The organism is Alishewanella jeotgali KCTC 22429, from assembly GCF_000245735.1.
GTDB lineage: Bacteria > Pseudomonadota > Gammaproteobacteria > Enterobacterales > Alteromonadaceae > Alishewanella > Alishewanella jeotgali.
On record NZ_AHTH01000055.1, the window covers coordinates 1 to 115,343 of the forward strand.

Sequence of the window (115,343 nt, forward strand, 5' to 3'; positions counted from 1 at the left end):
TACAAGGCAGAGCTTGTGATGTGTAGTTATTCTACATGAGCAAGCGATAACGCAGTAGAAACGCCAGCCAAACGCTGCCCGAAGGGTTCACGCTGGCGGCGCTTTGCTCTTTGTGGCCTGCATGGATGCAGGTCAGGGGCGAGAGCAGGACGCGGTAGCTTCACTCGTCACTTATTTAGAATAACTAAACTGCGCTCCTCGTTTCGCGATCAAAGCGCCGCCAGTGTGAACAAAATCTAAGCAGCAAACGTCAACACGCCCTAATGACTGAGTCTTATCAATATCGCTTATCAGAATTAGCAGTCGCTGATTTAGAACGGATCTATGCTTTCGGGATTTGCAACTATGATATTTCGCAAGAGGATCTTTATTATTATGAATTTTTTCAGATGTTTCAGAAAATAGCAGAAAATCCTTTTTTATTTCAAACGATTGATCACATAAGACCAGGATATAGACGCTGTCTTTGTGGTCGTGACCATATTTATTTTCGTATTAATGGGCAAATAATTGAAATTATGGCAATAATAGGTTCTCAATCATTAGAGTTATGGCTACCTTAACCGGCATACGGAGTTTATATGCGAGCTATCTTTATAACCTTGTTATTATTAATGTCCTCTACTGCTTATGCTGATGATAGGGCCGATCTGACTGCTTTACTAGCCGAATTTCTGGATGGCGCGACCCGTAATGACCCTGCGGTACACGATAAGTATTGGGCGGAAGAACTCATTTATACCAGTTCGGCCGGGCGGCGTTTTGGCAAAGCCGAGTTAATGCAAGGGGTTAATAGTCGTGGTGAGCTGCCAGCGGCTGAGATTAACATGCGTTACAGCAGTGAAGATCTGCAGATCCTGCAATATGGCGATACTGCAGTGGTCGCTTTTACCCTGGTTGGTACCTCAGCGCAGGAAACCTTACGTTTTTTAAATAGCGGCACCTTCGTCAAACGTAATGGTAAATGGCAGGCGGTAAACTGGCAGGCCACCCGCAAGCTGGATTAAATAAAGTTTTGCCAGGCGGCGATCTGAGTAAAAATTCTGAGCGTAAGCTAAGCTAGACTAACGAGCTGTCTAGCAAAGTAGGAGCTAATTATGCCTTATCATCGCGCAGAGCATCTTAATCATCAGGATGTACGGATTGACGAGCTGGTGGTGCATTCTTACGAAATGGGGGTTTATCTGGTCGAGGCCGACTACGATGGTCGTCGTGGTTTTTTGGTTAATGATGACAATCATCCACAGCGGTTTCACAGTGTGGAGCAGGTGAAGCAATCGCTGAGTGATTGTACCGTGCGCCAGGCCTGGTTGGTGCATCAGTCGGCCTACGACGAGATGTGTGGTGGCCCGGAAAAGACTGACAACACTTTAAAAGTGCCGCTTTGGGTCTGAGTGGCTCCAGCTGGACTAATACTGGTTAGATGAATCTGTTTATTTCAGCACAGGCCGGGCGCTACCGGCGCCATGCCTGTGCTGAGTGTTTAATTGCTTAGATGACTTGCGCCAGACGCTGCCACATTTTCTGGTTACGCTGTTTTAGCGTAGCCGCCCGCTCTGCCACCACTGCAGCTAAGGCATCTTTTTCGTGCAGTAGCTGTGCTAAGGCATCTAATAAGCTTTGCTCTGACAGTTCAGCAACACAAAAATCACCCATGCCAAAATCACTCATCATCGCATGATATTTATGGCTCCAGCTGGTGGCGATACAGGGGACACCCTGGCTTAGTGCATTTACTGCACCGTGAAAACGTGAACTGACCGCCAGCTCCGCCTTACCAATAAAATATTTTACCGCCAGCGGATCTTCGATTTGTACCAGGCCGCAGGGCGAACGGGCGGCGATTTCGGCGCATAGCTCAGCATCTTCCTTACCTTCGTGGTTGACCAGCACCGGCTGAATGCCCAATGCCGTCAGATAATCGGCCGCAGCAGCGAAAGCCGCAACATAGTCGCTGCGCATCGCTTCGGCATTGGCATGATTAAACTTGGAGACGACCTTGGAATTTGGGATCAGCGCTGCGAAAGGCACATTCAGCTGTGGCACCTCGGCATTGGCTTCCGCGCTTAAACCGACGGTAAAGTCCGGGGTTAACACCACATGCTCTGGCAGGACATCGACACAGCTTTGTAAATGTTGCAGTGAGACCGGATCACGGACAAAAATCAGCCGTGCGTGCTGAATAATATCGCGCATTGCCGCTTTACTCTCCTTAGAGCTAAAGGGGCCAAAGGCTTGCGGCATAAAGACAAAGGGTTTACCGGCTTTGCTAAAACGCACCACTTCTTTGGCGGTATTCTGCAAGAAAGTCAGCGGCCACTGGTCACCATAAGCAAAGCCACTGGCCTCCAGAATCAGATCGACATCGCGCTCGGTAACCATACCGTAACGTTTAAATAAACGTAGTAAAGGCCCGGGTAGCTTGCCCAGAACACCGGTGAGATCCAGGCCTTTGCGCCGGAATGAGAGTTTTTGCCAGGCGCCATGGCGGGCACGCTCCGGGTAAGGCAGATTGGGGCCGGGAGACAGCACCAGCTCAAAGGATTTATTCAGTTTTTTCAGGCCTTGCAAACAGGCCAATAGCATCAGATAGGCGCCTTTGTTACGGAATTGCACGCCTTTAATTTCGACAAAATAGGGTTTAGTCATAAGGTTTCCTTGATCAGGCTTTTACCCGCAGCAGTTGCCAGAACTGTTCGCGGGTGCGCTTGGCGAAAAATAAAAAGAAGAAAGAGGCATAGGCATAAGAAATCAGCGTCGCCCAGGCGGCACCGACAATGCCGTACTGAGGGATTAGCCATAAATTCAGCCCGACATTTAAAAGCGCACCCATACCATGGCTAAATAGCGATAGTGGTTCTTGTTCGGTGATCACCAGGTGCTGGCCAATCAGATAACGGACAAAGATAAAACAGCCGGACCAGATATGAATTTGTAATACGGTTACTGCGGCGCTAAAGGCTTCACCAAATAATAGCACCACTATCCAATCTGCTGTCAGGCTCATCACCACCGCGATCGCCAGGGCAGCACTAAAAAACAGCAGCGCAAAACGGCGTAGCTTGATTAAATAACCGTCCCAGCTTTTTTCATAGGCTTTTAGCATATCCGGGTAATAGCGCACGGCCAGCGTGGCCGGAAACACATACCACAGCTCCGACAAACGGCTGGCCGCGGCATAGATACCGGCTTGCTCAGTGCCGGCCATTGCACCCAGCATCACAATATCAATTTTCAGATAGATAACAGAGACAATGCCGGATAACCACAGCCAGGATGAGCGTTGTAACAACTGTTTGCCATAGGCCAGGCTAAAGTATTTTGGGTGATAGCCCGGCCAGCGCTGTTGCTCTTCTTTAAAAGGCCGGTGTTTCTGGCGATAGATCCAATATTGGGCCAGCGCGACAATCAAAAACTCGCCGGCGTAAATCAGCAATAAACTGGCAATACCGAAGCCCTGATAGAGCAAAACCAGTTTTAAGCCAAAACTTACCAGTGAAATTATCGATTTAACATAGGCCGGGGTGCGGAAAGTTCCCTGATAATTCAGATAAAATTCAAACAACAGAAAGCCAAAAAACGCCTGCAACATAAACAGCAGCGGTATGGTATAGCTTAAATGGCCGCTAAAGAGTTCGCCATTAAGCAGGTAGAATAGTGCCAGCATCAGGGCGCCGCCGACTAGCCCCAGCCCCAGCCGGATACTGACGGCGGTGTAGAGCATCGTCATGGCTTGCTGACCGCTATCTAGCTTAACCATTTGCCGCACGACCAGATTATTTAGTCCCATGCTGGTTAGCGGCACTAAAAAGGCACTCCACGCCATCACGATAGAGTATATACCCAGCTCACTGGCACCCAGCATGCGGGCGACAAAGATCGTCAGTACTGCACCGGCACTGAGTTTAACCAGCTTGTCACCCAGCATCGCCGTAGCGCGGGCCAGTAAGATTTTTTTAAGCAGTTTCAACCTTTGGCTCCCTGTAAACGGCGGCGTAGCGCCGATAGAATGCGCCAGACATTCTGCAATAGCTGGATATAACCGGCGAATAGCAGCAAAAACAGCAACAACATAATGCCCTCCGGGATCAGCAGATACTCACCGATAATGCCGATACAGGCAAAGATACAAGCCAGAGCGGTAATCAGCGTTAACGATTCGCGGGAGTTCAGGCCCAGACGCAGCGAGATATGGTGTAAGTGTTCGCGATCGGCCTGAAAGGGGGACTGGCCTTTGCGGATCCGTCGCACCATAATAGCGACCATATCCATCAGCGGTATGGCAATTAACCACAGTGCAGTAACGGGCCGGAAACTGGCACTTTCACTCTGGGTGCCGACGATCAGCAGCCAGATCACAGAAAAACCAATTAACATGCTGCCGGCATCGCCCATAAAGATCTTTTTACCGGGCACCAGCTGTAAATTAAACGCCAGATACGGCAGCATAGCGCAGATCAGTACCATCGGTAGCAGCGCCTGTTCAACCTGACCCCACAACAACATAAAGCCGGCAATGGCAACAAAACTAACCAGACTGAGCATGCCGGCTAAACCATCGATACCGTCAGTCATATTAAAGGCGTTAATGGCGGCTATCACCGCAATCAGGGTGACAGGGATGCCGAGAAAACCGAGCCTGACATCGCCATAACCAAATAAATTACCCAGATTTGCCAGGTGCAAATCGAGTACATAGACCATGGCTGCACTCAGCAGTAACTGCACCGCCAGACGTAATTTCACACTCAGATCCAGATAATCATCAAAGGCGCCGAGGATCACCAGCGCACCGGCAAGTGTCAGGTAGTAGCCGGCATCTAAGTCCGCAACCGGAAACAACGCAAAACCAAGCAACATACCGGTAAATACTGATAAGCCGCCGATCAGCGGAATGGCGCCCTGATGTTGCTTACGGCCACGCGGAATATCGACCAGACCAATACGTTGCGATAACGGATAAAAACTTAAAATGGCAAGCAGGCAACCGGCAAAAGCCGTTATCATCAATAGAAGCTGAGTTGTCATAGTGGTTTCTTTTTCATCATCTTTTTATTCAGCTGGCTGTCAGCAGCACTCTGGTGTAATGATACTGCTTAGTGCGACAATAAACGACTAGCTGGCCGCGGTCCTGATAAATAAATTAATGGAACCGGCAATTATCCGTCTTCTCAGGAGTAAAGCACAGGGTGACTGCAACACAACCCCGGGTCCTCGTGATCACTAATATGGGTCCTAAACCCTCATCACCGTTTCAGGGCAACTTTGTGCGCGCCCAGGTCACAGCATTACAGGCTCAGGGCCTGCAACCTGCCTATCATTATATGCGCTGGCACCGTGACTCTTGGCTGAACAGGTTATTGAAGTATCCGGTTTTTTTCCTCGATTTTTGCCGGCGCTTTCTGTTTAGCCGCCAAGGCTATCAGATATTGCACGTCCATTTCTTTTATCCGACAATCTGGTTAGCGCTGGTATACCGTTGGTTACGCAATCCGCAGGCGAAAATTGTCGTCACCTGCCACGGCTCAGATATCTATCATTATCAGCCACCCGGGCGCCTGTATCGCTGGTGCGCGCGGCAGGTGGATAGCTGGATCTTTAGTAGTGAGGCGCTGCAGCAACAATTTTTTATGCAGCCAGAGCGGGCGCAGGTGTTGGCGGCCGGTATTGATAACCGTTATGCTAGCGCGACCTGGCACAGCAAAACCGATAAAGATATTGATTTGCTCTATGTTGGTACACTGGACCAGAATAAAGGGATGGATCGCTTACTGGCTATGTTGCCACAGCTGCACGCCTGGCGCGTAGTGATCGCCGGTTCAGGGCCCTGGCAGGCAGCACTGGCACAAGCCACCGCTGCCTATCCCAATATCACCTTGCTTGGCCCACAAAGTGGTGCGGATTTGCTGGCACTGTATCAGCGCGCCCGTTGCTTTATCAGTTTATCGCGCAAAGAATCTTTTGGTCTGGTAATGGCTGAGGCGATGGCGTGTTATACGCCTGTTGTGGCGACCGATACTGATGGTGCCAGGGCGCAAATACGGCAGGGCGTCACCGGTTATGCTGTGTCACAACAGGATGAAGCCTTATGCCAGCGGCAGTTGCTGGCTGCGATCAGGCAATTACTGGCGCTGGATGAGACCGCCTACCGGCAGTTGCAACAGCAGGGCCGGATGCAGGCTGAGCAAATCTTACTGCCCGTGATCGTGAATAAACTGTGTAAACATTATCAGGAACTTATGTTATGACGAGCACATCCTCGACTGCTATCGCTGAAGTCGGTATTGGTCCGGTTCAGGTGTCGGCCTTTGCCAATATGGCGCAATTGCTGTCCTATATTATCCGTGCTGATGGCTCCGTCTATGCCGGTTCGGCCATTGCCATTAATCCGGAGAAAATTCTGACCGCACTGGAGAACCCGCAGGTGTTAGCCGTGATCCAACAAGCCGATCTGCGCTATGCCGATGGAATTGGGGTGGTTAAAGTGATGCAAAAACGTCTGCAGCGACCGGTGGAGCGGATCCCGGGTTGTGAACTATGGCAGGCGTTGATGGTGCGGGCGGCAGAGTATCGGGTTCCCGTCTATCTGGTTGGTGCCAAGCCCGAAGTGCTGACGCAAACCCGCGATAAGTTGCAGCAGCTTGGGGTGCCGGTAGTGGGCGCGACCGATGGTTATTTTAAAGATGAAGCGCAATTGCTGCAGGCGATCAAAGCCAGTGGCGCCCGCTTTGTCAGCGTGGCGATGGGTTCGCCCAAGCAAGAGTTGCTGATCCAGCGCATCCGGGCAGTCCATCCGGATTGTTTTTATATGGGCGTCGGTGGCACCTATGACGTCTTTACCGGCAACGTAAAACGCGCTCCGGCACTCTGGTGTAAGCTTAATCTGGAATGGGCTTACCGTTTATTGGCGCAACCAAGCCGCATTGGTCGCCAATTACGCTTATTCAGGTACCTGTGGTGGGTGCTGATTGGAAAAATTTAAGGAGCAAAGGGTGAGTGCATTACCGTTAATCAGTGTCTATATGCCTACCTATAACCGGGCACAGATGGCCTGCCGGGCTATCGACTCGGTACTGGCGCAGGATTATCCGAACTTTGAGCTGATCGTGGTGGATGATGCGTCAAAAGATCAGACCTATGAGCAGCTGAGCGAGCGTTATGCTAAAGAACCGCGGGTATGGATCCTGCGGCAGGAACAGGGGCAGGGCGCCTGCGCCGCCCGCAACAGAGCCATTAATGAGGCTCGAGGCGACTTTGTCACCGGCCTGGATGATGATGATGAGTTTTTACCGCAGCGCCTCAGCAGCCTTTATGCGGCCTATGATGATCAATTTAGTATGGTCTGTAGCGCCTATATCTGGGATTACGGTACCTTTAGCAAAACCTTGTTTGCCGATGAAGCTACGGTAAGTCTGAGTGAATTACTGGATTTACACACGCTGTCAAATCAGGCGCTGGTACGCCGAGAGCGGATGTTAGCACTGGGTGGCTTTGATACCGGTCTGGCGGCGTTTCAGGATTATGATATGTGGGTGCGGGTGGTCGCGGCCTATGGCCCGGCGAAGCGGATTGCCAATGCCAGCTATAAGGTGAATGTTGGGCATGAACTCGGCCGGATCACCGATTCGCCAAAACGACTGGACGCACATCAGCAATTTGTTGCCAAACACCGGCCACTGATGAGCGAGCGTAATCTGCAGAATCAGATGTTTTACCGCTTAACGATGCAAAAGAAACCTCTGACACTGACGGAGTTTTTCCGCCAGTGTCGCTATGGCCTGTTAAATCTGAAATGGCGTTATTTTTTAAAGCACAAGTTATCTTGGTTTAGCGCGCTCCGTTTACGGTTGATGAACAAAGGTATCCGGGGTTTGCTCAAAAAATGAACTGGCAAAGCCGGCTGCTTTTCGTGTCGCCGCAACTGTTGGATCGGCTGATCCTGGTGATGGCGGCACTCTTTGTGCTGGTCGACTGGCTAAATGGCCTGTTGCGTCATAGTCTGGGCAGTCTGCTGCCGCTGTCAGCAGCATTTAAAGCCCTGTTATTAGCGCTACTGTTGTGGCGCGGCTGGCAGTTGTGTCGCAGAGAGCTGCGTTTACCTTTACTTCTGCTGGTACTGATGCTACCCGGTCCTTTGTATATCAAATGGTTGACCGGTCATCCTTATTTGTTGAGCGACCTGCAACTGATAGCCAAAGCTGGCGCCATGCTACTGGCACTGGCCTACTTTGCTGCCCGCGCGAAAACACTGCAGCAAGACTATCTGCGTTATGTAGATGCTGTGGTACTGGCAGCCTTTATGCTGTTACTGCTCAATACTGTGCTTGGTGTTGTCGGCTACGGCGGTACTGCCTATCAACCGATGGAGCAGGTAAGTCAAAAATTCCTTGGTATTAAGGGGTACTTTGTTTCTACTAACGAGCTCTCAGCCTTGTTATTAGTGTTAAGCGGCTGGTTACTTTGCCGCAGCTGGCAACGACGGCGCTGGGCCTACCCACTGATTGCGCTGGCAGCTTTCTTTATCGCGGCACTGATGCTGACCAAAACCGGTTTATTTGGCATCCTGCTGTTGGTATTGCTGACGCCCCTGCTATTAATGGATAAAAGACAGTGGCAACAGGCTAAGCCTTATCTGCTGGCCGCTGGCTTGGTATTAGTCGTACTCACCGCTTTGCTGCTCTATCATCTGACCGCCTTGCTGCAGTGGGTAGGGCTATATGACAAGCTACAGTTTGCCTATCAACAGCGGGGGCTGAGCGGCATTTTGTTATCATCGCGCGATTTTTATCTGCAACGTAACTTTGCGTTAGTTGCTGAACACTACCCGCACTGGTTACAGGTATTAGGCGTTGGTCAGGGGGGCGTACGCCTGCTATTGAAAAAGTACTTTATTGAGTTGGATTTTTTCGATCTGCTGCTGTTTTATGGGGTGGCAGGTGCTTTATTGTTCTGCTTAAGTTTTCTGCGTCTGTTTAGTTTGCTGTGGAGTCGCATGGCAAAGAGTGAGCTGGTGTTGCCGTTAGCTTTGCTCAATCTGCTGTTATTGGCAGTGGCTTTGCTAGCCGGGCATGTCCTGACCTCGGGTATGTTATGGTTGCCCTGGGCACTGATTAACGCCGCGGTACTGGTAAATCGTACGCCGTCAGTGTTAACTACAGCCATGCCGCAGACGATTGGCGGGGCGTCGACGCCAGTCGTTCAGCCAGATAGGGAGGCAAGATGAAGGATCTGTTGGAACCCTTTTTATATCCGCAAAACCTGTTGCTTTATGGCCTGCTGCTCGCGTGTCTGCTGTATCGCAAAAAAGGCCTCTGGTTGCTGTGGGGTTTTTACTATCTGGTTGGCAATACCTATATCGCCAATCACGCCCGGCTCTGGTACCAACAGGGCATTTCCAGCGTCACAGCCCCGGCCAGCCTTTATGTGGTGCTGGGTTGTGGTGGTTCAGCAACGCAGCTACCCGCCTGTGCCAGAGCCCGGATCCAGCAACTTAACGCAGAAGTCGCACAGCCGGGGCCTGTGGCGGTCTTAATCACCACCCGTTATTGCCAGCCTTATCTGGATTATCTGCAACAGCAACTCCCCGCCGTGGTTGCTGACTGCTTTGATGCCGGTGACAATACCTATCAGGAGTTTGCCAGTCTGGCGCCACGACTGGCACAGCAGCGGCAAATTCGTTTTATCACCAGTGATTTTCATAGCTGGCGCGTTAGCCGGCTGATCGCGGAATATCAGTTGGACGCCAGCATTGGTGCGGCCAGCAGCCAGACACTGAGGCCGGTAAACTGCAGTTTAAACTGCTTTTTTACCGTCAATCTGTCAAACCTGGATTTTTACAGTAAACTGACCGCAGAGTTTAGCAGTTACGCGGTGTACAAGTTAGGCGGACGCAAGCTCACTGGTGTTTGATCTGACGCCAGCTAAGCAGGGCTAGTAATATGCCACTGATAGCGCCGTAGAGGTGGGCGTCAATCGCCACCTCAGCCGCAATTTGCGCGCTTAGCTCAGGATCTGGACCATACCACTGTTCGCTACCAACCTTGACTGCAACTCCAAGTAAAATAAGGCCACCTGAGTTGAAGCCTTGTCGGATATCGGCAGTGGCGCCATAGCAAAGTAAGCCATGTAAAATGCCGGATAAGCCGACATAAATTTCAACATCCGGAGCCAGCCAGTATAAAGCGAGGCTAGTGCTTAGCGACAGCAGTATCAGCTGCCAGCCGACCGCCATGCGACCTTCGAGTTTGCCATGCAGTAACATTAACACCATTAAACCCAGCAGATTTAGCAGTAAATGCAGCAGATTGCTGTGCAGCAGGTGGCCACTAAATAGTCGCCAGAATTCACCACTACGGATGGCTACGGCCTGATATTCCAGCAGTTGCTGATAAGACGCCGGTAAAAAATACAGCACTGTACTTAACATAAACAGGAGCAGATAGACTTTATAAGACTTTAGCGTAGTTGATAACATTGGGCGGTTGAATTTGCTGTCAGAACTGGTTAGGGTGTCAGGGCGCCATTGATTAGTAAAGTGCTTATTATGAATAAATTCACGCTTTGTTACAGCTTATTATTTTCGGCCATACTGCCATTACAAAGTGTGGCGGTAACGCCACAGGAAACCCGTGAGCCGGAAGCGGCTACGGGGCTGGTGCAACAGCAATTGACCCGTCATGCCAATGCGATGGTCGCGGCTGCGCATCCGCTGGCGGCGGAGGCGGGCAAGCGGATCCTGCAAGCCGGTGGTAGCGCTATTGACGCGGCCATTGCCACCCAGTTAATGCTTGGCCTGGTTGAACCGCAGAGCTCCGGGATTGGCGGTGGCGCCTTTATCCTGCATTTTCAGGCTGACAGTGGTCAGTTAACCAGCTTTGATGGCCGTGAAACGGCGCCTGCTGCCGCCGGCCCCTGGTTATTTGCCGAGGACGGTAAAGTATTAGGCTGGCGAGAAGCCTATGTTGGCGGTAAGTCTGTTGGCGTGCCGGGAGTGTTACGGGCGCTCGCTGATGCCCATCAACAGTTTGGTAAGTTGCCCTGGGCTGCGCTCTTTACCGATACCATCGCCGCTGCAGAGCAGGGCTTTATTGTGAATGAGCGGATGGCGAAACAACTGGCGCTGGGATGGAATCAGGGATTAAGGCAGTTGTCACCGGCAAAAGAGTTTTATTACCCGGATAATCAGCCACTGGCTGCCGGTACCCTATTAAAAAATCCCGAGTACGCGGCCTTATTGCGAAAAATTGCCAGCGAAGGTGTCAGCGCCTTTTATCAGGGCGCGAATGCAGAAGCGCTGGTGCGCACTGTCAATCAGGCTGCGGTCAATCCTGGTACTTTGACGTTACAGGATCTTGCCAATTATCAGGCCCAGCAAAAGGATGCCCTCTGCATTCCGTACCGGGTGTATCAGATCTGCTCGATGACCGCACCCAGCTCTGGTGGGGTGGCGGTACTACAAATTATGGGTATGCTGGCGCAGTTTGATTTGGCAGCGCTTAAACCTAACAGTCTGGAAGCTGTGCATCTGATCAGTCAGGCATCGCGCGCCGCCTTTGCCGATCGAGATCGTTATCTGGCTGATCCGGATTTTGCACCGGTCCCGGTGGCGGGTTTGCTGGCTGCGGAATATCTGAAGCAACGCGCGGCGTTACTAACAGGTCGTGACCAGGCATTTAGCGCCGGTCAACCTGAAGGCGCCCAGCCACTGGCCAGCAGCCAGGCAGTGGAATTTCCCAATACCAGCCACTTGTCAATTGTCGATGCTACCGGCAATGCGGTCAGTATGACCACCAGTATTGAAAACGTCTTTGGCTCGGGCTTAATGGTGAATGGTTATTTGCTAAATAATCAGCTAACCGATTTTAGTTTAGAGCCTGTCGTTGACGGCGTTTTGGTAGCAAACCGGGTTGAGGGCGGTAAGAGGCCGCGCAGTTCAATGGCACCGGTGATGGTGTTTGATGCCGACAATCAACTGAAACTGGTGATAGGATCGCCAGGCGGCAGCCGGATAATTAATTATGTGGCGCAAAGTCTGGTTGCGGTTTTGGATTGGCAACTTGATGTACAACAAGCCCTGAATTTAGCCCGCTTTACCCATCGCAATGATTATCTGGCGCTGGAAGCCGGTACTGAGCTGGTAGAACTAGCGCCGGCACTGCAGGAGCTGGGTTATCAGGTACAACTGCAGGATCTGAATAGTGGTTTACACGCCATTGAGGTCAAGCCAACCCAGCTTGAAGGTGCTGCCGATCCCAGACGTGAAGGGCGGGTAGCCGGATTTTAACAAGGAATACCTTATGATACAGCAACAACAAGTGGATGCCGTACTGATCCTGAGTATGCAACGCTTTGAAAAGAAAAATGCGCTGAACTTACAGATGTACCGCGAGTTATCTGCGGCTTTGCAAAGTGCTGCGGCAAACCCGGCGATCAAGGTCGTACTGCTGCAAGGCAACGAACACTGTTTTAGCAGCGGTAATGATCTGAAAGATTTTTTATCGGCCGGCGAATTAAATCGCCAGCATCCGGTGGTGGAGTTTCTGTATACCGTCGCCGCCTTTCCCAAGCCGCTGGTGGCTGCGGTAGCAGGGTTAGCGATTGGTATCGGCACCACGGTGTTACTGCATTGTGATCTGGTTTATGCGGCGCCGGACTGCCGTTTTCAATTGCCCTTTACCCAGCTGGGGCTTTGTCCTGAGGCCGCTTCCAGTTTGTTGTTACCACAAATCGCCGGTTACCAGCGTGCGGCACAATATTTACTGTTAGGCGAGGCTTTTAGCAGTGAGCAGGCGGCAGCCTTTGGTCTGGTAAATGAGATTGTGCCTGCTGCGCAACTACTGGCGCATGCTGCCAGCAAAGCGCAAGCATTAGCGGCGTTACCAGCGCAGGCGGTACTGGTTAGCAAAGCGCTGTTAAAAGCCAATAATAAACAAACAGAACACGCGATAGCGACAGAGTTGGCAGAGTTTCAGCAGCTCTTGCAAAGCGACAGTTGTCAGCAGCGGCTGCAAGCTTTTTTCAAGCGCAGCTAAAACCGGCTTTGGTTTAGCTAAATTAAGGTACTGGTTCCAGATGATAGGGTGTTTAGGGGCGTATTCAGGTCACGCCCCCAACATAGATTCAGCGAACAGCACTGCTAAAACGGTCGGCCTGTACTTCGCTAACTAACCAGCTGCTGCGTTGTTTAACTAAAATTACATTACGTACTTCCTGAATGCGCTTACCGTCAAATTCACCATCCAGAATTAATTGAATATTGGCATTATTGTGATACTGCTCTCGGAGATTTCGACCACTGCGATTCACGTTAATGGTGACGTTGTCGAAATTCATATTAAATAAAATACGGCCGGCCTGACGGGCTGTGCCGTAAGAGTTTAATAAGTTAGCGAACTCCGGTGTTGCCATACTCTTTGCCTTGTGCAGATCTTTTTCGTTATAAATGGCATGGAAAAACTCACCGGCTATATATTCCGGTGTTCCGAGCTGAGCATTAACCTGAGGGTTCCGTTCGCACGCAGTCAGTGTTAACAGCATTGCCATCAACATAAATAGATATTTTTGCATCTCGCTATCCGTCAGTTAGGGTAAAACGAGGCTCACCGCCGCATTATTAAAAAGTGTGCGACTATTTTAGTGTTATGTAAAGTAAAAAGGCCGCAAAAAGCGGCCTGATGATGTTTCATTGAGACGAGCTAAGACTTATACACTGAGCTCTTGTTCACTAAACACATTGGCAAACAATGGGCTAGTCAGATAGCGCTCAGCCGCGCTGGCCAGTACTACGACAATATTCTTACCCGCGTACTCTGGTAATTCCGCCAGGCGAGCGGCGGCCACAACGGCAGCACCCGAGGAAATCCCAGCCAGAATGCCTTCTTCTTTCATCAGGCGGTGTGCCATGGCAATGGCATCATCGCTGCTGACTTGCTCGACGCGGTCAATTAAATCCAGCTCTAATACTGACGGGATAAAACCGGCGCCAATGCCCTGGATTTTATGCGGACCTGGCTTTAATTCTTCACCGGCTTTGGCCTGGGTAATCACCGGTGATTCCACTGGCTCCACCGCGACACTGACCAGCGGGTGATTTTTTTCCTGTTTAAAGAAACGACTGACTCCGGTAATGGTACCGCCGGTACCGACGCCGGCGACAAAGACGTCAACCTGACCATCCAGATCATGCCAGATCTCCGGGCCTGTGGTTTCAAAGTGAATTTGTGGGTTAGCCGGATTATCGAACTGGCCGAGGATTAAATACTTATCCGGGTTAGAAGCCTGAATTTCCTTGGCTTTTTCAATAGCGCCCTTCATCCCTTTCGGGCCCTCGGTTAGCACCAGATTGGCGCCCAGTGCCTTTAACAGCTTACGGCGTTCTAAACTCATGGTCGCCGGCATGGTCAGGGTCAGTTTATAACCGCGGCTGGCGGCAACAAAGGCCAGCGCAATACCGGTATTACCCGAGGTAGGCTCTACCAGCTCTTTGTCAGCGGTTAGAATGCCACGTTTTTCGGCATCCCAAATCAGCGCTGCGCCTAAGCGGCACTTGACGCTAAAGCTGGGGTTGCGTGCTTCAATCTTGGCATAGACATTCGCGCCTTTAACCACGCGGTTTAATTTGACCAGCGGGGTGCGGCCGATCGACAATGAGTTATCTGCGTATACATTTGCCATAAAAAACTCCAGAATCAGAAGATATTGGTTATAAGAATACGCGTCTTAATAAAAAACTGAAGAAGCATTTGGCTATAAGTTATAGCGGATTGCACTTTAAGCTATGGAAGTTATAAGCTGAGGAAGTTATGTCATTTCAAAGTACTGAAAATTATATTGTCTCCGATGAACTGGCGCTGGCAGTAAATGCGGCTATGACGCTGCAAAAGCCGTTACTGTTAAAGGGCGAGCCGGGTACCGGTAAAACCCGGCTGGCGGAGGAGCTGGCGCAGAGCCTGGGCGCAGAACTGATCCAGTGGCATATCAAGTCGACAACCAAAGCCCAGCACGGCCTCTACGAGTACGACGCAGTATCGCGGTTACGTGATAGCCAGCTTGGCAGTGACAAGGTGCATGACATTGCCAACTACATTAAGCCGGGCAAGCTATGGCAGGCCTTTACGGCACAGCAGCGGCCGGTGTTGTTAATTGATGAGATTGATAAAGCCGACATTGAATTTCCAAACGATTTATTGCACGAGTTGGATCGGATGAGTTTCTATGTGCATGAGACCGGGCAGCAGGTCAGTGCCGCGCAGCGGCCTATTGTACTGATCACCTCGAATAACGAAAAAGAGCTGCCCGATGCCTTTTTGCGCCGCTGTTTTTTTCATTATATCCGCTTTCCTGATGCCGACATTCTACGCCAGATTGTGGCGGTGCATTTCCCGCAGATCCGTCAGCAGCTGCTTAGTACTGCGCTGGACGTCTTTTTTGAACTACGCGAGCTACCGGGGCTGAAGAAAAAGCCCTCGACGTCCGAATTACTGGATTGGTTAAAACTGTTACTGGCAGAGCAGATCCCGGCTGAAGTGTTACAGCAAAAGCAACAGCAGGGCGGCCTGATGCCGATGTTTGGTGCCCTGCTAAAGAACGAACAAGATGTGCAACTGGTCGAAAAGCTGGCCTTTTTGGCCAAGCGGCAAGGGCGTTAAATGCTGGTCGAGTTCTTTTTTACGCTGCGCAAATATGGCCTGAAAAGCAGTATCACTGAGCTGCTGGATTTACTGCAGGCGTTGCAGCAGCAGGTGATTTTTGCCGATACCGAAGCTTTCTATCAGCTGGCCCGGCTGACACTGGTCAAAGATGAAAGCCAGTACGATAAGTTTGACCGGGCTTTTGCCGAGTATTTCGAGGGCGTCGCAGCGATAGATCTGGCCAGCCAGATCCCGGATGATTGGTTAATCCCGGATATTATTCGCCAGCTCTCAGCTGAGGATAAAGCGGCCTTGCAGGGGCTCGGTAGTTTAGAAGAGTTGTTGAAGCAACTTCGCGAGCGCCTGGCTGAGCAGCAAAAGCGCCATGCCGGCGGCAATAAATGGATCGGTACTGGTGGCACCTCGCCCTTTGGCGCTTACGGCTTTAATCCGGAAGGGGTGCGGATTGGTCAACAAGGCAGTGGCGCACGGCGCGCGGTAAAGGTGTGGGATAAACGCGAATTTAAAGATTTAGATAGCCAAAGCGAGTTGAATAACCGCAGTATTAAACTGGCACTGCGTCAGCTCAGACGCTTTGCCCGTAGCGGTGCCGCGACCGAGCTGGATCTGAACGGCACCATTCAGGCTACGTCTGAGCAGGGCGGTTATCTGGATCTGCGTTTTGTACCAGAGCGGCATAATGCGGTTAAGGTGCTGATGCTGTTTGATGTTGGTGGTTCGATGGATGATTATATTGAGCTGTGTCAGCAAGTCTTTGCTGCCGTGCGCACTGAGTTTAAACATCTGGAGTTTTTTTACTTTCATAACTGTGTCTACGAAGGCGTCTGGCGCAATAATCAACGCCGCCATACCGAGCAAGTCAGTGTGCTGGATCTGATCCACACCTATGGCAGTGACTATAAACTGATTTTTGTCGGCGATGCCACTATGGGCCCCTATGAAATTGATTACCCGGGCGGCAGCGTCGAACACTGGAATCAGGAGCCGGGCCGGCTTTGGTTAGAGCGATTGCTGGCACAGTATCCAAAAGCGGTCTGGCTGAACCCACAACCGGAGCAGTGGTGGCGGCATTATCAGTCAATCAGTATTATTAAAGACATTATGCAGCAGCGGATGCAGCCGTTAACGCTGGAAGGGTTAACCCAGGCCATCAAACTTCTCAGTTAAGCGCATTGCAAAGATGCTGTAAGGATAAAGCGAAGCGAGACAGATGTTGACAGTAGAATTGGCAGTGATTTTGTTAAATGCGGTGTTGTTGCTGTTGGCCTACTTCTGGTGGTATCCCAGAGTAGCCGGCGCTGATCTGCGTAAAGTGGCGGTATTTGATACCCTGATAACGCTGCTGGCGTTGTTGATTGTCGGTTCCCGCTTCTGGGGCACGGAGCAAGCTTTTGAACTCTTTGGTTTTCATACTAATTGGTTCTGGTTTACTCTGGTGACTTATCTGATCCTGGAAATGCCGCTGGCCATCTGGTATTTCCGCCGCTATGGCCCACCGCGCTAGCGACCTATTCCGGTTCGGCTTGTTGTCTGGCGCGACGTAGCGCCGCTTCGTCACTGGCCGCCTGAATTTCACTGAGGATAGCGTCAAGATCGACAGCACCTTGCTGCTCGTTGTAGCAGCCGGTTAAGGGGTGCTTGGGGTCGAGATTGCCGGCTTCAAATAAGGCCCAGATTTCATCGGCATAGCGGGTTGCCGCCAACTCCGGCGCAAAGCGGGCATAGTAGGCGGTAATATTGTCGACATCGCGTTTCAGCATCCAGCGCGCATTATTATTGGCCGCGGCATCCACCGCCTGGGGTAAGTCGATAATTACCGGCCCCTCGCTGCCTTGCAGCACATTAAACTCAGACAGATCGCCATGCACCAGGCCTACTGCCAACATCTGCAGTATGGCTTGCATCATTTGATGATGGTCTTGCCTTGCTTGTTCTGCCGTTAAGCTGATGTCATTTAAGCGTGGGGCGACATCGCCTTCGGCATCGACCACCAGTTCCATCAACAGTACGCCGTCATAGCAACCGTAGGGCGTCGGCACCCGGACACCGGCAGCAGCCAATTTAAACAGGGCATCGACTTCAGCCGATTGCCAGCTTTCTTCAGCCTGCTCACGGCCAAACCCTGAGCCTTTTTCCATCGCTCTGGCGCGACGCGAGTTTCTGACTTTACGGCCTTCCTGATATTGGGCGGCCTTTTTAAAGCTGCGCTGGCTTGCGTCTTTATAGACTTTGGCGCAGCAGATCCGCCCGGCGCTTTGCACCACATAGACGGACGCCTCTTTGCCACTCATTAAGGCATAATGCACTTCATCAATTAAGCCTTCCTCCAGCAGAGGGTGTAAGCGGGCTGGCGTTCTCATAATGTGGCCTTAACAGAGTGGAGGGTAGTCAGACCGGCAGCGAAGTGCGGTCTGAGCACCGTCTGAGCTTTGAGCTTAGAGTTCAAGCTTATAGTTCAAGATAATGCGGCCAGCCCAGTAGTGGGCTTTGCAGGCCTTGTTTATGTTCAAACGCATCCAGCTTTTCCGGGCTGGCATCGGCTTGTTGCAATTTTTGATAGTCGCGGCAAAAGTGTAGGGTACGCAATAGCGCCGGAATAAAATGCTGGCCCAGATCAGCGCGGATCGCGTCGGCGTTAGCCTTGGGTAAGGCCGATAGCACTGCCTCGGTTTGTAAGCTAAGGTAGGTATCGTTAAACCAATGTTCGGCCAGGCTGATTTGCCGCAAGCGTTTTTTCAGATCCTGCTTCACTTTGTCGCCACTACAGAGCGCGCGGTACAGCACGATTTCGGCCAGCACTTCTTCCAGACTAAAGTGTTCAAATTCGTCAAAAACCTGCTGCTGGTAAAAGTGTTGCCGTAACAGCTGCATCGCCTGATGCCGGTGATGTTCAGTCAGGGCTTGCTGATAAGCCTGCCAACCTGGCCAGTCTTCAGCATCCGGCGGCGAGGAGACTTGCTGTAATAGCTGTTCATCGACGTCGCCATATAACGAGGCTTTGCCTGGGACTTTCTTGCTGACCAGACTTAACATCGACCAGCCTTTTTGAAAGGGCTTAACCACACCCTCCGGGCTTAACAGCAGAGCTAGCGCCTGTCTGGCATCGCCATCTGACAAGGCCTGTAGGCCCAGACTGGTGATACCAATCACATCGTGTGCGGCCTGTTCTAACAGATGCATCTTGTACTTATTGTAGAATTTATCTGCAAACTTCAGGCTCATCAGCACCGCTTTGCTTTTGATCTGTTGCAGCTGTTCGGCACTGAGTTGTTGCTCAGCGCGTGCTAAGGTCAGGACCTGGCTTAAAAATGGGCCGGCACCCTGCTCACGTACTACTAACTGCATTGAAAAGTCCTTTAATCCAGAAAACTGAACATATCGTCGACTTCGGCAAACTCATCTTCGACCTTGTTCTTTTCTTTCGCCTGCATCACCAGTTCAGTGGCAAATTTGCTGATGATGGCTTCCCAGCCCGATTTCTCATCGCGGATCAAGGCTTTGATCGAGGTTTCAACCTTAGGGGTCAGTTGCCGGATCAGCGCCAGTAAACTTTTCGGATCATCATAGCCAATATTGTGCGCATCTTCCGCCAGTTGCCGCTCTGTATAGCTTTCGGCTTCTTCCAGATGTTCCTCATCTTCGTACAGCTTATCTTCCCAGTAGTTTTCATACTCAAGAATTTCACCGCGATAGATCTCAATAAAGGGGATTGACAGATAAAACAGACCCGCCGGATCTTCGGCTATGCATTCCAGAATTTCTGCCTGTTTTTCTTCGTTGTCCTGAGTGCGGATCAGGTAGGTCAGAAAGTCGAAAGTATGTTGCTTTAGCTCTTCGGCGTTATTTTTGATTTTCTCTTCCCAATACAGCGGTTGCTGGCAGACGATGTCACGGATTTTCTCCGGTGTCATTAGCTCGGAAATAATCGAAGGGAACGAGAGATCATGCTGACTGTTAATTTGCGTCAGGGTCACGATATCAATTTGTTCAATGACCTCGGACAGCTGCTCATCGCTCATGGTATTGGCAATGATCTCGAAGCGTTCGCTGGCTTGCTTCGGCTCCACCAGCGCCAGTTGTTTAATTTCATCAGCCGCGATTTTAATCAGCTCAGTACTCATTATTAGCCCTCGTGCTTAAAGCGGATTTCATCGTATTGATCGTCGTAGCCTTCTTCATCGCTATCCTCTTCATCGGCATAGGGATCATCATAATCCGCCATATCCTCATCATTTTCATCGTCTTGATAGTCGTCGGCTTGGTCGGTGTCTCGCGATTTGGCAGGTAAAGGCTTATCCTGGCTAAGTAAATACAGCGCAGCGCAGGCCTCAATTAAGACGCTTTCTGAGTAGGCCCGAATGGCTTTAACTAAGGCCAGATCGGCATTATTAAAGGCAACTGAGACTTTAAATTCGTCCCAGGACGGCACCTTGCCGCTGCTGAGCCATTGTTGCCATTTGAGCTTAGCGGCGCTCGGGAACTGCACCCGGCCAAACAATGCCATCGGCAGGTATTCCGGTACCGACTCCAGCATTTCCGGATCGGCCAGCAATACGGCTTTCATTTTGCTGGTAAATTGTTCCAACGCTTTCGGCTGCTCGGGATCGATATAGGAGTCCATATTTTCCCGGGCATCGGTTGTTAGCTGTTTAATTTTTGCCAGATTAAGTTTGGTCGCCATCTTGGTCTCACGCGTAATATTCGTCCCACAGCTCGCGCATTGCCGCGGCCGGGTCATTCACAATAACGTTGTTAAAGTCTTTTAAAAAGGCACTGCGCTGTTTCGGATCGGACAGCACCTCGTAAGCGGTTTTTACCTGCTGTAGCTGTGTCGCGGCCCGTTGTTGTTCATCTTCCGACAAACCATGCAGTTTATCCGGATGATATTTATTGGCCAGCCGCCGGTAAGCTTTTTTGATGTCTTCGTCACTGGCATTCGTTTTTACGCCCAGGATCCGAAAATGATTTTGCATCGCTGTGGTTCCTCAGATCGCTAACGGTTAAGCGCCTTGCGTCGCTAATCTGTCGCGCAGCTATGATAAAGGGCTGATCATAGCAGATTGCACTGCTCAGCACATAGCAGGAGTTTTTTTAAATCGCCCCCTTGTTTATCGCCGGGCGCACCGTCATCATAAGCAGCATAACTGCAATCTGCTGCAGTTGTTGTCGTTGGCGGGAAGTGATGCGCTGGTTCAGTGGTTTAGCCATTTTGTTGTACCTGAGTTTATTGTGCACGCCACAAGGCTTTGTGGTGCACGATTTACGTCTGGCACCACTGGCCGATCAGCAACTGACAGCTGTTACCGCCAAACCACATAGCCTAAATGAGCGCACTCTGGCTGCGGATGACAATGATGACGTTGTCAGCGGTGGCGAAAACGTCGCCCCGGCTGTTACCGCACCGCCGGTAATCACTGCCTTACCTGCTTTTGCTGCTGCCGGCTTTTATCGGTACTTCAGCGCCCGTGGCCCGCCACAACCCTAATCCCAATCGTTAAGTATCTATATTGGGCGCCCTCTGGGTTTGCCTGTGTTTGGGTTTATGGTAATGGAGCTGTTATGCAGCTATTTCGTAATGATCTGTCGATCAATTTTATGCGTTGGCGTTGGCTGGCCGTGGTGCTGTCCAGCCTTTTAGTGGTGTTGTCTTTAGTGTTATTACTGACCCGCGGTTTGAACTGGGGATTGGATTTTACCGGCGGTACTGTGCTGGAGCTTAGTTTCGCGCAGGCGGCCAACCTCGATCTGCTGCGGCAACAGCTGACGCAGGCCGGCTATGCAGAGGCGGTAGTGCAGTTTTTTGGCAGTACCCATGATGTGTTGGTGCGGTTACCGTCAGAGGCGGGCGCAGTGCAACAGCAGGTCGGGGACCAGGTGTTTCGTGCCTTACAGGCGCAGAGTGAGGTGGCAATGACACTGAGCCGGGTCGAGTTTGTCGGGCCGAGCGTCGGTGAAGAGTTAAAACAGGATGGTGGCCTGGCGGTATTGGTCGCCCTGTTGGGGATCCTGGTGTATGTTGGCTTTCGTTTTGAATGGCGGCTTTCGCTGGGAGCCGTCTTGTCGCTGGCGCACGATGTTATCCTCACCCTGGGGCTATTTTCGCTGTTACAACTGGAGTTTGACCTGACAGTGCTGGCGGCCATTTTGGCGCTGATTGGCTACTCGATTAACGATACGATAGTCGTATTTGACCGGGTACGGGAGATGTTCCGCAAGCTGCGTGACGAAACGGTACTGGAAACCATCAATCAGGCGATCACTTCCACCTTAAACCGTACAGTAATCACCTCACTAACGACCATGCTGGTGTTGGTGGTATTGTTTTTCAAAGGTGGGGCTTTGATCCACGGCTTTGCGACAGCACTGTTGTTTGGTATTGCCGTGGGTACCTATTCGTCAGTCTATGTTGCCAGCGGTGTGGCAGTGTTGCTCGGACTAAGCCGCGAAGACCTATTGGCCCCTAAACCCGTTTCTGAGCAGGAAGAGCTGCAGCCTTAGGCTGCAGCAGTAGTTTAATACCAGCGCGGATCAAGCTGCAGTTTAAACAGCAGTGGCGAAAACTGCTGAAACGCCGCAGCATTATCCGGACATTGAATATTCTCCGGATAATGCCGCTTCCATGGATCGTTGACGAGCACCACCTGATCACCTACCACGGCAACACCCTCGATCGAGGTATTGGCCAGCGGCTCATAGGGCGGGCAACTGCTGTCTGGACGGGTCGGCGCGTAAAAACGCAGTGGAATCACCTTTGCCGGTTGCTGGCGGCTTAAATCCAATACCCAGAGCTGATCATCATTGCGTGCCGCAGCCAGCAGATAACCGGGATGGCCCTCTTTTCTGGCGGGCAGAAAGTCCAGACCATTGATCGGGTGATCTTTGGCATCTGGTACCGGCAGCGGCAACTTAAGGTCGGCAACCTTAACAAAATCATCGCTGAGCCAGAAATCGTCGCTATAGGGCGTGACAAAGATCATCGGCGCATTGGCCTGATTTTTCTCCAGTGCCAGATACAGGTTACGTTGATTATCAAACGCCAGGCCTTCAATGCCATCATTCGGGAAGTTACCAACCTGAGCTGCTGCCGGGAACTGTACTGGCCGCACCGCTACGACTTCGGCAAAGCTTAAGGCTTTATCGGTACGGATTTTTACCAGTAAGGTCGGATAGGCGGTGGAATGGGTAACGCCGAAGCGCTGGGCACATTCCCCGCTTAAGTGAAATTTGCTGGAGTCTTCGGTTACGCTGATTAGCGTGCTGTCATCCAGGCGATCCCAGGTCAGGGATTCCCAGTCCGGATCGCCGGCTAACAGCTCGGCAAAGCAGCTCTGTTTTAGCGCTGGGTTAACGCTAATGGCGAGGGGAGGGGCGACCAGCTGCCCGGTTGCCGGGTTGATCCGCAGCAACTTGTTTCTAAGCGCTGGGGTCGCACTATTATCACCAATATGCACCAGTTCACCATGGCGGTAGGTTAACCCTGAGCTTTGTGGGTCCGGGATCGTCTGTCCATTGCCATCGGTCAGCCATTGGCCAGCGAGATGCTGTTCGGTTAACCATAGCGCAGGGGGATTTGCCGCGACAGCAAGGCAGCCAGCAAGGTTGAGAATGCAGCCCGCGGCGAAAAGTAAAGATGTAACAGCAGGTTTCATTAGCGAATAGTCCGGAAATAAAAGGCGTATTCTGCCAGTGTCGGATGACAATTCAAGTTTTGCTGCGCTACGGGCAACAAAAAACCCGGCGGACCGGGTTTGGCTTGTTAGTGCTTGGCTTTCGCTGCGCTCTGCTTTGTCAGCGCTTGGCTGGGTCTACACTTGGCTGTGCGGTTAATAACCCTGAGCGTGTACATCGCGCACGGCACGACCAGACGGATCCGTCAGCTCGGCCATTTTGGCATCCCAGGCCAGGGCTTCCGGCGTCGAGCAGGCGACGGATTTACCGCCCGGTACACAGGCAATGGCGCCAGCATGCGGGAAGTGCTCTTCAAAGATCACCCGATAGTAATAGGCTTCTTTGCTGTCCGGCGTATTGACCGGGAAGCGGAAGGCGGCAGTCGCCATCTGCTGATCACTGATCTCTTTCGCGGCATGGGCTTTCAGGCTGTCGATCCAGTTATAGCCAACGCCATCTGAGAATTGCTCTTTCTGACGCCACAGGATTTCATTCGGTAGTAAACCATCAAAGGCCTGACGCAGGATATGCTTTTCCATCTTACCGCCACCGCACATCTTCGCTTGCGGGTTTAAACGCATCGCCACGTCCATAAATTCCTTATCCAGGAAGGGCACCCGGGCTTCAATACCCCAGGCTGACATTGCTTTGTTGGCGCGGTTACAGTCGAACATATGTAAGCGCTCCAGCTTACGCAGCGTCTCTTCGTGGAACTCTTTGGCGTTGGGCGCCTTATGGAAATACAGATAGCCGCCGAAGATTTCGTCCGAGCCTTCGCCCGATAGCACCATCTTAATGCCCATGGCTTTGATTTTCCGTGCCATCAGATACATCGGGGTCGAGGCACGGATGGTGGTAACGTCATAGGTTTCTAAATGATAAATCACATCACGCAGCGCATCTAAGGCTTCCTGCACACTAAAATGGATGGTGTGATGCACAGTACCGATGGCGTCCGCGACCTTTTGTGCGGCCGCCAGATCCGGTGAGCCGGGCAAGCCAACGGCAAAAGAGTGCAGCCGTGGCCACCAGGCTTCACTTTGATCATCATCTTCCACCCGGCGCTTGGCAAACTGCTGAGCAATTGCCGAAATCAGTGATGAATCCAGACCACCGGATAACAGCACGCCATAGGGCACGTCTGACATCAGGTGGGTTTTGACACTGTGTTCCAGCGCGGCCTTTAACTCCGCTTCGCTGGCCGGATTATCTTTTACTGCGTCATAGGACATCCAGTCACGCTGATAGTATTTACGCAGTTCGCCAATTTTGCTGTCAAAGTAATGACCTGGTGGGAATTCTTTAATTTGCTTGCAGACCGGCACCAGCGCCTTTAACTCTGACGCTACAAATAACTGACCATGCTCGTCATAGCCATAGTACAGCGGAATAATACCGATATGGTCACGGGCGATCAGGTAGCGGTCTTGTTCGGCGTCGTACAGCACAAAAGCGAACATACCATGCAGGCTGTCGATAAACTCAGCGCCGTGCTCTAAATACAGCGGTAGAATGACCTCACAATCCGACTTAGTTTTAAACGGATAGGGTGTGGCCAGGTTTTTTTCCAGCTGTTTGTGATTGTAGATCTCGCCATTCACTGCCAGAATGTGATTTCGATTATCATTAATGAGGGGTTGGGCACCATTTTCAGTATCTACGATGGCCAGGCGCTCGTGCACCAGAATGGCATTGTCGTTATTCCAGATCCCGGACCAATCCGGGCCACGATGACGTAATAACTTAGATAACTGCAGCGCCTGCTGGCGCAATGCTTTAACATCGGTTCTGATGTCAAGCACCCCAAATATCGAACACATGATAACCTCTGATAATCAAATTAATAACACATAGTTTGGCAGTATGTACGTCTAAACGTACCCCCTGACTGTGCCATGCCCGCTTAAAATTGCAAGTGCTTTTTGGGCTGCTGGGCGAAATTTATCACTGCTCCGATTACTGAAAGTCAACAATGCTGAAAAATTCATCAAAAAGCCGTTTTACCCCACCTACCGACTGGTCTGCCGTCTTACTGACGGCCAATCCAATCTTTACTGATTTGTTGGCGCGTTTTCCTCTGCAAAACCAGAGTCATTGGCCTGAACCGGCTCAGCTCAATAACTGGCGGAGTCATACCGACTTTAGCTTTGTTGAAAATGCCTTATTGGAGCAAGACGGCCGTTACTATGAAGACTTTATTTTTGCCACCCGGCAAATTCCGACCCGGGCAGCAAACTGGCATGACTTTTTTGGGGCGCTGATTTGGTGTTTGTTGCCCCGCACTAAGGCACTGTTAAACCAACTGCATATTGCGGAAATTGCCAAGCATGGTCAAAAACAACGCACTCAGCTGCGCAATAAGCTGACGCTATTTGATGAGTGTGGAGTGGTACTGTGTCTGGAACCCTCAGCGGTGGCACATGCCGGCTTACTGCGTGATCACCAGTGGAAACAAAGCTTCTGGCTGCAGCGAGCTGACTGGTGGCAGGGGGTGCGGCCGCTGATCTTTGGTCATGCCATCTATGAAATGGCGACTGTGCCCTTTCTCGGGTTGACGGCCAAGGCGGTGTTTATCGAGGTGCCTGCTGGCTTTAGCCAGTGGTCTTTAACAGATGCTTACACTTTTCTCGATGAAAAGCTGCTGCTGCAAATTGCTAACAATCACTTACTGCTTGATAATCTGCAGCTAACACCGCTACCCTTGCTGGGGGTACCAGGCTGGTACGTTGCAAATCAACAGGCGGAGTTTTATGCAAATACGGATTATTTTCGTCCACGTAGAAGGCCATAACAGGACAGGCAGATGATTGAAATAAAAAATCTGGCCAAGGCATTTGCCCTTGGTAAAGGCAGCAAGTTATCCGAGACGGAAAAGCAGGATGTGCGCTATGCCGACAAGGAATTCCGCTCAGTACGTGATGTCAGTTTTCATTGTGGGCAGGGTGAAGTATTGGGTTTATTAGGCCCTAACGGCGCCGGTAAAACCACCACCTTGCGGATGCTCTCTACAGCGCTGAAACCGGATGCTGGCTCGGTACTGATTAATGGTGTCGATGTGCTGCGCGAACCGGTCAAAGCACGAAAGCAAATCGGCTTTTTATCGGCCGATACCGGCCTGTACGGCAAGCTGAGTGCCTATGAAAATATTGCCTATTTTGGCCGCCTGCACGGGATGAAAGAGGCCGCATTAAAACAGCGTATTGATGAGCTGTTCACTATGCTGAATATGCATGACTTCGCCAGCCGCCGTGCTGACAATATGTCGACCGGTATGAAACAAAAAACTGCCATTGCCCGCGCCGTAGTGCATTCACCAAAGGTAGTGATCCTGGACGAACCCACCACCGGCCTGGATATTATGACGGTACAGACGGTACTGGATTTTATTAAAGGCTTAAAGCAAGCCGGTACACCGGTGATTTTCTCCACTCACCATCTGGATGAAGTAGCCAGCTTATGTGACCGGGTGGTGGTGATTGATAAAGGGATCAGCGCATTTTCCGGCGATCTGGCAGAATTTAAAGCCCTGGCGCCGGCTGGCGATTTACGTGACGCCTTTTTAAGCGTGCTAAAACAACAACCCCGCGAGCAAGGAGCAGCCTGATGTGGCAGGTTTATTTAAAAGAATTAACTGAACTGATGCGTGATCGCAAAACCCTGATTTTTGTGATCTTACTGCCAATTTTTATTTTCCCGGTGATTTTCGGTGTGATGGGGTTGGTGCTATCGTCGACCACGGCCAAAGCGATGCAGGAGCAACACAAGTATGTGATTGTAAATGGGGACCAAGCGCCGGAATTTGCCGAAGCCTTGTTTTATCATAAGAATTTTAAACGGGTTGAGTCTACGCTGACTGCGCCTGAGGAGCTGATAGCCGCTATCCGCGCCGGCGAATTTGCCGTGGCGGTAGTGATCCCGGATGATTTTCAGGCCAAGCAAAGCGCGGTAGAACAAAGCCAGTGGCAACTGATTTATAATCAGTCCAGTCAGCTGGATTTTATGTCGCGGTACTTTAATGAATTACTGGAAAACTATACCGGCCAGTTACAACGTCAGTCTTTATCAGCGCTGGGGGTTGATCCGGTAAAACTGACTGCTATTTTAAAACCGGTGTCGGTGCAGAAAGTGGATACTGCTGATAAACGCGAAAATATCGGTGAGAAGTTTGGTGCGCTGATCGCCTATATCCTGATCCCGCTGTGTTTGCTGGGCGCTTCCTATCCGGCCATTGATATGGGCGCCGGTGAAAAAGAGCGCGGTACCCTGGAAACGCTGTTGATCTGTCCGGTTAGCCGCTCGGCCATTGTACTGGGTAAATTCTTAACGGTACTGACTACCGGTCTGGCCGGGGCACTGATTACCGTCGCCAGTTTCGGGATCTGGGGTGCCGTTATCGGATCCTTTGCCGGTTTTGCCGTGGTGCAGGAAGCGATGGGAGCGATCGCGACCGTCGAGCTGTTGCTGATTTTCCTGATGATCGTACCCACCTCTGCCATTTTCGCTTCTTTATTGTTAGCGATCTCTATTTATGCCAAAACCTTTAAAGAAGCGCAGAACTATATGAGCCCATTGTCAATTCTGATGTTTGTGCCGCTGGCTGCCGCCATGATGCCAGGGGTAGAGCTGACCACCAAGACCGCGATGATCCCGGTGATGAATGTGGCTCTGGCCATTAAAGAGCTGATTAAGGGCACCGCCGATGGCAGTATGATCGCGCTGATCTTCGGGGCGACAGTGGCGCTAGCCGCTGCCTTGATTGCGTTCTGTGTGCACTGGTTCCAACAGGAAAAGGTGCTGTTCCGGTAACGGTAGACTTTTTATCGATCAGTATCAAAAAGCTATTGATAACGATTCGCAATAATATTATTATGGCGCAGTTTTCTGAGAAGAGGCTGCGCCATGTTTGTTTGTATTTGCAAAGCGGTAACGGATAAAGCGATTAAGCAAGCGATTGCTGATGGTGCTGAGTCTATGCGTGATTTAAAGGCACAGCTGGGCGTAGCGAGTCAGTGCGGTAAGTGCGTATGCCAGGCGCAGCAAATCTTACACAATGAACTGGTGAAACAGCAGCAATTAATCGATAGTCTGGCCAAGCCAGCAGCCTGAGCCATAATTAAACTGCAGTCTCAGCCTTTTAGTTATTCTCATTCTGGTTAAACACCGCCATAATAAACCCTGATTTTACTCAGGGTTTTTGTTTTTTAGTTACAGACATTTTATCGGTCGTCAGGAGTAGCAAATGGATCAGATCAAGCAGGTTGCGATAGTCGGTGGTGTGCATGGTAACGAGTTTTCCGGCATCTATCTGGTAAAACAGTATCAGCAGCAGCCAGAGCAGGTCCGTCGTCGCAGCTTTACTACCGAAACCGTTTGGGCCAATCCGGAAGCGCACTATGCCAATAAAAGGTATCTGCACAGCGATTTGAACCGTCAGTTTAAAACCGTCGATCTGGCCAATCCCAATCTCTGCAATTACGAGCAAAGCCGCGCCAAGGTGCTGAATGCGCAACTGGGGCCCAAGGGTAATGCCCGCACTGATCTGCTGATTGATTTACATAATACCACCAGCAATATGGGCGCCTGCTTAATCCTGACCCAAGCCGGCCCGTTTTATAATAAGCTGGCTGCTTACGTCAAAATGAAAATGCCGGAAGCCATTATCTCGCGTGACGAGGATCATTTTGCCGCTGAAGAGCATGCGCTGATGTGCACACTGGGGCGTTATGGTGTGCTGGTCGAGGTTGGGCCGCAGCCGCAATCGGTGTTGCGACAAGACGTGCTGGAGCTGATGCATCGGATGACGCAGCATATTCTGGATTTTGTCGAGCTGTACAATAACGATGCCTTGCCGGTACTGCCAAAACAAACCGAAGCTTTCCGCTACTTGCACAGTATCAAGTTACCCATGAACGAACGTGGTGAGCGTATTGGTATGGTGCACAAAAATGTGCAGGACCGTGATTATCAACCGATTTACCCCGGTGATCCGCTGTTTACTCTGTTTGATGGCACTGTCGTTAAGTACGAGGGCGAGCAGGTGGTATATCCGACCTTTATTAATGAGGCCGCTTATTATGATAATAATCTGGCGATGTCGCTGAATGAAAAAGTGCTGATTGAGCTTGAAGAATAGCGCTATATTGATTAAACCGCCCAAATGCTTAATGGGTTACAGGATGTAATTTATGCTTAAGCGACTTCTGCCCGGCCTGTTGTGTGTCTTAGTGTACGCAGAGCTTTGTGGGGCTGAACCGGCAAAAGACGTTGTCTATCTCACTGAACACAGTATGCCAGGGACTTTTCTGGATGCTGAAAATCAGCCGGCAGGACCTACTGTCGAGCTGGTCAAAGAACTTAGTCGTCGGATGGAGCAGGGGGGGTATTATTACTTAATGCCCTGGGCCAGGGCTATGCAACGTGCGCAGCAAACTCCCCGCAGCATCCTGTTTGAGACAGTGCGTAATGCTGAACGCGAAGCCTTGTTTAAATGGGTTGGCCCGGTTAAGTTTTATGATATGTACCTGTATGGACCTTCTGATATTGCGGGATTAGGCTTAACCGCCGCTGAGCTCAGCCAGCGCTATATTGCTTGTGGCTACCGCGGTGCTTCGTATCATGCTGCGCTGGAAACCATGGGATTTGATGATGACAAAAATCTGGTTCTGATGACCCGGGCTGGCGATTGTATCCAGATGTTAAAGCTGGGGCGGGCGGAGCTAACACCATTAAACCGTTTACGACATGGTGAACGCTTTAGCGCCTTTGGCATTGAGTTAGCACCGCTGCAACCCATCCGTAATGTGGAGCTATATCTGGCGTTTTCACTGGACTTTAGTGATGAGGAAATTCAGCGCTGGCAATATCAATTGGATCAGATGTTTTTAGATGGTTCGGTGCGCCGTCTTTATCAGCAAGACTTTCCGGAAGAGTTGATCAACAGATTAGAGCAAGCCGCGGCAAAGTCCTTGCAACGGCGTGGTGCTAACTAGCCCGATACTGCTTCGACTCTCGGCGCTATAGCGCTATTCGGTTGCGGGTTATAGCGTGGTGTAGCTGGCTTTTTTCTGGATCAGCTCGATAGCATAGTTATCCGGATCCCTGACAAAAGCAATCTCTGTGGTCCCCCCCTTCACCGGCCCGGGTTCACGGCTAATGATGCCGCCCTTAGCACGGATTTTGTCACAGGCCTCATAAACATTATCTACTTCCAGCGCGATATGACCAAAGGCCGTGCCCAGCTCATAACTGTCTACACCCCAGTTATAGGTCAATTCCAGCACCGCATTACTGCTTTCATCACCATAGCCAACAAAGGCCAGTGTATATTTATACTCCGGGTTTTCTGACTGACGCAGCAGCTGCATTCCCAGCACTTCAGTGTAAAAAGCGATCGACCTTTCCAGGTTACCGACCCGTAACATCGTATGTAGCATACGCATGCTTAACTCCTATTCGGTTTTTTCTTTAAATTCACACAGATCTTCGATTAAACAGCTGCCACAGCGCGGCTTTCGTGCCACGCAGGTATAGCGGCCATGCAGGATCAGCCAGTGGTGGACGTCTAGTTTAAACTCGGCCGGTACCACTTTAAGCAGCTTCTGCTCAACTTCGTCGACATTCTTACCGGGTGCCAGCTTGGTGCGGTTACTGACCCGGAAAATATGGGTATCCACTGCTATCGTCGGCCAGCGAAAGGCAGTATTTAGTACAACATTAGCCGTCTTACGGCCGACACCCGGCAGTGCCTCCAGTGCCTCGCGATCCTCGGGCACTTCGCCATTGTGCTGCTCGACCAGGATGCGGCAGGTTTTAATCACATTCTCAGCCTTAGTATTAAACAGGCCAATAGTTTTAATATAGTCTTTTACGCCATCTACGCCCAGTGCCAGCATCGCGGCCGGCGTACGTGCGACCGGAAACAGTTTACGGGTGGCTTTATTAACGCCCACATCAGTGGCCTGCGCTGAAAGCAGGACCGCAATCAGTAACTCAAAAGGTGAGCTGTATTCGAGCTCAGTAGTCGGGTTTGGATTGGCCGCACGCAGGCGGCTTAGCATAGCAATACGTTTGTTTTTATTCATGCGTTGTTTGTCTTATTGCACCGAGCCGGTAACCCGGGCGCGGGCAATACTGCCTTTTTCAATGATCTGCCGCTTAGCCAGGCGCTGGTCAATACTGTTCTTTAACGCAATCAGCAGCCCCATACCAATAAAGGCGCCTGGCGGCAGCATCGCCAGTAAGAAATGATTGTCGCTGTGAAATACTTCAATTCGCAGTACTCTGGCCCAGTCGCCCAACAATAGCTCAGCACCGTCAAACAAGGTGCCCTGACCCAGCAGCTCGCGCATGCCGCCTAACACCAGTAACACCAGTAAAAAGCCCAGCCCCATCATCAGCGCATCAATAGCGGACGGTAACACCGGGTTTTTCGACGCAAAGGCTTCGGCGCGGCCGATAATGGCGCAGTTGGTAACAATCAGAGGAATAAAGATCCCCAGTGATTGATAAAGCCCGAAGGTAAAGGCGTTCATCAGCAGCTGCACCACTGTCACAAAGCTGGCAATAATCAGTACGAAAATTGGGATCCGGATTTCATTAGGTACGTGTTGGCGTACCAGAGATACCACGATATTCGAACCGAGTAACACCAGTAGCGTTGCCAGGCCCAGCCCCAGCGCATTGGTCAGGGTACCTGTTACCGCCAACAGTGGGCAGAGCCCGAGTAACTGCACCAGGCCAGGGTTATTTTTCCATAGCCCCTGCAGGCTAAGCTCTTTAAATTGACTCATGGCATGATCTCACAATTTGCCGTGGCGTCTGCCAGTTCCGGGTGTTGTTGCACGAAGCGGGCGGTGCGATAGATGGCATTGATCACTGCTCGGGGGGTAATGGTCGCGCCGGTAAACTGGTCAAAGTCACCGCCATCTTTTTTTACCGCCCAACGTTTGGCATCAGCTTCGGTTGCGCTCTGGCCGCTAAAGGCATAAATCCAATTGTTGCGACGGCTCTCAATTTTGTCACCCAGCCCCGGTGTTTCCTGATGGTTCAGTACCCGGCTGCCTAATATTTCGCCGCCAGGCGTTACTGCAACCAATAAATCGATATTGCCGCTGTAACCGTCCGGTGCTGTCGTTTCGACAATAAAGGCTTTTAGCTGTTGCTGATCGCGCCAACGGTATACCGCCTGTGCTGTGCTGCGCCCCAACGCCTCAGGTGCCGTTACCTGGACACAATCGGCCAGTAAGGTGCGAACATCGGCTGGCTCGGGCAACACCTCCTGCAGGGTATTCATCCGGCTTAACAGCTGTTGTTCGGCAATGCGCTCTGCCGTGAGCTGGTTTATGGTACCAAGAATAGCGACACAAAGCAGGGCAACCAGTGCCAGGATCAGAGCATTTTTACTGATAAAGCGGATCATTTCAGGTCCCGTTTTGCTTTGTGGCCATAGGTGCGGGGCCGGGTGTAATAATCAATCAAGGGGACGCTCATATTGGCCAGCAGCACAGCGAAGGCAAAGGCATCCGGATAACCGCCATAGCTACGGATCAGATAGACCAACAGACCAATTAAAGCGCCATACCAGAGGCGGCCTTTATCGGTAGTAGAGGCGGAAACCGGGTCGGTGGCAATAAAAAAAGCCGCCAGCATAGTCGCGCCGCTAAACAGATGGAATAGCGGGCTTGGGCTGGCACCGGCTGAACCCAGCCAGAATAACAGCGAAGGCACGGCCAGACCTGCCAGCACGGCTGCAGGAATACGCCAACTGATCACCTTTTGTTGGATCAGTAGCAGTCCGCCCAGTAAGTACGCCAGATTCACCCATAACCAGCCGGCACCGGCAAAGCTATAAAATACCGGCCGCTGTAAGCTCTCTGCCAGTGTCATCCCGGCCGCCAGATCCTGGCGCAAACTATCCAGCGGCGTCGCTTGTGTGCTGCCATCAATGCCTTGTTGTAGCTGCGACAAACTAAAGCCACTGCAGCTGTACTCAGTAAATACCATACAAAACGCATCGAGCGGGCTGAGCGCGACCGGCTGTAAACTGACCGACGGCAGCCATTGCGTCATCTGTACCGGAAAAGAAATAAGCAGCATGACATAGGCGGCCATCGCCGGATTAAACAGATTGTTACCCAGGCCGCCATACAGCTGCTTTACCATCACAATCGCAAAGGCCGTACCTATCACAATCAACCACCAGGGCGCATAGGGCGGTATTGCTATCGCCAGCAGTACCGCGGTTACCAGGGCACTATGATCAAGCAAACGCGGCAATACCGCTTTCTGACGCAGCCGGAGGATCAGGGCTTCGCAAAGCCAGGCTGTACAAATAGCCAGCAGCAGTTGCACCAGCACACCGTAGCCGAAAAAAACCGCCTGTACTGCTATACCGGGCAGGGCAGCCAGCGCCACCCATTGCATCAGACTGCTGGTAGTGCGCTGGTTATGGTGGTGTGGTGAGCTGGCTATTTTAAAGCTCATTCTGTTTTACTCTCTTCACTGTCTCGTTGTTCACTGAGCTGTTGCTCAGTAGTCTGGTGCTCAGTACTCTGCTGCGCTTTGCGGGCTTTGGCGCGGGCCAGGGCGGCGGCGACTGCGGCTTTGCGCGGGTCGTCATTGCCGGCAGTGTCAGGCTGTATCCCAGTATCAGGCGCCAGGCTTTGCTGTGCTGTTGTCACAGCGATGTCTGCCGCAGCAGGCTCAACTATGGCTGTTTCTTGTGCCGGCGCTGCCGATTGCTTTGCTTTGGCTCTGGCCAGTGCTGCGGCAATAGCCGCTTTACGCGGATCTTCCGGCATCGCAGCTGCATCTGCGGCCACAGGCTCTGTTACTGTTGTTTCTACGGTCGCTGTTACTGATTGTTTTGCTTTGGCTCTGGCCAACGCTGCAGCAATAGCTGCCTTACGCGGATCCTGTTGTTCGGGCTCGGCAGCGATGGCAGAAGGTTCTGCCATGGTGCTATTGGTCTGCCCGGCTTGTCGGGCTTTGGCTCTGGCCAGAGCGGCGGCAACAGCGGCTTTGCGCGGATCGGCAGTATCTTGTGTTGTTGGCTCAGCAGCTGTGGTTTGCTCCACAGTAGGACTGGAAGCGGCATCTGCCTGACGCGCCTTGGCGCGAGCGATGGCAGCGGCGACGGCAGCGGCTTTACTGTCTACCGAGCTGTCCGATGTACTGGCCAACGTGCTGTCTGCCGCACTGGCTGCGGCTGTAGCCTGTTTCTGCGCCTGATATTCGCGGGCTTGTTGTTTTTTTAACTCGCGTTCGGCCAGAATTTGTTGATGATCTTTGGCGCTATCGGTTGCCTGCAGCGCTGCTTTTTCTGCTTGCTGGGCTTTAACCCGCGCCAGAGCTTCGGCGACAGTCTGGTTTTGATTCGGTTGCGTCTGTTGTCTGGCGGCCGCCAATTGTTGATTGCGCGCCAGGCGCTGCTGTTTTTCCTGCTCCAGCCGGGCATTGCGGGCTTCAAAGCGGGCTTTTGCCTGCTCCGCTTTTAGGGCTTCGCGTTGTTGCTCACGGATTTCAGCCTTGGCCACGCGGTAATATTGCACCAGCGGAATTTCACTGGGGCAAACGTAAGCGCAGGCGCCACACTCTATACAGTCAAATAGATTGTATTCCTGCAGCTTTGCCGGATCCCGGGCCTTGCTGTACCAGAGCAACTGCTGGGGTAATAGTGTAGCCGGACAGGCATCCGCACATTGGCCGCAGCGGATACAGTCCAGTTCAGGACCATTATCCGGCAGTTCGTCGCGGGTTGGTGCCAAGATACAGTTAGTGGTTTTCACAATGGGGACCGCCAGATCCGGTAGCGTAAAGCCCATCATCGGGCCACCCATAATGACTTTCTGCTGTGCTTCGCTTTGAAAGCCACAAAAATCCAACAAGGAACTGACCGGGGTACCCAGCAGTGCCAGCACATTTTGTGGCTGGCGCAGCGTTTCGCCGGTCACCGTAACAATACGCGAGATTAACGGCTGATCATCCAATACCGCCTGGGCAATGGCAAAGGCGGTGCCGACGTTTTGCATCACAATGCCGATATCAGCTGGCCGGCGGCCGGCGGGAACCTCTTTATTGGTCAGCAATTGGATCAGCTGCTTTTCACCGCCAGAAGGGTATTTAACCGGGACTTCCCGTACATAGTAGTGTTCGCGTTGGCTACAGGCGGCCTTCAGGGCGGCGATTGCAATAGGTTTATCCGCTTCAATCCCAATCAGTACTGCCTTGGGGTTTAGCAGTTGACACAGAATATCAATACCTTTGACGATGGTAGTAGGCGCTTCCTGCATCAGGGCATCATCGGCACTGATATAGGGTTCGCACTCCACGGCATTAATAATCAGATAATCTACCGGTTGCTGCATTCCGGCTTTTAAATGCGTTGGAAAGCCAGCGCCACCCATGCCAGCAATACCGCTATCCTGGATCCGCTCCAGTATTTGATGCCGGCTGCTGGTGGCAATATTCAGTGGCCGCCGCTCGCGCCATTCGTCTTTGCCATCCGGAACTAAGACTATCACCGGCTCAGGTAGGGCTGAAGGGTGAGCGCTGGTATGCTGGCTGATACTATGAATAACACCTGAGGTTGGCGCATGTACCGGCACCGCCATAGAATTATCGGCGCTGGTTAAGGCTTCACCCTTGAGTACCCGTTGTCCGACAGCGACAATCAAACGGCCGGCAACACCAATATGCTGACGTAATGGCAGATAGAGCCGGTCTGGCAGCGGTAACTGCGCTACCGGCTTACTACTGGTTTGACTTTTCCGTACCGGCGGATGGATGCCACCGTGAAAGTCCCACAGGGTGCCGGCCTGAATTTGCTGAAATAAGGTTGGCAAATATTGTTACTCCACCATCTTAACCGGTATGGCCTGCAGATCCCATTTCCAGCGCTCCACAGAGTCGGCAACAGGGATCATATCAATACAATCGACCGGGCAGGGCTCAACACAGAGGTCGCAGCCGGTGCACTCATCGGCAATCACCGTATGCATTTGTTTTGACGCACCGACGATGGCATCAACCGGACAGGCCTGAATACATTTAGTACAGCCGATACATTCATCTTCACGGATAAAAGCTACCCTTTTGATGGCGACTTCCTGCGCAGCGTTGAGCGGTTTAGGTTCGACCCCTAATAGCTCCGCTAATTTTTTAATGGTTGCCTCGCCACCGGGGGGACATTTATTAATGTCATCGCCATTGGCGATGGCTTCAGCATAAGGCCGGCAACCAGGATAGCCACATTGTCCACATTGGGTTTGCGGCAGAATATCATCAATCTGCTCTACCAGTGGGTCGCTCTCCACTTTAAAGCGGATTGCCGCATAGCCAAGCAGTGCGCCGAAAATTAAAGCCAGCGTGCCTAATGCCAGTAATGCATTGAGTAAGGTCATAGTGCTTTCACCAGACCACTGAAACCCATAAAGGCCAGCGACATCAAACCGGCGGTAATCATCGCAATGGCCGCGCCTTTAAAGGGAACAGGCACGTCAGCGGCGGCCAGCCGTTCGCGCATGGCAGCAAACAGGATCAGCACCAACGAGAAGCCGACTGCCGCACCAAAGCCATAGAGGGCGGAGTTAATAAAATTATGCCGGGCATTGACGTTTAATAAGGCGACGCCAAGCACCGCGCAGTTAGTGGTGATCAACGGCAGGAAGATACCCAGTAAACGATATAATCCCGGGCTGGTTTTATGTACCACCATTTCAGTAAACTGCACTACTACGGCAATCACCAGAATAAAACTCAGAGTGCGTAAGTACAGTAAGCCCAGAGGTGCCAGTAGATAGCTGTCCACCAGATAGCTGCAAATCGAGGCCAGGGTTAACACAAAGGTTGTCGCCAGCGACATACCAATAGCCGTCTCCAGCTTACCAGACACCCCCATAAAGGGGCAGAGGCCAAGAAATTTGACCAGTACAAAGTTATTCACCAGTACTGTGCTGGTTAACAGCAGCAAGAATTCAGTCATAAGGGTAAAGTACTCAGCATAGGCCCTATATTATGCAAGCTTGGGCTAAGGCTTACAACCTGATAAAACAAAGGGTTTTACCTTGCAGTAAAACCCTGGCTGTAAAGCGAAACGGACTATTCTACATCGGTAGCGGTTTGCCGATGTAATAACCCTGGGTGCCGTCGATAAACAACGACTCCAGCATATGCTTTTCTTCTTGTGTTTCGACACTTTCGGCAAAAACACCGACGCCGATACGGTGTGCAAGGTCGATCATCAGGCGCATAAAGTATTGATTGTTCTTATCATGGTCAATATGACGAGTATAGCTACCGTCCATTTTAACGTAATCCGGTTTTAGATCGCGGAAAAACTTAAAGGAAGTGATACCGACACCGAATTTCTCTACGGTGATCCGGGCACCGGCACGGTGCACCATATCGATAAAGCGTTTACTGGTTTTCAGGTTTTGCTGTAAGCCAAACTCTGATACTTCAAACACGAGTTTCGAAGCGATATTGGCATCTTTTAATAAACGCCTTTCTAACCAGATAACAAATTGATCGTCATGCACACTGCGAGGCGACAGGTTAATCCCGAAGTACTGATCCTGCATATTGCGCTCTTTAATAGTGGTGAGCGCAGTCTCGATGATCGCACGGTCAACGGCGATTATTTTGTCCAGTTTCTCTGCCATCGCCAGAAAAGAAGCGGTAGGTAATATCTGGTCTTCATGTGTTTTAAAACGCACCAAGATTTCAGAGTAAGCCTTTGCTGCTCTGGTTGAGGGCTGAATACTTTGTAACATCAAAGAGAGTCGATTGTTATTCAGTACGTCTTCAATGACATTGCGCCAGTTTTGATTGCCATAAGTATTGCTGGCGTTTTCCAAGCCACTGCTTTCTTTTTGCAGGTGCCAGGCGTTAGGTTGTTTCGTTTGCGCCAGGCTTATTGAGGTATCCGCTGTGGCTAATAACTCCCCCATGGCTTTGCCTGTTTCATAGCTAACCAGGCCTGTGTAGGCAACTGAGTCCAACTCAGCCAATTTTTGGTACTCATTAAAGCGGCTTTGTAGCTGCAATGCGAAGTTCTCGGACTCTTTCGGCGTTACTCTGGGTAACAAAATACCGAAATCTGAACTATTCAGACGGAATACCCGGGCGTTGTTATAGGTTGCTGCAACTTTTCTTATAATATCAGCCACTTGGCTTACGTAGTTGTCACCTTCCTGAAAACCACGAGTTTGGTTAATACTTTGTAACTCGGTGCAACGGGTTATGGCAAAAATACCAAATTCATTCTGGTCGCTATTTTTTCCCAGTTCTTCGTAAGCCTGGACAAATCTATTACGGTTAGGTAAGCCTGTAACGTGGTCTTTATAAGCTTCTTCAGCAATACGCTGCGCTTCAGCAGTCATTTTTTCATATTCTTTACGCGTATGTTGCGCAAGTTGCTGTAAAGACTTAGCAATATCAGAAAATTCTATTGGTAGCTTTTTCAATACTTGTTGCGGAGGAGTTTGTTGATTTAAAAAACCTTCTATAGCGTCATTAACTGCCTGGCTGGTGCGGGCATACTTGCGTTGCAGACTGTTTTTTACAAAAAAGAACGGTAACCAGCCTAAAATCAGTGGGAGAAACACGATTAACCATAACATGGTTTGCAATGACGCTAGCTGCTCACTTTGGTCAAGTTCATAACGGATGCGAACTTCTTGTTGCTCATCACGGACAGTAAAGGTTTGAAAGGTTTTACCACTCATTATCAGCAAACGTTGCAGGAGGTTCACTTGAGCTCTGTTATGGGTTTGCTCATATAAAATGGTACCGTCAAATTTACTGATCTGTAAGTTTTTAAAATTAAAACTGCGTTCTAACTGGCGGCTTATTGCCTTTCCATCAGCCGTGATTTGCGAGCTGAGCAGCTGCTCTATTATGGATTGAGTTTGACTTTCTTGCAGCTGTAACTGCTGTTTACCGTGATGTAAAAATACCAGTAGCAAAATAACGACTAGCAGTAACGCAGCAATAAACTGCGCGATAAGTAGCGTTCGAAAATTTTTCATAATTCCATACCACCGGACATAGCAAGATCCCTGAATGAAGCTCGGAAGGTTAGTATTGCAGATATTACCTATATTAAAGCAAAAAAAACCTTAAAAATAAATAAATAACCTTGATTCAGCACAAGCAGAACCAATCAAGCTGACGGCTTTTACCGAGTTAGAAAATTTGCTGGCGCGTTAAGACGCCGGAATATATGGCTCCCCAGACTGGACTCGAACCAGTGACCTACGGATTAACAGTCCGCCGCTCTAACCAACTGAGCTACTAGGGAACAGAAAATTGCCAGTAAAGGCTAAATGAAGTGGCTCCCCAGACTGGACTCGAACCAGTGACCTACGGATTAACAGTCCGCCGCTCTAACCAACTGAGCTACTAGGGAACAAAAATGCTGTTGAGGAAGTGGCTCCCCAGACTGGACTCGAACCAGTGACCTACGGATTAACAGTCCGCCGCTCTAACCAACTGAGCTACTAGGGAACAGCATTCAACGGGGCGCAATACTAATGCCAGCACATCAGCCTGTCAACACTTTGGCAGCGGGATTTTAAGAGCACAGGTTCACTTGCATAGAGTTTCGCCATTATGCTGCTTTTCACAGCATTTATTCTGTGTTTTAAGAACGGTAAGCAGCGAACAGATAACCTCTTTGCTTCGGTATTCCAAGGGAGAATGCTGGTAAGACAAAGGATAGAAAAAGTTACTCACAGAAGCTGTGGATAACTCTGTGAGTTATCAGTTATCTGTTATAGCCAAGCCTTGAGCCTAGTGCGTTTCGGCGGGGTCAATAGCTTTGCGATAAAAAATTATATCGTTATAAAACAACATCTTGCATTTAATCTTGCTAGGTGGCGTGGTACCGGCTGGCGAATTGTTGTTTTAAGCGTCGATCTGTCGTTATTGTGCACTTTTTAATGCTGACTTGGGTAATTTAGCCACTGGGCATGGTACTGCCAGCCGATCTTCACTACAATGGCGTGCCTTTATCCGCTGATGTCTACCATGTCTGAAACTCGTGTGCATACTAAGAATCCGTTGTTAAATACGGCCATTGCGCCCTTATTAAAACAGCTGACCTGGCCGGTGTTGGGCGGTATGTTGACGCTAATGAGCTTCAACCTGGTTGATACCTTCTTTATTAGTTTATTAGGAACAGCGCAGCTTGCGGCCATTAGTTTTACCTTTCCGGTAACCTTTACCTTGATCAGTCTGGCGATCGGTCTCAGTATCGGTACCTCTGCGGTAATCGCGAAGGCGTTGGGTGCTGGTCAGGCCGATTCAGCAAAAGCTGATAGTATTGCCGCACTCTGGCTGGCCGCAATATTGGTTTGTCTGCTGGCAATCGGGATCGCGATATGTTTGGACCCACTGTTTTTACTGCTTGGTGCGACCGACGCTACCTTAGTTTACATTCGTGATTATATGTTTATCTGGTTAGCTGGCTCGGTGCTGTTGGTAACACCGATGATCGGTAACGCGATTTTACGAGCTGCCGGGGAAACCAAAATCCCAAGTCTGGTCATGGCGGCCGGCGGTCTGGTGAATGCTGTGCTCGATCCCTTACTCATATTCGGTCTTGGGCCTTTTCCGGCACTCGGTATGCAAGGCGCTGCTCTGGCGACAGTGATTTCATGGCTGACCGGTTTTATCTTTATTCTTTACTGGCTGACTGTGCGGCGTAAGTTATTAGATCGCATCTTATTACCCTGGACCTTGTTTTGGTCTATCTGGCGGCGGATTTTGCACATTGGTATGCCTGCCGCAGCGGCCAATATGTTGACCCCCTTAGCAATGGCGATCTTAACGGCGATGATTGCCGGCTATGGGCCTGAAGCGGTAGCTGCACTTGGCGTGGGTATGCGGCTGGAAAGTATTGCTTGTTTGGTGGTGCTGGCGCTCTCGATGACCCTACCTCCAGTCATCAGCCAAAACTTCGGTGCCGGCTTGTTAGGGCGGGTGCAACAAGCGTACTTTACCGCTTGCCACTTTGTTTTAAAGTGGCAAGCCGGCGTCTTCGTGTTACTTGCGCTGCTCGCTTATCCGATAGCGGCCTTGTTTACCCAGGATCAACAGGTTGCGACCTATATCCGCTATTTTATCTGGTCACTACCGCTCAGTTACGGCTTGCAGGGGGTAATCATCTTAACCAACTCCTCGTTCAACGCTTTACATTTGCCCGCTAAAGCAATGATATTGAGTCTGGTGCGGTTTTTTGTCTGTTATATTCCGCTAGCCTGGCTGGGAGCAAAAATCGCCGGGGTACCGGGATTATTTATCGGCGCTATGGTTGGCAATTTTCTGACCGCCAGTCTGGCCTATTATTGGTTTAAGCAGGTTATACAACGTTATCAGTAGGGAATTATATGTCGCGCGCTTTTGAACTTGTATCCGACTATCAACCGGCCGGCGATCAACCTGAAGCCATTCGTAAATTAGTCGAGGGTCTGGAAGCCGGACTGGCGCATCAGACCCTGCTTGGGGTAACCGGCTCCGGTAAAACCTTTACTATGGCCAATGTGATTGCCAAAGTAGGGCGGCCGACGCTGATTATGGCGCATAACAAAACCCTGGCCGCGCAATTGTATGGCGAGATGAAGGCGTTTTTCCCGCACAATGCCGTCGAATACTTTGTCTCTTACTACGATTATTACCAACCTGAAGCCTACGTACCCTCGACAGATACCTTTATTGAAAAAGATGCCTCGATCAATGAGCATATCGAGCAGATGCGTTTATCCGCCACTAAAGCGCTTATGGAGCGCCGCGACGTAGTGATTATCGCATCGGTATCCGCGATCTATGGTCTGGGGGATCCCCAGTCCTATATGCAAATGTTGTTGCATCTGAAGCAGGGCGATATCGTCGATCAGCGTTTTATCCTGCGCCGTCTGGCGGAGCTGCAATATACCCGCAATGATCTGGCCTTTGAACGCGCCACTTACCGCGTGCGTGGTGAAGTGATCGATATCTTTCCGGCGGAATCGGATGATATTGCGGTAAGGGTTGAGCTGTTCGATGAAGAAATTGAGCGTATCAGCTTGTTTGATCCCCTGACCGGCGCCGTTGAAAAAATTGTCACCCGTTTTACGGTTTATCCGAAAACCCACTATGTGACACCGCGGGAGACTATTTTAGCGGCGGTAGAGCAAATTAAAGTGGACTTATCCGAGCGGCGTCAGGAGTTACTGGCGGCCAATAAACTGGTGGAAGAGCAGCGCTTGGCACAGCGCACCCAGTTTGATATCGAAATGATGGTCGAGCTGGGTTACTGCTCGGGTATTGAAAACTATTCGCGCTATTTGTCTGGCCGGGAGCCCGGCTCGCCACCGCCAACGCTGCTGGAATATTTCCCGGGTGATGGCCTGATGTTTATTGATGAGTCGCACGTCACCATTTCACAAATTGGCGCCATGTATAAGGGCGATCGTTCGCGCAAAGAAAACCTGGTGAATTATGGTTTCCGGCTGCCGTCGGCTCTGGATAACCGGCCGCTGAAATTTGAAGAGTTTGAAATTATCGCACCGCAGCGGATCTATGTGTCGGCAACACCAGCGGCCTATGAACTGGAACACTCGGCCGGTGAGGTGGTAGAGCAGGTGGTGCGGCCAACCGGCCTGGTGGATCCAGAGATTGAAATCCGGCCGGTGGCGACCCAGGTCGATGATTTGATGTCGGAAGCGATGCAACGGGCAGAGCGGAATGAGCGGGTACTGGTCACCACCTTAACTAAGAAAATGGCCGAGGATTTAACTGAGTATCTGAGCGAACATCAAATCAAAGTGCGTTATTTGCATTCAGATATTGATACCGTCGAGCGGATGGAAATTATCCGGGATCTACGGCTGGGAGTGTTTGATGTGCTGGTCGGTATCAACCTGCTGCGGGAAGGCCTGGATATTCCGGAAGTGTCGCTGGTGGCCATTCTGGATGCCGATAAAGAAGGGTTCTTGCGCTCAGAACGCTCGTTAATTCAAACCATTGGTCGGGCGGCACGTAACCTCAGTGGTCGCGCCATCCTGTATGCCGATCGCATCACCGACTCCATGCAGCGGGCGATTTCGGAAACGGAGCGGCGGCGGGCAAAACAGCAAGCCTTTAATGCGTTGCACGGCATAGCGCCACAAGCGATTAAAAAGAAAGTGGCCGATGTGATGGATCTGGGGCAGGCACCTCAACCGATGGATCCGAAGCTAAGGCAGGTGGCGGAACAAAGCCGGTTGCGCCAGGGCAAAACGCCTTATCAGTTGCAGGCGGAAATTAAGCAACTGGAGCAAAAAATGCTGCAGCATGCCCGCGATCTGGAGTTTGAACAGGCGGCGGCGTTACGGGATCAGATCCACCAACTAAAGCTATTATTGCTTGAATTACCGGCAGATTAAGGTGTGATTGCTTAAAGTCTAAACGTTTTCATGGGGTTATTCAGTTTTCATTAAGTTGCAACGCCTAAGATGCGCTCAGTTGCACGATATCAACGGAAAACTGACTAAGTGAGGTCAACTATGAAACGTACTTTAATCGCAACCGCCTTATCTCTGTGCTCTGCCGGCGTACTGGCCAATAGCTTCCAGCATCAGACTAATCTGGACTATCAGTGGGGCGATATCCTGAATGCTGATTTGCGCTCTTACAATCTGTCACACCAGTTCTATTTAAATCCGGTGCAGGCTGCCAACAATATGCCATTGGCCGAAGCCGGCTTTTTAAGCCGCAGCAGCAGCCTGCAGTTTGGTTACAGCTACAACCAGTTCGACTTCGGTAATCTGGGCAAAACCAGTTTAAGTGGTTGGAGCCTGGGTGGTGAATACCGTGATGTTAGCCATAACTTCTATGCCAGCTTATTATGGACTGAGCTAAACAATAGCGATGACCGTGTTGGTCAGGCTAGTCTGGGTTATTACCTGGATCCGAGCTGGTTGTTGAAACTGGATGTAGAACACCTGCGCCCTGATGGCGATGGCAGTGTTACCCAGTACGGCGTTAGCACCAAAAAGTTAATGACGCTGGCACATGGCGATTTTATCAGTGTTGAAGCCAGCTATATGGATCAGGCCAATAGCTCACTGGGCCGTTTCGGTGTCGCGGGTGATTACTATTTTGGTCGTAACCTGTCACTGGGACTGGCTTATGACTGGACCAGCAAGGGCGTATTTAATTCTGAGTCTGACGCCTTTACGGTTCGCGGTCAGTGGTATGCGATGCCAAATCTGGCGTTACGCGCTGGTGTAACCTTTGATAGCCTGGAAACCGGTGACGATCTGTACCATCTTGGTGCCAGCTTCCGCTTCTAAGCTGCTAAACCTTTGTTGCTGATATTAGGGGCCATGCTGGCCCCTTTTTTATACCTGTTATACCGATAAGCCCCAATCATCGCGGGCTTGCCGCGCCAGGGTTTCCTGAAATTGCGGTGCTGCTATTGCGATCAGCGCTTTCGCCCGTTCGGTTAAACTGCGGCCACGCAACTGGGCGATACCGTACTCCGTCACAATATAGTTGACGTGGGCGCGGGTCGTCACCACACCAGCACCAGGAGCCAGCAAGGAGCTAATGCGGGAAACCTTGCCACCGGCGGCGGTAGCGGGCAGGGCAATGACCGCCCGGCCACCTTCAGACAGACTGGCTCCGCGGACAAAATCCATCTGGCCACCGACACCGGAATAAATTTTGGTACCGAGCGAATCGGCACAAACCTGACCGCTAAGATCAACCTGCAGCGCACTGTTAATCGCCACCACTTGCGGGTTTTGGCGGATCACCGCGGTATCATTGGTATATTCGACATCCAGGAACACTACTTGCGGATTGTCATCGACAAAGTCATACAAGGCTTGTGAGCCCATCGCGAAGGTGGTGACAATTTTGCCGCGATGTTTCTTTTTATTTTGATTAGTAATGATGCCCCTTTCCAGCAGCGGTAACACGCCATCGGAAAACATCTCGGTATGTACACCCAGCTGCTGATGTGAGCCCAGACAGGCCAGGGTGGCATCCGGGATAGCACCGATGCCCATTTGTAAACAGTCGCCATCTCGGATCAGGCTGGCAACGTGCTGGCCAATTTGCCGGGTCACCGGATCCAATTCTGCCGGCAGATGCAGCGGCATCGGTGCACTAAATTCGACATAGCGGTCTATTTGGCTTAGATGAATAAAAGAATCGCCATGGGTTCTTGGCATTTGCGGATTAACCCAGGCGATCACTTTTTTTGCCATTTGTAAGGCAGCCCGGGTGGCTTCAACCGAAATGCCCAGGCTGCAGTAGCCATGTTTATCCGGCGGTGAAACCTGGATCAGCGCTGCATTCAATAGCTGCTCACCACTTCTAAACAACTTCGGGATTTCTGACAGAAATAACGGCACGTAGTCGGCCTGGCCGCACTGGATAGCGCTGCGGGTGCTGCCACCGACAAAGAAACAACGTTGTCGCAGATGGCCCTGTAACGCCGGATCGCACAACATATCACTGTGTTCGGTATGCAATTGTAATAGCGTCAAATTGTGATAGCGGGGGGCGATATTCGCCAGGCCCCGCAATAAAAACCACGGGGTGGCGGCCATCGATTGGCACCAGATTTGATCATGATCGGCGAGGATACTTAAAGCCTGTTCGGCGGTTTCGCAGCGCATAGGGTCTCCACTGAGCGGTAAAGCCCCAGTTTAGCTGTTTTTGCGCGGCGCAAAGCTGATAACGATCAAGTCGCAGGGATAAAAAAGCCCCGCACGGGGCGGGGCTGTTTCGAAAAACGACAATTACTTGTTAGCTTTCTTTTCTTTTTCTTTGGCGATAACAACTTCAGCCACGTTGTTTGGACATGGTGAGTAGTGATCGAATTCCATTGAGAACTGACCACGGCCAGAAGTCATAGTACGCAGGTGGCTGATATAACCGAACATCTCGGCCAGTGGTACGTGCGCTTTTACGCGTACGCCCATAGCGCCTGATTCCTGGCCTAAGATCATACCACGACGACGGTTTAAGTCACCGATCACGTCACCGATGTTGTCTTCTGGTGTGAAAACGTCAACTTTCATGATTGGCTCTAACAGCTGTGGACCGGCTTTCGGCATAGACTGACGGAAAGCGCCTTTGGCTGCGATTTCGAACGCGATAGCTGATGAGTCAACGGCGTGGAAACCACCGTCGAACAGCTCAACTTCAACGTCCAGTACCGGGAAGCCTGCCAGAGGACCGGTAGACATCATTTCTTTAAAGCCTTTCTCGATAGCTGGGAAGAATTCCTTCGGAACGCTACCGCCCACTACGGTTGACTTAAAGGTGTAACCGGTATTCACTTCACCCGGACGGATGCGGTAGTCGATCTTACCGTACTGACCAGAACCACCAGACTGCTTCTTGTGCGTGTAGCTGTCTTCGATTTCACGGGTAATGGTTTCACGGTACGCAACCTGTGGTTGACCTACAATCAGCTCAACGCCATAGGTACGCTTCAGGATGTCAATTTTGATATCCAGGTGCAGTTCACCCATACCTTTCAGGATGGTTTCGCCAGAGTCTTGATCAGTCTCAACGCGGAAGGTTGGATCTTCAGAAACCAGACGGCCGATAGCTACGCCCATCTTCTCGATAGCGCCTTTATCTTTTGGTTGTACTGCGATAGAGATTACCGGCTCTGGGAATACCATTGGTTCCAGCGTACAAGGATGTTTCACGTCACACAGGGTATGACCGGTTTGTACGTTTTTCAGACCAATTAGGGCGATGATGTCACCGGCCTGAGCCGTAGTCAGGTCGGTACGGTCGTTGGCGTGCATTTCTACCATCCGGCCAACGCGCTCGGTTTTACCAGTGAACGAGTTCAGGATGGTATCGCCTTTGTTCAGTACGCCAGAGTAGATACGGATAAAGGTCAGGGCACCGAAACGGTCGTCCATGATCTTGAACGCTAACGCACGGAATGGCTCGTCGGCAGAAACGATAGCGTATTGGCCAGTTTCGTTACCTTCTTCGTCAGTCAGTGGCTGTGGGTTAACTTCAGTCGGGGCTGGCAGATATTCAACCACGCCATCCAGAACCAGTTGCATACCTTTGTTTTTGAAGGCTGAACCACAGAAGGTTGGGAAGAAAGCCAGGTCACGGGTACCTTTACGGATACAACGCTTAACGTCTTCAATTGATGGCTCTTCACCTTCCATATAAGCCATCAGCAGTTCGTCATCCATTTCCAGTGCCGTTTCGATCAGCTGCTGGCGGTACATTTCAACGTCATCAGCCATATCAGCTGGCACGTCAGTCACAGTGTAGTTTTCAGGAATGCCTGAGTCATCCCACACGTAAGCTTGCTTGGTTAACAGGTCAACCACACCTTTAAAGGTTTCTTCACGGCCGATTGGCAGTACCATGATCAGTGGGTTAGCGCCCAGTACTTTTTTAACCTGTTCAGTAACACGGATAAAGTCAGCACCGATCCGGTCCAGTTTGTTAACGAAGATCAGACGAGAAACTTTAGCGTCGTTCGCGTAGCGCCAGTTGGTTTCTGATTGTGGTTCTACACCACCAGAGCCACAGAATACGCCGATACCGCCGTCCAGAACTTTCAGTGAACGGTATACTTCTACGGTGAAGTCTACGTGACCCGGGGTATCGATAACGTTGAAACGGTGACCTTTCCAGTAACAGCTTACAGCCGCTGACTGGATAGTGATACCGCGCTCAGCTTCCTGTTCCATAAAGTCGGTAGTCGATTCACCTTCGTGAACTTCGCCCAGCTTATGGATTTTACCGGTTAATTTCAGGATCCGCTCAGTGGTAGTGGTTTTACCGGCATCAACGTGCGCGAAGATACCAATGTTTCTATATAAGGATAAATCTGCTGACATAGTAGTCTCTATAAGCTAGGGTTTGAAAATTAGGGCGACAATATACAGGATTTTTTTTCAGTTTGCCCGAAAAAAAATCAGTGAAATTTGTTAAATTTCTATGTAACTGTCAATTCTTCGGCACGCTGTGTTATTCGACCAGCGTTGCCCATAAATCATATTCATCCGCATGTTCCACCAACGCCTGCACCAGCTGACCTGGTTTAAGGTTGGTTTCACCATTCAGATAGACAGCACCATCAATCTCCGGTGCGTCTGCAAAGCTGCGGCCAATGGCGCCTTCTTCATCTACTTCATCAATCAGTACGCTGATGGTGCGGCCGACTTTGGCTTGCAAGCGCTCAGCACTAATGGCTTGCTGTAGCTGCATAAAACGATGGTAACGCTCTTCTTTTACATCCTCTGGCACCGGATCCGGCAGCTCGTTGGCTTTGGCGCCGTCGACCGGGCTGTACTTAAAGCAGCCAACCCGATCCAGCTGCGCCTCTTGCAGCCAATCCAGTAACATCTGGAAATCTTCCTCGGTTTCACCCGGGAAGCCGACAATAAAGGTGGAACGGATAGTCAGATCCGGGCAAATTTGCCGCCATTTCTTGACCCGCTCCAGTACCTTTTCCGCCTGTCCCGGCCGTTTCATCAATTTTAAAATCCGTGGGCTGGCGTGCTGGAACGGGATATCCAGGTAGGGTAATACTTTGCCTTGCGCCATCAGTGGAATAATGTCATCGACATGCGGATAGGGGTAAACGTAATGCAGCCGCACCCAGATACCCATTTCGCCCAGCGCTTCGCACAGCGATTGCATTGAGGTTTTTACCGGCTGACCATTCCAGAAACCAGTGCGGTGTTTAACATCGACGCCATAGGCACTGGTATCTTGCGAGATAATCAACAGCTCTTTTACGCCAGCGTTTTTCAGGCGCTGCGCCTCGTCCAGTACTTCACCAATCGGCCGGCTGACTAAATCACCGCGCATCGACGGAATAATGCAAAAAGTACAGCGGTGATTACAGCCTTCAGAAATTTTTAAGTAGGCATAGTGCTTAGGTGTCAGCTTGACACCATGGTCCGGCACCAGCATGGTGAAGGGATCATATTTCGGCTTCGGCACAAACTCATGCACCTGCTTTAACACATTCTCATAACTGTGCGGGCCGGTAATCCCCAGCACATTAGGATGTACTTCACGAATTTCATCTTCCCGGGCGCCTAAACAGCCGGTGACAATAACCTTGCCATTTTCCGCCAGCGCTTCGCCGATGGTGTCTAAGGATTCCTGCACTGCAGAGTCAATAAAACCGCAGGTATTGACGATGACCAGCTCGGCATCATCATAGCTTGGTACGATGTTGTAGCCTTCAGCTTTAAGTTGGGTCAGGATCCGTTCTGAGTCGACCAGGTTTTTCGGGCAACCGAGCGAAACAAAGCCTATTTTGCTGCCAGTACCATTGCTGTCTTGGGCGGCTAAGGTTTTGGCCGGGGTATCCAGGGTTGTGGTCTGGCTGGGATCGAAAGTCTGAACGCTCATAATTGCCTGTGCTGGTTAAAGGAAAAAACCGGGCGCGCATTATACCTGAAGCGTGGCAAAGTAACAGCGGCTGCTGGCCAAAAAGTCGACACCCCTGTGCGCTTAAAGTGATTTTAGCAACAAGGCGATGGCATCGGCATGTTGCTCTGAGAACGTTTGTTGTTGTCCATATAGATGAATAACGGCCTGTAAGTCAGCGTGCTCGTCCTGATCCAGTAAACGTTTTAACCCCATTTGCCAGTGCGGAAATTGCCGTTGTTGCACCGGCCGCTCACTGACCAGCCGTACATTTTGATGTCGCGGATCGGCAGCAATCAACTTAAAGCGGGTTTTTACCAGCTCGGCGGGGCCTTCCAGTAACTGCAAAAAATGCCGGCTGGTAACCAATAATACACCGGTGATCCCAAGCCGCTGATTATTGCGCTCGGCTTGCTGATGGATAGTGGCGATTTGCTCGCTGCTTAGTCCGGGGGCTACATCGCTGATGTAAGTTAACTGCAACAAGGGCTCGGACATAGCGTTTCCTTAGCGATACCGCTTTTGTGCTTTATGTTTCCGTTCGGCTTCGCGTTCGGCTTTCTCTGCCGACTTTGCCGCTTCTTCGGCCTTGGCGTCGATCAGTTCCTGACTCACCATCGCCGGTGTTTCCAGAGTAATGGGGCCAAGGTTACCGGCTCGCAGCTCCGTAATCAGGATAGCACCGGCTTTTTCTAAATCGACCACGCCGCCTTTACGCATCGCACCGCGGCGCATGCCGATCGCATCCAGCAGCGCCAAATCGTTCTCTGGCTGCTCAGTCAGTCCGAACCGTGCCATTACTGCTGCCGGATAGGCTTGTAGCAGATAGTCGGCGGCAAAGAGCGCGATATCGGCATAATCAAAAACCGTGTCTTTGATGGCGCCGGTCACCGCCAGCCGGTAACCACAGGTGGTCGGGCTAAGTTTGGGCCATAAAAAGCCCGGCGTATCGGTTAAGATCACGTTATTTTCCAGCTTGATCCTTTGCTGTGCCTTGGTCACGCCGGCTTCGTTACCGGTTTTAGCGATAGTACGGCCCGCCAGGGTATTGATCAGCGTGGATTTGCCGACATTGGGGATACCCATAATCATCGCCCGGGCGGCGCGCACCTCAAGATTGCGCTCCGGCAGCATGCTATTGCAAAGCTCCAGCAGGGCTTTGATTTGTTCTGGTTGCTGTTGGCTGATCGGGATGGCGCGGACATTTTTTTGCTCGGCAAAATAGTCAACCCAGCGCGCTGTCAGCGCAGGATCGGCCAGATCGGCTTTGTTTAATACCTTGATACAGGGGGTATCTTTGCGCAGTTGCGGCACCAGCGGATTCTCGCTGGAAAAGGGGATCCGCGCATCCAGCATTTCGATAATAATATCGACCTGTGGCATCACCTCGGCGATTTCTTTGCGGGCCTTATGCATATGACCCGGAAACCAGTTAATTGACATGGGGTATCCTGTATAAGGTTAAAATTGGTCCAGCAGCTCGCGCCGGTAATCTGCTGGGTCCAGTTTAAGTCCCAGCTCGGCTATCTGCTGTTGTAATTGATTATCAGCCAGATTTAGCTCCGACATCATCAGCGTATTATCGTCGAGTTGCCAGATCAGCCTGGAGCCGGCATAGCTGTATGCCAGTATCAGCAGTGCGCTTGGGTTATGCTGTTCGGCCGCCGCCTGGATTGCCCGCAGCTTGCGCTGAATTAAATTCAGTTCGTGTTTCAGATCCCAGATATAGGCGACTTCACTAAAGTAGGGGTGACGCTTTAGTTTTTTCAAAGCGCTGCCAACCAGGATACAGCCGATAACGACCCCGGCGAAGTTTAGCCAGAAATTAGAGCCGCTGCCGTCCGATAGCAGGCTGATCAACAGCGTCGAACTGGCAAGGCTGACAATCAGCAGCGCCAGTATACTTAGTACCGTAATCCGGTTCAGGCGTTTACGGTATAGCGCCTTATCAATCACTTTCAGTTGCATAATTTTCCTAGACTACTCGATGATGCTGGCATCAGAGCGTGCCGTCGCCGGATCAAAACGGCGGATCTGTAAAATAATGCCCAGTTTGGGATGATCCAGATAATGGATTTCGCCACTGATTAAGCGCCGGCTTTGTTTCACGTTAATGCTTTGCAGGCTGTTAGCCTGAGGGCGGCGCAGGTTAAAGTCGGTATTCACAAACAGATAACGATCCAAATGTAAGCGAAACAGGCCATCCAGTTGCCAGACCTGAGACGGTAAATTGGCCGCGCTTTGCTCCAGCCGCCGCTGTTCGTCAGTGCTGCTTTCCGGCTGGGTCAGCGCCACACCGGCCGCCAGTTGTTGCCGCCGGCTGGCGATCTGGGCCAGTAAATCGGCTTCCTGCTGCTCTTCTGTGGCAAACGCCAGATTGCTGTCCACTTCACTCGGCAGCGGCTGGCCCCAGTAATCAAATTGCTGGCTAAAGTTTTTGCCGGCAAACCAGCGGCTGGGGATCGCCCGGCGCTCTGTTACCGGTGCCTGACGCCACACCGTATGCAGTAATATCTGATGTTGGCGCTGTCGTCTTAACCGATTCACCACCTCATTAAGCTGAAAGGCGTTTTCGTCCGCCAGATAGGGCAGCGGCTGATGCAGGCCTTCGCCAAAGATCCGTACCGGCAGTTGTTCTGGCCAGTATTGATGTGGGGTGGCTTGTTCCAGCACAGCAGCCAGCAAGGCATCAGTGTTGTCACTCGCAAGCGGTGTCTGTTCTGTCGGCTGCGGCGTGCACTCTGCTGCCGGTGCAGCGTCACCCGGTATGGCTAAGCCTGTCGCATCGACAGCGTCCGGCGTTTGACATTCAGGATCTACCGGCAGCGGGATATAAAATCGTTCCGTCAGTAAATCGATATGCCGCCCCAGTCTGATTGGGGTCACCTGGGTAGGGAAATGTTCTTTCAGCGCACTGTCGCCGGTGCGTTCAAAAATAATCATTTCTACCTCAAACCAGCGTTCGTTGGCTTGCAGTGTCAGGGCGTTGACGAGTAAACAACTGCCAAGTAACAGCCGAAATTTCATTAATGTCCTACCTTATGTTTGGCCAGTTCGGCCAGCATATTACTGATAAGTTGTAACCGATCTTTGTAGTCCGCTGCGGCAATAGTAAAACGCAGCTTTTGACCCTGTTCCAGCTTAAAGATCCGCGACTGAGTCTGGATCAGCTGAATAATATAGGCCGGACTCACCAAAGTCCGATCTGCGAATTCTAGCACACCACCCTTGGCATTGGCTTCAATCCGTTTAATGCCAAGCTCCTGTGCTAACGTTTTAAATTGACTGAGCTGTACCAGGTGTTTGGCGGCGTCCGGTAATAATCCAAAGCGGTCGATTAATTCAACCTGAACCTCATCCAGTTCCTGCTCATTGCGCACGCTGGCCAGCTTTTTATAGAACGACAAGCGTAAATTAACATCCGGAATATAACTATCAGGTAATAGCGCCGGGATCTTTAAATCAATTTCTGTTTGCTGACTTAGCAGACTATCTAAACTGGGTTCACGGCCGGCTTTCAAAGCATGCACGGCTTCTTCCAGCATTTCCATGTAGAGCGTAAAGCCAACCGCTTCAATCTGACCGCTTTGCTCGTCGCCCAGCAGTTCACCAGCCCCGCGGATCTCCAGGTCGTGGGTAGCCAGCGCAAAGCCAGCGCCGAGATCTTCCAGGCTGGCAATAGCCTCCAGCCGCTTTTCCGCGTCCTTGGTTAAACGCTTCGGTGGCGGCGTTAACAGATAGGCATAGGCCTGATGGTGCGAGCGACCGACCCGGCCCCGTAACTGGTGCAGTTGCGCCAGGCCAAAGTTATCGGCGCGGTTAATAATAATGGTATTGGCAGTGGGGACATCGATACCGGTTTCAATAATGGTCGAACACAGCAGCAAGTTATAACGCTGATGATAGAAATCGGCCATAATCTGCTCCAGTTCGCGTTCGCGCAGTTGGCCATGGGCAATCGCAATATTGGCTTCCGGTACCAGCTCCAGCAAATCGCTGGCCATTTTCTCAATGCTGGCGACATCGTTATGCAGAAAGTACACCTGACCGCCGCGCAGAATTTCGCGCATGATGGCTTCGCGTAACAGACCATTTTCGAACTCGCGGACAAAGGTTTTCACTGCCAGCCGCCGGGCTGGTGGTGTGGCGATAATGGAGAGATCGCGCATGCCGGACATCGACATATTCAGGGTGCGTGGAATGGGAGTGGCGGTCAATGTCAGGATATCGATATTGGCACGCAGCGCCTTGATCTTCTCTTTTTGCCGTACGCCAAAGCGGTGTTCTTCGTCGACAATCAGTAACCCCAGATCGGCAAACTTAATATCGTCCTGCAGCAATTTATGGGTACCAATCAGAATATCGACCTTGCCCTGGCTCAGGTCGTCCAGAATGACTTTTTGCGCTTTACTGCTGACAAAGCGCGACAGTACTTCAACCCGTACCGGCCAGTTAGCGAAGCGATCTTTAAAGTTTTCAAAATGCTGCTGTGCCAGCAGAGTAGTCGGCACCAGTAGCGCGACCTGTTTTCCATCGTTAACTGCCACAAAAGCGGCGCGCATCGCCACCTCGGTTTTACCAAAGCCAACATCACCGCACACCAGCCGGTCCATCGGTTGCGGCTGTTGCATATCCTGCAACACGGCGCTAATGGCATCAAGCTGATCCGCGGTTTCTTCAAACGGGAAGCTGTCGGCAAAGGCGGCATACTGCTCCTGGTCCAGTTTGAACGCATAGCCCTGGTGGGCCGCACGCTGGGCGTATATATCCAGCAGCTCAGCGGCAACATCGCGCACCTTTTCTGCCGCCTTTTTGCGGGCCTTTTCCCAGGTATCGTTACCCAGCTTATGCAAGGGCGCATGCTCGGCATCACTGCCGGAATAGCGGCTCAATAAATGCAACGAGGTCACCGGCACATAGAGCTTGCTGCCACCGGCATATTCAATGGTGACAAACTCGGCGCTGATGCCGGCGGCGTCTAATACCTGTAAACCCTGATAACGGCCAATACCATGTTGTAAGTGCACCACCGGCTGACCAAGGCTCAGCTCCGCCAGATTACGGATAATGGTTTCTGAGGAAATCTGCTGGCTTTGTTTGCGTCGCCGGCGCTGGCTGATCTTCTGGCCAAACAGTTCGTTTTCGCTGATCAGTGCCAGCGGTGTGGCTAGCTGCAGCAGCGCACCTTGCTCCAGATTCCCCACCATCACGCCGAGATCATCATCAGCTTGCCAGAAAGCGGTCAGGCTGGGGTATTCGCGTAAATGCACCGCAGCTTTATGCAGCAGTTGCAGCAGACTTTCGCGCCGGCCTTCACTTTCCACCAGAAACAGGGCCCGGCCTTTTTGCTGCTTCAGGCTGAGCAAGAATGCCAGTAAAGCATCCAGTGGCTGCTTGAGCTGATGATTAATATTCAGTGCCGGTAGCTCTGCCACCGGTAAGTTGTGCATTCCGGCTTTGGCCGGCAGGCTGGCGCGGCTGAGTTTCAGTCTGGGTAGCCCTTTAAGCAGGCCAAACAGCTCATCTACCGCCAGATATAACTCCTGCGGCGGCAGAATTGGTCGCAGTAAATCGATGGCTCTGTCCTGATAGCGGCGCTTCAGTTCGCTCCAGAATTGCTGTGCGCTGTGTTCAATATCACCACAGATCAATACCTGGCTATTAGCCGGCAGATAGGCAAATAAGTTGCTGGTCGTCTCGGCAAATAACGGCAGATAATACTCGATCCCGGCTGGCAGGATGCCCTGGCTGACTTGCTGATACAGCGATTCTTTTTCGTTGCGGGCAGCAAAACGTTCGCGATAGCGCAGCCGGAAGCGCTCAATGGCGGCCTTATCGGTCGGGAACTCATGGGCTGGCAGCAGCGCGATGTGCGGCACTTTGTCCAGACTGCGCTGCGTATCCGGATCGAAAGTGCGGATGGCCTCGACTTCGTCATCAAAAAAATCAATCCGATAGGGGGTATGGGTCCCCATCGGAAACAGGTCAAGCAGCGAGCCACGTACAGAAAACTCGCCATGCTCCATCACCTGTTCTACATGGCGGTACCCGACGGCCGCCAGCTGTTGTTTCAGTGCTGTCAGATCCGTTTGCTGTTGTTCACGGATCAAAAAACTGTGTTGCTCCAGATGCTCCCGACCGGCAATTCTCAGTAGCAATGTGCTGACCGGCACAATCACCAGCGCCTGTTTTAGGCGTGGCAACTGATACAGGGTTTCCAGCCGCTGTGAAATAATATCCTGATGCGGGGAGAACACATCATAGGGCAGGGTTTCCCAATCCGGTAAGGTCAGTAACGGACACTGACTTGGTTGCAAAAACACCGCCAGTTCCTGCTCCAGACGCAGGGCTGCAGGGGTGTCCTGCACGATAAGCAGCGTAACTCCGGGCTGTTGTTGCAATAATTCGCTGATAAAAAGAGGTAGGGCGGCGCCCGTTAACTGGCCCAGGCTTTGCGGTTCGCTGGCGTTGACCAGGGCAGGAATAGTCGAAAAAAGCTGCATCTGAAGTTTAAACCTGTTATTTCTTAAAAACGGGGCGGGTCGCGGCTATTGCCAAATCACGAGCCCCGGCTTGCCGGTTGCTTGCTTACGTTAAGCGCTTGGGTTTCGTTCAACGCTCGGCGGCTTTTTGTTTCAGTTGCCGGGCTTGTTGTTGCAAACTGGCGCGAACCAGCAGTTCGCGGTCTTCGTCCCGGATCCGCATAAACACAACCTGAGTCAGATAGCCGTTTGCATCAGGCTCGCAACTTAGCACCTGCCCATAGCAGAACACAGCACCGGCATTGTCGGCCAAAAACAGTTTGATCTCCAGCACCGACAGCGGCACTAGTGCTTCCCGTGCCAAAAAGGTCAGGCCGGCACCACCATAGCTTAGCGTCTGGTAGCGATACTCAGCCAGATCCTGTTGCCGCAGCACATAATGTAACAGCAGATCGAGCTTATGCGCCTGCTGCTGCAGATAGTGCGCCAGCTCTTCTGCCAGTTCGCCCAGTCGCTGCAAGGAGCGCAGGGCGCTGATATTCAGCTGTCCGATATTACCGGCCAACAAAAATGGCTCCGGAATTGCCGCCTGAAATTGTGTTTCATCCGGCAGCGGACTGTGCGTCGGTTGGATATTGATGGCGATGGCGTGTTCCACTTTAAAAAACTGCGAAAAGGCCTCGGTCAATTGCTGCAATTCGGTGTCCATAGTTGTTACCTCAGGCTGCCGCTTGTTATTGTGCCGAATAGTCTCTATCATCGGCACCAGTCTGAATGCTAATTTATCATCTAACCGGCTCAAAGTCCTGAATTATCACATGCATCTGCCAGTCAGTCTCTACATAGGGCTAAGATATAGCCAAAGCCGAAAAGGCAATGCGTTTATCTCCTTTATTACTCTGTTTTCGGTTACCGGTATTTTGCTGGGCGTCATGGCCTTGACCATTGTCAGCTCGGTGATGAATGGCTTTGAAGCCGAACTTAAAAAACGCATTCTCGGCGTTATTCCGCATATTCTGCTAAAGCCTGCCGCGCCAGACAGCGACTGGCAGCAACACTTACAACAACAGTATCCGGTACTGGACGTCAGTCGCTTGCTACAAACCGAAGCCCTGATCCAGTCACCGCGGCAAATGACAGCAGTGATGCTGCAAGGCGTCGATGTCAGCGCTATCCCGCAATTTTTACAACATTCGCTGCTACTGGGCGACTGGCAAAGCCTGGATCAGCAGCGTTACAGCATTATGTTGGGCCGCGAGCTGGCCAAGCAATTGGATGTGCACCTGGGGCAACAGATCCGGGTGTTATTGGCGCAGGGTGGCAGTTATACGCCCCTGGGCTGGATGCCGCGGCAACGGTTATTCACGGTAGCCGGTTATCTGGATACCGGCTCTGAGCTGGATAGTGTGATAGCGATTACTGCACTGGATGATCTGAGTCGGCTACTGCCGGTAGAGCAGCGCGAGGTCAGCTGGCGGGTTAGCTTAGAGGAGCCTTTCCAGGCCCCGGTGCTGGCAGCGCAATTACAACAACAGGGACACTTTAGCCTGGTGCAGGACTGGCGGCAGAGTCATGGCAAATTGTTTGCTGCGGTAGCGATGGAAAAAGCCATGATGTCGCTGATGCTGCTGCTGATTGTTGCAGTAGCGGCTTTTAATATCGTGTCGGCGCTGGTGATGATGGTCACCGAAAAGCAAGCGGAAGTGGCGATCCTGAAAACCCAGGGTATGACCGATCGGGCATTGTTTACCGTCTTTGCCGTGCAAGGCTTCTTAAATGGCTTGATCGGCGCTCTGCTTGGCGTGGTGCTTGGCGTGCTGATCAGCTGGCAGCTTAATCCGTTACTGGCGTTATTTTCATTGCAGGTTGCTGGTGGGATCGAGTTACCGGTAGTGATGAAGCTATCGCAAATCCTCAGTATTTTTGCCAGTGCGCTGGGCCTGACGTTACTGGCAGTGCTGTATCCGGCCTGGCGGGCCGTTAAACTTAATCCGGCGGAAATTTTACGAGATGAATAAGGTGTTACAGGCCAGCGGGATCAGCAAAAGCTACCGTGATGGCAAGAATATAACCCAGGTGTTACATCAGGTCGATTTGGCTGTCCCTGTGGGTAAGATGGTGGCGATTGTCGGTAGCTCAGGCTCAGGTAAAAGTACCCTGTTGCATATTCTCGGTACCCTGGATCAGGCCGATAGCGGACAGCTGACCATTGCCGGTCAGGATGTCAGCCGCTTATCGGCCAATGCCAAAGCCCGGCTCAGAAATGAAAAGCTGGGTTTTATCTACCAGTTTCATCATCTGTTGATGGACTTTACGGCGCTGGAAAATGTGGCGATGCCGCTGCGGATCCGCGGCACTGCTACGGCACAGGCAGAGCAACAGGCTGCTACGTTATTACAGCGGGTAGGGCTGGGACATCGGATGCAGCACAAGCCTTCTGAGCTCAGTGGTGGTGAGCGGCAACGGGTGGCGATAGCCAGGGCGCTGGTTAATCAGCCGGCGTTAGTGCTGGCGGATGAACCGACCGGCAATCTCGATCAACAGGCTGCCGAGTCTATCTATCAGTTATTGCGCAGCCTGAATCAGGATTTAAAAACCAGCTTTATTGTCGTGACACACGACCGACAGCTGGCCTCAAGGCTTGATCAGCAATATCAAATGCACGACGGACACCTGCAACCATGTTAAGCCGCGCTCTTGTCTGGCAACTGGCCCGCCGTTACCGTTCAACCCGCCATACCAGTGGTTTTATCCGTTTTATTTCGGCGTCATCGACCCTGGGCATAGCACTGGGGGTGGCGATTCTGATCCTGGCATTATCCGTGATGAATGGTTTTGAGCAGGCATTAAAGCAACGTTTACTGGCGGTGATCCCGCATGTTGAGCTGGAGGCAGTGTCGAATCAACTGGATAACTGGCCCGATAAACTGCCTGCGTTAGCATCGGTACCGGGCGTGGTGGCAGTCGCCCCCTACATTAAAGCCAACGGTATGCTGCGTAAGGGTAATCAAATTAAGGCGGCACAGTTCCGTGGTATCGAGCTGGCGTTGGAGCAGCAAATCAGTGACTTTGCCGATTACCTGCAAAGTGGCAGCCTGCAAAGTCTGAACGATGAGCAGCTGGTGCTGGGCAGCGGTATAGCAGAACTGCTGCAATTAGAGGTCGGAGATAGCGTGCAGCTGATGTTGCCGCGTTTTACCGAGGATGGCCGGCTTGCCAGCTATTCCAATCGCCTGTTAACCGTTAGTGGTATTGTACATATGGGCGGGCAACTGGACCAGAGCCAGGTCTGGCTGTCGCTAACAGCGTTAAACAAATTTCTGGAAATGCCACCCGGCGCGGTACAGGGCTTTGCCTTCCGGCTGGACGATATTTTTGCTGCCCAGCAGATGGCCAGAACCCTGGGCCAGGTCTCAGAAGACTATGTCTATCTGCTCGACTGGTTCCGCACTCAGGGCCATGTCTATCAGGATATCCAACTGGTGCGCGGTATTTTGTATCTGGTGTTAACCCTGGTTATCGCAGTGGCCTGTTTTAATATAGTCGCAACGCTGGTGATGGCAGTGCGGGAAAAGGAATCGGATATCGCGATCTTACTGACCATGGGCATGCAGCCTGCCAGGATAATCAAAGTATTTGTGCTGCTCGGCTCTTTAAATGGCGTGGTCGGCACTCTGAGCGGCGCGCTCTGTGGTGTACTACTGGCGCTGAATATCGAACAGATTTTTTACTGGGTAACCCAGGCACTGGGTCGCTCTTTGCTCGACCCCAGTATCTACTTTATCGATTTTATTCCGTCGCTGCTGCAGTGGCAGGATGTTGCAGTAACAGTGGCGCTGGCGCTGGGGCTGAGTACCCTGGCGACGCTTTATCCGGCTTATCGTGCCAGTTTGGTTAATCCGGCGCGGGTGCTGGGGCAGCGTTAATACCGGTTAAGGGGCATCTTCAGGGGGTTGCTGTTTATTGCGTCGCAGCAATAAACGGCTGAGTTTTTCCTTGCGGATTGAAAAACGCCACAGCCAGTCAATGGCAAAATAGCCGACGATACTGGCAGTAATCCCCATCAGCAGGCAGCCAGTTACCAGTGGCTTACCGATCGTTTGCATACTGTGCCACAGCCAGGCAAAGCTGGCTTCGAAGGCAAAGGGTTCGGCCGGCGCTGCTAATACCACAGTGCCAACCAGATAACACAGGTACAGCATAACCGGCATCGTCAAAGGGTTAGAAACCCAGACCAGCGCCACCGACAGCGGCAGATTAACCCGCAACGGCACTGCCATCACCGCCGAAAATACCATTTGAAATGGCAGTGGCATCCAGGCCCAGAATAAACCCACAGCAAAGGCGCCGCGCGCTGAACGGCGGTTCAGATGCCAGAGGTTGCCATCATGCAGCATGGTCCCGAACAGATTCAGGATTTTCATCTGCTTGATTTTTTCCGGCGATGGTAAATATTTCTTAATAGTTTTCTTTGGCATTACAACTCATTTACAGAAAGTAAATATGCACAGACTTTGCTTGGGTGTGCTGGTTGGCTGTCTATTGTCGTTATTTTTACCTGTTCTACCAGCTTTTTCGCAAATAATTTTTTTGTTGCTGATACTCTGTTGCGGCTATTGGCGAAGTTGGTTTTTTGCCGGTTTTTTTCTCTACTTGCTAAGCTGGCATTGGCAACTAGCCGATTATCTAAAAAGTCAGCAGCATCTTTTGGGTTTCGGGCATAGCTATTATCAGGTAGAGATAGTAGAAATTTCCGTACTGACGGATAGCACCCAATTGCAAGTTAAGTTCCAGCGGTCGGAGGCCGCAGGGTACCTTGCCCGTGTTAGCTGGCATCAGGCTCCTCCCTTACGAGTTGGCGAACAGTGGCGTTTACCACTGCAGCTTAAAAGACCTCAGTCCCGGTTTAATCCGGGGATGCGAAACATCGAGTTGCAGTTTCTGGTCTCAGGTATTCTTGCTGAAGGGTATGTCAACCGAACACTGCCGGCAATTAAACTTAAAGCAAACCGCTCAGCCAGGCCGGTGTTGCTCGATCGGCTTGAGCCTTATTTTCAAGACCGGCGTACCAGCGCCTTGCTGAAAGCATTAACGACCGGGCAACGTGATTTTAGCCCTCAATTATGGCAAGGACTGAAAAACAGCGGACTTGGGCATTTGTTAGTGATTTCAGGATTACATATCAGCCTTGTCTACGGTTGGAGTGTGTTGCTGTTGCAGAAAATATTGCGATTGCAACGATGGCGATATTCAACCGACCTTAGCTGGGTTGTCGCTTTGTTGCCAACGCTCGCATTTGTCTGGCTGGCAGGTTTTGCTATTCCAACTCTGCGAGCAGCTATTGCATTACTGATACTGTTAGTTGGACGTCTTTTAATCAGGCCTGCTAGCTTGATGGGGTATTGGTGCTTGCTATGCAGCAGTTTGCTGCTGGTAGCACCATTTTGGGCACTTAGCGTGAGTTTTTGGCTGTCTATACTCGCTGTTGGTTTTATTTTGTTTGTCGTTTGGCTACTTGGCGCTCCCGCAGGCAGTTATTTGCAGAAAGTTAAGTACTTCTTACTATTTCATTTGCTGCTTACCAGTTTGATGTCATTACTGACGTTAACGTTTTTCTCCGGCTTTAGTCTATTAGCCTGGTTATCGAATATGCTATTCGTCCCCTGGTGTACATTAGTAGCCATACCGACGTTATTATTAACGTTAAGCTATACTCTGCTTGGATTGCCTTATGCAGACTGGCTTTGGCAGCTCGCCGACATCTTGTTAACACCACTTTGGCTTTGGCTGGATTGGACGGGTACTAAAAATGTATGGTGGAGTTTGCCACACCTACAGCGCCCGCTATCGCTGGTTTTGACATTCGGGCTGCTTGCAATGCTAATGCTGCGCCCATCAAAACCTATCTGGTGTTTAGCAGCGACAACCCTGGTATTGGTAGTAGTACCAGCATCGACAACGGCACCAAGACTTACCTTACTCGACGCAGGGCAACGAACCATCTTACTGATACGTCAGCCAGGCTTGAGTTTGCTGTATCTGGATATTCCGGCGGAATTCGCAGAACAAGCTATTCGACAACAATTGCTGCCGCTATTGCAATATTATCAGGTGCGACAATTGACTGCCGTGGTGTGGCCAGGCGCCAGGCCTGCGATTCAACCTGCGGTCAATTTGTTGCAACAATATTATCCAAGACTTGAGTTTTACAGTGCAATTGCCAGTGACGAATTTCTGCCCTGTTCCGTTTTGGCCGAGCGGTATCCCAAGTTGATTCGTCATTGGGTGCTGCCAGAGGACGATCCATGCAGCTTGAGTATTGACCTTAATAACTGGCAGTTGTTAATGCCCGGCAATCTTTCGCAACAGACTGAACAACGACTACTACAACTATATCCGGAATTGTCTGCTGATTTGTATTTACTCGCCGATTATGGCCGGCAGTCAGTGAATAGTCTGGCGTTCCTGCAGCATTTGGCCCCCGTGCAATTACTATTGGCAGCCGAAAGCCGCGGCCGTCATCGTTACCCGGTAAAGGTGATACGACAGAGATTAACTCTGTTAAATTTGTCGCTTTATCACAGCGGTGAAGAAGGAGCTATCGAAATTAGTTTTTACCCGGAGTATTTGTTATGGCAAGCTGAACGCCAAAGACGTTGGCCACGCTGGCTAGAAAAGCCAACAGAGTAGCTGAAAGTCAGATTGGAACACGTTAGAATATAACAAGAACAATAAAAGGTGCTTATTTTGCAATCAGATAACGATTCAGGCATGGCGGTCTACCGTCGTTTACTAGGCTACTTAAAACCTTATCGTTTAGGTTTTTTTGCGGCTATTGCGGGCATGGTCGGCTACTCTGCCGTTGATGCTGGCTTTATTGCGTCCTTGCAACCCTTTATCGATCGCGGTATTCAGGATAAAGATACTGATTTTTTGAAATACGCGCCATTAATCGTCATTCTCATGTTTATTCTGCGCGGTATTTTCCATTTTACAGCGACTTACTGTATGAGCTGGGTCGGTAATCAAATTGTTAAGGACATTCGGCAACAATTGTTTGGTCATATGATGCGCCTGCCGGTCAGTTTTCATGACAAACACTCCACTGGCGAGCTGATCTCAAAAATTACCTACGACGCCGAGCAGATTAAACAATCCCTTACTAAGGCGCTGATCGTGCTGGTACGTGACGGCGCCCTGGTGGTTGGCCTGATTTTCGTTATGTTCTGGTATAGCTGGCAGTTGTCACTAATCTTCTTTCTGATTGCGCCGGTGATCGCCGTCATCGTCAGCCTGGTATCAAAGCGCTTCCGGCAATTGAGTCATAAGATCCAACATGCGATGGGCGGTGTTACCACCGCCTCTGAGCAGATGTTAAATGGCCATAAGGTGATCCTGTCTTTTGGTGGCCAGCAACTGGAAGATCAACGTTTTGCCGAGGTGAATAACCAGACCCGTTTGCAAGGGGTCAAAATGGACTCAACCTCGGCCATCAGCTCGGGTGTGATCCAACTGATCGCCTCCTTCGCACTGGCGTTTGTCGTCTTTATGGCAAGTCAGCCAGAAATGCTGGAGACGCTGACGCCGGGTATTTTCTCATCCATCGTCACGGCGATGGTGATGATGCTAAAACCGCTAAAGCAATTGACCACCGTCAACAGTGAGTTTCAACGTGGTTTAGCTGCGGCTGCCAGTATTTTTAAGATCCTGGATCAACTGACGGAGCAGGAAACCGGCCGGATAGAGCTCAAAGCTGCCAGGGGCGATATCAGCTTTAGCCATGTCAGTTTTCATTACCCGGGACATCAACAACAGGTATTAAAGGATCTCAGCTTCAGTATCAAAGCCGGACAAACGGTGGCCCTGGTCGGGCGCTCCGGCAGTGGCAAAACCACGATATCCAGTCTGCTGCCGCGTTTTTACGAAGTAGAGCAGGGCGAAATCCTGCTCGATGGGCAAAATATTCAGAGTTACACCCGGGCCTCGTTGCGCAGTCAAATCGCGGTGGTGTCGCAGCATGTGATGCTGTTTAACGATACTATTGCCAATAATATTTGCTATGGCATGCCCAGTCCGGTCAGCCGCGAGCAGCTGCTTGATGTGGCGGAGAAAGCACATGTGCTCGAATTTACCGATAAGCTGCCGGATGGGTTGGATACGCAAATTGGTGAGAATGGTGTCAGTTTGTCGGGCGGCCAGCGCCAGCGCATTGCCATTGCCCGCGCCCTGCTACGTCAGGCGCCGGTGCTGATTCTGGATGAAGCGACCTCGGCACTGGATACCGAGTCAGAGCGAAAAATTCAGGCGGCACTGGATGTGTTATTAAAGGGCCGCACCAGCATTGTGATTGCGCACCGCTTATCGACGATTGAAAAAGCAGACAATATTATTGTGATGGATCAAGGACGTATTCTGGAGCAGGGCACCCATCAGCAATTGCTGGCAAAGGACGGTGCCTATGCCTCCTTGCATAAACTGCAGTTTGGTGGCGACGCATGAACCTGTTAGAGCAAGCCTGGTATAAAAAACACTGGTGGTGCGCCTTATTGCTGCCGTTTAGCGCCTTGTTCTATCTGGTTAGCAGTGTCCGGCGCTTATTGTTTCGCGCTGGGGTGCTAAAGACAGAAAGATTGCCGGTACCGGTGCTGATTGTCGGCAATATCACGGTAGGCGGCACCGGCAAGACGCCTTTTACGATTTGGTTGTGTGACTATCTGCGGCAGCGGGGTTATACACCCGGCATTATTTCACGTGGTTATGGTGGTAAGGTTAAGGCGCCGCGGCTGGTCACTGAGTTGGATAGTCCGGCGCTGGTTGGCGACGAACCCCTGTTACTGGCGCAGCGCAGCGGCTGTCCCATAGTGGTGTCACCCGATCGGGTAGCGGCGGGGCGTTTTTTGCTGGAGAAGCGACCACAGGTTGATATTATTATTTCCGATGATGGTTTACAGCATTACCGTCTGGCCCGGGATCTGGAAATCGTGTTGCTGGATGGGCAACGCGGCCTGGGCAACGGCTGGTTATTACCGGCCGGGCCGCTACGGGAATTACCAAAGCGCCTTGCCAGTGTCGATCTGGTGATTGCCAATAGTGGTAGCTCAGCGCTTGCTGCTGGCGAAATCAAGCTCAGTTCTGCGGCAGCATCGCCGTTATTGCCCGATGCGGAGCCACTGACGCCTGACACCGAGATTCAACTGGTTGCAGGCATTGGCAATCCGTTACGCTTTAAAGCCTCAGCTGAACAGGCTGGATTTAAAATCAAACATTGTCACTTCTGGCCCGATCATCACCCTTTTCAGGCGGATGACTTTAACATGGTCTCAGGTCCGATCCTGATGACGGAAAAAGATGCGGTAAAATGCCGCAAATTTGCCCGGCCTGACTGGTATTATTTACCCGTGCAGGCGGAGCCGGACGCGGCAGTCGTCGCCCGTCTGGACGCCTTATTAAATACTTTGGGAATTCGTTATGGCACTCAATCCGGCATTGACTGATATCCTGGCCTGCCCGGTCTGCAAGGGTAAACTGAAATACGACAAAGACGGTCAGCGCTTGATCTGTACGCTGGATCGGCTGGCCTATCGTTTAAGTAATAACATTCCGGTATTACTGGCCAATGAAGCCACCATATTAAGCGCTGAAGAGTGTGAAAAATGGCGTTCCTAGTGGTGATACCGGCGCGCTACGCCAGTAGCCGCCTGCCAGGTAAACCCCTGGCTGATATCAACGGTAAAACGATGATTGAACGGGTATACCGCCAGGCGTTGCAAAGTGGTGCGGCCCGGGTGCTGGTGGCAACCGACGATCAGAGGATTAAAGCGGTTGTGGAAGGTTTTGGTGGTGAGGTTTGTGTTACTGCCACTCACCACAACTCCGGTACTGAGCGTTTGGCAGAAGTGGTGACGAAGCTGGGGCTACCGGCAGAGACTATAGTCGTTAATGTGCAGGGCGATGAACCCTTTATTCCACCGGCATTAATCGGTCAGGTGGCGGCAAATCTGGCGGCTCAGCAGCGGGCTCGGATGGCCACGCTGGCAGTGCCGCTTGGCGATGCCAGCGAAATCGCCAATCCTAATATCGTTAAAGTGGTGACCGACCAACAAGGTTATGCGCTGTATTTTAGCCGTTCGGTGATCCCCTTTGATCGCGATCAGGCGTTTCAAGCCGAGCTTGCTCAGCATTACCGGCGGCATATCGGCATCTATGCCTACCGCGCCGGTTTTATTCAGGATTACGTACGCTGGCCGGTGTCTACCCTGGAGCGGCTGGAAGCGCTGGAGCAATTGCGGGTGCTGTGGCAGGGTGAAGCCATCCATGTTGCCGATGCCATAGCGCCGCCGGCGATGGGGGTGGATACTGCCGAGGATCTGGCAAGGGCCATCGCCCATGCTAAAACCTATGACTGATGCTTTTCAGATAGTGGCGCAAACCGACGATTTCTATGTTCTGAATAAAGCCGCCGGTGTCAGTTTTCATTCTGAGCAAGGCCCCGGCCTGGTGGCGTTGGCCGAGCAACAGCTGGCACAAAAGCTTTATCCGGTGCATCGGCTGGATAAAGTCACCTCTGGCTTGCTGTTACTGGCACGCCGGCCTGAGGTAGCGGCTGAGTTAACCCGGTTATTTGCCAAGCGGCAGGTGCAGAAATGCTATCTGGCACTTAGTGCGGCGCGACCACAAAAAAAGCAAGGCTGGGTCAAGGGCCCCATGCAACCGGCGCGGCGTGGCGCCTGGCGTCTTGGTCAGGGCGAGCAAGCGCCTGCGGTGACCTATTTTGTCAGCCAGGGCTATCAGGATGCACCGTTTCGGGCTTTTCTGTTAAAACCTTTCACCGGTAAAACCCATCAGTTAAGAGTGGCGCTAAAGAGCGTCGGGGCTGCTATTCTGGGTGATGAACTCTATGGTGGTGCAGTAGCAGATCGGGTCTACCTGCATGCCTATGCGCTCAGCTTCAGCTTGTTCGGCAAGCAGTATCAGTTCCAGGTATTACCTGATAGCGGCGCGGCCTTTGCTGAACTATTGCAACTTGGCTTGCCATCAAGCTGGTTAACGCCGGCTGATTTTCCCTGGCCATCTGCTCCTGCGCAGTTGGCTGCTTGTTCAGATCAGGATGAATAATGTCAGATTATGAAACCCGTTTTGCCGGTATTGCCCGGCTTTATGGTCAGACCGCATTGCAGCAATTTCGCCAGGCGCATGTGGTGGTGATAGGTATTGGTGGTGTGGGCAGCTGGGCGGCAGAGGCTTTGGCCCGCTCTGGTATTGGCGAGCTGACCTTGATTGATTTGGATGATGTCTGTGTCAGCAATATTAATCGCCAATTACATGCGCTGACTGCAACAGTGGGGCAGGATAAGGTTGCGGTAATGGCAGAGCGGATCCATCAGATCAACCCGGAATGTGTGGTACATCAGGTAGCGGATTTTATCGCAGCTGATAATCTGGCACAGTTATTACACGGCAAAATTGATTATGTGCTGGATGCGATTGATGCCGTGAAAGCCAAAACAGCATTAATTGCCTGGTGTAAGCGGCGCAAGATCCCGCTGATCACCACAGGCGGCGCCGGAGGTCAACTTGACCCGACGCAGATCCAAATCGCCGATCTGACACAGGCCTACAACGACCCGCTGTTAGCGAAGGTACGCAATATGCTGCGACGTGATCATCAGTTTAGCCGCAATCCCAAGCGGCGTTTTGGCGTCGATTGTGTATTTTCAACCGAGCAGTTACGTTATCCGGCCGCTGACGGCAGTGTTTGTCAGCAAAAGCCGGATAATGGCGGGGCTATGCGGCTGGATTGCAGCGGCGGTTTTGGTGCCGCCACTGTTGTGACGGCCAGTTTTGGTTTTGCTGCAGTGTCGCGCCTGTTAGTCAAACTGGTCCGCAAGGGTGTAAGCGAGCAACAAGCTGAGCACAATCCAGGGTAACTTACTACGTTGTTGGTCACTGCGGTGCTGGCGTAATTGCCGCAGCGCCAGCAAGGCTTGCTTACCATCTTTACCGAGTAAGCCATGGCTTAGTTCCAGTAACGGATAAACTAACCACATCTGCTCGACCACCGCCAGACTATCGCGCCATACCCGTCCAGGCGCGAGGCGGCGATACTCGGTAATGACTTCTTCAATCAGCGGATCTGTGTGCTCAAGATAGCGATACAGGCCATGGATAAAGATCAGTACATCCCGCACCATACACTGGTCAATACTCAGTTGTTGATGCGGATTTTCTTCAAAATCAATAAAGCCAATCTGCTTACCATCCCAACACAGGTCGCGTAATGCCGGCCGGCCATGCCAGCGATTATGCTGATGCAATTTAGCCAGCGCCGCTGCTGCCCGCAGCAAAATCTCGCGTCGCTGTTTGGCGTCGGGTTGTGCTTCCGTTAGCCAGTACTTTAGTGAGGGCCCGACATCGGAGAGCACCAGGTATTCTTCCGACGCGACCAAAACCCGCGGCACATTAAAACCCAGGCTACCCAGCAGCTGTAAGCGTTTAGCTTCGCCGGCCAGTGCGGCAACAGTTTCAATACTGGGAAAGTACAGCGGATTAGAGCTCAGGCTGGCAATAAGTTTTGGTAACACGCGGCGCCAAGCCGGCAGGGCAGGCTCCTGCTGTTTTATCCAAAGCTTTTGGCCTTGCCAGTTAAAGCTGAACGAGCGCTGTGGTTGTTGTTGCCGTAACTGCAGACTGAATTCAGGAAGAGAGAGATTATCCATAGCGCGACCCCGATAAGCCTGGGCATAGAGTGCGCCCAGGGTGCGGCATTAAAGCTTATTACAGCTGAATTTAGGCTGAATACCGGCTACGTCAGCGAGTAACTAACGGCGAGTGTTAAGCTTTAATAGTACTCTGAATACGTTGCAGCATCATAGTCAGGCCATTGCCCCGGGATTGACTCAGGTAAGGGCGCAGGTTTAGCGCGTCAAAATGGCGACTGAGATCCAGTTCGGCCAGTTCAGCGCCGGTTTTACCATTCACAAAACAGAGCATTATCGCCAACAGGCCTTTAACGATACGGGCTTCACTGTCCAGTACAAAATAATGTTTACCGCTTACCGGCTCCTGATAGTGCAGCAGCCAGGCCCGGCTTTCACAGCCACGTACCAGATATTCAGTCTGGCGCATTTTCTCCGGTAGGGCAGGTAATTGCTTGCCCAATTGCATTAACAACCGGTATTTGCTCTGCCAATCAGCAGGTTGTTGCAGCAAAGGTAGCTCGTGCTCTGCGATCTGCTGCAGGCCGGTGGCGGTGTCGGCAATAAGTTGTTGTAGCATGGTTACCTCAGGATCTCAGTGGCTGCCGCTAATGCCTGCAGGGTGACATCGACCTCGGCCGGTAAATTATAAGGTGCAAAAGCAAAACGCACCGCGCCTGGCAATTGCAGTGCGGCAAATAATGGCATGGCGCAGTGGCTGCCGGCACGCACGGCTATTTTTTGCTCATTTAACAACATCGCCAGATCGTTTGGATGCTCTCCGGCCAGCTGCAAACTGACAATACCGGCGCTCTGCTCAACCCTGGTTAAGGGCCTCAGACCGGGGATTTGACTAAGCCCAGCAGCAAATTGTTGTAATAATTCGCCTTTATACTGATTTATTTGCCGAGCGTCAAACTGCCGGATAAAGTCAATAGCCGCTGCCAGGCCGATGGCGCCGGCAATATTAGGCGTGCCGGCTTCTAGCCGGGCCGGTAGCGCAGCAAAGCTAGAGCGCTGAAAGCTAACATCGCTAATCATCTCGCCTCCGCCCAGCAGGGGCTTTAATTGTTCCAGATATCGCTGTTTACCGTATAAGACACCAATACCAGTAGGACCATAGAGCTTATGACCGGAGAAACAGTAAAAGTCCACTGGCCATAGTTGCACATCCGGTACCTGCCAGCTCACGCCCTGAGCCCCATCCACTATGGTAATTGCACCTGCGGCTTTAGCAGCCTGTAACATGCTTCCTATGGGCAGGATATGCCCCAGAGCATTGGATACCTGGGTAAGGCTGACGATCTTAGGTTTGAGCGCCAATAACTGCTGGTAGACGTCAAGGTCAGGCATTAACTGCGGGTCCAATGGGATCACATCCAGCTGTACACCATGACTCTGGCAATGTAGCTGCCAGGGTACGATATTGGCATGATGTTCCAAGGCAGAAATTAGGATCCGATCGCCAGGCTTGAGTACAGTATCCATTAAACCAAAGGCCAGCTGGTTAAAGGCGGCAGTGGTGCCGCTGGTAAAAATGATCTCTGAGCGGCTTGCCGCGTTCAGAAATTGCTGTACCTTGTCCCGGGCCGCTTCAAAAGCGGCGGTGGCATGCTGGCTTAGCTGGTGGGCACCGCGATGCACATTGCTGTTTTGTCGCTGATAGAATGCTAATTCGGCGTCGATCACCTGCTGTGGTTTCTGGCTGGTGGCTGCGGTGTCCAGATAGACCCAGTCCGGGTTATTGTTAAAAAACGGAAAAAACTGCCGGAAGGCCAGGGCATCAAAACTTGACATGAGAACTTTGGACTCCATAACACCAATGGCATAATTATGCCAATTTATGGCCAATTTATCGAATCAGAGCTTGCATAAAAATGCAAAAAATAAAAAAGCGGCCTCAGGCCGCTTTGATAACTAGCAAAAAATATTATTTCTTGCTGACATAATCACGGGCAGTATAACCGGTATACAGCTGACGTGGCCGACCGATTTTATGGCCTTTATCCGACAGCATTTCATCCCAGTGTGAGATCCAGCCGACAGTACGTGACATGGCGAAGATCACGGTGAACATACTGGTTGGAATACCAATAGCTTTTAAGATGATACCAGAGTAGAAATCGACGTTTGGATACAGTTTCTTCTCGATAAAGTACGGGTCTGACAGCGCAATACGCTCCAGCTCCATCGCCACATCCAGCAGTGGATCCTTAATATTCAGCTCGCTCAGTACCTCATGGCAGGTTTCACGCATCACTTTAGCCCGTGGGTCAAAGTTCTTGTACACGCGATGACCAAAGCCCATCAGACGGAAAGAGTCATTCTTGTCTTTGGCGCGGGCGACGAATTCAGGGATACGATCAACAGAACCAATTTGTTGTAACATCTTCAGGCAGGCTTCGTTGGCGCCACCGTGTGCCGGGCCCCATAACGATGCCACACCTGCGGCGATACAGGCATAGGGGTTAGCGCCCGATGAACCGGCTAAGCGTACTGTTGAGGTTGAAGCGTTCTGCTCATGGTCAGCGTGCAGCATAAAGATGCGGTCCATTGCTTTCGCTAATACCGGGCTGACTTTGTACTCTTCCGCCGGCACTGAGAACATCATATGCAGGAAGTTTTCTGAGTAGCTCAAATCGTTGCGTGGATACACAAACGGCTGGCCAACTGTATATTTATAAGCCATAGCTGCGATGGTTGGCAGCTTGGCGATTAAACGGTGCGCGCTACGCTTGCGCTGCATCGGATCGTTAATGTCCAAATCTGAGTGATAGAAAGACGACATCGCGCCTACTACGCCACACAGCATCGCCATAGGGTGCGCATCAACACGGAAACCCTGGAAAAAAGCTGCGATTTTCTCGTGAACCATGGTGTGACGGGTGATGGTTTTTACGAAATCCTGATACTGCTGTTCAGTGGGTAATTCACCTTCTAACAGTAAATAACAGGTTTCCAGATAGTTTGATTTTTCAGCAAGTTGTTCAATCGGATAACCGCGGTGCAGCAATACGCCATTGTCGCCATCGATATAGGTAATCTTCGATTCACAGGAGCCGGTAGACATAAAGCCCGGGTCAAAAGTGAAGTAGCCCTGTTGCCCGAGAGTACGTACGTCGATTACGTCAGTGCCTGCCGTGCCAGCGTAGATCGGTAGCTCGAAGGTCTTACCATCAATCTGCACGACGGCCTTTTTATCTGCCATTGGATTTCTCCTATTGTTGTAGTATCGGATATTAGGGTTTGGGCTATTCTACTCGCAAACCACACCTGAAAGTCAATTCTAAAGACTAATCGTTGAATAAGTATTCGACTCTAGTCGTATTGCTGCTTTTGACAATTTATGTAACTTTTCACCTGCGGAATTTTCCGTGTAAAACCAAACAAAAATTGTAATAGCCTTTTATGAAATATATACTATTGGCGGCGTAAAAGCAGTTCACCTGACACCAGCTTTTTTGCTGAACCAGCTTGGGGCATAAAGAGTATATTGGCGTTGGGATGTCACTGGTTTTACAGCGACAATAATGACAACTACGCTCTACACGGGCATCGATGGGCAAGAAACTGTGAAAAAGCAAAGACCAATAAATCTCGATTTATCGACTATCTCTCTACCTGCGACTGCCAAAGCTTCTATTCTGCACCGGGTTACTGGTGTGGCAATGTTTTTCGCACTGCTGTTTGTGATTTGGGCATGGGCGACTTCATTGCAAAGCGCAGAAGGCTTTGACTACGTGAAGTCCTTGCTAAATTCACATTTAGCGAAATTTATCGCTTGGGGCACTATCACGGTACTGATTTACCACCTGTTGGGTGGCATTCGCCATATGATTATGGACCTGGGGCACTGGGAAGAACTGAAGTCCGGTAACCTGAGTGCAAATCTGACCATAGGTTTGTGGATTGTATTAGCCGTTTTAGCAGGAGTTTGGGTATGGTTCTGAATCAGGCAAGCCTGAAGCGCGATGGCGTTCAGGATTATGTTTCTCTGCGCGCGTCGGCTGTTGTGCTGGCGTTATATAGCTTGTTTATCCTGGGTTTCTTCCTGTTCACTCCCGAAGTGACCTTTGAAGTCTGGCATGCACTGTTTGCCAACCTCTTTGTAAAAGTATTTACCTTACTTGCCCTGATCTCTATCGCTATCCATACCCGTATCGGGTTATGGCAGGTACTGACTGACTATGTCAAATGCGCTCGCTTACGCGCCGCATTGCAGTTTGTACTTTATGTGATTGCCTTCGCGTATGTGGCAGTAGGTTTATTTGTGTTGTGGGGTGCTTAAGTGACTATTCCAGTAAGAGAATTTGATGCCATCGTTATTGGGGCCGGTGGTGCAGGTATGCGTGCGGCGTTACAGATCACCCAGTCTGGTTTAACTTGCGCCTTATTGTCTAAAGTGTTTCCAACCCGTTCGCACACTGTATCTGCCCAGGGCGGTATTACGGTCGCACTGGGTAATTCCCACGAAGATAACTGGGAGTGGCACATGTTCGATACCGTTAAGGGTTCGGACTATATCGGTGACCAGGACGCCATTGAATATATGTGTAAGACCGGCCCGGAAGCTATTACCGAGCTGGAAAATATGGGCTTACCGTTCTCTCGTTTTGAAAACGGCCGCGTCTATCAGCGCCCATTTGGCGGTCAGTCGAAGAATTTTGGTGGTGAGCAGGCTGCCCGTACTGCTGCCGCTGCTGACCGTACTGGCCATGCACTGTTACACCTGCTGTATCAGCAAAACGTTAAAAACCGTACCCAGGTGTTCTCTGAGTGGTACGCGCTGGATCTGGTAAAGAATCAGGACGGTGCTGTAGTAGGTTGTACCGCTATCGATATCGAGACCGGTGAAATTGTTTACTTCAAAGCCAAAGCGACCGTATTAGCAACAGGTGGTGCCGGCCGTATTTACGCTTCGACGACGAATGCGCACATCAATACCGGTGACGGTGTTGGTATGGCCTTGCGTGCTGGTGTACCGCTGCAGGATATGGAAATGTGGCAATTCCACCCAACAGGTATTGCCGGCGCCGGTACCCTGGTTACTGAAGGTTGTCGTGGTGAAGGTGGCTATCTGCTGAATAAAGACGGCGAGCGCTTTATGGAGCGGTATGCACCAAACGCCAAAGACTTAGCCGGCCGTGACGTGGTAGCCCGCGCCATGATGACCGAAATCCGTGAAGGCCGCGGTTGTGATGGTCCTTGGGGTGTCCATATCAAGCTGAAACTGGATCACTTAGGTGAAGAGGTTCTGGAAAGCCGTCTGCCAGGTATTTGTGAATTGTCACGTACTTTTGCGCACGTTGATCCGGTAAAAGAACCAATTCCGGTTATCCCAACCTGTCACTACATGATGGGTGGTATTCCAACCAACGTCCATGGTCAGGTGATTTCGCCAAAAGCTGACGGCTCAGAAGCGGTGGTGCCTGGCTTATTTGCCTGCGGTGAAATTGCTTGTGTATCGGTACATGGTGCTAACCGTTTAGGCGGTAACTCACTGTTAGACTTAGTGGTGTTTGGCCGTGCTACTGGCTTACACCTGGGCGAAGCGCTGGCTGCTACCGCAGAAGCCCGTGCCGCCTCTGCTGACGATATTGATGCTGCTCTGGCCCGCACCCGTCGATGGGAAGACAGCAAACCAGGTCAGGGTGAAGATCCGGTACAGATTAAGAAAGACCTGCAAAACTGCATGCAACTTAACTTCTCGGTATTCCGTGAAGGTCAGGCGATGGCCGAAGGTCTGCAACAGTTAAAAGAAATCCGTGAGCGGCTGAAGTTTGCCCGTCTGGATGACAAGAGCTCAGATTTCAATACCCAGCGTATTGAATGTTTAGAGCTGGACAACCTGATGGAAACCGCTTACTCAACTGCGGTAGCAGCGAACTTCCGTACTGAAAGCCGTGGTGCCCATGCCCGTTTTGACTTCCCGGATCGTGATGATGAAAACTGGTTATGCCACAGTGTTTACACACCGGATACTGAATCTATGTTTAAGCGTAAAGTGAATCTGGAACCGAAGTTCCGTGAAGCTTTCCCGCCAAAAGCACGTAAGTACTAAGAGGGGCCACAACGATGCAGAAGTTAGTATTTTCCATCTATCGTTATAACCCTGATGTCGACCAAGCGCCGCGCATGCAGGATTACACGCTGGATAACCCGGAAGGCCGGGATATGATGGTGCTGGATGCACTGTTAAAGTTAAAAGAGCAGGACCCTACCTTGTCGTTCCGTCGCAGCTGCCGTGAAGGTGTTTGCGGTTCAGATGGTCTGAACATGAACGGCAAAAACGGTCTGGCTTGTATTACGCCATTATCTGCCGTTGGTTTAAAAGGCGGCAAGATTGTATTGCGGCCACTGCCAGGTTTACCGGTAATCCGCGATCTGGTGGTAGATATGAGCCAGTTCTACACCCAGTATGAGAAGGTAAAACCGTACCTGATCAACGACAGCAAGTTACCACCAGCGGGTGAGTTCCTGCAGTCGCCGGAAGAACGTGCTAAACTTGACGGCCTGTACGAATGTATTTTATGTGCTTGTTGTTCGACCTCTTGTCCGTCGTTCTGGTGGAACCCGGATAAGTTTATCGGCCCGGCTGGTTTACTGCATGCCTACCGCTTCCTGGCTGACAGTCGCGATACTGCGACTGAACAACGCTTAAATGATCTTGACGACGCTTTCAGCGTGTTCCGCTGCCACGGTATTATGAACTGTGTCAACGTCTGTCCAAAAGGACTGAACCCGACTAAAGCTATCGGACAGATCAAATCGATGTTGTTAAACCGGGCGCTGTAATGCGCCCTTTTTTAGTATTTAACTGAAACTGTCCGGGCTGCATGCAGCACGGCAGTTTTTTTGCTAATTTTTCCAGGTGCTCAGAAATAAGGGAAACTAAATGCACGAAGGTGTAATGAAGGCGTGGTTAGAGTCTTCACATCTTGGCGGTGGCAACATGGCCTATGTGGATGAACTCTATGAATCCTACTTAGCAGAGCCCACCAGTGTTGGTGACGAATGGCGCGAATTTTTTGCCAAGTTACCAAAAATCGATGGGGTCGATCTCGAAACCCGGCACAGTGATGTCCGGCAACAGTTTGCTGAACTGGCTAAAAACAAACACCGTGAAGTGGTGGTCGTCAATAGCGGCAGTGGTGCCGACAGCCGTCAGGTCAAAGTGCTGCAATTAATCAACTCCTATCGGTTCCGTGGTCACCAGCATGCCAATCTTGACCCGCTGAATTTATGGAAGCAACCCAGGGTACGTGACCTTGAATTGTCTTACCATGAACTGTCTGAAGCTGATTACGATACAGAGTTCCATGTTGGATCATTCGCAGCTGGTCAGGAAACGATGAAATTAGGCGATTTGCACAAAGCCCTGGAGCGCACTTATTGCGGCTCTATTGGTGCTGAGTATATGCACATCGTATCGACTGATGAAAAACGCTGGATCCAGCAACGTTTGGAGAGCATTCAGTCACAGCCTCGCTATGATAAAGCTACCAAGTTACAGATCTTAAAAGGTCTGGTTGCCGCTGATGGCCTGGAAAAATATTTAGGGTCAAAATTCCCGGGTGCCAAACGCTTTGGTCTGGAAGGTGGCGATGCCATGATCCCGATGCTCAAAGCGATGATCCACCGTGCCGGTGAGCAGGGCGCACAGGACTCTGTTATCGGTATGGCACACCGTGGCCGCTTAAATACGCTGATCAACGTACTGGGTAAAAACCCGTCAAAATTATTTGACGAGTTCGCCGGTAAATACGAAGTGGTGGGTGCCGGTGACGTGAAATACCACATGGGTTTCTCGTCTGACTTTGAAACCAAAGGTGGTATCGTCCATTTAGCCCTGGCGTTTAACCCGTCGCATCTGGAAATTGTTAACCCGGTAGTGTTAGGTTCAGTGCGCGCCCGCTTAGATCGTCGTGGTTGCACTGACGGCTCTTTAGCACTGCCAATTACTATTCACGGTGACTCTGCGTTTGCCGGTCAGGGTGTGGTAGCCGAAACCTTTAACCTGTCGCAAACCCGTGCCTTTAAAGTGGGTGGCACCGTGCGGATCGTGATTAACAACCAGGTTGGCTTTACCACCTCTAACCCGGAAGACACGCGTTCTACACCTTACTGTACTGATATCGCTAAGATGGTACAGGCGCCAATTTTCCACGTTAACGGTGATGACCCGGAAGCCGTCGTATTTGTGGCACAACTTGCCGTAGATTACCGCAACACCTTTAAACGCGATGTGGTGATTGACCTGGTTTGTTATCGTCGTAATGGCCACAACGAAGCGGATGAGCCGAATGCGACCCAACCGCTGATGTACCAGAAGATTAAGAAGCACCCGACGCCGCGTGAAATCTATGCCGAGAAACTGCAGTTAGAAGGCATTGTGACGGCGGACGAGGTTAAGGCGCTGATTGATGGTTATCGTGATGCCCTGGACAAAGGTGATTGCGTAGTAGAAGAACTGCGTCCTATGGCTCCTACTTCAGTTGATTGGACGCCATACCTGAATAAAGATTGGGATAGTCCTTACGACGCCAGTGTACCGGTGGAGAAACTGGTCGCGCTGGGTGAAAAAGCGATCCAGGTTCCAGCCGCACATGCTTTACAACGTCAGGTCGGTCGTGTTTACGAAGACCGCGCCCTGATGCTAAAAGGTGAGAAGAAAATCGATTGGGGCTTTGCTGAAATTCTGGCCTACGCTTCTACGGTTGCCGAAGGTAGCCGGGTGCGGATTGTTGGTCAGGATTCTGGTCGTGGTACCTTCTTCCATCGCCATGCAGTACTGCACAGTCAAACTGATGCCAGCACTTATACGCCACTTGAGCATATTGACGAGAAACAGGGTGTGTTTCAGGTCTATGACTCGGCGTTGTCTGAAGAAGCGGTATTGGCCTTTGAATATGGTTATGCCACCGCAGAACCTCGCGCCATGGTGATCTGGGAAGGTCAGTTTGGTGACTTCGCCAACGGTGCCCAGGTGGTCATTGACCAGTTCTTAAGTTCAGGCGAGCAGAAGTGGGGTCGTCTCTGTGGTTTAACGCTGTTATTACCACACGGTTACGAAGGCCAGGGCCCGGAGCACTCTTCAGCCCGTTTGGAGCGTTTCCTGCAACTGTGTGCCGACCACAATATGCAAGTCTGTGTGCCAACCACACCGGCTCAGGTATTTAATATGTTGCGTCGGCAGATGGTGCGGCCAATGCGCCGGCCATTGATCGTGATGTCGCCAAAATCGTTACTGCGTCACCCACTGGCAACCTCTACGCTGGAAGAGCTGGCGTCAGGCGTCTACCATAACGTGATTGGCGAGATTGACGAGCTGAACCCGGCCGATGTGAAACGCGTGGTGTTCTGTAGCGGTAAGGTGTACTACGAACTGCTGGAAGAGCGGCGTAAGCGCGAGCAGAAAGACGTGGCGATCATCCGGGTTGAGCAGCTGTATCCATTCCCGCATCAGGAAATGGCGCAAGCGCTGGCAGCCTATCAGCATGTCACCGATTTCGTCTGGTGTCAGGAAGAGCCGCAAAACCAGGGTGCCTGGTACTGCAGTCAGCACCATTTCTGGGCTGCTATTCCGCAAGGCGCTAAGCTGACCTATGCCGGTCGTGAAGCTTCGTCTTCACCTGCTGTTGGTTACCTGTCGGTACATAACAAGCAGCAGCAAGCGCTGGTAAATGACGCCCTGACACTGAAATAAAACGCTTTGCAGCCCGCTGTGGCGGGCTGTTATAACTGATAAGACCAACCGTTAAAGGTGAAAAAGTGGAAATTAAAGTACCCGTATTACCGGAATCTGTTGCAGATGCAACTATCGCCACCTGGCACGTAAAAACCGGTGAAGCCGTAAGCCGTGATCAGGTATTAGTCGATATCGAAACCGACAAAGTTGTGCTGGAAGTCGTCGCTCAGGCCGATGGCGTGATGGGCGAGATCCTGCATGATGTTGGCGCCACTGTAACTGCTGAGCAGGTCATTGGTAAGATGTCTGCCGGTGGTGCACCAGCTGCGAAAGCTGACGCACCAAAAGCAGAGACTGCACCAGCCGCCGCTGCGCCAGCTGCCAGCGATGACAGTGATGATGCCTTAAGCCCGTCAGTGCGTCGTTTAATTGCCGAAAAAGGTCTGGATGCCAGCAAAATCAAAGGCACCGGCAAAAACGGCCGTGTCACCAAAGAAGACGTTGAAAAATTCTTAGCCGGTGCACCTGCTAAAGCCGCTGCGCCTGCCGCTACCGCACCTGTGGTTGCTGCCGGTGACCGTAGCCAGAAACGCGTACCGATGACCCGTTTGCGTAAGACCATCGCGAACCGCTTACTGGAAGCGAAAAACTCTACCGCTATGTTAACGACGTTCAATGAAGTGAACATGAAGCCCATTATGGATCTGCGTAAGCAGTATCAGGACGTGTTTGAGAAGCGTCATGGTATCCGTTTAGGTTTTATGTCGTTCTATGTTAAAGCAGTTACCGAAGCCCTGAAACGCTTCCCGGAAGTGAATGCGGCGATCGATGGTGATGATATCGTTTATCACAACTACTTCGATGTCAGTATCGCGGTATCTACACCTCGTGGTCTGGTAACGCCAGTACTGCGTGACTGTGACAAGATGAATCTGGCCGAAATCGAAAAAGCGATTAAAGATCTGGCCATCAAAGGCCGTGATGGCAAGCTGGCGATGGACGACCTGATGGGCGGTAACTTCACTATCACTAACGGTGGTGTGTTCGGCTCTCTGATGTCTACGCCAATTATCAATCCACCACAGTCCGCTATTTTGGGTATGCACAAGATCCAGGACCGCGTGATGGTGGTAGACGGTAAGATGGAAATTCTACCAATGATGTATCTGGCGCTGTCTTACGACCACCGGATTATCGATGGTAAAGAGTCTGTGGGCTTCCTGGTTACTGTAAAAGAGTTACTGGAAGACCCAACCCGTATTCTGCTGGATATCTAAGCGGTAAAAGCGGATAAAAATGCTGTTGTTTGCGCAACAGCGTTTTTAAATACATCGGGTTGGCGCTATAATGCGCGCCGACCTAAACGACAGGCTGCGATAACTGCAGCCTTCAATCAAAAATGAACGGAAAATAGCCATGAATTTGCACGAGTATCAGGGTAAGCAACTGTTTGCCCAATATGGTTTGCCTGTATCTAAAGGCATCGCTGCAGCCACTGTAGAAGAAGCAGTTGCCGCAGCTGATCAGATCGGCGGCGATATGTTTGTTGTTAAGGCTCAGGTTCACGCTGGTGGCCGCGGTAAAGCGGGCGGCGTAAAGCTGGTCAAGAGCAAGGACGAAATTCGCGCCTTCGCAGAAAAATGGCTGGGTAAGAATCTGGTAACTTACCAGACAGACGAGAAAGGTCAGCCAGTTAGCCGTATTCTGGTAGAAACCTGTACTGATATCGCCAAAGAGCTGTATTTAGGTGCGGTAGTGGATCGCTCTTCACGCCGTATCGTGTTTATGGCCTCTACTGAAGGTGGCGTGGAAATTGAAAAAGTTGCCCACGAAACCCCGGAAAAAATCTTAAAAGCCACTGTTGACCCACTGGTTGGCGCTCAGCCATACCAAGGTCGTGAACTGGCATTCAAACTGGGCCTGGAAGGCAAGCAAGTTAACCAGTTTGTTAAAATCTTCTTAGGTTTAGCGAAACTGTTCCAGGATAAAGATCTGGCGCTGTTAGAAGTAAACCCACTGGTTATTACACCAGCCGGCGATCTGCACTGTTTAGATGCCAAGCTGGTTATCGATGGTAACGCCTTATACCGTCACCCGGATTTAAAAGCGATGCAGGATCCGTCACAGGAAGATCCTCGTGAAGCTCACGCGGCATCATGGGAACTGAACTATGTTGCTTTAGGTGGTGATATCGGTTGTATGGTTAACGGTGCCGGCTTAGCCATGGGTACCATGGACATCGTAAAATTACACGGTGGCCAACCAGCTAACTTCCTGGACGTTGGCGGCGGCGCGACCAAAGAGCGCGTTGTAGAAGCATTCAAAATTATCCTGTCTGACGCTGCCGTTAAAGCAGTATTTATCAATATCTTCGGTGGTATCGTGCGTTGTGACATGATCGCTGAAGGTGTGATCGGCGCCGTAAAAGAAGTTGGCGTTAAAGTACCGGTAGTCGTGCGGTTACAAGGTAACAACGCTGAACTGGGCGCGAAGGTACTGTCAGAAAGTGGCCTGAACATTATTGCTGATACCGACTTAACTGGCGCTGCCCAGAAAGTGGTTGCAGCTGCGGCCAAGGCATAAGGGGTAAGCAATGAGCGTTTTAATTAACAAAGACACCAAAGTAATTTGTCAGGGTTTCACTGGCGCCCAGGGTACTTTCCACTCTGAGCAAGCTATTGCTTACGGTACCAAAATGGTTGGCGGTGTAACACCGGGTAAAGGCGGTCAAACGCATTTAGGTCTGCCAGTGTTTAACACGGTAAAAGAAGCGGTTGACGCCACTGGCGCAGAAGCTTCTGTGATCTATGTACCAGCACCATTCTGTAAGGATTCTATCCTGGAAGCAGCTAACGCCGGTATCAAACTGATCGTCTGTATCACTGAAGGTATCCCGACGTTAGATATGCTGGATGCCAAAGTAAAATGTGACGAATTAGGCGTACGCTTAATCGGCCCGAACTGCCCAGGCGTCATCACGCCAGGTGAATGTAAGATTGGTATTATGCCAGGCCACATTCACAAGCCAGGTAAAGTCGGTATCGTGTCACGTTCAGGCACCCTGACTTATGAAGCCGTTAAGCAAACCACTGATTACGGTTTTGGTCAGTCTACCTGTGTTGGTATCGGTGGTGACCCAATCCCGGGTTCTAACTTTATCGATATTCTGAAGTTATTCCAGGAAGATCCTCAAACTGAAGCCATCGTGATGATCGGTGAAATCGGTGGTTCTGCTGAAGAAGAAGCTGCAGCTTACATCAAAGCACACGTCACTAAGCCAGTGGTATCTTATATTGCCGGTGTCACTGCACCTGCTGGTAAGCGCATGGGCCATGCTGGCGCCATCATCTCTGGTGGTAAAGGTACTGCTGATGAGAAATTTGCTGCGTTAGAAGACGCTGGTGTAAAAACCGTGAAGAGCTTAGCCGATATCGGTAAAGCCCTGAAAGAGCTGACTGGCTGGTAAGCTATTACTGTGTTAGTCTGAAAACCCGCTCATCTGAGCGGGTTTTTTTGTTAATGAATTTAGGTAATCCGATGCTTTGGCAAGATTTAACCCGGCTGAATCGCTACGAGCGATACTGGTTAGCCGTGTTCTTACTGATTATTACGCTCAGTACGCTCTGGTTTAGCAGTACGGGCACTGATTGGCAAAGCTGGCGTTCAATTACACTGAACTGGCTGATCAGCCCGCTGAGTGCTATCAGCGGCGTGCTTTGCGTGGTGATGGTGGCCAAAGGCTTACTGTCAAACTGGATTTGGGGCCTAATCAGTGCCAGCAGCTACGGCCTGATTGCCTGGACCTCAGGCTATTATGGTGACTGGTTATTAAATTGGTTTTACTTTTTACCGGCACAATTCTTTATTTATTATAGTTGGCGCCATCAGTTACACAGTGAAACCCGACAGGTCAGGGTGCGGCGTCTCGGTTGGCATTGGTGTTGGGTGCTGTTACTGGTAGGGTTTGGTATTACAGCCTTAGCGCAAATGCTCAATGGCCTGGATGGCTTTATCAGTGACGCGTTAAAGCGCAACTCTGCGGTCTATGATAGCCTGCAGACGTTGACGGGTTTTGGCCTGAGTGGCCCTTTACTGGATGCCAGCACGGTGGTACTGCAAATTACCGCACAATTGTTAATGATCCGGATGTTTGCTGCGCAGTGGCCATTCTGGATAGCCACCAATGTGCTGACCATCTTTGCCTGGAGTCTGGTGCTGTTAACCACGCCGGACTCAGCGCCTTATGCGGTTCCTACCTTATTAATGTGGATCGCCTTTTTAGTTAATTCAGTATATGGTGCCGTTAGCTGGCATCGTGGAGCGAAAGCAGCGTGAACAGAGTAGGGGTTTTCCCGGGTAAATTTTTACCGCCACACCGTGGTCATTTGACCGCCATTTTACGCGCCCATGCGCTCTGCGATGAACTCTATGTGGTGATCAGTGAGCGGCCACAGGAAGATGGTGAACTCTGCGCCCAGGCCGGTATTCCTTATATCGATGGGGTCCTGCGCCAACGCTGGTTATCGCAGGAGCTGCAAGGCCTGGGTATTAAGGTGCTGTTACAACAGGAAGGGCATATTCCGCCTTTTCCTCAAGGTTGGGGCGAGTATGCGGCCTTATTGCGGCAAAGTGTACCGGTACCTTTTCAGCTGATTTTCGGTGGTGAAGAAAGCTACCGCACTGGTCATCAGCAGCATTTTCCGGATATTCAGTATCAGGTGTTGGATCCACAGCGTACCCAGTGGCCGATTAGTGGCACTGAGATCCGCAATCATCCCTATTTACACTGGGATTATATTGCTGGTGCCGCGCGGCCATTTTTTGCCCGTAAGGTACTGATTACCGGGCCTGAGTCTTGTGGTAAAACGACGTTAACCCGCAAGCTGGCAAAGGTGTACTGCACCTCCTGGTCAGAAGAGCTGGGGCGGGATTATCAGGAAGAGGTGGTCGGCGGTAATGGCGATCTCTTTAACCTGGAAGATTTTAATCGTATTACCCATCTGCAGTATGAGCAGGATTATCAGGCGCTACGCAGTGCCAACAAAGTCTGTTTTTTTGATACCGATGCGGTGGTAACCGCCTTTTTTAGTCAGGTGTTTCTTGGTCAGTTGGCCAGCCGGATTGAAAGCTTTATCGACCCCAACAAGTATGACTTGATTATCGCGCTGGAGCCAACGGTGCCCTGGGTGGCGGATGGTATGCGTGAACTGGGCGATCCCGATGTGCGTCAGCAAAGCTTCGAGCAGTTATTGGCGCTTTATCAGCAGTACGGTTTTCCCGCTGAACGGATCCTGCGGGTCAGTTCAGCTAATTATTATGAACGGCTGGAGGCTTGTATCGGCGCTGTTGATGCCTTATTGGCCGCCAGATAGCACTGGGCGGAAAATCTCAGTAGGCATTACAGCCAGATATAGCCAGCGGGCTTTTCGCTGCTATAATGCCGCATCATTTATGTATTCGTTTTATAGGATTATGCAGTTTATGTCGGACGTCGCGAATCGCCCAACTAACTTTATCCGGCAAATTATTGATGCCGATCTGGCCAGTGGCAAACATCACAGTGTGCAAACCCGTTTTCCGCCTGAACCAAACGGTTATTTGCATATCGGCCATGCAAAATCGATTTGTTTAAACTTTGGCATCGCCGAAGATTATCAGGGGCAGTGTAATCTGCGTTTTGACGACACCAACCCTGAAAAAGAAAACGTTGAATTTGTGGAATCGATTCAGCGCGACGTGAACTGGCTGGGCTTTCAGTGGTCCGGTACAGTGCGTTACTCTTCTGATTATTTCGAGCAGCTGTATGGTTATGCTGTTGAGCTGATCAACAAAGGCCTGGCTTATGTTTGTTTCCTGAATGCGGAGCAAATGCGTGAATACCGCGGTAATCTGACCCAGCCTGGCAAACCCAGCCCATACCGCGACACCAGCCCGGCAGAGAATCTGGCGCTGTTTGAAAAAATGCGTGCCGGTGGTTTTAAAGAGGGTGAATGTTCCCTGCGCGCAAAAATTGATATGGCCTCCAGCTTTATCTGTATGCGGGACCCGGTGATTTACCGGATTAAGTTTGCCCATCACCATCAAACCGGTGATAACTGGTGCATTTACCCGATGTACGATTTTACCCATTGTATTTCGGACGCGCTGGAAGGTATTACGCACTCGCTGTGTACGCTGGAGTTTCAGGATAACCGCCGTCTATATGACTGGATCCTGGATAACATCACCATTCCTTGTCACCCGCAGCAAATCGAATTTTCGCGCTTGAATCTGGAATTTGCAGTGATGAGTAAGCGTAAGCTGCAAACACTGGTTGAGCAACAGCTGGTCAGTGGCTGGGATGATCCGCGGATGCCGACCATTGCCGGTTTGCGCCGTCGTGGCTACACGCCATCCGCGATCCGTGAATTCGCCAAGCGCATCGGTATTACCAAACAAGATAACGTGATTGAGATGAGCGCGCTGGAAGCCTGTATCCGGGAAGATCTGGATGCGACAGCACCGCGGGCGATGGCTGTACTGGACCCAATCAAAGTGACCATTACTAACTATCCGGCCGACAAGCTGGAGTGGTTAACTGCGCCGAACCATCCAAAAGAAGATATGGGTGAGCGTAAACTACCATTTGGCCGTGAGCTCTATATTGACCGTGCTGACTTCCGGGAAGAAGCCAACAAAAAGTATAAGCGGCTGGTGTTAGGTGGCGATGTGCGGCTGCGCAATGCTTATGTGATCCATGCCGATGAAGTGATTAAAAATGAGCAGGGCGAAGTGATCGCGCTGAACTGTACTTATCTGCCGGAAACCCTGGGGGAAAACCCGGCCGATGGTCGTAAGGTTCGCGGCGTGATCCATTGGGTTGAACAAAGTCAGGCCCTGCCTGCCGAGTTCCGGGTGTATGACCGTCTGTTCAGCGTGGCCAATCCGGCGGCGGAAGAAGACTTTATCAGCACGGTAAATCCTAACTCACTGGTAGTGAAGCACGGCTTTGCCGAACCCTCGCTGCAAACCGCGGTTGCGGAAAAGGCGTATCAGTTTGAACGCGAAGGTTATTACTGCGCCGATAACAGGGACTCACAGCCCACCAAGCTGGTATTTAACCGTACCGTCGGCTTGCGTGATAGCTGGGGTAAAGACGAAGAGTAAGCTGCGTTAAAGGCGGCAGGCGTTAGCCTGCCGCTACCTCTGATATTGCTGCAACAGCTATTTTGGTCACTGCTATTTCTTTAACAGCATGCCAACCCCAATAATGGCGGCAATAGCCCCGCCCACCAAAAACCAGATGGCATTATCAGTGGGATTCCCGGTCACCATCTCAGTTACTTTGGATGCCGTTGAATTGTACTCGGTATAACCGAAATACAGTAGGATGGCGCCTGCTACCAGTAAAGCTAGTCCGATTATCTTATTCATCACATTCTCCTGTTGTGTTACGGTGTTAAAAGCAGTTAACTTTAGGTTCTGAGGTGACCGCGATGGTCAACATACTGTTTTACTGTAGCTAAATTAACTTAACTTTGGGTGAATTCTTTAGCGGATGAAGTGATGGAAATTTTTTTAGCCGTTTTATTCTTTGCTTTTTCGACAACGATTACGCCGGGACCGAATAACATTATGATTATGTCTTCCGGAGTAAACTACGGTGTTAAAGCCAGTTTGCCGCATTGGCTGGGGATCTGTCTCGGTTTCCCGCTGATGGTGTTATTGGTGGGGCTGGGCTTTGGTCTGGTATTTGACCGTTATCCGCATCTGCATCAGTTAATTAAAGTGTTAGGTACCGCCTATCTGTTATATCTGGCATGGAAAATTGCCAGCGCACGGCCGGAAACCATTGCCACTGGCAAGAGTAAGCCACTGAATTTCTGGCAAGCTGCCGCCTTCCAATGGGTTAATGGTAAAGCCTGGGTGATGGCCTCAGGCGCTGTTGCGGCCTTTACCTCGGTAACCGGTGTCTATTGGTGGCAGGTATTGATGATTACGCTGGCCTTTTTACTGGTGGCCTTTCCCTGTGTTGGCGTCTGGATGCTGTTCGGAGCTGGGCTGCGTAAGCTGTTGAATAATGCTGTGGCGCAGCGGATCTTTAATCTGCTGATGGCTCTGATCCTTTTACTGTCAGTGTTACCTGTTGTGATCGAAATCTGGCAGTATTACCTCAGTCCTGCCCAATAGCGGATAACAGTGATGAATGCAGCAGCAGAGAAAGTGGCACTGGAGCATGAAGCCGCCCGGATCTTTATGCGGCACTATGAGCAGCGTTTTGGCATTAAGATGCGGCATATCTGGCACAATGAACCCAGACGGCCGGATGTGTCATGTTATTACGATAGTCAACGTCTGGATTTGGAAATTGCGCATCTCTATGGCAGTGAAGCCGAAGCCATGCATATCCTGGGGCGGGAGCTTAGCCAGCAAACGCATCAGGAATTACTGGCTTTATTGCGCTTACCGGTCGAGCAGCGGATGTTGGAGGCGTTAAACCGTATTATCTGTAATAAAGCCCAAAAATACTATGACAGCCAGCGGGTCTGGCTGGTGATCCGCAATGCTAACCCATTGTGGCGGCGCGAAGATATGCTGGCACACTGTGACAAACTGCATTTACCCAAGCTGCATCCGTTTGAGCAGATCTGGGTGGTGGGCGATATGTTGGGCATCTCCGGCATTTTACCGTTATTTCCACTGACCTTACTGCACGCTGAGGCGACGCTGTGCTAGGGCATTACCGTGCGCTGGCACGCGGCTTAAAGCCCTGGCGACTGCTGCTATTGCTGGCGGCCTTGCTAACGGCTGCGGGTTTTATCTGGCAGTTATTACCGGGGAACGGGCAGGGACCTTATTTGCTACCCACCCTGGTTAGCGCCATCTTGTTCCTGTGTTTACTGTTGTTAGTGCAATTTTTCGGCACCGAGCGGCCAGCACCCGTCAGTCGCTGGCGGCGTGCTTTGGCGATGCTGTGGCAAGGGTTACTGGCAGCACTCCTGACGCTGATCTTGCTCAGCTGGTTTTTTCTGTTTTTAAAAGCCTTATCCGCTATAATCCGCCTGCATTTTTTTTAGGTCCAGGCTATGTCAAGCGATAATACCCGTAAGCTGCGCTGGGAAATCTTCTGCAGCGTTGTAGATAACTTTGGCGATATTGGCATTTGCTGGCGCCTGTGCCGTCAGTTAGCTGCCGAATTCCAGTTACCGGTCCGGCTATGGGTTGATGATTTGGCGAGTTTTCAGCGGATCTGTCCTGACGTTGAACCTACTTTGCCGGAACAACACCTGGCTGGGGTAGTGATTTGTCACTGGCAACCGGATCTCAACTGGCGCACTATCACGCCGGCAGAGGTGGTGATTGAGGCGCTGGCCTGCACCATTCCCTTTGCCTATCAGCAGCAGATGGCCGTGCAGGCCGTGCCTCCGCTGTGGCTAAATCTGGAGTACCTGTCAGCTGAAGCCTGGGTGGAAAACTGTCATACACTGGCCTCACCACAGCCGCAATTACCGCTGAATAAATACTTCTTTTTCCCAGGCTTTACTGCAAAAACCGGTGGTTTACTCCGCGAGCAGCAGCTAATCACACAACTGAACCAGTTTGCCAGTGACCGGGCCGCACAGCAGCGTTTCTGGCAGCAATTACAGCTGGATGATGCTTTAGACTTCTCCCGCCGGATTTCGCTATTTGCTTATTCGCAGCAGCAACTGGCTGGTTTATTGCAGCTCTGGCAACAGCAAGCCGACAGTACCCTATGCCTGATCCCGGAAGGTACCCTGGCAGAGCAAGCGATGGCGCTGTGTCCTGGTTTGGCGCGGGGTAAACCCTGGCAACAAGGGCAGCTTAAACTCTGTATTTTGCCGTTCTTACCACAACCCGATTATGATTTACTGCTAGCGGCCTGTGATATCAACTTTGTCCGTGGGGAAGACTCGATCATTCGTGCCCAGTGGGCGGCGAAACCCTTTATCTGGCAAATCTACCGCCAGGCGGAACAGGCTCATCTGGAAAAGTTATCTGCGTTCTATCAACGTTATAGTCAGAATTGGCCGCCACAGCTGGCAACGGCAGTCTGGCAATTCTGGTTAGGCTGGAATACCGAGCAGGCGCTTAGCAGCACTTGGCTGGACTTTGTACAGCAACTTGATGAAATAGAACAAAAAAACCGGGAGTGGCGGGCGCAGCTTATCGCCAATGGCGATCTTGCGACTAACCTCGTGCGTTTTGTTGAAAAAAAAATTATAATGCCTCGCAATTTTTCCTAACCAGAAGATCTTTTTATTATGATGAAGACAGCTCAAGAAGTCCGCGCCGGCCAGGTAATCATGGTTGGTAACGAAGCCATGGTAGTGATCAAAGCCGAATTTAACAAATCAGGCCGTAACGCTGCTGTAGTTAAAATGAAATTAAAGAACCTGCTGAACGGTCAGGGTACAGAAACGGTTTACCGTGCTGATGACAAGTTTGAGCAAGTGATGCTGGAAACCAAAGAAGTTACCTATTCTTACTTCGCCGATCCGATGTACGTGTTTATGGATGCTGAGTACAATCAGTATGAGATCGAAGCCGAATATATGGGCGAAGCCCTGAAATATCTGGTTGATGGCATGGAGTGTTCAGTCGTGTTCTACGGTGAGCGTCCAATCTCTGTTGATCTGCCAACTGTGGTCGTGCGCACTGTCACTTACACTGAACCAGCCGCCCGTGGCGATACCTCTGGTAAAGTGATGAAGCCAGCGAAAATCGAAACCGGTTTTGAACTGATGGTGCCTGCTTTCGTGGAAGAAGGTGACAAGATCGAAATCGATACCCGTACCGACGAGTACCGCAGCCGCGCCAAATAATGGCCGGTAACAAAAAAGGCGCGTCAGCGCCTTTTTTACTGTTGCTCTCTTTTTACTGCTCTCTCTTATTGCTTAACACAGCCGGACCCCTGCCATGACTAACAACGATATCCTGCGTCGGTTACGCTATATTCTAAACATCAACAACAGCAATCTGGCAGCAACCTTTGCGCTGGGCGGCCTGGTCGCCACTAAGGAGCAAATTATTAGCTGGTTGGCCAAGGACGAAGATCCGGAATTTGTTGCCTTGCTGGATATTGAATTGGCGCAGTTTTTAAATGGCCTGATCACCAGCAAAAGAGGGATGCGCGAAGGCGAACAACCGGTTGCGGAGAGTCGGCTGAATAATAACCTGATCCTGCGTAAATTGAAGATTGCGTTCAATCTGCGCGATGACGACTTTCTGGAATTGCTGCAATTGGCCAATTTCCGGCTTGGTCGCTCAGAGCTGAGTGCCTTTTTCCGTAAACCCGATCACCCGCACTACCGGCAATGTCAGGCGCAGGTGTTGCGCAATGTGTTAAAAGGCCTGCAGTTAAAACTGCGCCCGGGCACTAGCGAGTAAATTTCTGCGCTAACTGCTTTGTACTAACAAATCGCCCAGGGTGATGTGTGGGTGGCTTTTTTTCAGCTGGCTCAGAAACAATAGGGCGCAACCGTAGGCATCTTCCAGCGCATGATGCTGAGCACTGACCGGCAATTTATGCCGGGCCAGAGATTGCGGCAAGCGCAGTGCATCCTTTTTCATCACCGTGCCTTGTTTTTGCATACGGTGCCATTCGATATTCAGCGTATCCATAAACTGCATGTTCGGCGCCTTGCCAAACAAGCGTTGATACGCAATTTGTAAAAAGGCCCGGTCCAGCCGGCAGTGATGTGCGACAAACACATAGCCGGCATAGTCCTGTAATAGTTGCAGCAATACATCTGCCAGCTCGCTGGCGTTTTTCAGATCCTTGTCATGCACGCCATGATAAATAGCACTCTGGCCGACACTGGTTGGTGGTCGGAATAAATAATGTCTGGCTTCACTTAAACAGATTTGTTGGTTGCGAATAGGTACCCAGCCGATACTGACGATATGATCTTGTTTGGCATGCAGGCCGGTGAGCTCTAAATCCAGTGCCAGATAATGGCAATCCCGGGCCGGTGTGTTGGCTGCAGGGATACTGACCTGATTAAAGGCTTGTACTGCGCTATAAAGTGGTGGTTTTTTCTTCAGCCAACCCAACATTTTTATACCTCCTTACAGAACCGGTGTTTAAGGGAGGATTGGGCGGCGTTGATTACCGCAAAGCTGTCCTTTAGCTGATGACGTTGCAGACCGGAGAGCACTGCCGGATCCAGCAAATTGCTGGCATCGTGCCCCTGATCCAAATCATGCAAATGCTTATCCCAGCGCAGCTGTGCCAGGACATCAAAGGCGTCGCATAAATTCTGAGTATCCTTACTGTCCAATACGCCGTCTACGGCCAGTTGCTGCAGGCGGCTGCGGGTATTGACTTCCAGCACGCCGTTAGCCAGCGCATAGACCCGGACAATATCGGTGATTAAACTGATGCCACGCTTTTTCAGGTCCAGGCCTTTTTTCTGTTTGCCATCATGTTCCAGAATAAAATTCCGCAGGAAACTCAGCGGCGCGGTGCGTTGTAACGCGGTCTGCGCCATATGCATTAGAAACAGCGAGTTATTGGTGCGCGCCAGAATATCCTGTTGCAAGGCATTAAACAGGCCTTTCGAGCCTTCGACGACCCGCATATCAAAGAAGATGGTCGATTTTAAGATCGCATCCGGGGTGGGGGCGGCGATCCATTTGCTAAATTTGCCGGACCAGCCTTTCAGGCTCATCCTTAGTTCCGGGTTAGACGCCATAATATTACCCGGACAGAGTTTAATACCGCAGCGCGCCAGGCCCTGGCAGACGAAGTCAGCCAGTTGACTGAAATAGTCGGCAACGTCGCCGACCGGCTCTTTTTCCAGCAACAGCGCATTATCCTGATCGGCGTTGATACTTTGATCCATTCTGGCTTGCGAGCCAAAGCTAAGCCAGCTAAATACACAGGGGGCGGGGCCGAGCTCCTGCTGGGCCAGCTTAATCAGGCGCTGGGTAAAGGCGTCAGTAATGGTAGTGATAATATGGCCAGCCTCATAAGCCGGCACCTGCTGTTTACCGAGGATTTGCGCCAGATTATTGATTTGCAGGCTGCAGTGCTCCAGGCCATCCAAACTGGATTGACGATGGATCTCACCAATCAGATAGACCGGGTGATCTTGCTGCGAGCGGATAATATCGGTGGCGGTAATCATACTGAAACTTAAACCCTGATCGACCACCGGTAAATGATGTACATTAAAGCGGCTCATCAGTTGTACCGCTTCAAATAAATAAGCATGCTTTTCAATGGTATAGGGCTTAGGCGTCATCACCTCTTTAATAGCGGTAGTGGGAGGCAGGCCAGCCGCCAGCACCCGGCTACGCAGGTCGCGGTCAGTTAGAATGCCAATCAAACGGTTATCATCTTCCACCAACAGGGATGAAACCCGTTTTTCTGACATCAGCCGGGCCGCTTGCTGCACATCCTGTTCGCCACTGATCGCGACTTTTCTGGCCTGCACGATATCGGCAACCTTTAGCGTAAAACGCGAGCTTTGTTGCTCTTTATACTGATGTAACCGGCGGCCAAACAGGCGCTGAAAGAAAATATCAATATTTTTGTACTGATAACGCAGCTGATGAAACACATCACTGGGTAACCAGTACACCAGGCCATCTTCTTCACAGACCAGCCGGTCGTTGTCAGCCAGACCGGTAAGCAGCAGCTGGTAACCATAAAAGTCGCCTTCTTCCAGCTTGGTCAGCAGTTGTTGCTGGTCACTGAAAAGGGCGAAGATGCCGGTGCGGACAATCAGCAGCCGCTCCTGATTGATTTCAAGATGCTCACCGGCCTGGCAATAGTAAACATTAAAATGCGCGGCTAACTCGGCAAGTTGCGCCAAACCCAGTTGTTCAAAAGGAATGGTTTGTTTTAAAAAATTGGTAACTTCAGCAACTTCCATAACTTAACCTTAGTGATAACACTTATTCCTGGCACAGGTACTGGTACAACAGATCGCTGGTTTCCAGCGGGAACCACTCAGCCCCCAGCTCAGCTCCGGGCTGTGGGATTTCCAGGCTATCGGTAAAGTCGGCCCTGGCCTGTTTGCCACAGTGCACAACCTGTGGGATCCGACGCGCGCTCATCCGGCGCTCAAAAATATAGAGGTCGACCAGATACACCTCCGGATTACGTTGATTGCGGGCTGCGTTTTCGATATCGGCAGCCAAAAATCGCATCGTTTGTGGATATAAATAACTCCAGGGCCGCCAGGCGGCGGTTTCTTCCACGGTACGAACCACCTTTACTCCTGCGGGTAACAGGCTGCTTTGATGGTCAAACCAGGTATATTCATTAACAATCTGATAGCCGAGCATACCGGCACCGGCGGCAACCGGAATAATCCAGCTCGGTAACTTTTTAAGTGTTAGTAATCTGAGTACCAGCGCGATACCGGCAGCACCTAAACCAGCAGAAAAAGTTGCAATTAATTCCCACAACATAGTTATCTTCCTAAAAATTCGGGCTTTCTGTTGAAAGCCCGAGTGTACTGCAGAAGTCTCGTTTCTGCTATCTAAGCAGGTAGTGCTTAGTGGTCAACAGCGGCACCGGCACCTTTTGGATAGCGGACGCTTTCAACCAGTTCCTGGATTTCTTTCGGTGGTGCTGCAGTGACAGATGACACAGCAAAAGCAACCACGAAGTTAATCATGGCACCCACAGCACCGAAAGACAGTGGAGAGATACCTAAAATCCAGTTATCTACAGTATTTGGTAACATGTTAGTACCTGGGATAAAGAACCAGCCCAGATAGGTAAAGATATACAGCAAGGTGACAACCAGACCGGCTAACATACCGGCGATGGCGCCCTGACCGGACACGCGTTTTGAGAAAATACCCATCATCAGTGCCGGGAACAGGGTAGCAGCAGCGATACCAAACGCCAGCGCGACCACCTGTGCGGCGAACCCGGGCGGATTAAGCCCCAGATAGGTTGCCAGTAAAATGGCACCAGCCATAGAAATCCGGGCGGCTAACATTTCACCTTTTTCACTGATTTGCGGGTTAATGATATTTTTGATCAGGTCGTGGCTGATAGCCGAGGAAATTGCCAACAGCAGACCGGCGGCAGTAGACAGTGCCGCGGCAATACCACCGGCAGCAATTAAGCCCACGACCCAACCTGGCAGATTAGCAATCTCAGGGTTTGCCAGTACCAGAATATCATTGTTTACTGTCAGCTCGTTACCAGCCCAGCCGCGCTCCTCTGCTTTCGCAGCGAATGCTGGCGTCTCGTTATACAGCTGAATACGACCATCATTATTTTTATCTTCCCAACGGATTAAACCAGTTTGTTCCCAGTTCTTGATCCAATCCGGCCGCTCAGCATAATTAATCGCATCCGCTGTTGGACCGGCAGGGTAGATAGTGGTTAACAGGTTTAAGCGCGCCATAGATGCCACTGCTGGTGCAGTTAAATACAGCAGCGCAATAAACACTAGCGTCCAGCCGGCAGACCAGCGGGCATCGGCAACCTTAGGTACGGTGAAGAAACGAATAATCACGTGCGGTAAACCGGCAGTACCGATCATCAGTGACAGGGTAAATAACACCATATTCAGCTTGTTGCTGACGTCAGCGGTATAATCCTGGAAGCCCAGTTCACGCACAATTTCATCCAGCTTCACCAGCAACGGTTGACCGGATTCAACGTGGGTGCTGAACATACCAAACATTGGAATAGGGTTGTTGGTCAATTGCAGTGAGATAAATACTGCAGGGATGGTATAGGCAATAATCAGTACCACATACTGGGCAACCTGAGTGTAAGTGATACCTTTCATGCCGCCAAATACCGCGTACACGAACACCACACCTGCCGCAATCCAGATCCCGGTTGCAGAGCTCACTTCCAGGAAGCGGGAGAAGGCAACACCAGCACCAGTCATCTGGCCGATTACATAGGTTACCGACATAATGATCAAACATACCACAGCCGTTAAGCGCGCGCCCTTGCTGTAAAAGCGATCGCCGATAAAATCAGGTACAGTAAACTTACCGAATTTGCGTAAGTAGGGTGCTAACAGCATCGCCAGTAGTACATAACCACCGGTCCAGCCCATCAGAAAGGTTGAGTTGGCATAACCGCCAGCGGCGATTAAGCCGGCCATAGAAATGAAAGATGCCGCTGACATCCAGTCGGCGGCGGTTGCCATACCGTTAGTGACAGGGTTAACGCCACCACCGGCAACATAGAATTCTTTGGTAGAGCCGGCACGCGCCCAAATGGCGATACCGATGTAGAGCGCAAAGGAGGCGCCTACAAAGATTAAATTTATTGCAAATTGACTCATGCCAATCACTCCTCTACACCGTATTCTTTATCTAACTTATTCATTTTCCAGGCGTAAATGAAGATGATAGCGATAAAGGTTATGATAGAACCTTGCTGTGCGAACCAAAAGCCAAGGTCAGTACCGCCAACACTGATGCCGGCAAGCATGGGTCTGAGCAAGATCGCAAAGCCATATGATACGAGTGCCCAGACAAACAGGCTAATCGATATGTAGCGCAAGTTAGCGCTCCAGTACGCGGCGGCATTCATGTTATGATCTGCCATAGTTGTGTCTCCTTTAGTTTATTTTTTATCGAGCAAGTTTAATCTAGCAGCAGTTAGCCAAGGCGCTAGCCCGACTTTAGTCGAAGGCAACAGCCACAGCATTGACATAACGACTGGCTGCCACCACAGTTAGCTAAAAAAATAAAGGGAGAACCCCGTGACGGTATGGACTGTAGCCTTATTGGCCCTGTTATATGTGGGCGGATTATTCTGGATTGCCAACTGGGGTGAACGGCATGCCGATGACCGCCTGATACGAAAGTATGGGGGCCTGATCTATAGTCTGGCGCTAGCCGTGTATTGTACGTCCTGGACCTACTATGGCGCTGTAGGAACGGCCGTGACCCGGGGCTGGGATTATATGGCCATTTATCTGGGGCCGATCCTGCTGTTTATCTTTGCCCAGCCGTTCTTATTTAAGCTGCTGTACGTTTCCAAAAAACAAAACGTAACTTCGATTGCTGACTTTATCTCCGCCCGTTACGGTAAAAGACGCAATATCGCGACCCTGGCTGCCATTATTTGTCTGATTGTCGTTATCCCTTATATTTCGCTGCAACTGAAAGCCGTGGCTGGCTCCTATCAGGTATTACTTGGTGGCGCTTTTGATGATGCACAGGTCGCCTGGTATCAGGACAGCGCCTTACTCAGCGCCGTAGCAATGGCGTTTTTTGCCATTTTATTTGGTACCCGCAAACTGCATCTGACTGAACAAAATCGTGGCGTGATGGTGGCTATTGCCTTTGAGTCAGTGGTCAAGTTGTTTGCGCTGCTGACGTTGGCAATTGCGGTTTATGTATTTATTCTGGATACGGATCAATCTGCGCTACGCGCCTTTACTGAGCATTCGATCCGCCAGCAGGAAAAGCTCGACACCCCCGGACTGGTCGAGTTTATTACCAAGACTATTTTAGCGATGGTGGCGGTATTTATGCTACCGCGGCAGTTCCATGTCGCCTTTGTCGAGAACGTTTCGCACCATCATTTACGGCATGCCCGGCGCTGGTTTTCCGGTTATCTGTTAGCTGTCACCCTGGTGGTGATCCCGATTGCCGTTGCCGGTATGCAGTTGTTTCCCGGTATTCTGGCGCAGGCTGATAGTTTTGTACTGCTGATCCCATCCAGTATGAACTGGAATGTACTGAGTATTATCGTCTTTATCGGTGGCTTCTCGGCTGCAACTTCAATGATTATTATCGCTACGCTGGCATTGTCGACGATGATCAGTAATGACGTAGTAATGCCGGGCTTACTGAAATCTACCAAGCAAAAAGGCATGTCGCATGATTTTAGTCTGCTAATTCTGCTGGTGCGCCGCACCATGATTATTGTGGTGATGGCGCTGTCATATCTTTACTACAGTATTTTTGCCCGCAACTATGAGCTGGCTGAAACCGGCTTGCTGGCCTTTGCGCTGACCATCCAGTTGGTACCGGCCGTAATAGGGGGGCTGTATTGGCGTCGCGGCAATGCCTATGGCGTCTATGCCGGCTTAAGCTTGGGACTGCTGCTGTGGTTTTACACCCTGATGCTACCGCAGTTGGTCAATGCCGGTGTGATCAACAGCGACATTATGCAGCAAGGCTTGTTTGGCCTCAGCTGGCTGCTACCTACTTCGATGTTTGGTATCCAGCTTGATTCGCTTAGTCATGGCGTGATTATTTCACTGGGTTTTAATCTGTTTGCTTACTTGCTGGTGTCTTTGACCACCACAGTCAATCTTCAGGACCGCTTGCAAGCAGTGGCCTTTGTTAAGCCAAATCTACCTATTAATCATCAGGATACACCAGCGCGCCGTATCCGGATCCGCAACAATGATTTGAAAACCCTGTTAGAGCGTTTTGTCGGCCCGCAGCGTGCGGCAGAATGTCTGGCGGAGTTTGGTCGTAAACAGCAGCAAAGTGTGCAGTTGGATGATTTGCCCTCAGTCGGCCTGGTCGAACACGTAGAGCGTGAACTGTCCGGCGTGATTGGCGCGTCTTCGGCATCAGCGATGGTTAATGCAGTATTGGAAGGGCGGCAACTGGCCTTTGAAGATGTGGTGACTCTATTTGACGATACCACCCAGGCGATCCAGTTTTCACGCAAGATCTTGTTTTCCACACTGGAGCATCTGAGTCAGGGCGTTAGTGTGGTAGACCGTGACCTGAATCTGGTGGCCTGGAATAAAGCCTATCTGGAAATGTTTAACTATCCGGAGGGGATGATTCGGGTAGGTCGGCCAGTTGCCGATATTGTACGGCTGAATGCCGAGCGCGGTCTTTGCGGGCCTGGTGATCCGGACGAGCATGTTGAAAAGCGTACCCTGCATATGAAAAACGGCACCGCCCATGTGTTTCAACGGGTAAGGCCGGATGGCCGGGTCATTGAAATGCGCGGCAATCCGATCCCCGGTGGTGGCTTTGTAACCAGCTTTACTGATATTTCAGAGCACGTAAAAGCCGTGCAGGGCCTAGCGGAAGCCAAACAATATCTGGAAGATCGGGTTAATGAACGTACTCAGACGATTTCTGAGATGAACCAGGAGTTACTGGCCGAGGTATCCAGGCGGCGCGAAACCGAGCAGCAATTGCTGCAGGCTAAAGCCGAAGCGGAAGCGGCTAATGCCTCGAAAACCCGCTTTTTGGCGCTGGCCAGTCACGATATTTTGCAGCCGCTGAATGCTGCCCGCTTGTTTACTGCCGCTTTAGCCGGGGTGAAGGAACCGCAGCAGCAGGCGGCGATCCTTAACCAGCTGGATAATTCGTTAAAGGCGTCAGAAGAGCTGATCTCTACCCTGTTGGAAATTGCCAAACTGGATGATGGCAAGCTACAGCCGAATGTACAGCCGGTAGCCTTAAAAGACTTACTGGCACAACTGGCTGAGGAATATCGTCTGGTGGCGGATCAAAAAGGCTTGCAGCTAAGTGTGCGCAGTAACCGCTATCAGGTGATGACTGACGCTACCTATTTGCGCCGGATCCTGCAAAATATGTTATCCAACGCCATTAAGTACACTATAAGTGGCCGGATCTTGCTGGGTTGTCGCAAACGCGGCAGTCAATTATTACTACAGGTCTGGGATACCGGTCCCGGTATTGCTGAGCCGGATCTGCAGCGTATTTTCGAAGACTTTTACCGGATTGATGCCACTGCCAAAGGGCAGCAAGGCGTTGGGCTCGGTCTTGGTGTGGTGCACCGGATGGCGAAACTGCTTGGGCATCCGCTTGAGGTGCGCTCCTGGCCTGGCAAAGGCACGGTATTTAGTATTAGCTTGCCGTTGGCGGCGGTCAAAGTGCGGCAGGAGCTGACGGTTGAAACCAGCCTGCAGCAAAGGCCCTTACCCGGGTTGAGTGTCGTCTGTGTCGATGATGATGCCGCGAATTTATCCGCGCTTAAAGTCTTACTGGAGCAGTGGCAAATCAGTGAGGTACAGTGTTTTTATGATACCGATGCTTTAATGGCGTATGCGGCCACCGCCGCGGCGCCGGATGTGATCTTGCTCGATTACCAGCTGGGGCAACAGCTAAATGGTCTGCAGTTGTATCAGCAAATCCGCCAACATTGGGGTGCGGTGCATGGCGTACTGGTGTCAGCATCACCACAGGCTGATCTGGCGGCGCTGGCAAAAGCTCAGGGCTTAATGTTTCTGGCGAAACCCATTAAACCGGGTGCGCTCAGAGCCACCTTAAATCACTTTAAAATGTTAAAGCGGGCTGGCACGGTTGCTGACTAAGCCCGCGCGAAGCGGGCGGTCGGGAAATCCCTTACAGAGAGGGCACGATATTAAAGCGGATTTGCTGCAATGCTGGCAGGCTAGTGCTGCTGCGCCATAGCGCGGTCTACGGGGGGTTCCAGCGTCAGGCGCTGTGCCTGGATCACCACCTGAGTGCGGTTAGTACAGCCTAATTTGCGGAAAATCGCGGTAATATGCGCTTTTACCGTGGCTTCTGAGATATGTAAATCATAGGCGATCTGTTTATTCAGCCAACCTTCTGTCAGGTAATACAATACCTTATACTGCTGTTGGGTCAATTGGGCGACTTTAGCGGCTAAATCCAGATCCTGTTCAGTTTCCTGTTGATCCAGCACCTGCTTACGCAGCTCTGCCGGCACCCATAATTCACCTTCCAATACCGCATTCAGGGCACTGCTGATATCCTGCGGCCTTGCTGATTTTGGCACATAGGCTGAGGCGCCGAATGCCATCACGCGGCGGATCACATCCAGGTCTTCACTGGCCGAAATCACCACTATCGGTAAGCTGGGGTAGTTTTTGCGCAGCTGGATCAAGCCAAGGAAACCACAGTTACCAGGCATATGTAAATCCAGTAGCAATAAGTCTGCATCAGGATGCTGCTCCAGCGCGGCGCAGGTGCTGTCAAAACTATCAGTCTCAATTGTCGCTTTGGTAGCAAAGGTGCTGCTAATGGCGTTGATCAGCGCATTGCGAAATAACGGATGATCATCTGCGACGATAAGCTTCGCCATTGTTTCCTCCAGCATAGTTCTGGTTATAGTTATAAGAAAGGCCGCAATGTGGCGGCCTTTCTGCTGCAACTGGAGACACGCAAGCTCAGGGAGCGGTGTTGGTGTCCTACTTACGATTTAAGCGGTTATTCACCAGAATTTCAACTACTGACGGATCAGCCAGAGTTGAAATATCACCTAATTGGTCATGCTCATTCGCGGCAATCTTCCGCAGAATACGGCGCATAATCTTACCTGAGCGGGTCTTCGGTAGGCCTGCTGGAGCCCACTGTATCAGATCCGGACTGGCAATAGGTGAAATTTCTTCACGTACCCAGGCGCGAATGGCTTTCGTCAGATCTTCACTGGGTTCAACACCAACCCGTGGCGTGACATAAACATAAATACCCTGGCCCTTAATATCGTGCGGATAGCCAACCACAGCGGCTTCGGCGATAGCTTCATGCGCTACCAGGCAGCTTTCGATTTCCGCAGTGCCCAGACGGTGGCCTGAGACGTTTAACACATCATCGACCCGGCCGGTTAACCAGTAATAACCATCTTCATCCCGGCGCGAACCGTCGCCGGTAAAGTAACTGCCCGGATAGGTGCTGAAATAGGTTTGTTCAAAACGCTCGTGATCGCCATACAGGGTACGCATTTGACCCGGCCAGCTGTCGGTAATTACCAGATTGCCTTCGCCAGCGCCAGTGACCGTTTTACCCTCGTTATCAACGATAGCCGGTTTAACGCCAAAGAAAGGACGGGTCGCTGAGCCGGGCTTTAAAGCAGTGGCACCCGGTAACGGCGTGATCAAAATGCCGCCGGTCTCAGTTTGCCACCAGGTATCGACGATAGGGCAGTTACCCTTACCGAATTTATCGTGATACCAGTTCCAAGCCTCAGGATTGATAGGTTCACCGACACTACCCAGTACCCGTAAAGAGTTCAGGTTGGTGCCCTCGACTGGCGTTTCACCATGTGCCATCAGGGCACGAATGGCGGTTGGCGCGGTATACAGAATATTGACCTGATATTTGTCGACAATCTGCGCGATACGCTTCACGCTGGGGTAGGTTGGTACCCCTTCAAACATCACGCTGCTAGCCCCGTTGGCCAGCGGGCCATAAACAATATAGCTGTGACCGGTTACCCAGCCAACGTCAGCGGCGCACCAGTAGATATCACCATCGTGGTAATCGAACACATACTGATGGGTCATAGAGGCATACACCAGATAGCCACCCGTTGTGTGCAGTACCCCTTTGGGCTTACCTGTTGAGCCGGAGGTATAAAGAATAAATAGTGGATCTTCGGCGTTCATCGGCTCAGGCGCGCACTCTTTTGGCTGCGCAGCAATCAGTTCGTGATACCACAGATCGCGGCCCTGATGAAAATCAATCGGCTTACCAACGTGTTTAATCACAATAACGTTCTGCACCGGATTGGCATCACCCAGATGCGCCAAAGCGATATCAGTATTATCTTTCAGGTTGGTGGCCCGGCTACCACGCAGGGCCTGATCGGTGGTGATCACCAGCTTGGAATCACAGTCGGTGATCCGGCTACCCAGCGCATCCGGTGAGAATCCAGCAAAAACCACTGAGTGTACGGCGCCAATGCGGGCGCAAGCCAGTAACGCTACTGCCGCCTGCGGGATCATCGGCAGATAAATCGTCACCCGATCTCCTTTACCAACGCCCAGCGCACGCATGGCGTTAGCCAATTGGCAGGTCTCTTCGTATAACTCGCGATACGTGACTTTTTTCTCAACACCGGGCTCATCGCCTTCCCAATAAAAGGCAACCTGACCGCCCCGCGTTGCCAGATGACGGTCCAGACAGTTAACGCTGGCATTCAGCACACCGTCAGCAAACCATTTGATGCTAACGTTACCCAAAGCGAAACTGGTGTCCTTTACCTGGGTATAAGGCTTGATCCAGTCCAGTCTTTTACCGTGTTCGTTCCAGAAAGCTTCCGGCTGCTCTACCGATCCGCGATACATCTCAAGATATTGCTCATTGGTGACATGAGCGCGTTGTTTGATGGTTTCCGGTACCGGATAAAGTGTTGCTTGTGTCATAACATCCCCTGCGGAGCTTATTAAAATAATGAGGTATTTCTAAAGGAGCATTCACATAAAAGGAATTAGACCATAGTCTAGACGAGCTGCTGCGGTTATGCGAACTGCGACTAAAGGCTAATTGCACATAATGATAGTGTCGACCAAAGTTTACAAAGAAGAGACTGCCAGCTGTAGTTTCTGTAAAATAACCGCGAAGACAGTAAAACTATAAAAACCAATGGAGAACTCCAGATGAGACAAAGAAAGACGCTCAACGCCCTGACTGCAGCTGTGGCACTCGCTCTGACAGCAGGTGCGGCTCAGGCTAATAACGGTTTTAAGGTTGGCGATACCGAAGTTACCTACGGTGGTTTTATTAAATTAGATATGATGTATACAGAGTCAGACGGCGAGATTGCGGCGTTAGGTCGGGATTTATACGTACCATCTTTGACTCCGATTGGTGGCAATAGCACCTCACGTTTTGATTCGCATGCCCGCCAGTCACGTTTCTTCTTCGGCACTTCAACTGACTTAGGTAACGGTGAGAAGCTTACCGGTCGTTTAGAATTCGATATGATGACCAGCACCAATGGTAATGATGAGCGCACCACCAACGGCTATAGCCCCGTTATTCGGCATGCCTTTGTTACCTACAAAAACTGGACTGTTGGCCAAACCTGGTCGAACTTCATGGATTTACAATCCTTACCTGATACGCTTGATTTCGTGGGTAATACGGATGCCGCAGTCTTTATCCGGCAACCTCAGGTTCGTTATACGTCCGGCAATTTCTCTGTAGCGATTGAAAACCCAGAAAGTACCGTAACGCCATTCGGCGGTGGCGGTCGCATTACCACCGATGATAATGCGACGCCGGATCTAACCTTCGGTTACAACTTTAAAGCCGGTAATGCGTCTTTCCGTCTGGGTGGTTTATTGCGGCAAATCGCCATCGACGAAGGTGTGTTTGACGATACCGTCACCTCTTACGGTGTTTCGTTCAGCGGTAAGTTTAATCTGGCAAATAATGACGATATCCGTTTTACCCTGAACCATGGTAAGGGCTTAGGCCGTTATGTGGGCTTAAATACCATTAATGGCGCTGTGTTAACAGGCACTACTAATGCGGCCCGGCTGGAAGCAATTGACGTAACCGCATTCTCTGTAGCTTATCGGCATTTGTGGAACGACAAGTGGCGTTCTACCTTCCTGTATTCGATGTTAAGCGCTGATAACGATACCACCTTAACCGGAACCGGCGTGACTAAGAGTACCCACAGCTACAGCGCTAATGCTCTGTATCAGTTCAATCCGAAGTTTATGATGGGTATTGAATATAAGTTTGCGAATCGTGAAATTGAAAGCGGTCGCGACGGTGATATGCATCGCATTCAGTTTAGCGCCAAGTACGACTTCTAAGTAAGGCTAATGCCCAACTAAAAACCACCGCTTTGACGGTGGTTTTTTATTGCCGCCAGTTTGCTTGAGGTTGGCGTTGTTGGCTGAGTGTTTCGATCCGACGTCGATGTACTCAAAAAAAGATATCGAAAAGAAAGATACTTGTAAGAAGATAATAAAAAAGCCGGCATTTGCCGGCTTTTCCACAGAGCGGTGATTTACTCCGCTTGACCCGGTTTGGTCATAGGCGCAGATACTGCCTGACGGGCAAAGGCTGAACCGGCTGGCCGCTCAGACGATTGCACCGGCGGACGCTGTTCGGCGCTGGCAGCATTGATCACGATCTCCTGCTGAGTATCGGTAACTGCCGCTGGTTTAGTCATTTCCGCGACTACCATATTACCAAAGCGGCTGCCAGCAGGGCGCTTGGCCGTAGCAGGTGCTACTGCTGTTTCAACTGCAACGGTTGCTGCTGCTTCAACTGGCGCGGCTGCTGTTGGCTGCACTGGTGCTGCTGTGGCTAATTCAGTGGTTGCGGCTTGCTCAACGGCCGGCTCTAACGCCAGGCTTTGTTGTTCAGGGCTGCTCTGGCTGGCGACCGCGTCCTCAGTTGTCGAAACCTCTGCTGCTGCCACATCAGTCTCAGCAACCGGACCTTGCGTTGCGGCATCAGCTGTATCCGCTTTTGTCGTACGACGACGGCTGCGGCTACGGGCTGGTTTGTCTTCAGCATCGACAGGGCTTTCTTCTGACGTAGCTGTCTTAACAGCGTCGTCAGTAGCCACCTCAACTGCGACAACCACAGGCTCTGCGACCGTCTCAGTAACAAGCTCTGAGGCGACAGTCGCTGCAGTCTCGGCTGTGGCTGCAGCAACAGGGGTCTCTGCTTGGCTACTAACAGCAGCTTGTTCCGCTATGACAGTGGCTGTTACCGTTTCATCTGCGGCAGCTGTTTCCTCAATGGCATTATCGGTTTGCTCTTTGCGACGCTTTTGACCGGCAGCGCGCAGATGACGTGGTGAACGACGGCTACGGCTGCGCGGCTCAGCAGCTTCTGCGGCATCATCAGCTAACACCTCAGTTTCAGGCGCGACTGCTGAGGCAACAGTGGCTTGAACCCCAGTATCAACAACAGTGTCAACAATAGTATCAACTACAGCCTCAGGCGCCTTGGTCAGGGCTTCTGGCGCTGCGTCAACCACAGCGGTCGCAGCTGCACTGACTGCAGGCTCAGCAGCGGTTACCGGCGTTTCTGTTGCAGCAGCGTTAGCGACGGCTTCTGCTTTTGCTACCCGTACCGAACGTTGTAACTGACGACGGGCCCGACGCTCAGCGGCAGCGGCGCGGCTATTTGGCTCGTCCGCTTCCTCACGTTCTACCTTATCCACCTTAGCTTCAGCTTGCGCTTTACGGGCCTCTTGCTGCCGTGGCTGACGTTCTTGTTGCTTCGGACGCTCCTGGCGCTCCGGGCGACTGGCCGGGCTTGCTTTTTCTTCGCTTACCTTGTCCTGTGCTTTATCGGCAACTTTCTCAACCTGATCGCGACGCTTGTTGTTACGATTATTGCGTCTTCTGCTATCGCCACGTTCACCGCGCTCACCACGTTGTTCCGGACGAGCAGCTGATTTCTCTTTCGGTTTATCCGCCGGTTTTTCCGCTGCCGGTGCGGCAAACAAACCCGATAACCAACTTCCTAAACGACTGAATAAACCAGGTGTGCTGGCCACAGGGGCAGCAACTTCGGCAACGACAGCTTTCGGTTGCGGTGCCGGCGCAGCAGTTTGCGCCATACTCAGTGCCGATACTGCCGGCTTTTCTTTTACCGCATCCGAAGCAGGCTGATACAGCTTGGTGGTGTGCTCTGGAACCTTGGTCAGGTTATAGCTGACATCTTCGATCTCTTCATCGATACGGATGCGGATCACTTCGTAGTTTGGTGTTTCCAGATGCTCATTCGGGATCACATACACCTGGACGCCATTGCGCTGCTCGATGCGACGTACACCTTCACGTTTTTCGTTCATCAGATAAGTAGCAACTGATACCGGCACCTGTGCCTGCACCTGGCTGGTGTTATCTTTAATCGCTTCTTCTTCGATTAAACGTAAAATTGACAGGGCAGAGGACTCAACACTGCGGATAGTGCCGCGGCCATGACAACGCGGACAGACATGACCGGCTGACTCACCCAGTGACGGACGTAAACGCTGCCGTGACATTTCCAGCAGACCAAAACGTGAAATCCGGCCAATTTGTACCCTAGCACGGTCTTGCTTCACGGCGTCTTTTAAACGGTTTTCCACTTCACGCTGATGCCGTACCGGCGTCATATCGATAAAGTCGATCACGATCAGACCGCCCAGGTCACGTAAGCGCAGTTGGCGGGCGATTTCATCGGCCGCTTCCAGGTTGGTATTAAAGGCGGTTTCCTCGATATCGCCGCCTTTAGTGGCTTTCGAGGAGTTAATATCAATCGCAGTTAAGGCTTCGGTGCTGTCGATAACGATAGAACCACCAGAGGGTAACCGTACTTCACGGCGGAAGGCGGTTTCGATCTGGTTTTCAATCTGATAGTGCATAAACAGCGGCACTTCACCCTGATACATCTTCACGCGGTGCGCGAAGTCAGGGCGGAATTGCTGGATATAAACCTTGGCTTCTTCGAAAATCTTCTGGCTGTCGATCAGGATCTCACCGACATCGCGGCGCAGATAATCACGAATAGCACGGAAAACCACATTGCTTTCCTGGTGGATCAGGAAAGGCGCGGCACGCTTCTGCGCTTCTTCGGTAATCGCCGACCAGTGTTTCAGCAGGGCTTTTAAGTCGTAATCCAGTTCTTCATAGGATTTGCCGACGCCAGCAGTACGCACGATCAGACCCATGCCATCCGGCATTTCCAGCTGGCCTAAGGAATCTTTTAATTCCTGACGCTCATCGCCTTCTATACGGCGGGAAATGCCACCGGCGCGCGGGTTGTTCGGCATCAGTACCAGGTAAGAACCGGCGAGACTGATAAAGGTGGTCAGCGCGGCGCCTTTTTGGCCACGTTCTTCTTTATCAATCTGGATAATGACTTCCTGACCTTCTTTTACCACTTCTTTGATGTTTGGACGACCATCGAAGCTGTAACCGGCAGGGAAATATTCGCGGGAGATTTCTTTTAATGGCAGGAAACCATGGCGCTCAGCACCGTAGTCAACGAAGGCGGCTTCTAAACTCGGCTCGACCCGCGTGATTTTACCTTTGTAAATATTGGCTTTCTTTTGTTCATGGCCTGGGCTTTCAATGTCCAGGTCGTACAGTTTCTGGCCATCGACCAGGGCTACGCGGATTTCTTCTTCCTGCGTGGCATTAATTAACATTCTTTTCATTGTATGGTGACTCTATTGCGAAGCCACAACACAACAACCGGGCACCTGAGTGTCAGCCGTTATCAAACACAGAAGGGTGCAGTCTCACGACTGGGTGCTTGAGGGAACCTAATTTTACGTTTTACAACCCCGCTGCCGGCAAAATAGTGCCTGGCAGCGGGGTTTTCGTTATGCTTTCTGACACACAGCGCCTGCAGGCGTTGTGTTCTGACTAATCTTTACTGTTGTTGCCCGGTGACCGGACTTTGTGTTTTGCCGTTGTTGGTAACAAATTACTCAACATTACCTCAGGCAAGTGGCAGTGGATTAACGCCGGGGTTATAAAAAACATTGGTTTTCACCACGATTTCGGTATGATCACATCCCCTGACGGTGCCGCACAAATTCTCTTATGTCACTTTGAGCGCCCTAATTGCCGTATTTCGGCACAATTAGCGGGCTGATTATCCCACTAATCTGCGCTGATTAGCAACTGAATTGTAATTTTAGCTGAGTATTTTGCAAACATGACCGATGAAATAAAATTGCCAGTACAAATGATTGAAATTGAAGATGATTTCATCGGTCAGCGCATAGACAACTTTTTAATCGCCCGGCTGCGCGGTGTACCAAAAAGTGTGATTTACCGCGTTTTGCGCAAAGGCGAGGTGCGGGTGAATAAAAAACGCATCAAACCTGAGTATAAATTAGAGCAGGGTGATGTGGTGCGGGTACCGCCGTTGAGCGTTGCCAGCGAACCCGATGCGGTATCAGTGAAACTGAGTCTGGTCAAAGATCTTGAGCAGCATATTTTGTATGAAGATAAAGATTTGATCGTACTGAATAAACCTTCGGGTATGGCGGTGCATGGTGGCAGTGGTTTGCAGTTTGGCGTAATCGAAGCGCTACGGGCGCTACGCCCGGACGCTAAGCATCTGGAATTGGTGCACCGGTTGGATCGCGATACCTCGGGCTGTTTGCTGATCGCAAAAAAACGCTCAGTTTTAACTCATTTACACGAGCAGCTACGCAATAAAACGGTAGAGAAAAAATACTGGGCGCTGGTTGCCGGCGATTGGGATAACAAAGTACGCAAGGTCACAGAGCCGCTGCGAAAAAATACGCTGCAGTCCGGTGAGCGGGTGGTCAAAGTGGATGCTGTGGAAGGCAAGCCATCGGAAACCCGGTTTCGGATTTTGCAGCGCTATCAGGAAGGCACCCTGGTTGAAGCCTTTCCGGTTACCGGCCGTACGCATCAGATCCGGGTTCATACCGCCTGTAAAGGCCATCCGATTGCCTGTGATGACAAATACGGCGATAACCAGTTTAGCCAGCAGATGCAGCAAATTGGACTTAACCGGCTGTTTCTGCATGCCTTTAGCTTAAGCTTTATCCATCCGATCAGCGAAACCACTATGCGCTTTGAAGCACCATTGGATTCGAAATTAAGCCAGACTCTGGAACGGTTAAACCGTAAGTAACAAGGTTAAAACAGCGTAACGACGCGGAGTAGTGATGTCAGCAGTAAAACTGGTTATTTTCGATTGGGACGGTACCGTGATGGACTCGGTCGGACGTATTGTGTCCTCAATGCGCGCCGCCGCAGCCTTAACCGCATTAGAGGTACCCAGCCATGATGCGGTAAAACAAATTATTGGCCTGAGCCTGGATCCGGCCTTTGACCAGCTGTTTCCGACCGCCAATAAAGCCCAGCGGCAGCAGATATTTGAACATTACCGCGATCAATATGTGCTGCATGACACCACGCCTACTCCCTTATTTGCAGGTGCTGAGGCAACGTTAAAGCAGCTGGCTGAGCAGAATATCCTGTTGGCAGTGGCAACCGGTAAGGCGCGCAAAGGGCTGGATCGGATGTTTGCCGAAACCGGGCTGGCGCCATACTTTGCTACCAGCCGCTGTGCCGATGAAGCGCAGTCAAAGCCACATCCGGATATGCTTCAGCAAATTATCACTGAACTCGGTGTTAATGCGGAACAGGCTATTATGGTCGGCGATACCAGCCATGACTTGAAGATGGCACAGGCGATTAATATGCCAAGGGTAGGGGTAAGCCATGGCGCCCATCCGGTATCGGTATTGGCGCAATATCAGCCGCTGGCGATTATTGACCACTTACCAGAGTTAACCTCACTGGTTTTGCAGTAACAGATTTAAGCCTTCATGACGTAGCATCGCCAACAGCCTGATCACTGGTAAGCCAATCAGGCTGTTGGGGTCATCACCTTGCAGTTTGTCAAACAGGGCGATACCCAACCCCTCACTTTTAAAGCTGCCGGCGCAATCCAGCGGCTGTTCCCGCGCCACATAGTGGCGGATTTCGGCATCACTCAGCTCACGAAAATGCACCACAAAGGGGTCAATCGCTTGCTGAACCTTGCCGGTTGCTGCATTCACCACGGCCAGCCCGGTTAAAAACGTCACTGCCTGGCCGCTAAACCGTTTGAGCTGGGCTTCAGCATTAGCTACAGTATGCGGCTTACCAAGTATTTCACCCTGAAATACCGCGACCTGATCTGAACCGATAACTAAACCATCACTTAGCGTCGCCGCTACAGCATTGGCTTTAGCGAGCGCCAGCCGGTTAACCAGGGCTTGTGCGGTTTCGTCAGGTAAAGGGCTTTCATCGACCTCGGGTTTAACACAGCTAAACTGTGTGGTCAGCTTTTGTAGCAAGGCGCGCCGGTAAACAGAGGTAGAGGCCAGATAGAGTGGCGGATGCTGCTGCGTAGTCATTTTTCATCCTTAGGGTGATTTCACGCTATGATTCAGGGGGCGGGCGCACTATAATGCCAAGCCGCGCTATTCGCCAGAAAGCTGCGAGAAATATGTTAAAAAACCTGCAGAACCCTTTGACACTCAGGGACTGCTTCTATATGATGCGCGCCTTATGCAAAAAGTGAAAATACCTGTTACGCTGGATCCGGTAAAGGCAGCGCAAAAGCGGTCAGACTACGAAGGCATTATTGTGCTGAGTACGTTAACCCGACTTTCTGAGAGCTTGCTGAGTAACGACGGCGAAGTAACAGTCAGAATTGAATGCGGAACTGACCAGCAGGGACTGACTGTACTACAGGGTACAGCAACTTGTCTGGTAAGTGTAAAGTGTGAGCGATGTGGCGAAGCGATGCCGCTCACACTAGACTGCAGTTTTGCATATACTCCGGTTAACGGAGATGATGATGCGGCTTTGGAGTTGATTCCTGAGCGCTACGACGTGATCGAACGTGATGAACACGGCGAAATTAATTTACGGCAGCTGATTGAAGACGAGTTGATTCTGACGCTTCCTTTGTACCCGATGCATGCGCCTGAAGATTGTTCAGTTAATCCAGACAGTATGAGTTTCGGTGACATAGGCCCGGAGCCGGAAAAGCCCAACCCGTTTGCAGTGCTGCAAGAATTGAAGAAAAAGTGATTTAGGAGAAATACAATGGCTGTTCAGCAAAACAAAAAATCTCGTGCACGTCGTGACATGCGTCGTTCACACGATGCTTTAACTGGCCCAACGCTGTCAGTTGATTCAACTTCAGGTGAGACGCACCGTCGTCACCACATTACTGCCGACGGTTTCTATAAAGGCCGTAAAGTAAAATAAGTCCGGACCCTTGTCCTGACGGTTTTTACTGGTAGTAAAGTGCAGCCGCTAAAGCCGACTCTGGCTTTAGATATGATGGGGGGCGACTTCGGCCCCCGATCTACTATACCTGCCGCCCTGGCAGCGTTAACAGAATTCCCCGAACTCGAACTTGTGTTTTGTGGTGACCAGCCACTGCTTAGCCGTATGCTGACTGAAGCCGGCGTTGCTGCGCATCCGCGCATTCGCTTTGTGCACAGTGACGATCAGGTTTCGATGGCCGATAAACCCTCATTGGCTTTACGCACTAAACGCGACTCTTCGATGCGCCACGCCCTCGATCTGGTTGAGCAGGGTAAGGTTCAGGCCTGTGTCTCTGCCGGTAATACCGGTGCTCTGATTGCAATGGCGCACTATGTACTGAAAATGCTCAATGGCGTCGAGCGGCCTGCGTTGGTCAGTGCCTTACCCAGCTGCAACGGTAAGCCAGTGTATATGCTGGATTTAGGTGCTACCGTCAATTGTGATGCTGACACCTTGTTTCAGTTTGCGGTAATGGGCGCGGTGATGGCCGAAGAAGTGATCGGCATCCGGGCGCCGCGCGTGGCACTGCTAAACATGGGCGAAGAAGAAATTAAAGGCTCGGATCAAATCAAACGCGCCTCACAGTTACTGCAGGAATGCCGGGATCTGAATTATATCGGCTATATCGAAGGTAATGATATTTTCTCCGGTAAGGCGGATGTGATTGTTTGCGATGGTTTTGTCGGTAACGTGGCGCTAAAAACCTGCGAAGGGGTAGCGAAACTGATCCTGAAGCGGGCGCAACAAGGCGTGAAACAGCGGCCTTTTGCTGCTTTATTAAGCTGGCTGTGTAAACCTGCCCTAAAAAGTCTTTATCAGGGGATGAACCCCGACCAGTATAATGGTGCAAGTCTGATAGGATTGCGCGGCATTGTAGTGAAAAGTCATGGAAATGCGACGAAAGACGCATTTTTAAGTGCCATCCGACAAGCAGTGTGCGAGGTTCAACGCCAGGTACCTGCAAAAATAAAAGATCGGCTGGAACAGGTTCTGATAGATAAAGCATAGGCCAGCATGTACTCAAGAATTATTGGTACCGGAAGTTATTTTCCGGCAACAGTCCGCACTAATGCGGACTTAGAGTCTATGGTGGAAACCACAGACGAATGGATTATCGAACGCACGGGTATTAAAGAGCGGCGCATTATCGGTAAAGACGAAAGTGTGGCGACCATGGGTGCTGCTGCTGCCCGGAAAGCACTGGAAGCAGCAAACGTAGATAAAAACAGTGTCGATATGATTATCTGCGCCACCACCAGTGCCTCGCGCGCCTTACCCAGTGCCGCCTGCGAAATTCAACGCGAACTGGATATTCCTGCTATTCCTGCCTTCGATATCGCTGCCGCCTGCGCCGGTTTTTGTTATGCCTTAAGTATTGCCGATCAATACATTAAAACCGGTCTGGCAAAACGTATCCTGGTGATTGGCTCAGATTGTCTGTCACAGCTGGTCAGCCCGGAAGATCGCTCTATGGTGATCCTGTTTGGTGATGCCGCCGGAGCCGTGTTACTGGAAGCGTCAGAACAGCCAGGTATCCTATCAACCCATATTCATGCCGACGGTAAATACTCAGAATTGCTTTACGTCGATAACCCTATTCGCGGTGACGAAGCCTCGGTACATAACTCCTGGGGTAGCATGAAGGGTAACGACGTCTTTAAAGTTGCGGTAACCAAGCTGTCTGAAGTGGTTGAGCAAACCCTGGCGGCTAATAATATGGACAAATCGCAAATCGACTGGCTGGTGCCGCATCAGGCGAACTTACGGATTATTGCTGCCGTGGCGCGTAAGCTGGATATGTCGATGGATCAGGTGGTGATTAACCTGGACCGCTATGGCAATACCTCGGCGGCGACCGTACCGACAGCGCTGGATGAAGCAGTGCGTGATGGTCGGATTCAGCGTGGTCAAACCTTATTGTTAGAAGCCTTTGGCGGCGGTTTCGCCTGGGCCTCTGCACTGGTTCGCTACTAAGCTTTTATTTCAATGAAAATTCTTAATTTCAATGCAGGCACCTTTTAACAGGGTATAACGATGACGAAAAAACTTGCAATTGTCTTTCCTGGTCAGGGTTCACAGAGTGTTGGCATGTTAGCCGATCTGTATCAAACTTATCCGCTGGTACAGGATACGTTTAACGAAGCTTCAGCGGCACTGGGTTATGATTTGTGGGCACTGGTTGCGAATGGCCCGGAAGAGCAGCTGAATGAAACCCAGCGCACCCAGCCGGCGTTATTAACGGCTTCCGTTGCCGTCTGGCGTGTATGGCAGCAACAAGGCGGCGCTACGCCAGCCTATTTTGCCGGCCACTCGTTAGGCGAATACTCGGCACTGGTTTGTGCTGGTGTACTTTCTCTGGCCGATGCGGTAAAACTGGTAGAAAAGCGTGGTCAGTATATGCAGCAGGCAGTGCCGGCCGGGACTGGCGCCATGGCAGCAATTATTGGTCTGGACGATGCGGCTATTGCCAAAGCTTGTGCCGACGCGGCTCAGGGTGAAGTCGTGGCGCCGGTTAACTACAACTCACCAGGTCAGGTGGTGATTGCCGGTCATAAAGCAGCGGTAGAGCGGGCCGGTGAAGCCTGTAAAGCGGCCGGGGCTAAGCGTGCCTTGCCATTACCGGTTAGCGTACCATCGCATTGTGCACTGATGCGTCCGGCGGCTGGGCAACTGGCCGCTGATTTAGCTGCGCTGCATTTTAATACGCCGGTCATACCTGTGGTTAATAATGTCGATGTCGAGCAGGCAGACAGTGCTGAAGCGATTAAAGATGCATTAATTCGTCAGCTGTATAGCCCGGTGCGCTGGACGGAAACCATTGAGTATTTCGCCGCGCAGGGCGTAACCGAGGTACTGGAACTGGGCGCGGGCAAGGTCCTAAGTGGCCTGATTAAACGCATTAATAAAGAGCTTAGCACCAGCTCAATCACAGATAGCGCCTCGTTAAGCGCTGCCCTTACAGCAGAATAAGGTAACAAGATGACAGCATTTATTTCATTAGAAGGTAAGGTCGCGCTGGTAACAGGCGCCAGCCGGGGGATTGGTAAAGCCATTGCTGAACAGCTGGCAGCACTGGGTGCCAAAGTGGTCGGTACCGCGACCAGTGAGAAGGGCGCAGCCGCTATTTCTGACTATCTGGGCGCTAACGGCAAAGGCTTAGTGTTGAATGTGACCGATGCCGATTCTGTTGAGCAATGTCTGGCGCAAATCAAAGAAAGCTTTGGCGAGATCGATATTCTGGTAAATAATGCCGGTATTACCCGCGATAATCTGCTGATGCGGATGAAAGATGAAGAATGGTTTGATATTATGCAGACCAATTTAACTTCGGTGTATCGGCTGAGCAAGGCGGTACTGCGTAGCATGATGAAAAAGCGTTTTGGCCGCATCATTACTATTGGCTCTGTTGTGGGCTCAATGGGCAATGCCGGACAAACCAATTATGCTGCGGCGAAAGCGGGTGTGCTGGGCTTTACCAAATCACTGGCCCGTGAAGTGGCATCACGCGGTATTACCGTAAATGCTATCGCACCGGGTTTTATTGATACGGACATGACGAAAGAGTTGTCGGACGAGCAAAAAGAAGCTATTTTCTCGCAAGTCCCTGCAAATCGTTTAGGGCAGCCAGAAGAAATTGCGGCGACAGTGGCATTTCTGGCGTCCACGCAGGCAGCCTATATTACCGGTGAAACAGTTCACGTTAACGGCGGTATGTATATGGTGTAAGCAAATCAGGTTTGACCAGCAAAAAATGCCAAGGGCATTGCTTGCATCAACCCCTGCTTACGCATAAACTAGCGCCAAACCAAATTGCACGATTTGTTGCGATTTAGATGAGAAAAAGGAAGAAAAGATGAGCAACATCGAAGAACGCGTTAAAAAGATTATTGTTGAACAACTGGGCGTTAAAGAAGAAGAAGTGAAAAACGAAGCTTCTTTCGTTGACGACCTGGGTGCAGACTCACTGGACACAGTAGAGCTGGTGATGGCGCTGGAAGAAGAATTCGATACTGAAATTCCAGACGAAGAAGCAGAGAAAATCACCACGGTGCAATCAGCCATTGATTACATCAAAGCCCACGCTGAATAAGCCGAAAGCTTGAGAAACGGGTAGCGAGGCTACCCGTTTTCGTTTTAAGAATCAGAAAAACAGGTATCTACGGAGGACACGGTGGCAAAACGTCGTGTAGTGGTAACAGGTTTAGGAATGTTGACGCCGCTGGGCAATGATGTGGCCAGCAGCTGGCAGGGACTGCAGCAGGCGAAAAGCGGCATTGGCCTGATCGAGCACTTTGACACCAGTGCTTATACAACTAAATTTGCCGGCTTAGTCAAAGATTTTGATGTTGAGCCTTATTTCCCGGCGAAAGACGCCAAAAAAATGGATTTGTTTATCCAATACGGCGTAGCAGCAGCCATGCAGGCCTTTCGTGACTCCGGCCTGGAAATCAATGAAGTTAACGCCCATCGCATTGGTGCCGCTATCGGTTCCGGTATTGGTGGTTTAGGTTTGATTGAAGAAAACCACACCAAGCTGCTGAATAGTGGCCCGAAGCGTTTATCACCGTTCTTTGTGCCATCAACCATTATTAATATGATTGCCGGCCAGTTGTCGATTATGCTGGGCTTAAAGGGCCCGAATATCAGTATCGTTACGGCCTGTACTACAGGTGTACACAATATTGGTCAGGCCGCGCGGATGATTGCTTATGGCGATGCCGATGTTATGGTCGCCGGTGGTGCGGAAAAAGCCTCAACCGAGCTCGGTATGGGCGGTTTTGGCGCGGCTCGCGCGTTATCAACCCGTAACGATGCGCCGCAACAAGCCAGCCGGCCCTGGGATAAAGATCGTGATGGCTTTGTGCTGGGCGACGGTGCTGGTGTTATGGTGCTGGAAGAATATGAGCATGCCAAGGCGCGTGGTGCGAAAATTTACGCCGAGCTGGTCGGTTTTGGCATGAGCGGTGATGCCTACCATATGACTTCGCCACCGGAAAACGGTGATGGCGCTGCCCGGGCGATGCAAAATGCACTGAATGATGCTCAGGTTAACCCGGAGCAAGTGCAGTATATCAATGCCCACGGTACCTCAACGCCAGCGGGTGATATCGCGGAAACCATGGCGATTAAAACCGTATTTGCCAACAACCTGGATAAACTGATGGTCAGCTCATCGAAGTCGATGATTGGTCACCTGTTAGGTGCTGCCGGTTCAGTGGAGTCCATTATTACAGTGCTGTCGCTGCAGGATCAGCTGGTGACGCCAA

Annotated in this window: 108 protein-coding genes, 3 tRNA genes and 1 pseudogene (1 of these 112 running past the window's edge); 63 read left to right on the forward strand and 49 right to left on the reverse strand. The window is 51.1% G+C overall.

What is annotated here, in order from left to right; translation table 11 throughout:
- Nucleotides 1-263: 263 nt before the first annotated feature.
- The 3 genes from AJE_RS16515 (at nucleotide 264) to AJE_RS16525 (ending at nucleotide 1,394) form a co-directional block, all read left to right on the forward strand.
- Nucleotides 264-563 carry a type II toxin-antitoxin system RelE/ParE family toxin gene (locus tag AJE_RS16515; protein WP_008951804.1) on the forward strand — a complete coding sequence of 100 codons (300 nt, stop codon included), beginning with the start codon at nucleotides 264-266 and terminating at the stop codon, nucleotides 561-563.
- 18 nt (nucleotides 564-581) lie between these two features.
- Nucleotides 582-1,007: a nuclear transport factor 2 family protein gene (locus AJE_RS16520; protein WP_008951805.1), complete on the forward strand. Its 426-nt coding sequence runs from the start codon at nucleotides 582-584 to the stop codon at nucleotides 1,005-1,007.
- 90 nt (nucleotides 1,008-1,097) lie between these two features.
- Nucleotides 1,098-1,394, forward strand: a complete 297-nt coding sequence (locus AJE_RS16525; RefSeq protein WP_008951806.1) for a DUF6482 family protein — start codon at nucleotides 1,098-1,100, stop codon at nucleotides 1,392-1,394.
- 97 nt (nucleotides 1,395-1,491) lie between these two features.
- On the opposite strand, the gene AJE_RS16530 is transcribed toward AJE_RS16525, so the two are convergent.
- From AJE_RS16530 to wecA, 3 genes are read right to left on the reverse strand one after another with little or no spacing between them, the layout of a single operon-like run.
- Nucleotides 1,492-2,649: a polysaccharide pyruvyl transferase family protein gene (locus tag AJE_RS16530; protein WP_008608155.1), complete on the reverse strand. Its 1,158-nt coding sequence runs from the start codon at nucleotides 2,647-2,649 to the stop codon at nucleotides 1,492-1,494.
- 13 nt (nucleotides 2,650-2,662) lie between these two features.
- A complete protein-coding gene (locus AJE_RS16535) occupies nucleotides 2,663-3,970 on the reverse strand; it encodes a flippase (protein ID WP_008951807.1) in 1,308 nt (435 codons plus the stop codon).
- The gene (wecA, locus tag AJE_RS16540) at nucleotides 3,967-5,028 is read right to left on the reverse strand and encodes a UDP-N-acetylglucosamine--undecaprenyl-phosphate N-acetylglucosaminephosphotransferase (protein ID WP_237709387.1); all 1,062 of its coding nucleotides are present in this window, start codon (nucleotides 5,026-5,028) and stop codon (nucleotides 3,967-3,969) included. Before wecA ends, AJE_RS16535 begins: the two co-directional genes overlap by 4 nt.
- A gap of 161 nt (nucleotides 5,029-5,189) precedes the next feature.
- Here wecA and AJE_RS16545 point away from each other — a divergent pair, with 161 nt between their 5' ends.
- The 5 genes from AJE_RS16545 to AJE_RS16565 are packed head-to-tail and all read left to right on the forward strand — an operon-like array spanning nucleotide 5,190 to nucleotide 9,909.
- Complete coding sequence (locus AJE_RS16545; RefSeq protein ID WP_237709388.1) at nucleotides 5,190-6,248, forward strand: glycosyltransferase family 4 protein; 1,059 nt, start codon at nucleotides 5,190-5,192, stop codon at nucleotides 6,246-6,248.
- Entirely contained in the window at nucleotides 6,245-6,982 is a 738-nt protein-coding gene (locus AJE_RS16550; protein ID WP_008951810.1) for a WecB/TagA/CpsF family glycosyltransferase, read from the forward strand. The genes AJE_RS16545 and AJE_RS16550 overlap by 4 nt, the downstream gene beginning before the upstream one ends.
- 10 nt (nucleotides 6,983-6,992) lie before the next feature.
- On the forward strand, nucleotides 6,993-7,886 hold the full coding sequence (locus AJE_RS16555; protein ID WP_008951811.1) for a glycosyltransferase: 894 nt from the start codon (nucleotides 6,993-6,995) through the stop codon (nucleotides 7,884-7,886).
- Nucleotides 7,883-9,223 carry an O-antigen ligase family protein gene (locus AJE_RS16560; protein ID WP_008951812.1) on the forward strand — a complete coding sequence of 447 codons (1,341 nt, stop codon included), beginning with the start codon at nucleotides 7,883-7,885 and terminating at the stop codon, nucleotides 9,221-9,223. The genes AJE_RS16555 and AJE_RS16560 overlap by 4 nt, the downstream gene beginning before the upstream one ends.
- Entirely contained in the window at nucleotides 9,220-9,909 is a 690-nt protein-coding gene (locus tag AJE_RS16565; RefSeq protein ID WP_008608172.1) for a YdcF family protein, read from the forward strand. Before AJE_RS16560 ends, AJE_RS16565 begins: the two co-directional genes overlap by 4 nt.
- Here AJE_RS16565 and rrtA read toward each other — a convergent pair.
- Nucleotides 9,896-10,426 (reverse strand): rhombosortase, encoded by a 531-nt coding sequence (gene rrtA, locus AJE_RS16570; RefSeq protein ID WP_237709389.1) that lies wholly within the window; start codon nucleotides 10,424-10,426, stop codon nucleotides 9,896-9,898. The genes AJE_RS16565 and rrtA overlap by 14 nt on opposite strands.
- Nucleotides 10,427-10,543: 117 nt before the next feature.
- Between rrtA and ggt the strand changes: the two genes are divergently transcribed.
- A complete protein-coding gene (ggt, locus tag AJE_RS16575; protein WP_008951813.1) occupies nucleotides 10,544-12,283 on the forward strand; it encodes a gamma-glutamyltransferase in 1,740 nt (579 codons plus the stop codon).
- Nucleotides 12,284-12,296: 13 nt separating this feature from the next.
- On the forward strand, nucleotides 12,297-13,031 hold the full coding sequence (locus AJE_RS16580) for an enoyl-CoA hydratase-related protein (RefSeq protein WP_008951814.1): 735 nt from the start codon (nucleotides 12,297-12,299) through the stop codon (nucleotides 13,029-13,031).
- Nucleotides 13,032-13,119: 88 nt separating this feature from the next.
- On the opposite strand, the gene AJE_RS16585 is transcribed toward AJE_RS16580, so the two are convergent.
- Entirely contained in the window at nucleotides 13,120-13,566 is a 447-nt protein-coding gene (locus tag AJE_RS16585) for a hypothetical protein (protein WP_008951815.1), read from the reverse strand.
- Between the two features lie 135 nt (nucleotides 13,567-13,701).
- A complete protein-coding gene (gene cysK / locus AJE_RS16590; protein ID WP_008951816.1) occupies nucleotides 13,702-14,673 on the reverse strand; it encodes a cysteine synthase A in 972 nt (323 codons plus the stop codon).
- Nucleotides 14,674-14,801: 128 nt separating this feature from the next.
- On the opposite strand from cysK, the gene AJE_RS16595 reads away from it, so the two are divergent.
- Genes AJE_RS16595 through AJE_RS16605 form a run of 3 tightly spaced genes read left to right on the forward strand, consistent with a single transcriptional unit; the run spans nucleotide 14,802 to nucleotide 17,154 of the window.
- Complete coding sequence (locus tag AJE_RS16595) at nucleotides 14,802-15,647, forward strand: AAA family ATPase (RefSeq protein WP_008608188.1); 846 nt, start codon at nucleotides 14,802-14,804, stop codon at nucleotides 15,645-15,647.
- Nucleotides 15,648-16,817: a vWA domain-containing protein gene (locus AJE_RS16600; RefSeq protein WP_008951817.1), complete on the forward strand. Its 1,170-nt coding sequence runs from the start codon at nucleotides 15,648-15,650 to the stop codon at nucleotides 16,815-16,817.
- Nucleotides 16,818-16,860: 43 nt separating this feature from the next.
- On the forward strand, nucleotides 16,861-17,154 hold the full coding sequence (locus AJE_RS16605; RefSeq protein WP_008951818.1) for a hypothetical protein: 294 nt from the start codon (nucleotides 16,861-16,863) through the stop codon (nucleotides 17,152-17,154).
- A gap of 4 nt (nucleotides 17,155-17,158) precedes the next feature.
- On the opposite strand, the gene AJE_RS16610 is transcribed toward AJE_RS16605, so the two are convergent.
- The 5 genes from AJE_RS16610 to atcJ form a co-directional block, all read right to left on the reverse strand.
- On the reverse strand, nucleotides 17,159-18,010 hold the full coding sequence (locus tag AJE_RS16610; RefSeq protein ID WP_008951819.1) for a PA4780 family RIO1-like protein kinase: 852 nt from the start codon (nucleotides 18,008-18,010) through the stop codon (nucleotides 17,159-17,161).
- 88 nt (nucleotides 18,011-18,098) lie between these two features.
- Nucleotides 18,099-18,995 (reverse strand): cold adaptation protein AtcC, encoded by an 897-nt coding sequence (atcC, locus tag AJE_RS16615; RefSeq protein WP_008951820.1) that lies wholly within the window; start codon nucleotides 18,993-18,995, stop codon nucleotides 18,099-18,101.
- Between the two features lie 11 nt (nucleotides 18,996-19,006).
- A complete protein-coding gene (gene atcB, locus AJE_RS16620) occupies nucleotides 19,007-19,771 on the reverse strand; it encodes a cold adaptation protein AtcB (protein ID WP_008608194.1) in 765 nt (254 codons plus the stop codon).
- Nucleotides 19,772-19,773: 2 nt separating this feature from the next.
- Nucleotides 19,774-20,331, reverse strand: coding sequence for a cold adaptation protein AtcA (gene atcA / locus AJE_RS16625; RefSeq protein ID WP_008951821.1), 558 nt, complete (start codon nucleotides 20,329-20,331; stop codon nucleotides 19,774-19,776).
- Nucleotides 20,332-20,338: 7 nt separating this feature from the next.
- Nucleotides 20,339-20,623 carry a cold adaptation protein ActJcold adaptation protein ActJ gene (gene atcJ, locus AJE_RS16630; RefSeq protein WP_008608197.1) on the reverse strand — a complete coding sequence of 95 codons (285 nt, stop codon included), beginning with the start codon at nucleotides 20,621-20,623 and terminating at the stop codon, nucleotides 20,339-20,341.
- Between the two features lie 209 nt (nucleotides 20,624-20,832).
- On the opposite strand from atcJ, the gene AJE_RS16635 reads away from it, so the two are divergent.
- Together AJE_RS16635 and secF are read left to right on the forward strand one after the other, a co-directional pair.
- Nucleotides 20,833-21,135, forward strand: coding sequence for a hypothetical protein (locus tag AJE_RS16635; RefSeq protein ID WP_008951822.1), 303 nt, complete (start codon nucleotides 20,833-20,835; stop codon nucleotides 21,133-21,135).
- A 74-nt stretch (nucleotides 21,136-21,209) separates the two neighbouring features.
- Nucleotides 21,210-22,148 carry a protein translocase subunit SecF gene (gene secF / locus AJE_RS16640; protein ID WP_008951823.1) on the forward strand — a complete coding sequence of 313 codons (939 nt, stop codon included), beginning with the start codon at nucleotides 21,210-21,212 and terminating at the stop codon, nucleotides 22,146-22,148.
- Nucleotides 22,149-22,162: 14 nt separating this feature from the next.
- Here the strand turns inward: secF and AJE_RS16645 are convergent, their stop codons facing one another.
- Both AJE_RS16645 and asnB read right to left on the reverse strand, forming a co-directional pair.
- Complete coding sequence (locus AJE_RS16645) at nucleotides 22,163-23,299, reverse strand: hypothetical protein (protein ID WP_008951824.1); 1,137 nt, start codon at nucleotides 23,297-23,299, stop codon at nucleotides 22,163-22,165.
- 174 nt (nucleotides 23,300-23,473) lie between these two features.
- Nucleotides 23,474-25,138, reverse strand: a complete 1,665-nt coding sequence (gene asnB, locus AJE_RS16650) for an asparagine synthase B (RefSeq protein WP_008951825.1) — start codon at nucleotides 25,136-25,138, stop codon at nucleotides 23,474-23,476.
- A 152-nt stretch (nucleotides 25,139-25,290) separates the two neighbouring features.
- On the opposite strand from asnB, the gene AJE_RS16655 reads away from it, so the two are divergent.
- The 6 genes from AJE_RS16655 to AJE_RS16680 all read left to right on the forward strand — a co-directional run bounded on the left by AJE_RS16655 (nucleotide 25,291) and on the right by AJE_RS16680 (nucleotide 30,307).
- The gene (locus AJE_RS16655; protein ID WP_008951826.1) at nucleotides 25,291-26,109 is read left to right on the forward strand and encodes a DUF3025 domain-containing protein; all 819 of its coding nucleotides are present in this window, start codon (nucleotides 25,291-25,293) and stop codon (nucleotides 26,107-26,109) included.
- Nucleotides 26,110-26,121: 12 nt separating this feature from the next.
- Nucleotides 26,122-26,922, forward strand: coding sequence for an ABC transporter ATP-binding protein (locus AJE_RS16660; protein ID WP_008951827.1), 801 nt, complete (start codon nucleotides 26,122-26,124; stop codon nucleotides 26,920-26,922).
- The gene (locus tag AJE_RS16665) at nucleotides 26,922-28,124 is read left to right on the forward strand and encodes an ABC transporter permease (RefSeq protein WP_008608207.1); all 1,203 of its coding nucleotides are present in this window, start codon (nucleotides 26,922-26,924) and stop codon (nucleotides 28,122-28,124) included. The genes AJE_RS16660 and AJE_RS16665 overlap by 1 nt, the downstream gene beginning before the upstream one ends.
- Before the next feature lie 93 nt (nucleotides 28,125-28,217).
- Nucleotides 28,218-28,424, forward strand: a complete 207-nt coding sequence (locus tag AJE_RS16670; RefSeq protein ID WP_008951828.1) for a bacterioferritin-associated ferredoxin — start codon at nucleotides 28,218-28,220, stop codon at nucleotides 28,422-28,424.
- Between the two features lie 133 nt (nucleotides 28,425-28,557).
- Nucleotides 28,558-29,451 carry an aspartoacylase gene (locus tag AJE_RS16675; protein WP_008951829.1) on the forward strand — a complete coding sequence of 298 codons (894 nt, stop codon included), beginning with the start codon at nucleotides 28,558-28,560 and terminating at the stop codon, nucleotides 29,449-29,451.
- 52 nt (nucleotides 29,452-29,503) lie between these two features.
- The gene (locus tag AJE_RS16680; protein ID WP_008951830.1) at nucleotides 29,504-30,307 is read left to right on the forward strand and encodes a substrate-binding periplasmic protein; all 804 of its coding nucleotides are present in this window, start codon (nucleotides 29,504-29,506) and stop codon (nucleotides 30,305-30,307) included.
- Between the two features lie 48 nt (nucleotides 30,308-30,355).
- On the opposite strand, the gene gloA is transcribed toward AJE_RS16680, so the two are convergent.
- From gloA to AJE_RS16740, 12 genes are all read right to left on the reverse strand, one after another.
- A complete protein-coding gene (gene gloA, locus AJE_RS16685; RefSeq protein WP_008951831.1) occupies nucleotides 30,356-30,757 on the reverse strand; it encodes a lactoylglutathione lyase in 402 nt (133 codons plus the stop codon).
- Nucleotides 30,758-30,766: 9 nt separating this feature from the next.
- Complete coding sequence (gene nth, locus AJE_RS16690) at nucleotides 30,767-31,399, reverse strand: endonuclease III (protein WP_008951832.1); 633 nt, start codon at nucleotides 31,397-31,399, stop codon at nucleotides 30,767-30,769.
- 12 nt (nucleotides 31,400-31,411) lie between these two features.
- Nucleotides 31,412-32,107, reverse strand: a complete 696-nt coding sequence (locus AJE_RS16695) for an electron transport complex subunit E (protein ID WP_008608215.1) — start codon at nucleotides 32,105-32,107, stop codon at nucleotides 31,412-31,414.
- Entirely contained in the window at nucleotides 32,104-32,736 is a 633-nt protein-coding gene (gene rsxG / locus AJE_RS16700) for an electron transport complex subunit RsxG (RefSeq protein WP_008951833.1), read from the reverse strand. The genes AJE_RS16695 and rsxG overlap by 4 nt, the downstream gene beginning before the upstream one ends.
- Complete coding sequence (gene rsxD, locus AJE_RS16705; RefSeq protein ID WP_008951834.1) at nucleotides 32,733-33,800, reverse strand: electron transport complex subunit RsxD; 1,068 nt, start codon at nucleotides 33,798-33,800, stop codon at nucleotides 32,733-32,735. The genes rsxG and rsxD overlap by 4 nt, the downstream gene beginning before the upstream one ends.
- Entirely contained in the window at nucleotides 33,797-36,160 is a 2,364-nt protein-coding gene (gene rsxC, locus AJE_RS16710; protein WP_008951835.1) for an electron transport complex subunit RsxC, read from the reverse strand. Before rsxC ends, rsxD begins: the two co-directional genes overlap by 4 nt.
- A gap of 6 nt (nucleotides 36,161-36,166) precedes the next feature.
- Nucleotides 36,167-36,718 (reverse strand): electron transport complex subunit RsxB, encoded by a 552-nt coding sequence (gene rsxB / locus AJE_RS16715; protein ID WP_008951836.1) that lies wholly within the window; start codon nucleotides 36,716-36,718, stop codon nucleotides 36,167-36,169.
- Nucleotides 36,715-37,299, reverse strand: coding sequence for an electron transport complex subunit RsxA (gene rsxA / locus AJE_RS16720; RefSeq protein WP_008951837.1), 585 nt, complete (start codon nucleotides 37,297-37,299; stop codon nucleotides 36,715-36,717). The genes rsxB and rsxA overlap by 4 nt, the downstream gene beginning before the upstream one ends.
- A gap of 121 nt (nucleotides 37,300-37,420) precedes the next feature.
- Complete coding sequence (locus tag AJE_RS16725; RefSeq protein WP_008951838.1) at nucleotides 37,421-39,346, reverse strand: EAL domain-containing protein; 1,926 nt, start codon at nucleotides 39,344-39,346, stop codon at nucleotides 37,421-37,423.
- A 195-nt stretch (nucleotides 39,347-39,541) separates the two neighbouring features.
- A tRNA-Asn gene (locus tag AJE_RS16730) sits at nucleotides 39,542-39,618 on the reverse strand.
- Between the two features lie 31 nt (nucleotides 39,619-39,649).
- Nucleotides 39,650-39,726 (reverse strand) — tRNA-Asn (locus AJE_RS16735).
- A gap of 21 nt (nucleotides 39,727-39,747) precedes the next feature.
- Nucleotides 39,748-39,824, reverse strand: a tRNA-Asn gene (locus tag AJE_RS16740).
- 522 nt (nucleotides 39,825-40,346) lie between these two features.
- Between AJE_RS16740 and AJE_RS16745 the strand changes: the two genes are divergently transcribed.
- The 3 genes from AJE_RS16745 (at nucleotide 40,347) to AJE_RS16755 (ending at nucleotide 44,632) form a co-directional block, all read left to right on the forward strand.
- On the forward strand, nucleotides 40,347-41,699 hold the full coding sequence (locus AJE_RS16745) for an MATE family efflux transporter (RefSeq protein ID WP_008951839.1): 1,353 nt from the start codon (nucleotides 40,347-40,349) through the stop codon (nucleotides 41,697-41,699).
- 8 nt (nucleotides 41,700-41,707) lie between these two features.
- Complete coding sequence (uvrB, locus tag AJE_RS16750) at nucleotides 41,708-43,723, forward strand: excinuclease ABC subunit UvrB (RefSeq protein WP_008951840.1); 2,016 nt, start codon at nucleotides 41,708-41,710, stop codon at nucleotides 43,721-43,723.
- A gap of 120 nt (nucleotides 43,724-43,843) precedes the next feature.
- On the forward strand, nucleotides 43,844-44,632 hold the full coding sequence (locus tag AJE_RS16755; protein ID WP_008951841.1) for a putative porin: 789 nt from the start codon (nucleotides 43,844-43,846) through the stop codon (nucleotides 44,630-44,632).
- A 57-nt stretch (nucleotides 44,633-44,689) separates the two neighbouring features.
- Here the strand turns inward: AJE_RS16755 and AJE_RS16760 are convergent, their stop codons facing one another.
- The 9 genes from AJE_RS16760 to AJE_RS16800 all read right to left on the reverse strand — a co-directional run bounded on the left by AJE_RS16760 (nucleotide 44,690) and on the right by AJE_RS16800 (nucleotide 56,915).
- Nucleotides 44,690-45,967 (reverse strand): acetyl-CoA hydrolase/transferase family protein, encoded by a 1,278-nt coding sequence (locus tag AJE_RS16760; RefSeq protein ID WP_008951842.1) that lies wholly within the window; start codon nucleotides 45,965-45,967, stop codon nucleotides 44,690-44,692.
- Nucleotides 45,968-46,090: 123 nt separating this feature from the next.
- Nucleotides 46,091-48,178 (reverse strand): elongation factor G, encoded by a 2,088-nt coding sequence (fusA, locus tag AJE_RS16765; protein ID WP_008951843.1) that lies wholly within the window; start codon nucleotides 48,176-48,178, stop codon nucleotides 46,091-46,093.
- 130 nt (nucleotides 48,179-48,308) lie between these two features.
- Entirely contained in the window at nucleotides 48,309-49,706 is a 1,398-nt protein-coding gene (gene rimO, locus AJE_RS16770) for a 30S ribosomal protein S12 methylthiotransferase RimO (protein ID WP_008951844.1), read from the reverse strand.
- Nucleotides 49,707-49,808: 102 nt separating this feature from the next.
- Nucleotides 49,809-50,222, reverse strand: a complete 414-nt coding sequence (locus AJE_RS16775; protein ID WP_008951845.1) for a BLUF domain-containing protein — start codon at nucleotides 50,220-50,222, stop codon at nucleotides 49,809-49,811.
- A gap of 9 nt (nucleotides 50,223-50,231) precedes the next feature.
- Complete coding sequence (gene ylqF, locus AJE_RS16780) at nucleotides 50,232-51,167, reverse strand: ribosome biogenesis GTPase YlqF (protein WP_008951846.1); 936 nt, start codon at nucleotides 51,165-51,167, stop codon at nucleotides 50,232-50,234.
- An 18-nt stretch (nucleotides 51,168-51,185) separates the two neighbouring features.
- Nucleotides 51,186-51,692: a DUF3087 family protein gene (locus AJE_RS16785; protein WP_008951847.1), complete on the reverse strand. Its 507-nt coding sequence runs from the start codon at nucleotides 51,690-51,692 to the stop codon at nucleotides 51,186-51,188.
- Nucleotides 51,693-51,704: 12 nt separating this feature from the next.
- The gene (locus AJE_RS16790; RefSeq protein WP_008951848.1) at nucleotides 51,705-52,751 is read right to left on the reverse strand and encodes a CsiV family protein; all 1,047 of its coding nucleotides are present in this window, start codon (nucleotides 52,749-52,751) and stop codon (nucleotides 51,705-51,707) included.
- Nucleotides 52,751-56,227, reverse strand: coding sequence for a transcription-repair coupling factor (gene mfd, locus AJE_RS16795; protein WP_008951849.1), 3,477 nt, complete (start codon nucleotides 56,225-56,227; stop codon nucleotides 52,751-52,753). The genes AJE_RS16790 and mfd overlap by 1 nt, the downstream gene beginning before the upstream one ends.
- Nucleotides 56,228-56,336: 109 nt before the next feature.
- Complete coding sequence (locus AJE_RS16800; protein ID WP_039928970.1) at nucleotides 56,337-56,915, reverse strand: PilZ domain-containing protein; 579 nt, start codon at nucleotides 56,913-56,915, stop codon at nucleotides 56,337-56,339.
- Nucleotides 56,916-57,024: 109 nt separating this feature from the next.
- Between AJE_RS16800 and AJE_RS16805 the strand changes: the two genes are divergently transcribed.
- Genes AJE_RS16805 through AJE_RS16815 form a run of 3 tightly spaced genes read left to right on the forward strand, consistent with a single transcriptional unit; the run spans nucleotide 57,025 to nucleotide 60,132 of the window.
- A complete protein-coding gene (locus AJE_RS16805; RefSeq protein WP_008951851.1) occupies nucleotides 57,025-58,224 on the forward strand; it encodes a lipoprotein-releasing ABC transporter permease subunit in 1,200 nt (399 codons plus the stop codon).
- Nucleotides 58,217-58,894 carry a lipoprotein-releasing ABC transporter ATP-binding protein LolD gene (gene lolD / locus AJE_RS16810; RefSeq protein WP_008951852.1) on the forward strand — a complete coding sequence of 226 codons (678 nt, stop codon included), beginning with the start codon at nucleotides 58,217-58,219 and terminating at the stop codon, nucleotides 58,892-58,894. The genes AJE_RS16805 and lolD overlap by 8 nt, the downstream gene beginning before the upstream one ends.
- Complete coding sequence (locus AJE_RS16815; protein WP_008951853.1) at nucleotides 58,888-60,132, forward strand: lipoprotein-releasing ABC transporter permease subunit; 1,245 nt, start codon at nucleotides 58,888-58,890, stop codon at nucleotides 60,130-60,132. The genes lolD and AJE_RS16815 overlap by 7 nt, the downstream gene beginning before the upstream one ends.
- 6 nt (nucleotides 60,133-60,138) lie before the next feature.
- Here the strand turns inward: AJE_RS16815 and AJE_RS16820 are convergent, their stop codons facing one another.
- A complete protein-coding gene (locus AJE_RS16820; RefSeq protein ID WP_008608240.1) occupies nucleotides 60,139-60,684 on the reverse strand; it encodes a DUF2062 domain-containing protein in 546 nt (181 codons plus the stop codon).
- Between the two features lie 439 nt (nucleotides 60,685-61,123).
- Between AJE_RS16820 and AJE_RS16825 the strand changes: the two genes are divergently transcribed.
- The 7 genes from AJE_RS16825 (at nucleotide 61,124) to tcdA (ending at nucleotide 68,133) form a co-directional block, all read left to right on the forward strand.
- Nucleotides 61,124-62,896, forward strand: coding sequence for a ComEC/Rec2 family competence protein (locus AJE_RS16825; RefSeq protein ID WP_237709390.1), 1,773 nt, complete (start codon nucleotides 61,124-61,126; stop codon nucleotides 62,894-62,896).
- An 81-nt stretch (nucleotides 62,897-62,977) separates the two neighbouring features.
- Entirely contained in the window at nucleotides 62,978-64,705 is a 1,728-nt protein-coding gene (gene msbA / locus AJE_RS16830; RefSeq protein WP_193353322.1) for a lipid A export permease/ATP-binding protein MsbA, read from the forward strand.
- Nucleotides 64,702-65,700, forward strand: a complete 999-nt coding sequence (gene lpxK / locus AJE_RS16835; protein ID WP_008608244.1) for a tetraacyldisaccharide 4'-kinase — start codon at nucleotides 64,702-64,704, stop codon at nucleotides 65,698-65,700. Before msbA ends, lpxK begins: the two co-directional genes overlap by 4 nt.
- Complete coding sequence (locus tag AJE_RS16840) at nucleotides 65,675-65,872, forward strand: Trm112 family protein (RefSeq protein ID WP_008608245.1); 198 nt, start codon at nucleotides 65,675-65,677, stop codon at nucleotides 65,870-65,872. Before lpxK ends, AJE_RS16840 begins: the two co-directional genes overlap by 26 nt.
- A complete protein-coding gene (gene kdsB, locus AJE_RS16845; protein ID WP_008951856.1) occupies nucleotides 65,860-66,612 on the forward strand; it encodes a 3-deoxy-manno-octulosonate cytidylyltransferase in 753 nt (250 codons plus the stop codon). The genes AJE_RS16840 and kdsB overlap by 13 nt, the downstream gene beginning before the upstream one ends.
- Complete coding sequence (locus tag AJE_RS16850; RefSeq protein WP_039928966.1) at nucleotides 66,605-67,321, forward strand: pseudouridine synthase; 717 nt, start codon at nucleotides 66,605-66,607, stop codon at nucleotides 67,319-67,321. Before kdsB ends, AJE_RS16850 begins: the two co-directional genes overlap by 8 nt.
- Entirely contained in the window at nucleotides 67,321-68,133 is an 813-nt protein-coding gene (gene tcdA, locus AJE_RS16855) for a tRNA cyclic N6-threonylcarbamoyladenosine(37) synthase TcdA (protein ID WP_008951858.1), read from the forward strand. Before AJE_RS16850 ends, tcdA begins: the two co-directional genes overlap by 1 nt.
- Here the strand turns inward: tcdA and AJE_RS18025 are convergent.
- The 4 genes from AJE_RS18025 to gltA all read right to left on the reverse strand — a co-directional run bounded on the left by AJE_RS18025 (nucleotide 68,074) and on the right by gltA (nucleotide 72,109).
- Nucleotides 68,074-68,922 carry a BUD32 family EKC/KEOPS complex subunit gene (locus AJE_RS18025; protein WP_050858402.1) on the reverse strand — a complete coding sequence of 283 codons (849 nt, stop codon included), beginning with the start codon at nucleotides 68,920-68,922 and terminating at the stop codon, nucleotides 68,074-68,076. The genes tcdA and AJE_RS18025 overlap by 60 nt on opposite strands.
- A gap of 115 nt (nucleotides 68,923-69,037) precedes the next feature.
- Complete coding sequence (locus AJE_RS16865) at nucleotides 69,038-69,481, reverse strand: SufE family protein (RefSeq protein WP_008951860.1); 444 nt, start codon at nucleotides 69,479-69,481, stop codon at nucleotides 69,038-69,040.
- Nucleotides 69,482-69,483: 2 nt separating this feature from the next.
- The gene (locus AJE_RS16870) at nucleotides 69,484-70,698 is read right to left on the reverse strand and encodes an aminotransferase class V-fold PLP-dependent enzyme (RefSeq protein WP_008951861.1); all 1,215 of its coding nucleotides are present in this window, start codon (nucleotides 70,696-70,698) and stop codon (nucleotides 69,484-69,486) included.
- Nucleotides 70,699-70,831: 133 nt separating this feature from the next.
- Nucleotides 70,832-72,109, reverse strand: coding sequence for a citrate synthase (gene gltA / locus AJE_RS16875; protein ID WP_008951862.1), 1,278 nt, complete (start codon nucleotides 72,107-72,109; stop codon nucleotides 70,832-70,834).
- 364 nt (nucleotides 72,110-72,473) lie between these two features.
- On the opposite strand from gltA, the gene sdhC reads away from it, so the two are divergent.
- The 11 genes and pseudogenes from sdhC to glnS all read left to right on the forward strand — a co-directional run bounded on the left by sdhC (nucleotide 72,474) and on the right by glnS (nucleotide 85,735).
- Complete coding sequence (sdhC, locus tag AJE_RS16880) at nucleotides 72,474-72,851, forward strand: succinate dehydrogenase, cytochrome b556 subunit (protein WP_138984257.1); 378 nt, start codon at nucleotides 72,474-72,476, stop codon at nucleotides 72,849-72,851.
- Nucleotides 72,842-73,189: a succinate dehydrogenase, hydrophobic membrane anchor protein gene (gene sdhD, locus AJE_RS16885; protein WP_008951864.1), complete on the forward strand. Its 348-nt coding sequence runs from the start codon at nucleotides 72,842-72,844 to the stop codon at nucleotides 73,187-73,189. The genes sdhC and sdhD overlap by 10 nt, the downstream gene beginning before the upstream one ends.
- Nucleotides 73,190-74,962: a succinate dehydrogenase flavoprotein subunit gene (gene sdhA / locus AJE_RS16890; RefSeq protein WP_008608255.1), complete on the forward strand. Its 1,773-nt coding sequence runs from the start codon at nucleotides 73,190-73,192 to the stop codon at nucleotides 74,960-74,962.
- Between the two features lie 14 nt (nucleotides 74,963-74,976).
- Nucleotides 74,977-75,696 carry a succinate dehydrogenase iron-sulfur subunit gene (locus AJE_RS16895; protein WP_008608256.1) on the forward strand — a complete coding sequence of 240 codons (720 nt, stop codon included), beginning with the start codon at nucleotides 74,977-74,979 and terminating at the stop codon, nucleotides 75,694-75,696.
- 100 nt (nucleotides 75,697-75,796) lie between these two features.
- The gene (locus tag AJE_RS16900; protein WP_008951865.1) at nucleotides 75,797-78,607 is read left to right on the forward strand and encodes a 2-oxoglutarate dehydrogenase E1 component; all 2,811 of its coding nucleotides are present in this window, start codon (nucleotides 75,797-75,799) and stop codon (nucleotides 78,605-78,607) included.
- A gap of 62 nt (nucleotides 78,608-78,669) precedes the next feature.
- Nucleotides 78,670-79,866, forward strand: a pseudogene (gene odhB, locus AJE_RS16905) (2-oxoglutarate dehydrogenase complex dihydrolipoyllysine-residue succinyltransferase); the annotation flags it as partial.
- A 139-nt stretch (nucleotides 79,867-80,005) separates the two neighbouring features.
- Nucleotides 80,006-81,172: an ADP-forming succinate--CoA ligase subunit beta gene (sucC, locus tag AJE_RS16910; RefSeq protein WP_008951867.1), complete on the forward strand. Its 1,167-nt coding sequence runs from the start codon at nucleotides 80,006-80,008 to the stop codon at nucleotides 81,170-81,172.
- A 10-nt stretch (nucleotides 81,173-81,182) separates the two neighbouring features.
- Complete coding sequence (gene sucD / locus AJE_RS16915) at nucleotides 81,183-82,055, forward strand: succinate--CoA ligase subunit alpha (RefSeq protein WP_008951868.1); 873 nt, start codon at nucleotides 81,183-81,185, stop codon at nucleotides 82,053-82,055.
- 71 nt (nucleotides 82,056-82,126) lie between these two features.
- Entirely contained in the window at nucleotides 82,127-82,924 is a 798-nt protein-coding gene (pnuC, locus tag AJE_RS16920; RefSeq protein ID WP_237709391.1) for a nicotinamide riboside transporter PnuC, read from the forward strand.
- Complete coding sequence (gene nadR / locus AJE_RS16925; protein ID WP_008951870.1) at nucleotides 82,921-83,961, forward strand: multifunctional transcriptional regulator/nicotinamide-nucleotide adenylyltransferase/ribosylnicotinamide kinase NadR; 1,041 nt, start codon at nucleotides 82,921-82,923, stop codon at nucleotides 83,959-83,961. The genes pnuC and nadR overlap by 4 nt, the downstream gene beginning before the upstream one ends.
- Before the next feature lie 109 nt (nucleotides 83,962-84,070).
- Nucleotides 84,071-85,735 (forward strand): glutamine--tRNA ligase, encoded by a 1,665-nt coding sequence (gene glnS / locus AJE_RS16930; protein WP_008951871.1) that lies wholly within the window; start codon nucleotides 84,071-84,073, stop codon nucleotides 85,733-85,735.
- A 72-nt stretch (nucleotides 85,736-85,807) separates the two neighbouring features.
- Here glnS and AJE_RS16935 read toward each other — a convergent pair whose 3' ends face one another.
- Nucleotides 85,808-86,002, reverse strand: coding sequence for a DUF3185 family protein (locus AJE_RS16935; RefSeq protein WP_008951872.1), 195 nt, complete (start codon nucleotides 86,000-86,002; stop codon nucleotides 85,808-85,810).
- A 132-nt stretch (nucleotides 86,003-86,134) separates the two neighbouring features.
- Between AJE_RS16935 and AJE_RS16940 the strand changes: the two genes are divergently transcribed.
- From AJE_RS16940 to AJE_RS16965, 6 genes are all read left to right on the forward strand, one after another.
- Entirely contained in the window at nucleotides 86,135-86,758 is a 624-nt protein-coding gene (locus AJE_RS16940; RefSeq protein WP_008608266.1) for a LysE family translocator, read from the forward strand.
- Nucleotides 86,759-86,770: 12 nt separating this feature from the next.
- Entirely contained in the window at nucleotides 86,771-87,304 is a 534-nt protein-coding gene (locus AJE_RS16945; protein ID WP_008951873.1) for a hypothetical protein, read from the forward strand.
- Nucleotides 87,298-87,645, forward strand: coding sequence for a hypothetical protein (locus tag AJE_RS16950; protein WP_008951874.1), 348 nt, complete (start codon nucleotides 87,298-87,300; stop codon nucleotides 87,643-87,645). The genes AJE_RS16945 and AJE_RS16950 overlap by 7 nt, the downstream gene beginning before the upstream one ends.
- Before the next feature lie 9 nt (nucleotides 87,646-87,654).
- Complete coding sequence (gene earP / locus AJE_RS16955; RefSeq protein ID WP_008951875.1) at nucleotides 87,655-88,833, forward strand: elongation factor P maturation arginine rhamnosyltransferase EarP; 1,179 nt, start codon at nucleotides 87,655-87,657, stop codon at nucleotides 88,831-88,833.
- Between the two features lie 21 nt (nucleotides 88,834-88,854).
- Nucleotides 88,855-89,412 carry an elongation factor P gene (gene efp / locus AJE_RS16960; protein ID WP_008951876.1) on the forward strand — a complete coding sequence of 186 codons (558 nt, stop codon included), beginning with the start codon at nucleotides 88,855-88,857 and terminating at the stop codon, nucleotides 89,410-89,412.
- Nucleotides 89,413-89,506: 94 nt separating this feature from the next.
- Nucleotides 89,507-89,977, forward strand: a complete 471-nt coding sequence (locus tag AJE_RS16965) for a YehS family protein (protein WP_008951877.1) — start codon at nucleotides 89,507-89,509, stop codon at nucleotides 89,975-89,977.
- Between the two features lie 9 nt (nucleotides 89,978-89,986).
- Here AJE_RS16965 and AJE_RS16970 read toward each other — a convergent pair whose 3' ends face one another.
- From AJE_RS16970 to AJE_RS16990, 5 genes are all read right to left on the reverse strand, one after another.
- Nucleotides 89,987-90,646 (reverse strand): exonuclease domain-containing protein, encoded by a 660-nt coding sequence (locus AJE_RS16970; protein ID WP_008951878.1) that lies wholly within the window; start codon nucleotides 90,644-90,646, stop codon nucleotides 89,987-89,989.
- A gap of 2 nt (nucleotides 90,647-90,648) precedes the next feature.
- Nucleotides 90,649-92,469, reverse strand: coding sequence for a DUF294 nucleotidyltransferase-like domain-containing protein (locus AJE_RS16975; protein ID WP_008951879.1), 1,821 nt, complete (start codon nucleotides 92,467-92,469; stop codon nucleotides 90,649-90,651).
- Nucleotides 92,470-92,491: 22 nt separating this feature from the next.
- The gene (locus AJE_RS16980) at nucleotides 92,492-93,010 is read right to left on the reverse strand and encodes a hypothetical protein (RefSeq protein WP_008608278.1); all 519 of its coding nucleotides are present in this window, start codon (nucleotides 93,008-93,010) and stop codon (nucleotides 92,492-92,494) included.
- Between the two features lie 86 nt (nucleotides 93,011-93,096).
- Complete coding sequence (locus tag AJE_RS16985) at nucleotides 93,097-94,863, reverse strand: sodium:solute symporter family protein (RefSeq protein ID WP_008951880.1); 1,767 nt, start codon at nucleotides 94,861-94,863, stop codon at nucleotides 93,097-93,099.
- Nucleotides 94,864-94,868: 5 nt separating this feature from the next.
- Entirely contained in the window at nucleotides 94,869-95,129 is a 261-nt protein-coding gene (locus AJE_RS16990) for a DUF4212 domain-containing protein (protein WP_008951881.1), read from the reverse strand.
- A gap of 157 nt (nucleotides 95,130-95,286) precedes the next feature.
- Between AJE_RS16990 and AJE_RS16995 the strand changes: the two genes are divergently transcribed.
- Nucleotides 95,287-98,844, forward strand: coding sequence for a PAS domain-containing hybrid sensor histidine kinase/response regulator (locus AJE_RS16995; protein ID WP_008951882.1), 3,558 nt, complete (start codon nucleotides 95,287-95,289; stop codon nucleotides 98,842-98,844).
- Between the two features lie 80 nt (nucleotides 98,845-98,924).
- Here the strand turns inward: AJE_RS16995 and AJE_RS17000 are convergent, their stop codons facing one another.
- Both AJE_RS17000 and acs read right to left on the reverse strand, forming a co-directional pair.
- Nucleotides 98,925-99,599: a response regulator transcription factor gene (locus tag AJE_RS17000; RefSeq protein ID WP_008951883.1), complete on the reverse strand. Its 675-nt coding sequence runs from the start codon at nucleotides 99,597-99,599 to the stop codon at nucleotides 98,925-98,927.
- 106 nt (nucleotides 99,600-99,705) lie between these two features.
- The gene (gene acs / locus AJE_RS17005) at nucleotides 99,706-101,661 is read right to left on the reverse strand and encodes an acetate--CoA ligase (protein WP_008951884.1); all 1,956 of its coding nucleotides are present in this window, start codon (nucleotides 101,659-101,661) and stop codon (nucleotides 99,706-99,708) included.
- 234 nt (nucleotides 101,662-101,895) lie between these two features.
- Between acs and AJE_RS17010 the strand changes: the two genes are divergently transcribed.
- Nucleotides 101,896-103,065, forward strand: a complete 1,170-nt coding sequence (locus tag AJE_RS17010; protein WP_008951885.1) for a DcaP family trimeric outer membrane transporter — start codon at nucleotides 101,896-101,898, stop codon at nucleotides 103,063-103,065.
- Nucleotides 103,066-103,262: 197 nt separating this feature from the next.
- Here the strand turns inward: AJE_RS17010 and rne are convergent, their stop codons facing one another.
- A complete protein-coding gene (rne, locus tag AJE_RS17015; protein ID WP_337445659.1) occupies nucleotides 103,263-106,418 on the reverse strand; it encodes a ribonuclease E in 3,156 nt (1,051 codons plus the stop codon).
- A gap of 506 nt (nucleotides 106,419-106,924) precedes the next feature.
- Between rne and rluC the strand changes: the two genes are divergently transcribed.
- Together rluC and AJE_RS17025 are read left to right on the forward strand one after the other, a co-directional pair.
- Nucleotides 106,925-107,878: a 23S rRNA pseudouridine(955/2504/2580) synthase RluC gene (gene rluC / locus AJE_RS17020; protein WP_008951887.1), complete on the forward strand. Its 954-nt coding sequence runs from the start codon at nucleotides 106,925-106,927 to the stop codon at nucleotides 107,876-107,878.
- A gap of 34 nt (nucleotides 107,879-107,912) precedes the next feature.
- Nucleotides 107,913-108,563 (forward strand): HAD-IA family hydrolase, encoded by a 651-nt coding sequence (locus AJE_RS17025; RefSeq protein ID WP_008951888.1) that lies wholly within the window; start codon nucleotides 107,913-107,915, stop codon nucleotides 108,561-108,563.
- On the opposite strand, the gene AJE_RS17030 is transcribed toward AJE_RS17025, so the two are convergent.
- On the reverse strand, nucleotides 108,546-109,151 hold the full coding sequence (locus AJE_RS17030; RefSeq protein WP_008951889.1) for a Maf family protein: 606 nt from the start codon (nucleotides 109,149-109,151) through the stop codon (nucleotides 108,546-108,548). The genes AJE_RS17025 and AJE_RS17030 overlap by 18 nt on opposite strands.
- A gap of 154 nt (nucleotides 109,152-109,305) precedes the next feature.
- Here AJE_RS17030 and yceD point away from each other — a divergent pair, with 154 nt between their 5' ends.
- From yceD to fabF, 8 genes are all read left to right on the forward strand, one after another.
- Complete coding sequence (yceD, locus tag AJE_RS17035) at nucleotides 109,306-109,833, forward strand: 23S rRNA accumulation protein YceD (protein WP_008951890.1); 528 nt, start codon at nucleotides 109,306-109,308, stop codon at nucleotides 109,831-109,833.
- Between the two features lie 15 nt (nucleotides 109,834-109,848).
- Complete coding sequence (gene rpmF / locus AJE_RS18315) at nucleotides 109,849-110,013, forward strand: 50S ribosomal protein L32 (RefSeq protein ID WP_008951891.1); 165 nt, start codon at nucleotides 109,849-109,851, stop codon at nucleotides 110,011-110,013.
- Nucleotides 110,014-110,052: 39 nt separating this feature from the next.
- Nucleotides 110,053-111,084 (forward strand): phosphate acyltransferase PlsX, encoded by a 1,032-nt coding sequence (gene plsX / locus AJE_RS17040; protein ID WP_008951892.1) that lies wholly within the window; start codon nucleotides 110,053-110,055, stop codon nucleotides 111,082-111,084.
- Nucleotides 111,085-111,090: 6 nt separating this feature from the next.
- Nucleotides 111,091-112,050 carry a beta-ketoacyl-ACP synthase III gene (locus tag AJE_RS17045; RefSeq protein ID WP_008608293.1) on the forward strand — a complete coding sequence of 320 codons (960 nt, stop codon included), beginning with the start codon at nucleotides 111,091-111,093 and terminating at the stop codon, nucleotides 112,048-112,050.
- Nucleotides 112,051-112,110: 60 nt separating this feature from the next.
- Nucleotides 112,111-113,046 carry an ACP S-malonyltransferase gene (fabD, locus tag AJE_RS17050; protein WP_008951893.1) on the forward strand — a complete coding sequence of 312 codons (936 nt, stop codon included), beginning with the start codon at nucleotides 112,111-112,113 and terminating at the stop codon, nucleotides 113,044-113,046.
- A gap of 9 nt (nucleotides 113,047-113,055) precedes the next feature.
- Nucleotides 113,056-113,802, forward strand: a complete 747-nt coding sequence (gene fabG, locus AJE_RS17055) for a 3-oxoacyl-ACP reductase FabG (RefSeq protein WP_008608296.1) — start codon at nucleotides 113,056-113,058, stop codon at nucleotides 113,800-113,802.
- 127 nt (nucleotides 113,803-113,929) lie between these two features.
- A complete protein-coding gene (gene acpP / locus AJE_RS17060) occupies nucleotides 113,930-114,166 on the forward strand; it encodes an acyl carrier protein (protein ID WP_008608297.1) in 237 nt (78 codons plus the stop codon).
- Between the two features lie 81 nt (nucleotides 114,167-114,247).
- On the forward strand, nucleotides 114,248-115,343 hold the 5' portion of the coding sequence (fabF, locus tag AJE_RS17065) for a beta-ketoacyl-ACP synthase II (protein ID WP_008951894.1). The gene runs 143 nt beyond the window's last position; the window shows 1,096 of its 1,239 coding nt (coding positions 1-1,096); it begins with the start codon at nucleotides 114,248-114,250; its stop codon lies beyond the right edge, outside the window.

Coding starts and splice junctions, on each gene's coding strand:
- AJE_RS16515 (WP_008951804.1), top strand. CDS start 264: ATGACTGAGTCTTATCAATATCGCTTATCAGAATTAGCAGTCGCTGAT.
- AJE_RS16520 (WP_008951805.1), top strand. CDS start 582: ATGCGAGCTATCTTTATAACCTTGTTATTATTAATGTCCTCTACTGCT.
- AJE_RS16525 (WP_008951806.1), top strand. CDS start 1,098: ATGCCTTATCATCGCGCAGAGCATCTTAATCATCAGGATGTACGGATT.
- AJE_RS16530 (WP_008608155.1), bottom strand. CDS start 2,649: ATGACTAAACCCTATTTTGTCGAAATTAAAGGCGTGCAATTCCGTAAC.
- wecA (WP_237709387.1), bottom strand. CDS start 5,028: ATGACAACTCAGCTTCTATTGATGATAACGGCTTTTGCCGGTTGCCTG.
- AJE_RS16550 (WP_008951810.1), top strand. CDS start 6,245: ATGACGAGCACATCCTCGACTGCTATCGCTGAAGTCGGTATTGGTCCG.
- AJE_RS16560 (WP_008951812.1), top strand. CDS start 7,883: ATGAACTGGCAAAGCCGGCTGCTTTTCGTGTCGCCGCAACTGTTGGAT.
- AJE_RS16565 (WP_008608172.1), top strand. CDS start 9,220: ATGAAGGATCTGTTGGAACCCTTTTTATATCCGCAAAACCTGTTGCTT.
- rrtA (WP_237709389.1), bottom strand. CDS start 10,426: ATGTTAAGTACAGTGCTGTATTTTTTACCGGCGTCTTATCAGCAACTG.
- ggt (WP_008951813.1), top strand. CDS start 10,544: ATGAATAAATTCACGCTTTGTTACAGCTTATTATTTTCGGCCATACTG.
- AJE_RS16580 (WP_008951814.1), top strand. CDS start 12,297: ATGATACAGCAACAACAAGTGGATGCCGTACTGATCCTGAGTATGCAA.
- AJE_RS16585 (WP_008951815.1), bottom strand. CDS start 13,566: ATGCAAAAATATCTATTTATGTTGATGGCAATGCTGTTAACACTGACT.
- cysK (WP_008951816.1), bottom strand. CDS start 14,673: ATGGCAAATGTATACGCAGATAACTCATTGTCGATCGGCCGCACCCCG.
- AJE_RS16595 (WP_008608188.1), top strand. CDS start 14,802: ATGTCATTTCAAAGTACTGAAAATTATATTGTCTCCGATGAACTGGCG.
- AJE_RS16600 (WP_008951817.1), top strand. CDS start 15,648: ATGCTGGTCGAGTTCTTTTTTACGCTGCGCAAATATGGCCTGAAAAGC.
- AJE_RS16605 (WP_008951818.1), top strand. CDS start 16,861: ATGTTGACAGTAGAATTGGCAGTGATTTTGTTAAATGCGGTGTTGTTG.
- AJE_RS16610 (WP_008951819.1), bottom strand. CDS start 18,010: ATGAGAACGCCAGCCCGCTTACACCCTCTGCTGGAGGAAGGCTTAATT.
- atcC (WP_008951820.1), bottom strand. CDS start 18,995: ATGCAGTTAGTAGTACGTGAGCAGGGTGCCGGCCCATTTTTAAGCCAG.
- atcB (WP_008608194.1), bottom strand. CDS start 19,771: ATGAGTACTGAGCTGATTAAAATCGCGGCTGATGAAATTAAACAACTG.
- atcA (WP_008951821.1), bottom strand. CDS start 20,331: ATGGCGACCAAACTTAATCTGGCAAAAATTAAACAGCTAACAACCGAT.
- atcJ (WP_008608197.1), bottom strand. CDS start 20,623: ATGCAAAATCATTTTCGGATCCTGGGCGTAAAAACGAATGCCAGTGAC.
- AJE_RS16635 (WP_008951822.1), top strand. CDS start 20,833: ATGCGCTGGTTCAGTGGTTTAGCCATTTTGTTGTACCTGAGTTTATTG.
- secF (WP_008951823.1), top strand. CDS start 21,210: ATGCAGCTATTTCGTAATGATCTGTCGATCAATTTTATGCGTTGGCGT.
- AJE_RS16645 (WP_008951824.1), bottom strand. CDS start 23,299: ATGAAACCTGCTGTTACATCTTTACTTTTCGCCGCGGGCTGCATTCTC.
- asnB (WP_008951825.1), bottom strand. CDS start 25,138: ATGTGTTCGATATTTGGGGTGCTTGACATCAGAACCGATGTTAAAGCA.
- AJE_RS16655 (WP_008951826.1), top strand. CDS start 25,291: ATGCTGAAAAATTCATCAAAAAGCCGTTTTACCCCACCTACCGACTGG.
- AJE_RS16660 (WP_008951827.1), top strand. CDS start 26,122: ATGATTGAAATAAAAAATCTGGCCAAGGCATTTGCCCTTGGTAAAGGC.
- AJE_RS16665 (WP_008608207.1), top strand. CDS start 26,922: ATGTGGCAGGTTTATTTAAAAGAATTAACTGAACTGATGCGTGATCGC.
- AJE_RS16670 (WP_008951828.1), top strand. CDS start 28,218: ATGTTTGTTTGTATTTGCAAAGCGGTAACGGATAAAGCGATTAAGCAA.
- AJE_RS16675 (WP_008951829.1), top strand. CDS start 28,558: ATGGATCAGATCAAGCAGGTTGCGATAGTCGGTGGTGTGCATGGTAAC.
- AJE_RS16680 (WP_008951830.1), top strand. CDS start 29,504: ATGCTTAAGCGACTTCTGCCCGGCCTGTTGTGTGTCTTAGTGTACGCA.
- gloA (WP_008951831.1), bottom strand. CDS start 30,757: ATGCGTATGCTACATACGATGTTACGGGTCGGTAACCTGGAAAGGTCG.
- nth (WP_008951832.1), bottom strand. CDS start 31,399: ATGAATAAAAACAAACGTATTGCTATGCTAAGCCGCCTGCGTGCGGCC.
- AJE_RS16695 (WP_008608215.1), bottom strand. CDS start 32,107: ATGAGTCAATTTAAAGAGCTTAGCCTGCAGGGGCTATGGAAAAATAAC.
- rsxG (WP_008951833.1), bottom strand. CDS start 32,736: ATGATCCGCTTTATCAGTAAAAATGCTCTGATCCTGGCACTGGTTGCC.
- rsxD (WP_008951834.1), bottom strand. CDS start 33,800: ATGAGCTTTAAAATAGCCAGCTCACCACACCACCATAACCAGCGCACT.
- rsxB (WP_008951836.1), bottom strand. CDS start 36,718: ATGACCTTACTCAATGCATTACTGGCATTAGGCACGCTGGCTTTAATT.
- rsxA (WP_008951837.1), bottom strand. CDS start 37,299: ATGACTGAATTCTTGCTGCTGTTAACCAGCACAGTACTGGTGAATAAC.
- AJE_RS16725 (WP_008951838.1), bottom strand. CDS start 39,346: ATGAAAAATTTTCGAACGCTACTTATCGCGCAGTTTATTGCTGCGTTA.
- AJE_RS16745 (WP_008951839.1), top strand. CDS start 40,347: ATGTCTGAAACTCGTGTGCATACTAAGAATCCGTTGTTAAATACGGCC.
- uvrB (WP_008951840.1), top strand. CDS start 41,708: ATGTCGCGCGCTTTTGAACTTGTATCCGACTATCAACCGGCCGGCGAT.
- AJE_RS16755 (WP_008951841.1), top strand. CDS start 43,844: ATGAAACGTACTTTAATCGCAACCGCCTTATCTCTGTGCTCTGCCGGC.
- AJE_RS16760 (WP_008951842.1), bottom strand. CDS start 45,967: ATGCGCTGCGAAACCGCCGAACAGGCTTTAAGTATCCTCGCCGATCAT.
- fusA (WP_008951843.1), bottom strand. CDS start 48,178: ATGTCAGCAGATTTATCCTTATATAGAAACATTGGTATCTTCGCGCAC.
- rimO (WP_008951844.1), bottom strand. CDS start 49,706: ATGAGCGTTCAGACTTTCGATCCCAGCCAGACCACAACCCTGGATACC.
- AJE_RS16775 (WP_008951845.1), bottom strand. CDS start 50,222: ATGTCCGAGCCCTTGTTGCAGTTAACTTACATCAGCGATGTAGCCCCC.
- ylqF (WP_008951846.1), bottom strand. CDS start 51,167: ATGTCAATTAACTGGTTTCCGGGTCATATGCATAAGGCCCGCAAAGAA.
- AJE_RS16785 (WP_008951847.1), bottom strand. CDS start 51,692: ATGCAACTGAAAGTGATTGATAAGGCGCTATACCGTAAACGCCTGAAC.
- AJE_RS16790 (WP_008951848.1), bottom strand. CDS start 52,751: ATGAAATTTCGGCTGTTACTTGGCAGTTGTTTACTCGTCAACGCCCTG.
- mfd (WP_008951849.1), bottom strand. CDS start 56,227: ATGCAGCTTTTTTCGACTATTCCTGCCCTGGTCAACGCCAGCGAACCG.
- AJE_RS16800 (WP_039928970.1), bottom strand. CDS start 56,915: ATGGACACCGAATTGCAGCAATTGACCGAGGCCTTTTCGCAGTTTTTT.
- AJE_RS16805 (WP_008951851.1), top strand. CDS start 57,025: ATGCATCTGCCAGTCAGTCTCTACATAGGGCTAAGATATAGCCAAAGC.
- lolD (WP_008951852.1), top strand. CDS start 58,217: ATGAATAAGGTGTTACAGGCCAGCGGGATCAGCAAAAGCTACCGTGAT.
- AJE_RS16815 (WP_008951853.1), top strand. CDS start 58,888: ATGTTAAGCCGCGCTCTTGTCTGGCAACTGGCCCGCCGTTACCGTTCA.
- AJE_RS16820 (WP_008608240.1), bottom strand. CDS start 60,684: ATGCCAAAGAAAACTATTAAGAAATATTTACCATCGCCGGAAAAAATC.
- AJE_RS16825 (WP_237709390.1), top strand. CDS start 61,124: ATGCGAAACATCGAGTTGCAGTTTCTGGTCTCAGGTATTCTTGCTGAA.
- msbA (WP_193353322.1), top strand. CDS start 62,978: ATGGCGGTCTACCGTCGTTTACTAGGCTACTTAAAACCTTATCGTTTA.
- lpxK (WP_008608244.1), top strand. CDS start 64,702: ATGAACCTGTTAGAGCAAGCCTGGTATAAAAAACACTGGTGGTGCGCC.
- AJE_RS16840 (WP_008608245.1), top strand. CDS start 65,675: ATGGCACTCAATCCGGCATTGACTGATATCCTGGCCTGCCCGGTCTGC.
- kdsB (WP_008951856.1), top strand. CDS start 65,860: ATGGCGTTCCTAGTGGTGATACCGGCGCGCTACGCCAGTAGCCGCCTG.
- AJE_RS16850 (WP_039928966.1), top strand. CDS start 66,605: ATGACTGATGCTTTTCAGATAGTGGCGCAAACCGACGATTTCTATGTT.
- tcdA (WP_008951858.1), top strand. CDS start 67,321: ATGTCAGATTATGAAACCCGTTTTGCCGGTATTGCCCGGCTTTATGGT.
- AJE_RS18025 (WP_050858402.1), bottom strand. CDS start 68,922: ATGGATAATCTCTCTCTTCCTGAATTCAGTCTGCAGTTACGGCAACAA.
- AJE_RS16865 (WP_008951860.1), bottom strand. CDS start 69,481: ATGCTACAACAACTTATTGCCGACACCGCCACCGGCCTGCAGCAGATC.
- AJE_RS16870 (WP_008951861.1), bottom strand. CDS start 70,698: ATGTCAAGTTTTGATGCCCTGGCCTTCCGGCAGTTTTTTCCGTTTTTT.
- gltA (WP_008951862.1), bottom strand. CDS start 72,109: ATGGCAGATAAAAAGGCCGTCGTGCAGATTGATGGTAAGACCTTCGAG.
- sdhD (WP_008951864.1), top strand. CDS start 72,842: ATGGTTCTGAATCAGGCAAGCCTGAAGCGCGATGGCGTTCAGGATTAT.
- AJE_RS16895 (WP_008608256.1), top strand. CDS start 74,977: ATGCAGAAGTTAGTATTTTCCATCTATCGTTATAACCCTGATGTCGAC.
- AJE_RS16900 (WP_008951865.1), top strand. CDS start 75,797: ATGCACGAAGGTGTAATGAAGGCGTGGTTAGAGTCTTCACATCTTGGC.
- sucC (WP_008951867.1), top strand. CDS start 80,006: ATGAATTTGCACGAGTATCAGGGTAAGCAACTGTTTGCCCAATATGGT.
- sucD (WP_008951868.1), top strand. CDS start 81,183: ATGAGCGTTTTAATTAACAAAGACACCAAAGTAATTTGTCAGGGTTTC.
- pnuC (WP_237709391.1), top strand. CDS start 82,127: ATGCTTTGGCAAGATTTAACCCGGCTGAATCGCTACGAGCGATACTGG.
- glnS (WP_008951871.1), top strand. CDS start 84,071: ATGTCGGACGTCGCGAATCGCCCAACTAACTTTATCCGGCAAATTATT.
- AJE_RS16935 (WP_008951872.1), bottom strand. CDS start 86,002: ATGAATAAGATAATCGGACTAGCTTTACTGGTAGCAGGCGCCATCCTA.
- AJE_RS16940 (WP_008608266.1), top strand. CDS start 86,135: ATGGAAATTTTTTTAGCCGTTTTATTCTTTGCTTTTTCGACAACGATT.
- AJE_RS16945 (WP_008951873.1), top strand. CDS start 86,771: ATGAATGCAGCAGCAGAGAAAGTGGCACTGGAGCATGAAGCCGCCCGG.
- earP (WP_008951875.1), top strand. CDS start 87,655: ATGTCAAGCGATAATACCCGTAAGCTGCGCTGGGAAATCTTCTGCAGC.
- efp (WP_008951876.1), top strand. CDS start 88,855: ATGAAGACAGCTCAAGAAGTCCGCGCCGGCCAGGTAATCATGGTTGGT.
- AJE_RS16965 (WP_008951877.1), top strand. CDS start 89,507: ATGACTAACAACGATATCCTGCGTCGGTTACGCTATATTCTAAACATC.
- AJE_RS16970 (WP_008951878.1), bottom strand. CDS start 90,646: ATGTTGGGTTGGCTGAAGAAAAAACCACCACTTTATAGCGCAGTACAA.
- AJE_RS16975 (WP_008951879.1), bottom strand. CDS start 92,469: ATGGAAGTTGCTGAAGTTACCAATTTTTTAAAACAAACCATTCCTTTT.
- AJE_RS16980 (WP_008608278.1), bottom strand. CDS start 93,010: ATGTTGTGGGAATTAATTGCAACTTTTTCTGCTGGTTTAGGTGCTGCC.
- AJE_RS16985 (WP_008951880.1), bottom strand. CDS start 94,863: ATGAGTCAATTTGCAATAAATTTAATCTTTGTAGGCGCCTCCTTTGCG.
- AJE_RS16990 (WP_008951881.1), bottom strand. CDS start 95,129: ATGGCAGATCATAACATGAATGCCGCCGCGTACTGGAGCGCTAACTTG.
- AJE_RS17000 (WP_008951883.1), bottom strand. CDS start 99,599: ATGGCGAAGCTTATCGTCGCAGATGATCATCCGTTATTTCGCAATGCG.
- acs (WP_008951884.1), bottom strand. CDS start 101,661: ATGACACAAGCAACACTTTATCCGGTACCGGAAACCATCAAACAACGC.
- AJE_RS17010 (WP_008951885.1), top strand. CDS start 101,896: ATGAGACAAAGAAAGACGCTCAACGCCCTGACTGCAGCTGTGGCACTC.
- rne (WP_337445659.1), bottom strand. CDS start 106,418: ATGAAAAGAATGTTAATTAATGCCACGCAGGAAGAAGAAATCCGCGTA.
- rluC (WP_008951887.1), top strand. CDS start 106,925: ATGACCGATGAAATAAAATTGCCAGTACAAATGATTGAAATTGAAGAT.
- AJE_RS17025 (WP_008951888.1), top strand. CDS start 107,913: ATGTCAGCAGTAAAACTGGTTATTTTCGATTGGGACGGTACCGTGATG.
- AJE_RS17030 (WP_008951889.1), bottom strand. CDS start 109,151: ATGACTACGCAGCAGCATCCGCCACTCTATCTGGCCTCTACCTCTGTT.
- yceD (WP_008951890.1), top strand. CDS start 109,306: ATGCAAAAAGTGAAAATACCTGTTACGCTGGATCCGGTAAAGGCAGCG.
- rpmF (WP_008951891.1), top strand. CDS start 109,849: ATGGCTGTTCAGCAAAACAAAAAATCTCGTGCACGTCGTGACATGCGT.
- AJE_RS17045 (WP_008608293.1), top strand. CDS start 111,091: ATGTACTCAAGAATTATTGGTACCGGAAGTTATTTTCCGGCAACAGTC.
- fabD (WP_008951893.1), top strand. CDS start 112,111: ATGACGAAAAAACTTGCAATTGTCTTTCCTGGTCAGGGTTCACAGAGT.
- fabG (WP_008608296.1), top strand. CDS start 113,056: ATGACAGCATTTATTTCATTAGAAGGTAAGGTCGCGCTGGTAACAGGC.
- acpP (WP_008608297.1), top strand. CDS start 113,930: ATGAGCAACATCGAAGAACGCGTTAAAAAGATTATTGTTGAACAACTG.